We start from the raw sequence: 111,014 nt of genomic DNA on the forward strand, positions 1-111,014 counted from the left end.
CCGCCACCAGGCCGACGCGATCGAGGCGGTCCGCGGCGGGGACGACGTCGTGCTCGCCACCGAGACCGCGAGCGGAAAGTCGCTCGCGTACACCGTCCCCGCCTTCGAGGCCGCGATGGACCACGGGGGGCGGACCCTGTACATCGGCCCCCAGAACGCGCTGATCGCGGACCAGGAGGAGTCGCTGTCGGCGCTCGCCCACGGGCTCGGCTTCGGGAGCGGGGTCTCCGTCGAGTCGTACACGGGCCGGCTCTCCCGCAGCGAGAAGCGAGAGGTCCGCGACCACGAGCCGACCGTCCTCCTCTCGAACCCGGACATGCTCCACTACGCGCTGCTGCCGTACGCCGGGCGGCTGTGGGAGTGGTTCTTCTCGTCGCTGGAGCACGTCGTGATCGACGAGGTCCACAGCTACCGCGGCGTGTTCGGCTCGCAGGTCGCCATGACCCTCCGCCGGCTCGCGCGGACCTGCGAGCGGTTCGGGTCGGATCCGCGGTTCGTCTGCTGCTCGGCGACGATCAACAACCCCGTCGAGCACGCCGCGGCGGTGACCGGCCGCGACCCGGACGGGATCGCCCTCGTCGACGAGGACGCGTCGGGGCGGGGCCCGCGCGACTGGGTGCTGTGGAACCCGCCGGAGTACGACGACGACTGGCAGGAGCGCGGCAGCGGCCGCCGGAAGTCGAGCCACACGGAGTCGAAGCGCCTCTTCTGTGACCTCGTCACCGCGGGGGCCCAGACGCTGGCGTTCACGCGGGCGCGACAGACCGCGGAGCAGTACGCGACCGACAGCGCGAGCGACCTCCGCGAGCGCGGCGAGCGCGACCTCGCGTCCAAGGTCGGCGCCTACCAGGCCGCCCTGACGGACGAGCGCCGCCGGGAGATCGAGGCCGACCTCCACTCGGGGGCGCTCCGCGGCGTCTGGTCGACGAGCGCGCTGGAGCTCGGCGTCGACGTGGGCGGGCTCGACGCCGTGATCCTCGACGGCTACCCCGGCACGCGGATGTCGGCGTACCAGCGCGCGGGGCGGGCCGGTCGGGGCGACGACCCCGCCCTCGTCGTGATGGTGGGCGGCGAGGACCAGCTCGACCAGTACCTGATGACCAACCCCGCCGACTTCTTCGAGGCGCCGCCGGAGGACGCGATCTGCGACCCCGAGAACGCCGAGCTACTCCCCGGCCACGTCGCCTGCGCGGCCGACGAGAGCTGGCTCTCGCCCGCCGACGAGCGCTTCTTCGGCGAGTCGTTCCCCGGCGTCGTCGCCGACCTGACCGACGAGGGGGTCCTCGACCGGCGGGAGACCGCCGACGGGCTGCGGTGGACCCACGCCGGCTCGTCGAGTCCGCAGCAGTCCGTGAGCCTCCGGACGGTCGGGGACCGCGAGATCGACCTGATCGACTCCTCGCGGAGCGAGACGGTGGCCTCGCTCGGCTTCGGCGACGCCCTGCGCGACGCGCACCCCGGCGCGATCTACCACCAGCAGGGCCGCACCTACGAGGTGACGGAGCTGGACCTCGGCCGCGACGTCGCCGAGCTGCAGTCCTCGTGGGCCGACTACTACACGCAGCCGCTCACGGAGAAGGACGTCGTCGTCAACGAGGACCTCGCGGAGCGGGAGCTCGCCGCTCGGCCCGACGTCCCGGTCCGGTTCGCGGACGTGACCGTCACGGAGCGGATTACGGGGTTCGTGCGGAAGGACGCCAAGACCGGGGAGTCGCTCGGCGAGTCGACGCTGGACCTCCCGGAGACGACGCTGCGGACGGAGGCCCTCTACCTCCCGGTGCCGGCCGACCTGGAGTCGGAGATGCGGGCGATCGGCGCCGGCGACGGCGACGCGGCCGAGGGGAGCGATAGGGACGGCGAGGCCGCCACCGACGGCGGCGAGGACACGCCCGACGGCGAGTACGCCTTCAACGGCGGGATCCACGCCGCCGAACACGGGATCATCTCGCTGTTCCCGTTCCACCTGCTCTGCGACCGCGCCGACGTGGGCGGCATCTCGACGCCGTACCACCCGCACACCGACGCGCCCGCGGTGTTCGTCTACGACGGCTACCCCGGCGGCGTCGGGCTCACCCGCCGCGGCCACGAGCGGATCGCGGAGCTGATGGCCCGCACCGCGCGGCTGATCGACGGCTGCGACTGCGAGGGCGGCTGTCCGGCCTGCGTCCAGTCGCCCCACTGCGGCAACGCCAACGACCCGCTCGCGAAGGCGCCCGCGGTCCGTCTGCTGGAGGCGTTGACCCCCGACGGGTAGGCAAAAACGACTTGCCGTCCCCGCGCGAGGTGGGCCCATGGCGGTCGACCTCGAAGACGCGACGGAGCCGGCCGCGGTGGCGATGGAGTGGCTGGTGCTCGGCGCCGCCTACTTCCTCCTCCTACTGTTCCTCATCGGCCTGTTCGACCTGTTCCTGTCGCTGTACGGGCTCGTCGTCAGCGGCGCGATCGCCGACCCGATCGCGGTCGTCGACCTGCTCGACAGCGTCCTGCTCCTCCTCATCATCGTCGAGGTCCACCGGACGCTCGTCGCGTACGCCAAGGGCGAGCCCGTCCTCCGGATCGTCGTCAGCGCGTCGATCATCGCGGTCGCCCGCCGCGCGATCAGCTTCCGGCTGGAGGACTACGGTACGGGCCAGGAGACGGTCCTCGCGGCGCTCGCGATCGCGGTGCTGGTCCTCGCGCTCACCGTGGGGTACTTCCTCCTCGACCGGGTGGACGTGCCCGGCAGGCCGGAGCTGTGAGCCGACCGGACGGCGGCGGTCCGTGACCCGATCGCCGTCGGTGCCGTGAAGCGACGGTCGCCGGTGGTTTCACGGTCCTCGCACCCGTGGCGATCCCATGGAGCTGTTCTGGCACCGGCGGGACCTCAGGCTCGCCGACAACGTCGGGCTCGCGGCCGCCGCCGACCGGAGCGCGGTCGCGGGCGTCTTCGTCTTCGACGACGACGTGCTCGCGCACGCGAGCGACGTGCGGGTCCGCCGCCTGCTCGACGGGCTCGCGGCGCTGCGGGACGAGTACTGCGACCGCGGCAGCGACCTCCTCGTCGCCCGCGGCGACCCCGAGACCGTCCTCCCCGGGCTGGCCGACGCGCTCGACGCCGACCGCGTCGTCTGGAACCGGGACTACTCGGGGCTCGCTCGCGAGCGCGACGCCGCGGTCCGCAAGGCGCTCAACGAGGCTGGAATCGAGCGCGAGGCGCACCACGACGCGGTGTTGCACACCCCGGACTCGATCCGCACGAACGCCGGCGACCCGTACTCGGTGTACACCTACTACTGGCGGAAGTGGACCGACCGCGAGACCGACCCGCCCGCGCCGACGCCCGAGGCGACCGACCTCGTCGACGCCGACGCGCTGGCGGCGACGCTGGAGGGTGACGACGGCGCGCTCGCCGACGGAGGCGTCGCGACCGACCGCGTCGCCGTCGGCGACCTGCCCGCGCCGGCGGACCTCGGGTTCGCGGAGCCCGACGCCGACGTGGGTCCCGCCGGCACGGCGGCCGCCCGCGAGCGGCTCGACGCGTTCCTCTCGGAGGCGGTGTTCGCGTACGACGACGAGCGCGACTACCCCGCCCGCGAGGCGACCTCGCGGATGTCGGCCTTCCTGAAGTACGGCGAGATCGGGGTCCGAGAGGCGTACGAGGCGACCGAGGAGGCGATGGCCGCGGCGGAGGCGCGGGCCGAGGGGGACGGGGGATCCGACGGAGACGGCGACGCCGAGGACGACGGCGGCCCCGTCGCCGCGGTCGAGGAGTACCAGCAGCAGCTCGCGTGGCGCGAGTTCTACACGCAGGTGCTCTACCACAACCCGGCGGTCGTCACCGAGAACTACAAGGCGTACGAGGAGGGGATCGAGTGGCGCGACGACCCCGAGGAGATCGCGGCGTGGAAGCGCGGCGAGACGGGGTACCCCATCGTCGACGCCGGGATGCGCCAGCTCCGCGAGGAGGCGTTCATGCACAACCGCGTGCGGATGATCGTCGCCTCCTTCCTGACGAAGGACCTGCTCGCCGACTGGCGCCACGGCTACGACCACTTCCGGGAGAGACTGGCCGACCACGACACCGCCAACGACAACGGCGGGTGGCAGTGGGCGGCCTCCACCGGGACCGACGCGCAGCCGTACTTCCGCATCTTCAACCCGATGACGCAGGGGGAGCGCTACGACCCGGAGGCGGAGTATATCAAGGAGTACGTCCCCGAGCTTCGGGGACTCGACGCCGACCTGATCCACGGGTGGCACGAGCTGTCGCCGACGCAGCGCGCGAACGCGGCGCCCGAGTATCCATCCCCGATCGTCGACCACTCGGAACGGCGGGAGGAAGCGCTCGCGATGTACAAGCGAGCGCGCGGTGAGGATCCGGAGGAATAACTGGAAGCCGGTGAGAGACACGTCGTCGTTCGCGTGACGAGACACGTCGTCGCTGCGACGACGAAGGCCTCCAAAGCCCCAGCCGCGAGGACGGCGCACGCTCGCTGCGGTCCTCGACCGTTCGCTTCGCTCACGGTCTGCGGTCCTTACGTCGCCGTGCTTCGTCCTCGCGGCTGCCCCTTTGAATTCCGCCCGCATAGCACCGCAACCACACCTCACGCCTCCCCAGCCTCGCCGCGGCCGCCAGCGGCGGCCGCGGGCTCCCTCGCACGCGCGGTTCGCGCCCGACGGGCGCTCACCGGCGCGCGCCACCGCATCGCCGATTCGGTTTAAAACAGCGCCTCGCTCTCGTCGAGGACGCGCGCCGGGCCGCCGACCTCCCAGACGTCGGTGTCGACGCCGATCTCGGCGATCCGGCTCTCGACCTCGTCGGCGTGGTCGGCCAGCGTGTTCACGTACACCGAGGCGCCGGTGTCCGTCGAGAAGTAGACGGGGACGCCCGACTCGCGGAGTTCGCGCACCGCGTTGAAGACGGCGATCGTCTCGGGCTGCCAGTACACCCAGCCCGCGGGGCCGGTCATCGTGGTGGCCGTCAGGGAGAGCGAGTCGTGCTCGGCGGTCTCGAAGATCCGGTCGAAGTCGCCGTCGCGGAGCGCGTCGGTCATCTCGACGAGCTGGTCCTGCACGTGGGCGGTCCGCGCCTGCATCATGTGGCTCGCCGCGGCCTCGCGGTGCGCCTCCTCCGTCTCTTTATAAGCGGGGACGTGTGCGGCGACGATCCGGAGGTCCTCCTCGGGGTCGAACCCGTCCTCGCTCACGCCGACGTCGAGCCGATGCGAGCGGCAGTCCGCGTCGTTGAGCCCGGCGTCGAGCCGGGAGTAGGCGCCCGTCACCGAGCGGGCCGCCGAGGAGGAGCCGCGGCGGGCGACCGTGGAGACCTCGGGGAGCGAGCGGTCGAGCCCCGCGGCCTCGACGAGGGCGAGCGCGGCGGCCGCGAACCCCGACGAGGAGGAGCCGAAGCCGATGTTCGACGGGAAGGAGTTCTCGCTCTCCAGCCGGACCGCGGCGTCGACGCCCGCGAGTTCGCGGACGTGGTCGACGACCATGTCGATGCGCTCGGCGGCGCGACCGTCGACCTCCTCGCCGCCGATGACGTAGGCGTCCTCGCTCGCGTCGGGCTGCCACTCGACGGTGGTCGTCGTCGCGGTCGGGGCGGTACAGAGGCTGATGCTGTCGTGGTACGGGAGCCGGAGCTCCGGGTCGCGCATCCCGTGGTACTTGACGAGCCCCTGGATCGGGTGGGCCCGCGCGGTTGCCTTCTCGGTCATACCTCGGGAAGCGTCCGGCGGGGGATTAGTCGTTGCGATGGGCGGGAGCCGAGTCGATCGGCGACCGGCTCTCGCCTCCCCATTCGGTCCCCGCGACGGCGACGCGATCGAGGGGAACCCTTTTTGACCGGTCGGCGGGTACTCCGCGCCATGACCGAGTACACCGTCGAGTTCGTCGGCACCGGCGAGACGATCGAGGTGGCCGACACGGAGACGGTCCTCAGCTCCTGTATCGAGGCGGGGATCGCTCAGGAGTACTCCTGCCGCGTCGGGATGTGTCTCGCCTGTTCCGCCGAGATCGTCGAGGGGGAGGTGACCCAGCCGGCCGCCCGCGGGCTCACCGACGAGGAGGCGGAGGGGTACGCGCTCACCTGCATGGCGCGCCCGCAGTCCGACCTGAAGCTCCGCCGCGGCAAGTACCCGCCGAGCATCGAGGACGAGGAGGCGACCGCCGCCGAGAGCGGGGGCGACTCGGGCGGCGCCGACGGCGCGGCCGCGGACGACGACTGAATCGGCTCGCTACCCCCCTCTCGGCTCCTTTTCTCGACTCCGCTACTCGTCGACGCGCTCGAAGCGGTGACGGACCACGTCGGCGTCGTCGTCCCAGTCGAAGCTCCCGCCGTGCGCGCGCACCATCCGCTCCTTGTACGCCTCCAGCGACGGCGACCCCTCGCGCTTCGCGTCCGCGTCGGTCATGTCGCCGAGGGTGCGCTCGGTGACCTCGGTCAGCTCGAAGGTCACGCCGTCGACCTCGAAGGTGTCGCCCTCCTCGCCGTACCGATTCCCGCGGTGGAGCTGGGTCACGTCGCCGTCGAGCGCGCTCCGCTTCACGCGGTCGTTCGGGAGCAGGTCGGCCGGGTCGTTCTCGGACATGAACGCTGGTAAGGCACGGATTGGCTTATAAGCGATGCCGGCAACCGTCGAGGGCCGAACCGCGCCGTCGCGCCCGGCGCTCTGCGAATCTCGAAGCCGCCAACCGCGGGGATCTCCACGGACGTGATCACCCGAGTCGCCGGCCGAGCCGAGGGATTCAAGACCGTGCCAATCCCCTTCTCCGACGATGCGTCAGGACCACCTCATCACCGCGACGCAGCTCTCGCGGGGTGACATCGAGGCGGTGCTCGACCGGGCACGGGAGGTCGCCGACGAGCCCGCCGCCTTCGCGGACCGGCACGCCGGGCGCGTGCTCGCGCTCTGCTTCTTCGAGCCGAGCACGCGCACCCGGATGAGCTTCGACAGCGCGGCCAAGCGCCTCGGGATGGACACCGTCGACATGGGCGACGTCGACTCCTCGTCGGTCTCCAAGGGCGAGTCGCTCTCGGACACCGTCCGCGTCATCGAGGGCTACGCCGACGCGCTCGTCCTCCGCCACCCGAGCGAGGGCGCCGCGACGCTGGCCGCCGAGAACGTCTCCGTCCCCGTCGTCAACGCGGGCGACGGCGCCGGGCAACACCCCTCACAGACCCTCCTCGACCTCCACACGATCCGCGAGAACCACGGGCTCGACGACCTCACCGTCGGGATCATGGGCGACCTGAAGTACGGGCGGACGGTCCACTCGCTGGCGGCCGCGCTCACCGAGTTCGACGCCAACCAGCACTTCGTCAGCCCGGAGTCGCTGCGGCTCCCGCGCTCGGTCCGGTTCGACCTCCACGAGACCGGCGCGCAGGTGCGCGAGCACACCGACCTGGAGGCGGTGCTCGGCGAGCTCGACGTGCTGTACGTCACCCGGATCCAGAAGGAGCGGTTCCCCGACGAGAACGAGTACCACCGCGTCGCCGGCGAGTACCGGATCGACGCCGAGACGCTCGACGACGCCGCCGACGACCTCACCGTGATGCATCCGCTCCCGCGGGTCGACGAGATCGCGCCCGACGTCGACGAGACGGAGCACGCCCGCTACTTCGAGCAGGCGCACAACGGGATCCCGGTGCGGATGGCGCTGCTCGACGCGCTGCTGGAGAACGCCGAGGCCGCCGAGGGGGTGGAGGCCGACCGATGAGCGACCACGAGCTCCGCGTCTCGAAGATCCGCGACGGCACCGTGATCGACCACGTCGAGGGCGGGCAGGCGCTCAACGTGCTCGCCATCCTCGGCATCGACGGCTCTGAGGGGTTCGGCGTCTCCGTCGGGATGAACGTCCCCTCGGACCGGCTCGGCCGCAAGGACATCGTGAAGGTGGAAGAGCGGGAGCTCTCGCAGTCCGAGGTCGACGTGCTCTCGCTCATCGCGCCCGAGGCGACGATCAACATCGTGCGGGAGTTCGAGGTCGTCGAGAAGAACCGGGTGACGCGCCCCGACACCGTCACCGGCGTGCTCTCGTGTCCGAACCGAAACTGCATCACGAACGCCGACGAACCGGTCGAGACCCGGTTCGACGTGGTCGCCGACGGCGTCCGCTGCGACTACTGCTCGACGATCCTCCGCGCCGACATCGCCGACCACATCGACGTCTGATCCGCACGGAGTCTCGCGGTCTTCGCTCGTCCGCTCGCCCGCCGCGTCCGACGCTCCGGTAGATTTTAGCGCCCGCCGCTCGACGTATCGAACATGAGCAAGAAAGTCAAGCTCGTCCTAGTCGTGTCGCTCGTCGCGCTCGCGTACTTCCTGTTCGCCGGCGACAAGGAGCCGGTGACCGTCGAGTAGCGACCCCGTCGACCCGGCACACCCCGATACCGGCGGCGAACTCGGCGCGGGCGGATGCCCGCCGTTTTTACCCCGCAACCGCGTAGCGACGGGTATGTACGGGGTCGTCACGCGCAACGCCGACGAGGTCGAGATGGAGCCGTTCGACCTCGGCTTCTACGAGGTGAAAGACGTCACGGGGCGGGCGGCCGCGCCGCTCGCGAACGCCGTGAACATGGTGTCGTGTTTCGGCGACAACGCCGCGGCCGCCGAGAACCCGGACCTCGTCCCCGTGGACGGGCGCGGCGAGCCGGCGACCCGCGACCGCGACTACTTCGACTGGGCGTACATCTGCCCGACCCACCCGGAGTACCGCGAGGGCCTGCTGGAGATCATCGAGGACTGCGCCGCCGAGAGCGACGACGTGCGGCTCGACGACGTGGGGTTCCCGCGCGAGGGGTTCTGCCGGTGCGACCGCTGCGAGCGGCTGTTCGCAGAGAGCGACCGCGACGACTGGACCGACTGGCGCGCCGACGTCATCACCGAGTTCGTCGCCGACGCCGCCGACCTGGTCCCCGGTCGCGTGCTGCTCACGCTGTACCCCGACCCGTACCCGGGCCACCTCCGGGCGCGGGCCGGGCTCGACCTCGACCGGCTCGCCGAGCACGTCGACGAGTTCGTCGTCCCCCTGTACGACACGGAGTACGCGACGACCTACTGGCTGGAGACCATCGCCCGCGGCTTCCGCACGCGGCTCGGCGGCGACTACGACGTTCACGGCGCGCCGCCGGAGACCCCGTTCTCCCTGGAGCTGTACGCGGTCGACGTCGCCGTCGACGACCTGATCCACGCGACCGAGGTCGCCGAGACGTACGCGAAGGACGTGTTCTTCGGCTACGACGCCAACAACGCGGCCGCCGCGCTCCGCCGGAAGGACGCCGACGGGCGCGACGGCGAAGTCCATCGGCCGGAGTGAGGGATCGCAGCGGCCCGTCCGACGGTCACGTGAACGAGGGTTTAAATACGGCCGCGGCGGACGCCTACTCGACCGGCCGCCGGCGTGCGACATCACCGGTCGTCTCGCGTTCGCGCGAGGCGGTCGCCTTTCAACGTCCGCGCCGTAGCGGCGGTCGCCCCACAGTCGCGAGCCGCCGGCTCGTCGGTCCCGTGAGGCGGTCGCCGTCGACACAGCGGGGCGGTCGCGCGTCGAAAGCGCCCGCATCGGGGCGCCCGCCGTCCGATCAGTGGACCGTCCGATCGTCGCTCGTGTCGATCTCCTCGATCGGGTCGGCGTTGCCGAAGTCGGGCGTCGGCCCGTCGCCCGGCGCCGCCCACTCGACAGCGTTCCGAAGCACCCGTCGAACGTCGTCGTTGTAGTATATCGGATACGTCTCATGACCCGGTCGGAAGTAGAACACCTTCCCGTTGCCGCGGCGGTAACAGCAGCCGGAGCGGAACGTCTCGCCGCCTTCGAACCAGGAGTTGAAGACGAGGGTGTCCGGTGCGGGAACGTCGAAGCGCTCGCCGTACATCTCCGCCTCCTCGACCTCGACGTGCTCGCCGATCCCGTCGGCGATCGGGTGGCCCGGCTCGATCGTCCAGAGCCGCTCCGTCTCGGCCGCCTCCCGCCACTTCAGCGAGCAGCTCGTGCCCATGAGCCGCTTGAAGATCTTCGAGTAGTGCGCGGAGTGGAGGACGAGGAGCCCCATCCCGTCGAGCACGCGCTCGCGGACGCGGTCGACGACCGCGTCGCGCACCTCGTCGTGGGCGGCGTGCCCCCACCACGTGAGCACGTCGGTATCCGCCAATACCTCCTCGGTGAGCCCGTGTTCCGGCCCCTCGTCGAGCGTGGCGGTGCGGACGTCGTGGCCCGCCGCCTCGAAGACCTCGGCGAGGACCGCGTGGATCCCGTCGGGGTACACGTCGGCGACGACCTCTCTCTCGCGCTCGTGGCGGTACTCGTTCCAGACCGTGACGCGTGCCATACGCCCCGTCTCCGCCGGACCGACTTGTAGGATCGTATCCGGAGCGAAAGCGATCTGTGCGGTGGCGCGCGCCTTCGAGCGCCCGAAGGGCGCGAGAAGCGCGTGCGAGGGACGCGGTGAGCGCTCGGAGAGCGCGAACCGCGAGGCTGGGGAGGTGTGAGGCTGTGGTGCTGTGTGGAGCGGGGTGGGAATCAAAGGGGCAGCCGTGAGGCGGGCGCAGGCGAAGCAAGCACTGGAACGAGGGAGCGAACGGAGTGAGCGACCGAGTGAAGCGCGCAGCGAGCGTGCGCCCGCCTCACGGCTGGGGCTTTGGAGGCGTTTGCCGCGGGTCCGCCAGTACGCATTTATAATCGAGCGGCTGGGGCTTCGGATCTCTTCACCGCCAGGTCTCGGTCAGTCACTTATAAACGAGAACAGTCAAGACTTCGGACCTGCTTACCGCGCTCCACGCTGAGCGAACGCTCGCCTCCACCACTTATCCCGAAAATTCCGACTCGCTCACCCGGACGATCACCGTCTCGTCGACGTCGCGGAGGTCGTACTCGGGCGTCTCGCCCTGCGTCCGCCGGACGTACAGCGGCTCGACCGGCCGCTCGTCGACGAGCCCGAACACCTTCAGGCGCTGGTCGGTCTCCTCGGGCGGGACCGCGCCGTCGCGCACCTCGCGGGCGAGGTCGCGCGAGAGCCACTCGTCGGTCGAAATCGACGGCTCGCGGACGAGCGCCTCGTCGACGAAGCGCGCGAGGTACCAGTTGAGGTCGTTCAACAGCGCCACGGCGGCGCCGAGGCTCACGGTGTCCACGGCGAGGCTGTTCGCGTACGGCTCCTCGATGTCGTACGTCGCGAGCGCGTCCCGGGCGGTCTCGCGGGACAGCAGCTCGTAGGTGAGGTCGACGTCCGGGTCGCCGAGGAGACACACCCGCGTCACACGCTACCGGACTCGCCGGCCCCCCAAATCGGTTGCGGTCGTCGGGGCGTCGAGTAAGGAGCCGACCGACGGCACGGCCGTCCTCGGCTCAGAACGTCGAGACGTCGCCGTCGATGACGCTGCGGGTCACGTCGGTGACGTCGGCCAGCTCGCGGTCGACGATCTCCAGGACGTCCGCCTCGATGTCGCCGATCGCGACGCCCTCCTCGGTCACCAGCTGCGCGTCGGCGACGTGCGGCTCGTCGATCGGGCGCCCGATCTGCGAGAGCAGCCGGACCTGCAGGTCGCGGATCCCGTCGACCTCGTCGGTGACCGACTCGGCGATCCGCGTCGAGAGGAGGTTGTAGATCTTCCCGATGTGGTTGACCGGGTTCTTCCCGGAGGTCGCCTCCATCGACATCGGGCGGTTCGGGGTGATGAGGCCGTTCGCGCGGTTGCCGCGGCCGACGGAGCCGTCGTCGCCCTGCTCGGCGGAGGTGCCGGTGACGGTGAGGTAGACGGAGCCCTCGTCGTAGTCGTCGGCGGTGTTGACGTCGACGCCGACCTCGCGGTCGGTGCGGGCCTCGGCGAGGTCGGTGACGAACTCGCGCACGCTCGCGACCGCGTCGTCGTACTCCTCCAGCCCGTCGACGTAGGCGTCGACCATCGCGGCCGCGACCGTGATGTCGATCCGGTCGCCCTCGCGCTTGCCCATGATCTTCACGTCGGGGCCGAGCTCGGGGTGGTCGTCGTGGTACCGGCCGTTGAGCGCGCGCTCGGCCTCGCGGACGATGGTCTCGGTCTCGGTGAGCGGCGCGTGACCGACGCCGAAGGAGGTGTCGTTCGCCATCGGCACCTGCTGGGTCTCCTCGCCGAACACGTCCTGGAGGTCGCCGGAGCCCTCGCCGAGCTTCGCGTCGATGACGACGTCGGTGCCGTACTCCAGCTCCGGGAGCGCCTCGCCGAGGTAGTCGCGGGCGGCCGCCAGCGCGGTCGAGTCGACCGGGAGCTGCTCGCCCTCGTACTCCTTCGTGGCGCGCCCGACGATGAGCACGTAGATCGGTTCGACGACCTCGCCGCCGCCGTACGCCGGCGCGGCGCGGCCGGCGACGAGCTGCGTCTCGTCGGTGTTGTAGTGGAGCACCTTGCCGACGCGGTCCAAGTAGAGCTGCGAGAGCGCCCGCGACACCGACTCGGCGATACCGTCGCAGATCGAGTCCGGGTGTCCGACACCCTTCCGCTCGACGATCTCGACCTCCTGGTCCTCGACGGCCCGCCGGTCGAGGCGGCTGACCTGAATGTTCCGGTCCATTACCCCTCGGTACTTCGTCGGTCGCAGTATAACTTGCGGAAACCTCTCGCCCCCGGCTAATGCCCTAGGGTTATTTTTCGGCGGCGCCCGACGCTACCGTACCGCCTCGTACGCCTCGCCCATCACGTCGAGCGCCTCGCGGAGCTCGCTCTCGTCGGTCGCGTACGAGATCCGGGCGTGGCCCCGTCCGTGCTCGCCGAACGCCTCGCCCGGGACGACGATCACCCCGCGGTCGATGCACTCGTCGACGAACCCCTCGGGCACGCGGGGCATCGCGTAGAAGGCGCCCTGCGGCGTGGGGCAGTCGAGCCCGATCTCGTCGAACCCCTCCAGCAGGAGGTCGCGGCGGCGCTCGAAGGAGGCGGTCATCTCGTCGACGATCCCGCGGTCGCCCCGGAGCGCGCCCTCCGCCGCGTACTGCGCCGGCGCCGACGCGCAGGCCTGCGCGTACTGGTGGACGCGCAGCATGCGCTCGACGCGCTCGTCGGAGCCGTACACCCAGCCGAGCCGCCAGCCCGTCATCGAGAACAGCTTCGAGGCGGAGTTGACGACGACGACGCTGTCCGTCTCCGCGAACTCCATCGGCGAGTAGTGCTCGCCGTCGAAGACCGTGTACTCGTACACCTCGTCGGAGAGACAGAGCACGTCGTGCTCGTCGGCGATCCGCGCGAACTCCCGCACGTCGGCCTCGGAGGAGACCGCGCCGGTGGGGTTGCCGGGCGAGTTCACCACGAACGCCGCGGTGTCGTCCGTGATGGCGTCCTCGATCGCGGCCGGGTCGATCGTGAGGTCGTCGCGCAGCGGCGCGGGCACGGGCTCGCCGCCCGCGAGCTTCGTGAGCGCGTCGTAGGAGACGAACCCCGGGTCCGGGATCACGACCTCGTCGCCCTCGTCCACGTGCGCCTCCAGCGCGACGTGGAGCGCCTCGCTCCCGCCCGCGGTGGCGATCACGTTCGCGGGGTCGAGGTCGACCCCCTGGTCCGCCCGGTGCTTCGCCGCGATCGCCTCCCGGAGCGACCGGATCCCCTTGTTCTCGGTGTAGGCGTCGGCCTTCCCGTCCTCTATCGCGTCGACGGCCGCCCGGCGCGCGTGCTCCGGCGTCGGGAAGTCGGGCTGTCCCAGCCCGAGGTTGATCGCGTCGTCGCCGGCCGCCTCGAACACCTCGCGGATCCCGCTGATGGAGATCCGCTCGACCCTCTCGGAGAAGTTCGGCATACCCGTTCGGGGGCGCCGCCGGGAGTTAGTTCTTGTCACGTTGGCGCCCGGCGGCGCGCTCGGCGGGAGCGGAGCGACGGCCGACCGCTACTTGCGGTCCCACACCGGTCGACGCCCCGCGCCGCCCGCACCGGAGCGGGGCGTCCCGTTCCCGTCGAGCGGGAGCGCGAACCGCCCGCGGAGCACGCTGAGCACCTCCGTCGGCTCGGCCCGGAGGAGCGCCTCGTCGACCGCCCTGAGCCGGAGTAGCGGCCGCCCCGGTCCGGTGGGGACCCTGATCGACTCGATCAGCTCGCGCTCGACGAGCGCGCGCCGGTCGGCCGTGAGCTCCTGTCCGGGCGCGACCGCGACGCGGTCCTCCCCAGCCGCGACCCGGTCCTCTCCGGACGCGACGCGGTCCTCCGCGCCGCGGTCCGCCGCGTCGCCCTCATTCCCGTCGCCCCGGTTCCCGCCGCCGTCGACCCACTGCCGGAGGTCTCGGAACAGGTGGTCGTGGCGCGCGGCGAGCGCGACCAGCAGGGTCCGGTCGGTGACGGTCCCGGTCCGCCCGACCGCCCCGTGGTCGAGCGCGTCGAAGATCGCGGCCACGTCGTCCGCGAACCGGTCGTCGAGGGTCTCGCGCGCCGCGTCCAGCAGGCGGGTGCGCGGGGGCATGCCGACGGTCGCGGGCGTCGCCGCGTCGAACCGCGCCGCCGCCGCGCCGAACGCCGCCGAGGCGGTCTCACCGCTCGTCTCGGAGACGAGCGTTCGGGCCGATCCCGGGCCCGCGACCGCGTCGACCCGATCGGGCGTCGCGAACGCGAGCGGGCGACCCGCGGTCTCGGTGTCGGCCGCGCCGCCTCGCCCCGCGTCGTCGGCGAGCGTCCGGAGCTCGAACTCCCCGGCTGCGACCGCCTCGGCGACGGCGGTGCCGAGGACGACCGCCCGGCCGAGCGCGTCGACGGCCCCGGGACGACAGGCGATCCGCCAGGGTTCGTCGTCGTCGGTCCGCCGACGAGCGGCGAGGACCGGCGGGAGCAGTCCGAGGGGGACGCCGACGGCGACGACGCCGGACCGGCCCGCGAGGGCCGACTCCAACGCGGACGAGAGCCCCTCGTCGTACTCGTCGACCGCGGCGGCGACCTCGGAGGGCTCGTCGGTGGATGCGTCGCCGTTCCCGCCTCCCGGGGGAGCCATACGCTCCGTGGCGGCGGAACCGGAAAGAACGTTGCGCCGGCTCAGGGCGCCCGCGCGAGGACGAGGTACCCGGTGTGGCCGACGCCGGCGGTCGAGGGGCGGGAGCCGCGCTCCGAGAACTCCATCTCGCGCTGGATCGTCTCCAGCGTCTCGATCCCGTCGAGGCCGGCCTCGCGGGCCGCGAGGACCGCCTCGCGCGTCCCCTCGACGAACGGGGAGTAGACCGCGAGACAGCCCCCGGAGACGAGCAGCTCGTCGGCGCGCTCGACGACAGTCGGCGCGTCGCCGGTGTCGAGCGTGAGGGCGTCGAACGGCTCGCCCTCGGCGAGCGCGTCGAGCTCCTCGGTGAGGTCGCCGGTCCGGACCTCGACGCGGTCGGCGACCCCCGCGGTCGCCATGTTGGCGCGGGCGACGTCGGCGAACTCGGCGTCGACCTCGTAGGTCGTCACGTCGGCGCCCGCCCGCCCGAGGTACGCCGCGAGGATCCCCGTCCCGGTGCCGGCGTCGAGGACGCGGTCGCCGCCGGACGCGCCGGTGTGGCCCATCACGAGCCCCACGTCGCGGGGCATCATCGGGGCGCCGGTGCGTTCGAGGTGGTTGAACAGGTCCGGCCCGCGGAGCTCGCGGACCGCGAAGGCGGTGCCGAGATGCGTCTCGACGGTGTCGCCGCCCTCGACGTCCTCGGGGACGTCGAGCACGCCGAGGTCGGTGCCGAACTCCTCGCCCGGCTCCAGCAGGTACTCCCGGTCGTCGCGAACCAGCAGGTACGCGGCGTCCGTCACGCCCGATCAGTCACTCCAGGGCCGCGATGGCGGCCGCGAGGTCGCCGTCCGCGTCTTCGAGGGCCTCGCGGGCCGTCGACTGCGGGACGCCGGCGCGCTCGGCGACCAGCGCCACGTCCTCGTCGGGGATCGCGTCGGCCGTCCCGTCGCCGTCGTCGGCCGCCTCGTCCTCGATCGCCGCCGCGCCCGAGTCGCCCTCGACCGCCGAGGGGGTCCCGCCGGCGTCGGCGACCTCGTCGGGCGAACCGACGATCTGGTAGGTCTCCTGACCCTGCGCGTCCATCTTGGTCACGTCGGCGCCGTCGAAGACGAGGTCGTCGCCGTCGGCCGTCTCGATGACGACCCGCTCGGCGTCGATCTCCTCGACGTCGATCCCCATCTGTTTCATCATCTGTTTCATCTTCCGCGGATTCATGCCGCCGCCTCCAAACATGGGAGAGCGTTCGGCCGGACGGCACAAAAAGGGTGGCGACACGGGACGATACCCCCGTCGACGGCCGAATCGGGCGAGCGGGACCGAGACGGCGAACCGCGCCGGAACGGCCGGGTTCATACGTCCCGAACCCCACCTCAGAGTATGTACCTCGCCGACCACACGTGGCCGGAGCTCGGAGCGAAACTGTCCGACGAGTCCGTCGCGCTGGTCCCGCTCGGCTCCACGGAACAGCACGGCCCGCACCTCCCGCTGGCCACCGACCACCTGATCGCGGAGGCGCTCGCGAGCGCGGCCGCGGAGGAGACCGGCGTCGTCCGAACCCCGACGGTCCAGGTTGGCGTCAGCCCGCACCACCGGCAGTTCCCGGGGACGATGTGGGTCGACCCGCCCGAGTTCCGGGACTACGTCGAGGGGTTCACCCGGAACCTCGCGTACCACGGGATCGACCGGGTCGTCTACGTGAACGCCCACGGCGGCAACGTCCAGCACCTCCGCGAGGTCGGTCGGCGGCTCCACGAGGACGGCACGACCTACGCGCTGGAGTGGATGTGGGACGAGTCGATCCCGGAGCTCGTCGACGAGCTGTTCGAGCACAACGGGCCGCACGCGGGGCCGAAGGAGACCGCGATGATCACCCACATCGCCCCCGAGCTCGTCCGCGAGGACCAGTTCGAGAACGCCCGCGACGACGGGCTGGTCCACCTCGACGAGTCGGACGCGGTCGTCCACGGCGCCCGGACCTTCTACGACTCGGTCGACAACTCCGCGAACGGCGCGTTCGGCGACCCGACCGACGTGACCCCGGAGAAGGCCGAGCGGCTGTTCGAGGCGGCGACCGACCAGCTCGTGCGGCTCGTCGAGTGGCTGGAGGCCCGCGACCGCGAGGAGCTGCTTCCGAAGGAGCGCGTCGAGTCGTCGCCCTACTGACCGCTTCCGGACAACGCCGCGTCGAGCGCCGCGTCGGCTGCCTCCCGCCGCCCGTCGAGGACCCCGAACCGCTCGCCCCGGCGGCGTTCGAGCCACCGCAGCAGGCGCGCGGCCCAGTCGAGCTTCCTCGCCTTCGTCGGGCCCACGTCCGGGTCGTCGAACGCCCAGCCCGGGAAGACGAGCCGCCCGGCGCCGACGTGGTCGGCGAGGAAGGCGGCGCGGTCGCCGTCGGTGAACCCGCCGAGGTTCGCGACGGGACCCGCCGGCGCGGCCTGCGTCGTCGCCAGCGTCCGCTCGTCGGCGAACCGCGGCAGCCACTCGCGGACCGCGGGGACGTTGTCGCCGTGGGCGTGGGCCGCGACCGGGACGCCCTCCCGCGTCAGCGCCGCCGCGGTCTCCGGGTTCTTGTCGAGGTCGGTCACCATGCAGTCGACCGCGACGCCGCGGTCCCTGAGGACGTCGGCGGCGGTGGAGGCGGCGACGACGACGTCGGCGTCGCGGGCGATACCGACGTCGTCGACGAGTCGCGGCGCGGCGCCCGCGACGGCGACGGTCTCGCCGCGCCAGTCCCCGAGGCGGTCGAGCGGGAAGGGGGTCGCCAGCTCGGCGGCGACGTCGCGGGCGCGCTCGTCGGCGGCCCGATCGAAGCCGAAGTCCGCGAGGATCGCCTCGTACAGCGGCTCGAACGCCTCGAAGTTCACGGCGTCTCCCCCGGGTCCGAACCGTCGGGCCTCTCGTCTCGGGTCGGCGCCGCGCGGCGCCGCCGCTGGCGGGGTGGAGTACGGTATGGACCGGAGTGGCACAGAGTACCCCTACCCGCGTGCCCCTCCGGCGTCCGGTCGATCGGTTGTCTGCACGACGGCATAAACTTTCTCTTACTTCCCACCGGCGCCGATCGTTTCGAGCGCGGCGTCGAGCGGGTCGGAGACGCCGGAAACGGCCTCCGTGAGGGCTGAGAGCCCGGCGGGCGTACAGACGAGGAGCCCGGTCGCGCCGGCCCCTCCGGAGTCGGCGGTCGCTCCGGAACCGACGGACGCCTCGACCCCGTCGTCGCCGAGCGCCCCGCCGTCGGTCGCAGAGGGCGGACCGGCGGCCGCGTCGACCGCTCCCGCGAGGGCGAACGCGGTTCCGTCGACCCCCTCGGACCCCGCGGTCGCGGCCCTGAGCGCCCCGACCGCCGGCTCCGGCAGCCCGGTCAGCTCGTAGGTGCGAACGACCGCGGCGCCGGCGACGTCGCGGTCGGCGCCGAGCCGGTCGAGGTGGCGCTCCGCCTCCCGCGCGGTCGTCACGTCCAGTTCCTCGACGGCGACGTCGCCCGCGTCGCGGCCCGACCGGACGCGGTCGCGGGCGAGCTCCGCGCCGACGAGCGCGGCGTCGCGGGTCTCCGCCACGTCGTGGGTACGGACCACGTGGGCGCCGCGCTCGACCGCCATCGACGTGGCGGCCAGGGAGACGGGGAGCGCCTCCTCGGTGGTCCGCCCCGCGATCGTCTTGAGGAAGCTCTTGCGGTTGATCGAGACGAGCAGCGGGCGGCCGTACCCCCGGAACTCCCGGAGGCGGCGGAACGTCTCGCGGTCGTCGGCGTGGGTCTTCGCCTCGGACCAGCCGCCGAAGGCGGGGTCGAGGATCGTCTTGTCGGTGAACCCGTTCATCGAGAGCGCCTCGTAGATCTCGTCCACGTCCTCGATCGCGCCCGGACGCTCCAGGTCCGGCGGCGAGGCCATCTTCGAGACGGCCGCGTCGTGTTCGCGGCAGACGCGGGGCATCTCCGGGTCGGCGAACCCGCAGATGTCGTTGACCATGTCGAACCCCCGAGAGAGCGCCTCGTCCGCGACCTCGTGGTAGCGGGTCTCGATCGACCAGACGGCGTCGCCGGAGGTCGATTCGAGGGTCTCGATCGCGGTGTCGAGCCGGTCCAACTCCTGTTCGGCCGAGAGCACGTCGAGGTCCTTGTTCGCGGATTCGAGCCCCACGTCGACGACGTCGGCCCCCTCGCCGATCAGCTCCTCGTCGACGTACTCGGCGGCCTCGCCGGGGTCGTCGTACACGCTCGGGTCGTACGGCGACTCCCGGGAGACGTTGAGCACGCCCATGATCCGGGGCGGGTGGTCGTCGCCGATCCCGAGCCCCGCGGCGTCCACGTTTCGCATACGCTCACCACGGGCGCGAGCGACATAAACGGGGCGAGTACCCGACGCCCTCGCCGGGAATTTGACGGGAAACACGGAGTGAATCCACGCCGACATACGATTCGTTCGAACCACCAGCCGGTCGTGATCGCCGCGATACCGGTGGCACACAACCGGTGGTGCTGAAGTACCCGACTGGGTTCAGACACACGCACCTCTCCGGTGAACTCGACCGGAAAAGACTGAAAACCCGAAGAACGGTTGCAAGAGTCGCGCTGTCCGTATAGAACCCCGCGGTGAACTATCATTTCTGCTACTGACGGTATGACTGGCTCTAAGACCGATTTCACCGGAGCCGCACCGTTGAGTTCGGAAGTATTAGCTGTTCGGCGACCCATTGCTACATCAACATGAGTGAGGAATTGCATCGCAAGCTTGTCGAAGAATCTTCGGATATTGCGACGGTCATCGATTCAGACGGGACGATTACGTATGTCAGTCCCTCCGTCACTCGGACTCTCGGACACGAGCCGGAGGAGTTGGTCGGAGAGGTCGGCTACGAGTATCAACAGCCGGACGACCGTGAGGCCGTCGCCGACGCTATCGAAACCATTCAGACGAACCCCGACGAGACCCAGATAATCGAGACGCGGTTTCGGCGAGCCGACGGCTCGTGGTGTTGGATCGAGGCAACGCTGCAAAACCGGTTCGACGACCCGGATATCGGCGGGATTCTCGTGAATAGCCGCGACATCTCCCAGCGGAAACGCCAGGAGCAACAGTTCCAGGGGCTCGCCGAAGAGTACAGAACGCTCCTCGAGACCGTCCAGGACAGTATCTTCTTCCTCTCCGTTGACTCGGCGGAGACGGGGTACGTGTTTCGGTTCGAACGGCTGAACCGGGCCTACGAGGAACAGACCGGAATCACAACGGAAGAAGTCAAGGAGAAAACCCCGACCGACGTGTTCGGTAAAGACCTCGGGGCGGAGATCCGAGCGAACTACCGTCGCTGTGTCGGAGCCCGCGAACCGATCTCGTATGAAGAAGAGTTACCCGTCGAGACGGGCGCACGGTTCTGGCAGACGGTTCTCACACCGGTTGTTACGAACGGCGAGGTAACCCAGATCATCGGGATCACGCGGAACATCACCGAGCGCGTCAAGCAGGAACGACAGCTCCAGAGCCAGAAGGAACAGCTCGACGAGTTCGCGGGCGTAGTGTCCCACGATTTGCGAAATCCGCTCAATATCGCACAGGGGCGGGCAGCGCTGCTCACCAACGACTGCGATAGCGACCATCTCCCACCCATCGTCGGAGCGCTCGACCGGATGGAGGAGATCATCACTGATACGCTCACGCTCGCCAGAGAGGGTCAAGTCGTTTCGGACCCGGAACCGATAGATCTGACCAATATCGTCGGCACGTGTTGGAAAAACGTCCAGACAGGCGAGGCAACCATCGAAATCGAGGACGACGTCACGATTACCGGCGACCGGAGCCGACTCCAGCACGTCTTCGAGAATCTCTTTCGGAACGCAGTCGAACACGGCGGGGAAGACGTGATCGTTCGTGTCGGCCGGATCGATGACCGCGGGATCTACGTGGAAGATACCGGTCCGGGGATTCCCGAAGACGCTCGTGAGACTGTGTTTGACCCCGGGCATACCTCAGCGAGCGGCGGAACCGGGTTCGGATTAACCATCGTCAGACGGATCGCCGAGGCCCACGGCTGGCAGGTTGCGGTCGTCGATGGGACGGACGGGGGAGCCCGGTTCGAGTTCACTGATATTAGTTTCGGTCAGTGAGCGAGATACGCGTCCTGTGTTCCGTGCGGTATCACAGCTCGAACGCCAGCACGTCTCCCGCCTCGACGCCGTGGTCGTCGGTCCATTTATAAGGGACCTCGAGCACGTACCGGCCCGATCCGGGGTACTCCTGCTCGCTCCCGTCTTCGTTCGGCCCCGGTTCTGGCGCGTGGTGGATCCGGGTGATCGTCCCTTCGCTATCGGCGTAGACGATGTCGATTCCGAAGTCCATCTCGCGCATCACGAACGTGAGCGACTCGCGCTCCGCGGGGAAGACGAACAGCAACCCGGCGTCCTCGGGAAGTGTCTCGGCGTCGCTGAGCCCGAGAAAGCGCTGGTCACCGGTCTCGGCGATCGCCGCGGTCACCGTCCCGAGTCGGTCGCCGTCGGCGGTCCGGACCGCGACGGGAGTCGCGTCGTAGTCGGCGTATGGACCGGACGGCCACTCGGTCGCCCCTCCCGAGTCCTCGCCGTCATTGCCGTCGCCGTTCCTGTCGCCGTCGTCGCCGTTTCCTCCGCCATCGCCTGCTCGCCCGTCGCTCCCGGTCGGTCCGAGCCCGGCGCAGCCGGCGAGAGCGCCGATCGACCCGGCACCGACCGCGCGGAACAGCTCTCGTCGTCGCATCGCTAGGTCTACGACCCGCTCGCGTATATGCCCCGCGGAGGGCGTCTGCGTTCACGGCGACTCGACGAGAGCGACGGGCTCGTCGCGTCGGCGGCGCTCGTTCCGGGAAGGACGCGCTTTTATCCGCGCCTCGTCTAGGCGCTCGCATGGCGAAAGTGAGCGTCGGCCTCCGCGGATGGCGGTTCGACGAGGAGGAAATCTTCACCGACGACGGCGAGCTCAAGCCGCTCGACGAGATCCCCGAGGGGCCGCGGGAGCGGCTCTTTCGGCTCGTCTCGCTCGTCGAGGAGCCCTGCGACGTCTGTTACCTGGAGCACGGCGAAAGCGAGGTCCACCGCTGTAACCAGGCCGAGATCGTCTACGGCGAGCCCGAGGGGGAGGTGCTGGTCTGCCCCGAACACGAGCCCGACCTGATCTACTGGTACCGCGAGGAGGGCGGCAGCGAGCACGCCGGCAGCCTGGAGTTCGGCGACCGCTTCCACGAGTGGGTCGCGGCCGGCAACGAGGCCCCGGAGGGGTACGGCTCGGTCGAGCACGTCGAGGAGGACCCCGACGGGCTCCCGGACCTGCCGGACCAACAGGAGGTCCAGGAGCGCGTCGAGCAGGACTTCGAAGGCGACCGGATCGACATCCTCGAACTCGCCGGCGAGGGCGACGAGGGAGACGACGCGGACAACGAGCTGAGCGAAGACGACTTCGAGGCCGTCGACCTCTCGACCGACTACCCGTCGAACCGATGAGCGGCGACGACGAGAGCGAGAGCGTCGAGCGCGACGACGCGACTCCTGAGGGCGACGCGACTCCCGAGGGCGACGATCCCGCCTCGCCGACCCGCCGGAAGCCGGTCGTCGTCGTCGTGGAGCCGGAGACGCCCGGCAACGTCGGCACGATCGCCCGGGCGATGAAGAACTTCGGCCTATCCGACCTCAAGCTGGTCGACCCGCCGGCGCTGAGGGAGGACGGCGAGGCGTACGGCTTCGCCGGCCACGCCCGGGAGGACGTGCTCCCGAACGCCGAGGAGGTGACGTTCGACGAGGTGGTGGCGAACTACCACACCGTCGGCACCACCGCGATCACCGGCGAGGACGACCGAAGCCACGAGCGGTTCCCGTTCAAGACCCCCGCCGAGCTCCGCGAGTCGCTGAAGGCCGTCGACGCGCCGACCGCGATCGTGTTCGGCCGGGAGGGCCGCGGGCTCAACAACGAGGAGCTCTCGCGGCTCGACGAGGTCTGCTCGATCCCGGCGGACGACGACTACCCGGTCCTGAACCTCGGGCAGGCCGCGACCGTCCTCCTCTACGAGCTCCGCGAGCTCACCGTCGACGAGACGCAGCTCCCGGACACCGAGGTCACGCGGGCGCCCGAGGGCGACGTGGAGCGCTTCCACGGCTTCTTCCGCGACTTCCTCGAAGCGACCGGCCAGCGCGACCACCAGGTCGAGAAGAACGCGCTGCTGATGCGCCGGCTGCTCGGACGCGCGCATCCCACGGAGCGGGAGGTCCACTCCCTGTTGGGGACGTTCCGGAAGGCGAACGCCAAGCTGGAGCACGCGGAGCACCTGGCCGCCAAGTACGACGAGCCGGTCTACCCGCGGGAGCGATAGCGTGCGCGACTCCCCCCTCGACGGCGACCTCTGGGCCGGCGTCCGCGACGTGTCGCCGCTCATGCTCGGCATCGTCCCGTTCGCCTTGGTCGCCGGCATCGCCGCGGTCGACGCCGGCCTCGGGCTCGCGGAGGCGGTCGGGATGTCGGTGATCGTGTTCGCCGGCGCCTCCCAGCTGGCCGCGCTCGACCTGCTCGGGTCGAACGCGCCGCTCGCGGTCGTCGTCGGCACGGCGGTCGTGATCAACGTCCGGATGGTGATGTACTCGGCCTCCATCGCGCCGCACTTCGCCGACTACGGCCGCCGCCTCCGGGCCGGCCTCGCGTACGTACTCACCGACCAGGCGTACGCCCTCTCGGTCGCGGAGTTCGACGAGAACCCCGACCGGAGCCGGTGGCGCTACTACCTCGGCGCGGGGGCGTCGCTGTGGGTCGTCTGGCAGGTCGGGACCGTCGTCGGCGTCGTCGTCGGCGCCGGCGTCCCCGACGCGTGGGGGCTCACGTTCGCGGTGCCCCTCGTCTTCCTCGCGCTCCTCGTCCCCGCGATGAAGGACCGCCCGACCACCGCGGCCGGCGTCGCGGGCGGCGCGGTCGCGGTCGTCGCGGCCGGGCTCCCGCTGAACCTCGGCCTGCTCGTCGGGTCTGTCACCGGCATCGCCGTCGGCCTCGCGGCGGAGGTGAGCGAGGCGTGACGGGCGCACCCCCGGCCGCGGGCTCGCTCGGCGTCTGGCTCGCGATCCTCGTCATCGGCGCCGCGACGTACGGCTTCCGACTCTCCTTCATCCACCTGTTCGGACGGATCGACGAGGTGCCGCCTCGGATCGAGCGCCCCCTGCGCTACGTCCCGCCGGCGGTGCTCGCGGCGCTCGTCCTCCCCGACCTGGTGACGCTCGGTCCCTCGGTCGGCGCGACGCTTCTCGACGAGCGGCTGATCGCGGGCGCCGCGGCCGGCGTCGTCGCGTGGCGCACCGAGAACGTCTTCGCCACGATCGCGGTCGGGATGGGCGTGCTGTGGCTGTTCCGGTTCGTCGTCTTCGCGTGAGGCGCTCGGCTCGACCCGGCCCGCCCAACCCCGTTTGATCTAACCTTGCCCAGCCCCAACCTGCACGGCGCCCTCACTCGATCCGGTCCGGGTACCGCCGGGCCAGGAGCGCGACCGCGACCGCGCAGAGCCCGGCGAACGGCACCGCGGTCGCGACGCTCACGAGGTCGCGAGCCGGGGGCACGGAATACGAGACCGCGGCGGCGACGAGGACCGTAGCCGAACGCGGCGGTCCCGAGCAGCGCCGGCCGCGCCCGCGGCGACCGCCAGAGCGACGTCCGCGTCGCGGCCCCGGCGACGACCCCCGCCGCGATCCCGACCGGGAGGCCGACGAGCGCGGAGAAGGCGATCCGGGCCGAAAGCGCCTCGGTGAGGGCTCCGGCGACGACGAGGAACGTCGCGATGGCGACGCCGACCGCCGCCGGGAGACGAGCGTTCATGCGCGGCCGAACGACGGCTCGCCGCTTAAACTTCGCGCCGGGACCCGACCGCGAGCGACGGCCTACCGGTCGCGCTCGGCGACGCGGTCCGCGGACGATCCCTCGCGTTCGGCGGCGGCCCCGAACCCGGACTCCCTCTCGACCTCGCGCTCCCGGGCGTCGGCGATGCGCTGGGCCGCGTCGGCGAGCGCGTCCAGGGCGGCGAACGTGCGGTACGAGAGGTAGAGGCCGACCGGGAGCAGGACCCCGACGACGACCCCGAGCAGGAACTGCGCGACGATCAGGACGGAGTAGACGAACGTCAGGAGGGCCACGGTCGCGACGACCGTCCCGATACGGGTTCGGAGGGCCTCGGCCGGCGAGAGCGGGTCGTGCGCCATACGCGTCGCTACCGGCGTGAATCACTTAAAAATGAATGCGAGCGCCGGCCGAGCGTCCGCGCCCGCGACGCGGTCGCTCAGTCGTCGGCCGGGGCCGCGGAGTCGCCGGCGGAGACGCCGGTGCCGGGTCCGACGTCGATGCCGAGCTCGTCGAGCTTCTCGTCGGGCACGACGCCGTCGACCCAGCCGCGGGTCTCGTAGTACTCGGCCTTCATCTCGTCGAGCTCGACCAGTTCGCCCTCGCTGGCGCCCGTGCCGGGGATGGCGTCCGGGTGCCCCTCGATGAAGCGGTTCGGCAGCGTGTCGTCCGCGCCGTCGAAGCCGGCGAGGTTGTTGTAGTAGCGTTCGAGGTTGTAGACGCGCTCGCCGGCCTCGAACAGCTCGTCCTCGGTGACGTCGCGGCCGGTCACGCCGTTGTACTGGAGCACGTACTCCTCGATCCCCTCGGCGAAGGCGCTGAACTTGCAGATGTCGAACGAGTCCGACACCGCGTGCAGGTCCTGGAAGGTGGCGGTGAGCTCGCCCTTGCCCTCCCACTCGTACGGGTCGACCTTCTCCGGAATGCCGAGGATCTCGGCGGCGGGCGTGTAGCCGCGCAGGTGACAGGCGCCGCGGTTGGAGGTCGCGTACGCGATCCCCATCCCCTTCATGCAGCGCGGGTCGTAGGCGGCCATCGTCTGGCCCTTGACCGAGAGCTTGTTGCCGTGCGCGTCCTTCGCGTCGGCGACGCGCTCCGGCCCCTCCGCGAGGAGGTCGCCGAGGTCCGAGGAGCGGTGCCCGATCTCGTCGATGAGGTCGATCATCGCCTCGGAGTCGCCCCAGTCGATGTGGCCCACGTCGTCGAGCTTGCCCTCCTCGCTCATCTCCATCGCCATCGCCATCATGTTGCCGGCCTCGATGGTGTCGACGCCGAGGTCGTTACAGCGCTGGAGCAGCAGCGCGATCTCGTCGCGGTCGGAGTGGCCGGAGTTCGGGCCGAGCGCCCACGCGGACTCGTACTCGTACGACTCCGTGCGGACGTTCATGTCCTGGCCCTTGTGCGTGACGTTGACGTCGACCTCCTTCTTACACGCCACCGGACAGGAGTGGCACGTCGGCTCGTCGACGAGGATGTTCTCGCGGACGTTCTCGCCGGAGACGCGCTCGGCCTCGATGTCGACGCCCTCGGCGTCGTGGTACGCCTCGGTCGAGGTGTACTTCGCGTTCTTCGACGGGAGGCCGTCCATCTCCTCGGTCGCGTTCATCAGGACGTTCGTCCCGTACATCGAGAGCCCGCCCTCGTTGGGCGCGGTGACGTCGGACTCGCGGATGACCTCCATCGCCTGCTGGTACCCTTCCTGGAACGTCTCCGGGTCGGCGGGCTTCGGCATGTCGGTCCCCGACTTCACGACGACCGCCTTCACGTTCTTCGCGCCCATCACAGCGCCCGTGCCGCCCCGACCCGAGGCGCGGTCGTCCTCGTTGATGACGCAGGCGTAGCGGACGCCGTTCTCGCCGCCCTGCCCGATCGCCATCACGGAGAGGTCCCGGCCGACCTTCCCGTCGACCTCCTCGCCGATCTGGTCGACCGTGTCGTGGACGCCCTGACCCCAGAGGTGCGAGGCGTCGCGCACCTCGACCTCGCCGTCCTCGACGAGCAGGTAGACGGGCTCGTCGCTCTCGCCGTCGAGCAGGATCCCGTCGAGCCCGGCCCACTTGAGCCGCGCGCCGGACCAGCCGCCGTGGTGCGAGTCGGTGACGGTCCCCGTGAGCGGGGACTTCGTCACCAGCGCGATGCGGCCGCTCATCACGGTCTGGGTCCCGGTGAGGGGGCCCGTCATGAACGCCAGCCGGTTGTCCGGTCCCATCGGGTCCACGTCCGGGCCGGCGTCGAAGACGTACTTGACGCCCAGCCCGCGCGCGCCGATGTACTTCTTCGCGTCCTCGTCGTCGATACCGCGGTACTCGACCGCCTCGTCACCGAGGTCGACCTGTGCAACTCGGTCCCTGTAGCCGCCCATTTCAGTCATGTAATGCTCGTTCATTATAGAAGGACCGTAGCCTGTTAGGTGTTCACCTCCGGATGAAACCGATATCAATTACGTCGGGGTGGCTCAATCGCTGCCCTGGTATATAAACGACGACCGCGACCGGCGGGGAGAAAAATCGGGGACCGAAGCGAGATCGAACAGTTTTAGGCCGGCCGAAAACGAGAGTACTTCCGAGCGGTTTCGACCGGACGACGGGCCGGACCGACGGTGTCGGGTCGGACGCGACGCCGCCGGTCCGTGAGCGCTAACCCCGCGGGGCGCGAACCGGTGCGCGTGACCGGGACCGACGACGACCGCGCCGAACCCAGCGCCGGCCGGGCCGCCGTCGGGTTCGCGCTGGCGGTCCTCGTCGCGTCGACGCTCCCGGTGTCGTGGGCCGCGCGCGCCGTCGACGCGGTCGGTCGCGTCGTCGGTGCGGTCGGCGGGGGTGACGCGGTGGGGCGGGGCGACCCGCTCGGCGGGGGCGGCGGAACGCTCCCCGTCGATATCGGCCTCACCGACCCCTTCCACCTCGTCGGCTACGCGGTCCTCACCGTTCTCGCGAGCCGCGCGATCGGCCGGGGACGGCGGGGACTCCCCCTGGCCGCCGGGGCGGCCGTCGCGTTCGGGTTCGGGATCGAACTCGTCCAGGCGCCGATCCCGTGGCGGTCGTTCGCGTGGGGCGACGCCGCGGTCAACGCGGTCGGCGCGGGGCTGGGAGCCGCGGCGGTCGTCGCGGCCGCCGCGCTTCGAGAGATCGCCGGCGAGCCCCGATGACGACACGGCTTTACGCGCTCGACCGCTTCTTCCGGTAATGAGTAAGCCGAGCCCCGACGCGTACGAGCAGGGGCGCGGGATGGACGCGCACAACGCCGTGATGCGCGACATCCGCGCCGAGCGCTCGGAGACGTACGACCCGACGCAGCCGACCCGCGTCTGGATCGACGAGGACAACACGCCCGACGGCGTGGTGAACTCCCTCACGATCATCCTCAACACCGGCGGCTGTCGGTGGGCCCGCGCCGGCGGCTGCACGATGTGCGGCTACGTCGCCGAGTCGGTCGAGGGCGGCAGCGTGAGCCACGAGGCCCTCATGAACCAGATCGAGGTCTGTCTCGACCACGAGCGCGAGGAGGCGGACGCCCCCGCCGAGCTGATCAAGATCTACACCTCCGGCTCGTTCCTCGACGAGCGCGAGGTCCCCGCGGAGACCCGCCGGGCCATCGCCGAGACGTTCGTGGACCGAGACCGGATCGTCGTCGAGTCGCTGCCGGACTTCGTGAGCCGGGAGAAGATCGGCGACTTCGCCGATCACGGGATCGCGACCGACGTGGCGGTCGGGCTGGAGACGGCCACCGACCGGGTGCGGCACGACTGCGTGAACAAGTACTTCGACTTCGCCGACTTCGAGGACGCCTGCGCCGAGGCGGCCGCGGCCGACGCCGAGTTCGACGCGGCGGTGGGGATCAAGGCGTACCTCCTCATGAAGCCGCCCTTCCTCGCGGAGCCCGAGGCCGCCGCCGACATGGTCGACTCGATCCGGCGCTGCGCCGACGTCGACGGCTGCCACACCGTCTCGATGAACCCGACGAACGTCCAGCGCTACACGATGGTCGACGAGCTGTTCTTCGAGGGCGGCTACCGGCCGCCGTGGCTCTGGTCGGTCGCGCACGTCCTCGAAGCGACGGCCGACGTCGACGCCATCGTCGTCTCGGATCCCGTCGGACACGGCTCCGACCGCGGCGCGCACAACTGCGGCGAGTGCGACGACCGCGTCCAGACCGCGATCAAGGACTTCGACAAGCGCCAGGACCCGAGCGTCTTCGACCAGGTCTCCTGCGACTGCGAGGCGACGTGGGAACACGTGATGGCGGCGGAGACGAGCTACAACATGCCGCTGGCGCGGTAGGGGGCCGATCGATCCGGAACGACGGTGACAGAACCGATCAGTTCGATTCGAATCCCTGAAACGGTCGTTTTCTTTCGGCACGAATATCGACGCGCTTCCGGGTTATAATTCGGAATATACCGAACGATCAGGCCGGACAAGACCCATATACGTCGGGACGGTACGGATAGGTATGAACGCAGTCGCCAGCGGTCCCCGGTCGTCCCCCCGGAAGTCGGTCCTCTTCTGTGCGGAGTGCAGCTTCCAGAGCCCCGTCTCGGAGGGGTGGCTCGTCGTCAGCGACGGCGACGCGCGCACCATCGTCTGCCCCGAGTGCGGTCACGTCGCGGACCACCGCACGGAGCGGTCCGCGCCGTCGCCGAAGCGCGCGGACTGAGCGGTCCCCGGTCGACGTCCGACGGTCGGTCGTCCTTCCTACCCTCGCTCCGGTGCCCGCTCCGCGAGCACCGGGATCTCGTCCAGCCGCTCCGGGTCGAGCGCGGTCCAGTCGATCCCGCTCGGCCGGTCGTACGGCGTCTCGGTCCGGACCGTTCGCTCCGGCGTGACGATCAGGTCGAGCGGTACGTCGTGCGCGTCCGGTTCGGGACGGTCCGCGCCGTCCGCCACGGGAGAGTCCGGACCGTCGATCACGGACAGCTCGTGGACCGTGGTCGCGACCGTCGTGTCGGCGTCGCCGGACTGCGTCCGGCTTTCACCGGGCGACGCCCGGTCGCCCGAGGGACGCTGTCCCTCGCTGCCAGAGGCGCGCTGCGCCTCGCTGCCGACGGCGTCGAGCTCGCTGAGCACGCCCCACTCCAGGTCGCTGTACCCCTCGCCCTTCCCGATCCGGGCGCCGTCGGTCGTCACGCCGACGGAGCCGGCGACCACGAGGTCGACGCGGGGAACGTCCCCGGGTCCGACCGGCGTGCCGTACTCGGAGATGCCGGAGACCGTCGTCGCGTCGTCGATCTCCTCGGGCGGTATCTCGGCCGGATCGAGACGGAGGAAGGGGTCCGGGTCGCGGAGCCGCGGCTGCGCGACGTACACCGTCTTGCCGGCGCGGAGCGCGGCGCGCCTGACCGGGAGCTGGGGCGCGTCGGGGTTGCACTTGAGCGTCTCGGCGCCGGCCCACTCGTCGGTCGCGGTCAGTCGCTCGCACGCCGCGTCCGCGCCCGCGAAGTTCGGGATCCGGTCGTGCGGCGGGAACGGGAACCGCGCCTGGTCGCCCGCCTCGAAGGCGTCCCAGACGGCCTCGCGGACGGCCTGTTTGTCCATGCCGGACGGAGGGCGCGGGGCGACAAGTAGGCGACGGACGCGAGGTCGACGCGGATCGGCCCCGATCTCGACTGACGCGACGGTGCGTCGTCGGCGAGACGGCGGGCCGTCGGCGACCGTGTCGCCGTTTTTATATATCAGATCGGTGTTGGGTCGGGATATGATCGAAGACGGGCTGTCGTATCCGATGCGCGAGGACTGGGTCGGGCGGATCGTCATCGGCGGCGTCCTGGGGCTGCTCTCGGTGCTCGTGATCCCGACGTTCGCCGTCTTCGGCTACCTCGTCAGGGTGCTGGAGCGGACCGTGGCGGGCGACGACGTGCCGCCGGCGTTCGACGACTGGGGCGACCTGCTGGCGAAGGGCGCGGTCGGGGTGCTCATCGCGCTCGCGTACTCGATCGTTCCCCTCGTCGCGTACGGGATCGTCGTCTCGGTGGTCGTCGGGATCGGGTCCGGAGTCGGCGGCGATCTCGGCGCGCTGATCGGCCTCACCGGCGCGCTGCTCGCGGTGGCCTTCATCCCCGTGCTGTTCCTCATCTACTACGCGGTCCCGGCGGCGCTCACGGCGTACGCGGTCCGCGGCGAGGTGAGCGCGGCCTTCGACGTGAGGCTCCTCAAGCCGACGCTGTTCAGCGCGGAGTACCTCCTCGCCGTGGTGATGCCGCTCCTGATCTCGGTCGGCGTCTTCCTCGTCTCCGTCGTGCTCATCGTGACTATCGTCGGCGCGGTGTTGGTCCCGTTCGTCCAGTTCTACGGCCAGGTCGCCGTGTTCCGGATGTTCGGGTCGGCGTTCGCGGCCGTCAACGACCGCATCGAGGGGCCGGCGGGCCCGGAGGACCCGGAGGGTCGGGCCGACGACGGCGGCGCGGCGGTCTGACCGCGGCGACGTCGGCCTCGCAGTCCGGGGGCGACACGGCCACGACGCGCCTTTTAAACCGCTCAGTCGCCCATGGACGCCTATGTTCGAAGACCGGCCGGACCGCGACGCCGAGGTCGTCCTCGTGGGGCGCTCGAACGTCGGGAAGTCCACGCTGATGCGCGAGCTGACGGGCCACGACTTCTCGACCGGCGGGAAGCCGGGCGTCACCCGGCAGCCGAACCACTTCGACTGGGCCAGCGAGGGCTTCATGTTCACCGACCTGCCCGGGTTCGGCTTCATGTCCGGCGTCGAGGAGGCGCACCGCGAGCAGATCAAGACGGACATCGTCCATTACCTAGAGGCGAACGCCGACTCGATCCTGGCCGGCGTCGTCGTGATGGACGGGAAGGCCGCCGTCGACATCATCGACCGCCACGCCGAGCGCGGAAATCTCCCCCACGATATCGAGATGTACGGCTTCTTGGAGGACGTGGGCGTCGAACCGATCGTCGCCGTCAACAAGACCGACAAGATCGACGACCTCGACGAGCGCCTCGACGAGATCTGCGACCGCCTGGGGCTCTACCCGCCGTGGCAGCAGTGGTCGGACCGGATCGCGCCGATCTGTGCGAAGCGGGGCGATATCGAGGCGTTAGAGGAGTGCCTGCGAACGCGGTTCCACGAGCACAACCGCGACGACCTGCTGAAGTTCGTCTCGTAAGTCGTCGTGTCTAATCGCAGAGTTGGTTGCTCCGTGACTGCGATTGTCTGTTTGTAAATGGCCGACTGCGGATCGTCGGCGAACACCTCCAGAGCCCCAGCCGTGAGGGCGCCCCTTTGAGTCCCGCCCCGCACAGCGACCGCACCTCACGCCTCCCCAGCCTCGTCGCTGGCGGCTGATGCCGCCAGCGACTCCCTCGCGCGTGCTCCTCGGCCCCGAGGCGGCCTCAGAGGCACGCGCCACCGCGGTTGTACTGGTATGTCGTCGGTATCGATATCCGATCGAGATCGCGTCAGGTCAGAACTCGAAGCCGACCGCGTCGCGGTCGGGGCGAAGCGGGCTCATCGGGTACGGCGGCGACGCCTTCGGGTCATTGAACGGCCGGGGCGCCACGTCGTTCGGGCCGTCGGGGTAGAAGAGGGCGGCGAGCGTCTGGATCGCGTCCCGCCCGCTGGCGAGTTCGAACTGCCCGCCGCCGTACATCTCGATCCCCTGCTCCCGACAGTACGCGATCGTCTCAAACAGCGATTCGAGGGTGCCGAACCGGGACGGTTTGATGTTGCAGTACCCCGGGTCGATCGGGAGCGATTCGAGGCTCTCGACCCCGTCGATCGGGTAGTCGAAGGAGAGCCGGTCCGCCTGCGGCTCGACGAGCGCCCGCGTCGCCGGCGTGAGCGCCGGGTCCTCGACGACCGCGGCGGGGAACGCGGCGAACACGTCGCGGTACAGCTCGGGGTCGGCCTCGGCGTCCACGTCGGTGCCCTCGTACCAGCCCTTGAGGTCCAGGATCCGGACGGCGTCCGTCTCCCGGAGCGTCACGAACGCCTCCTCCGGCCAGTCCGGCGTCGGGTCGAGCTTGAACTCCAGCTCGTCGTCGAGCGCGAGCAGCTCCTCGACGCGGTCGGTCGTCGGCGGCTCGCCGAGGCGCGTGGAGACGACGAACCGCACCGGCGACGCCTCGACGCCGAGGAACGCGCCGAGCGACTCCTCCCGCTGCCTGAGCGCCAGGTCGAGCGCCGCGCTCTCGACCGCCCACCGGCGGTAGCTCCGCGAGTACTCGCGTTCCGGCGCCTCGTGCGCGAACAGATCCTCGTTGTCGAGCCGCGCCGACAGCTCGTCGATCGTCCACTCCCCCTCGATGTCGATCGGGTCGGTCCCCGCGAGCGCGTCATGGTCCTCGGTCTCGTAGGTCACGTCCTCGCCGCGTCCGACGACGCCGTCGCCGGCGAGCCGGAACTCGGTGGTGGTGCGCTCGAAGCCGCTGGTGGTCGCGCCGGTGTACCGACGCCGGTCGACGGACTCGATGGTCACGGACAGCTCCGCGATACGCTCGTAGACGCTCATGGATCGTCCGACGCCCTCGGTGAACTTAAATCAGGGACGCGGGCGGCCGCCGTCGGGACTCGCTCCGTCGCCCCCGGGTCCGTACCGCGTCCGGAGCTTCTCGACGTGGGTTCCGAGCGTCCAGAACAGCGGGATCACGGTGAGCACGACCGCGCCCGCGGCCGCGACCTGCAGCACCGTCGTGGTGAACCACGGCGTCGCGTCGGCGTACGGCAGCGAGGTGTGGGTCACGCCGCCGGTCACGGGGACGAAGTAGTCCATCAGGAGGTCGACCGTGTACCACGCGGTCGCGACGGCGACCGCCCCCGGCGGGAAGTCCGTGATCCGGTAGAGCACGAACGCCTGCACGACCATTCCGAGGTGGCTCACGAGGAGGAACGCGTACAGCGGCGGCCCCGACGTCTCGACGAACCGCGGCGCGAAGACGACGAGCACGTAGGGGGTCCACAGCCCGAGCTTGACGTTGCCGAAGAAGGCGAGCGTCGCGAGGGTGTCGCTCGACCGCCCGACCGCCCACGCCGCGAGCGCGAGCGCGATGAGCAGCGTCGCGCCCGGGCTGTCCGGGACGAACGCCCACATCTCGACGGGCACTTCCCGGAACTGGAACCGGTAGTACCAGAAGCCGAACGCGGTGCCGACGAGGTTGATCGCGACGATGACCCACGCGAACCGGAAGGCGACGTCCTCCAGCGCCTCCGGCAGGGGCGCGACCCACCGCGGCAGCGGCTCGCGCTCCGGGGGGTCGCGTCCGAGCGCGCCGACGATGTCCATACGCTCGGGTCGGCCCCGTCGCTCAAAGCCGTGGCGGTCGCGGATCGCCCCGACGCGAGCGCGGTCGGGCGTCGCCGGCGGTCGGGTCGGCCCCCGGCCGGACGAAAAGGGCTATGAGTCCCCGGCCGGAACGCTCGTGGTATGCGCCCGCGCACGCTGCTCGCGCTGCTGCTCGTCGTCCCCCTCGTGGACGCGCTGTTCCTGATCGTGGTCGCGACGCGGCTGGGGTGGGCGGTCACGGTCGCGCTGGTCGTGTTGACCGCCGTGCTCGGGATGCTCCTCCTGCGCGCCGAGGGGCGGGCGACGCTCGCGCGCGTCCAGCGCAAGCTGGCCCGCGGCGAGCCCCCGACCGACGAGCTGCTCGACGGCGGCCTCCTGATCGCCGCCGGCGCGTTCCTGCTCACGCCCGGGCTCGTCACCGACGCGGTCGGCTTCCTGCTCGCGCTCCCGCTCTCGCGAGTCCCGATCCGCATGGCGCTCAAGAAGTACGTCGTGGTGCCGTACCTCGACGGCGAGAGCGGGGGCTTCGCCTCCGGCAACGTGTACATCGGCGGCTTCCCCGGCGGCGACGGCGGCGGGGCCGGCTTCACGATGGGCGGCGGGGGATTCGGCGGCGACGGGTTCGACGGCCCCGCCGGCGACGACCCCGACGACTTCCCCGGTGCGGGCGGCGCCGGTGGGTCCGGTGGAGCGACGGACGGGGGAAGCGGCGGGAGCGGCGACGGCGGCGACCGTTTCGACGACCCGGACCGCGCCGACGACGTGGTCGACGTCGACTTCACGGTCGAAGACGAGGAGTCCGAGCGAACCGACTGACCGCGAGAGGATCGCGGCGCGGGACGTTAAAACCGCGAGACGGCGGCGGACTGTCGAAAGGAAACCCTTAAAATCCTACCCGCGCAACGACCGAATGCGCTCACCTGGGCCAATAGCTCAGTCAGGTTGAGCGCTCGGCTGATAACCGGGAGGTCCACGGTTCAAATCCGTGTTGGCCCACCTGCTTCGCGGGCGGCCTTCGGCCGCTCGGGATTGGTGGGCTGGGACTCCCCAGCCACCCAATTTCGTCGTTCTAATCCTCCAGCGACGCCGCTACATCGTCGAGAGCGCGTTCGAGGCGTGCTCGGTCGAAACGGTCCCGTTCTCCCGTGACCAGTCATTTGTAGGCCGCGCGCGAGGGGGTGGTATGGACCGATTGGCCTGTTACGACTGCGGCGAGACGTACGCGTTCGGCGACGCGGTCCGCTGTCGCTGCGGCGAGCCGCTCTGGTTCGAGCCCGACACCGCGTCGTTCGACTGGTCCGACGCGAGCGGAACGACGGGGGGCGACGCGACGCTCGGACGGGACACCCTCTGGCGTTACGACTCCGTGCTCCCCGCGGCGGCGCCGACCGGATTCGCCGCCGCTGCCGGGGGGACGCCGCTGTTTCGGGCGCCGTCTATCGAACCGACGGACGGCCCCCGGATCCATCTCAAGGTCGAGGGCGTCAACCCGACGGGGAGCTTCAAGGACCGGGGAACGGCCGTCGGTGTCTGCCGAGCGGACGGCCCGATCGGAACGGTCTCGCACGGCAACATGGCGCTGAGCGTCGCCGCTCACGCCGCCGCGGCGGACCGCGAAGCGGTCATCCTCGTGGCCGAGGACACCCCCGACTCCCGGCTCGCGATGATCGCCCAACACGACCCGCACCTGTTCCGGGTCCGCGGGGACTACGGGCGGCTCTACCGCGACACCGTCGACGGCGACCTCGGCGCCGCGTTCCTCAACTCGGACGCCCCGCTCCGCGTGGCCGGACAGAAGACGGTCGCGTACGAGATCTGCGAGGCGTTCGCCCCCGACGCCCCCGACGCGATCGTCCTGCCGGTCAGCAGCGGCGGGCAGGCGAGCGGGGTCTGGAAAGCGCTCCGAGAGCTGGACGCCGCCGGACTGCTCCCGTCGGTACCGCGGATCTACCTCGCGCAGGCCGCGCGGTGCGATCCGATCGCGCGGGCGTACCGACGCGGGAGGTCGCGCGTCGAGCCGGTCGAGGGGGAGCCGACGGCGGCCGTCTCGATCAACAACGCCGACCCGCCGAGCGGGAACCGGGCGCTGGCCGCGGTCGCGGAGACGGACGGGGGCGTCGTCTCCGTCGCCGAGGAGGCGATGATCGACGAGACGGACCGCCTCGCGGCCGACGCCGGGGTCTCCGTCGAGCCGTCCTGCGCCGTGGCCACAGCCGCCGTGCGGGAGCTCGCCACGGCCGGGGAGTTCGACGCCGCGGACGACGTCGCCGTGATACTGACCGGGTCGGGGTACAAGTACGGGCCGTCGGATCCCGACACCGCGTCGGTTCGGGAGGTCGACCGGACGGACGTCCCCGCCGCGGTCCGCGACGCGGTGTCGTGAGCCGCCGCAACCGGCCGCTGTCGGTCCTTCCGTCGGTCGGCGGCGTCGTCTCGCCGGACCAGCGCGCCGACGTACCGGAACTGCGGTCCCATCGAAACCGCTCCGGCGAGGCCGGCTCGGGAGGGGTCGCCGGGGATACGCGGCGACGAACGCGTACACCGAGACGGGGGCGCTGAGCGGGTTGAGCCGGCGGCGTGGACGTCGGGACCTCCGACCACCGAATATTTGTACCAGTCAGCAGTCATCCACGGACGCCCTCGAAACCATGCTCGACGAGATATTCGAGATCGTCTTCGACGTTATCCTGGAGTTGGTCCCCACCGTCGTCCTCAAAATCGTCCTCTTGCTCGCCGGTCTCGTGGCGGTGGCGATCGGCGTCCCGCTGCTCGCCGACTCGCCGCTCTTCGGCGGCGCGCTGACGGTCCTCGGCGCGGCGGCGGTGATCGGCGTCCTCGCCAGCTGGGTGCTCTGAGGCGCGGCGGCGCGCTCCGCGGTCGCCGCGGTCCGTGCGATCGCGGTCGCGTTCCTCCGGCGGTCGCCGAGGGCCCCACTACGTTTAACCGGTCCGGACGAGATGTTACCAACGATCATGAAGAAGCTGATCAACGACCCGGACGACGTCGTCGACGAGATGCTCGACGGGATGACCGCGGCGCACCCGGACCGCCTCCGCCGGCTCCCGGAGACGCAGGTACTCGTCCGCGACGACGCGCCGGTCGACGACAAGGTGGCGCTTGTGACCGGCGGCGGCAGCGGCCACGAGCCGACCCATGCGGGGTACATCGGCGACGGAATGTTAGACGGGGCGGCCGCGGGCGACGTGTTCTCCTCGCCGACCGCGGACGAGTTCGAGGAGCTGATCGGGGCCTGCGACGCGGGCGACGGCGTCCTCGCGATCATCAAGAACTACGAGGGCGACGTGATGAACTTCGAGACCGCCATCGAGCTCGCGGAGATGGAGGGGATCGAGGTCGAGAGCGTCGTGGTGAACGACGACGTGGCGGTCGAGGACTCGCTGTACACGTCCGGGCGGCGCGGCGTCTGCGGGACGATCCTCGTCCACAAGGCCGCGGGCGCGAAGGCGGCGCAGGGCGCCGACCTCTCGGAGGTTAAGCGCGTCGCGGAGAAGGTGATCGACAACGTCGGCACGATGGGCACCGCGCTCACCTCCTGCGTCACCCCCGAGAAGGGCGAGCCCACCTTCGACCTGGGCGACGACGAGATCGAGCTCGGGATCGGGATCCACGGCGAGCCGGGCACCGAGCGCACCGAGGCGATGCCCGCCGACGAGGTCACCGAGCACCTGACGGAGGCGGTCCTCGACGACCTCGACGAGGGGCAAGAGGTGCTCACGGTCGTCAACGGGATGGGCGCGACCCCGCAGATGGAGCTGTTCGTCGTCAACCGTCGGCTCCAGGAGCTGCTCGGCGAGCGCGGCCTGGAGACGTACGACGCGTGGGTCGGCGACTACATGACCTCGCTCGACATGGCCGGCGCGTCGATCACGGTGTGCGCGGTCGACGACGAGCTGAAGGAGCTGTTCGACGCGCCGGCCGACACCCCGGCGCTGACGACGAAATGAGCGACGACGGCGCTGCGACCGGAGACGACCCGGCGACCGACGACGGCGCGGCGGTCGTCGCGGCGGTCGAGGCGGTCGCCGAGCGCATCGAGGACGAGCGCGACCACCTGACCCAGCTGGACTCCGCCATCGGCGACGCCGACCACGGCGGGAACATGGCGCGCGGCTGGGCCGCGGCCGCCGACGCCGCGCGCGACCTCGACGACCCCGACCCGGAGACCGTCGCGAAGACGGTCGGCAAGACGCTGATGGGGGAGGTCGGCGGCGCCTCAGGCCCGCTGTTCGGCGGGTCGCTCGTGTTCGCGGCGGGCGAGCTCGGCGACGGGATCACCCCCGAGAGCGCGGTCGCGTTCGCGGAGACGTACCTAGAGAAGGTCGAGGACCGGGGCGACGCGCGCGTCGGCGACCAGACGGTGGTGGACGCGCTGACGCCCGCGGTCCACACCTTCAAGAAGTCGATCGAGGTCGACGACCTCCCGCCGATCGAGGCGCTGGCGAAGGCGGTCGCCGCCGCCGAGCGCGGCGTGGCGTTCACCGTCCCGATCCGCGCCCGAAAGGGCCGGGCCTCCTACCTCGGCTGGCGCTCGGTCGGCCACCAGGACCCGGGGGCGACGAGCGCGCTGTTCATCCTCGAAGAGCTGCTCGTCGTCGCCGCCGACCGGCTCGGCGTCGACGTCCCCGAGACGGACGCCGCGTCACCGACGATCCCGGACGACGATCCTGACGAGGCCGCGGAGGACGGCCCCGCCGGAGGGGCCGACTTGGAGGGCGACTGATGGTCGGGATCGTCGTCGTCTCGCACAGCGAGCGCGCCGCCGAGGGGATCGCGGAGATCGCCGCCGAGATGGCCGGCGACACCCGGATCGAGCCGGTCGGCGGCGACGGGAACGGCGGGATCGGCACCGTCCCGGACGCGATCGAGGACGCCATCGACGCGGCGGCCGGCGCGGGCGGCGAAGCCGGGGGAGAGGAGTCCGACGGCGTCGTCGTCCTCGTCGACCTCGGCAGCGCGGTGATGAACGCGGACGTCGCCGTCGAACTGAGCGACGCCGAGGCGGTCATCGCCGACGCCCCCGTCCTCGAGGGCGCGGTCAACGCGGCGGTCGCGGCCACCGACCCGTCGGCCACGATAGCGTCCGTCCGCGAGCAGGCGGAGGCGGCGCGCGACGTCGAGAAGCTCTGAGGCGGGGCCGTCCCTCTCTCCTCTCGGTTCGGGCTACGGCCCGCGGTCGTCGAGCCCCAGCACGTCGAGGACCTCGCGGCGCGTCTCGCAGGCGAGCGCGTCGCTCGCGAGGGACGCCGCGGCGTCGGCGTCGACCTCGCGCACCCGCGCCTTCACCTCGGGCGCCGTCACGGCGCTCATGCTGAGCTCGTCGAAGCCGAGCCCGACGAGCAGCTCCGTCAGCGCCGGGTCGCCGGCCATCTCGCCGCAGATCCCGACCCAGGCGTCGCTCCCCTCGGCGGCCGCCGTCGTGCGGTCGAGAGCACGCAGCACCGCCGGGTGGAGCGGGTCGTGGTACTCCGCGACGGCGTCGCTGCCGCGGTCGGCCGCCATCACGTACTGAGCGAGGTCGTTCGTCCCGACGCTCAGGAAGTCCAGCCGCTCCGCGAGCGCGTCGGCGAGGAACGCCGCCGCCGGCGTCTCCACCATCGCGCCCAGCTCCGGGACCGCGTGGTCGACGCCCTCGCTCGCGAGGTCGTCGGCGACCGACTCGACGGTCGCGACCGCGCGCTCGACCTCCTCGACCCGCGTCACGAGGGGGAACATCACGGCGAGCCCGTCGCCCGCCTCGGTCGCCGCGGCGCGGAGCAGCGCCCGGAGCTGCGTCTCGAAGAGGTCCGCGTGCTCGTCGAGCGACAGCCGGATCCCGCGCCGCCCGAGGAACGGGTTCGGCTCGTCGGGGAGGTCCAGGTAGGGAACCGGCTTGTCGCCGCCGACGTCGAGGGTGCGTACGACGACGCGGTCGTCCGGGTCGTCGAACGCCGACAGCGCGGCCGCGACCGCCTCGTACTGCTCGTCCTCGGTCGGCGGCGACTCGCGATCGACGAAGAGGAACTCCGTGCGGAACAGCCCGACGCCGTCGGCGCCGCGCTCGGCGGCCGGCCCCAGCTCGGCCTCGCCGCCGACGTTGGCCGCGACCTCGACCGGCCGGCCGTCGGCCGTCTCGACGCGCCCTCGGATCGCGTCCGGGCCCGCCTCCCGCGCCGCTTCGCGGCGCGCCCCGTCCGGGTCGACGACGACCTCGCCGGCCTCGCCGTCGACGAGGACGGTCTCCCCGTCCGCGACCGATTCGAGCGCCTCGCCGACGCCGACGACCGCGGGGATCGCGAGCGACCGCGCGATGATCGCGGCGTGGGAGGTGCGGCCGCCCTCGACGGTCGCGATTCCCGCGACCGCCCCGGGGTCGAGCGCGGCGGTGTCGCTCGGCGTGAGCCGCTCCGCCAGCAGGACCGTGCCCTCGGGGAGCGCGGCGAGGTCCGCGGCGCCGGTCGGTCCGTCTCCCTCGGCGTCGAGGAGCGCGCGGAGCAGCCGGTCGCGCACGTCGCGCAGGTCGTCGGCGCGCTCGGCCATCCGCCCCTCCATCCCCTCGAACTGCGCGACCGCCTCGTCGAACCGGTCCGCGACGGCGTGCGCCGCGGGGGTCCCGTCGCGGATCTCGGCCTCGACGTCCTCGACTATCGTCGGGTCGTCGAGGAACCCCTCGTGGGCCTCGAACACCGCCGCCTCTTCCTCCCCGACGCGCTCGGCCGTCCGGTCGCGGGCGTCGCGCAGGGCCTCCCGGGCGGCGTCCCGGGCCGAATCGTACCGCTCCAGTTCCGCCTCGGCGTCGACCGCGGCCGGGTCGGGGCGGTCGGGGAGCGTCAGGTCGGCGTCCGGCCGGTACCAGCGCGCCGCGCCGACGCCAGAGCGCGGCGTGCTGCCGACGCCGTCGAGCGTCCTCACGGCGCGTCCCCGGCGTCGCCGCCGCTCCCTCCGGCCTCGGATTCCCCCTCGACCGGACTCGCGAGCAGGTCGCAGACCGCGTCCAGCGCCGCCTCGGCGTCGGGGCCCTCGGCGACCACGCGGACCGACTCGCCGTGCTCGACGTTGAGCCCGCTGACGGAGAGCATGCTGTCGGCACGGACGAGGCCGTCGTCGCCGTCGTCGGCGCGGCCGATCGACACGTCGGCGTCGAATCGGTTCGCCGTCTGTACCAGCTTCGAGGCGGGGCGCGCGTGGAGCCCGGCCTCGGGTTCGACCGTGACGGTCCGTTCCATGGGGTCGGGTTGGACCCCGGCGGGTAATAGCTGATCGGAGTTCACGGCGGTCGCCGGGCCGGCGTCGCGTTCGGGGCGGCTACGGCGCAGCCTGCTTCGTGGAGACGAGCTCGATCACGTCGCGGTGGGAGAGCTCGCGGTCGGCCCCGACCTGGCGCCCGCTCCGACAGTCGGTGCCGTGGAGCAGCCCCTCGCCGATGTCCGAGTGGATGTGGTACGCGAAGTCCTCCGTCGTCGACCCCTCGGGGAGGACGAAGCAGTCGCGGAAGACGCCCTTCTCGTCTTTACTCCCGTTCGCGGAACCGGGGAAGACCGCGATACAGCCGAGCACGTCGAAGACGGCGGCTTCGAGCGCGCCCTGAACCCCAGTACCCTCGTACTCGGCGACGAACTCGGCGATCTTGTCGAGGCCCGCTTCCTGCTCGCCGGAGACGTCGCCGACGACGTCGAAGTCGCGCTCGCCGGGCGCGTAGTCGACGACGCCCGCCTCGTCCGCGGTTTTGAGGGCCTTCTCCGCGTGGGCGCTCGCGGGGACGAACGAGAGGTGGTCGTAGTCCGGGTCGGCCGTGATCTCCTCCCAGTTCGCCTGCGCCTCGGGCGTGTCCATCTTGTTGGCGGCGACGACCATCGGCTTCGTCCGCTTGCGGATCTCGCGGGCGAGGTCGGTCTTGTCGGTCTCGTCCCACGTCTCCGGGTCGAGCTCTAACCCCTCGGCGAGGATCACCCGCTTCATCCGGTCCTTGTCGATGCCGAACGCGGACATCTGGTCGGCGAGCTCCGCCTCGATCGCGGCGTCCGCACCGTGGTAGCGCGTCTCGAACTTCTCCAGTCCTTTCTCCAACACGTCGAGGTACCACGCGTCCAGCTCCTCCTCCAGGAAGTCGATGTCCTCGCGCGGGTCGTGGCCCTCGGTCGCCTCGCCCTCGATGTCCGTCTTCCCGGAGAAGTCGACGACGTGGATCAGCACGTCGGTCTCGTTGAGGTCGGTGAGGAACTGGTTCCCGAGCCCGCGGCCCTCGTGGGCGCCCGGGACGAGCCCGGCCACGTCGACGAGCTTCACGGGGACGAACCGCGTCCCCTCGCGGCAGACCCCCACGCTCGGCGTACAGGTCTCGCCGAACTCGGGGGCGGCGCAGTCGACGCGGACGTACGCCTCGCCGACGGTCGGGTCGATCGTGGTGAACGGGTACGCACCCTCGGGCACGTCGTTCATCGTCGCGGCGTTGAAGAACGTCGACTTCCCCACCGAGGGCTTGCCGACGAGGCCGATCCGATAGCTCATTACCGCCAGTGCGCGACCCGCGGTGAAAAGCGATGCGAGACGCTCCGTGACGTGTGTACGGGTGACGCGGACGGCGGGCGTGACCGACGGCGACGGATCCGACGCGACCGACGGGTCCGATCAGGCGTCGCCGTCGGACTGGCCGGGCTCCCCGACCGCCTCGACGGGGAGGACGTTCTGCAGCGCGGTGAACGCGTCTTCGGCGCTCTCGAACCGCGGTTGGTCGATCTCGGCGACGAGGTCGCCGAGGTCGGCGTCGCCGTCGGCGAACAGCACGGTCGTTCCGGCGCACTCGTCGACGAGCGTCTCGCGGCTCGTCGGGTACGACCGCTCGCGGAGTTCGCCTTCGACGCGTGACAGGTGCACTTCGTGAGTCATGCCACCACGTTAGCGCGCCGGGGGCTTAAACGCGCGCTCCGGCGTGGCCGGTGCGCCCGGTGCGGCCGGCGCGGCCCGCGCGGCTGCGAGAGCGATCGCGGCCCCCTTCGGGAGCGTTCGATCCGCCGGTGGACGTTTCGAAAGTCGGTAGACTCCGGCGCATCCGCCGTCTCAGGCCACGAGGCGGCTATATCACGGTAAATAACTACACTAAGTCGGCCTCAGTAGTAGCGAGTGTAAATTTCTATCCGTTATTCGACCCGGTGTTTTAAATTCGATTTTCATAGCAGGAATACTACTCGGCGCCGAACTGCGTTCGCGAAACGACTAACGAAATGCCGTATTATCGTGTGTACACTCACCGATTTCCTTATTAAACGCCCGAGTGTGCCTATGAGACGTGAAAGAAGCCATGTTCGACCAGATGTTTACCGGAAACACGCAGGCGCGTACCGTCTCCGTTCGCAGCGATCCGACCGCCCTCGCGGCCGACTTCGAGGTGACCGGCGCGTGAAGAGTCCGATCCGGATGACGAAGTACCGGACGCTGCTCCTGGCGACCGTCGGATTCAACTTCTCGTTTCTGATCTGGTTCTCGTTCGCGCCGTTCACGGGCGGGATGGCCGAGGAGTTCTCCCTCACGACGGCCGAGATCGGTATCCTCGCCAGCTCGGCGATCTGGATGGCGCCGTTCGGTCGCATCCTCACCGGGTGGCTCTCCGACCGGTTCGGCGCGCCGGTCATCTTCTCCATCGTGCTCGCGTACGTCGGCGTGTTCTCCATCGCCAGCGCGTTCGCGCAGGGATACGGCGTGTTCTTCGCGACGCGGCTGATCGTCGCCACGGCGGGGATCACGTTCGTCATCGGCATCCAGCACGTCGCCGAGTGGTTCGAGGAGGAGAACCTCGGACTGGCCGAGGGGATCTACGCCGGCGTCGGCAACGCCGGAGCGGCGGGCGGCGCGCTCGTGCTCCCGCGAGTGTTCGGCGCCGACTGGAGCGGCCCGCTGTTCCAGACCAACTGGCGGGCCGCCTTCTTCTACACCGGGATCGTCTCCATCCTCCTCGCGGGCGTCTACCTCGTCTTCGGCGAGGCCGCGAAGAGCGACGAGAAGCGGCAGGCGACCAGGGAGAACGCGACGCTGCGGGGCTGGCTCCACACGGCCACCCGATACGGGACGGTCGTGCTCGCGGCCGCCTACGTCATGTCGTTCGGACTGGAGCTGTCGATGAACGGCTGGCTGGCCACCTACTACCGCGAGGGGTTCGACACGCAGAACCTCGTGCTCGCCAGTACCTTCGCGGCGACGTTCTCCGTGGCGGCCGGGCTGCTCCGCCCGTTCGGCGGGTACATCAGCGACGTGCTCGCCCGCACGGAGACGAACATCCTCCCGGTGTTCGAGGGCCACTACCGCGAGCAGTGGACGTTCCTCGGGCTCTGTTTCATCGTGGTGACGATGGTCGCGATGACGCTCGCCGGGCTCTCCGGCGTCGTGATGAACGCCGTGATAGTCGGGTTCCTCGTCGGCGCGGGCTGTGCGTGGGCCGAGGGGGCGATCTTCGCACAGGTGCCGGCGATGTTCCCGGACAGCTCCGGCGCCGTGGCCGGGGTCGTCGGCGGCGTCGGCACCGTCGGCGGGATCGTCTACCCGCTGATCTACTCCGCGCCGTGGCTCGCCAACCTCCACGTGGGGTACTCGATAACGGCCGCCACGATGGTCCCGATCGTCCTGCTCGCGGCGTGGGTGTTCCGCCCCGAGATCGCGACGGTCGCGAACACCGCCGGACTCACCGACGCCGGTCCGGAGACGGGGTCGGTCACGCCCGGCGACGACTGACGGTCGGTGACGATTCTGTGGGGACAAACGAGGGACGAAGCGGGTCCGAACCGGTCCGGATTCGCCCCGAGACCGCCTCGCGGGGTCGGGGCAAAGCGTAAGCCCGTCGGCGAAATCACGTACTGTGTGATCACATGTCACTATACGACCGAATCCTGGTTCCGACCGACGGGTCCGCCGAGGGGGAGCGAGCGGTCGCGCACGCCGTGGACCTCGCCGCGGTCCACGACGCGACGGTCCACGCGATCCACGTGGTCGACTCGGCGCGGTACGCGGGGATGCCGATGGAGGCCTCGTGGGAGGGGGTCGGCGAGCTCCTGCGAGGCGACGCCGACGAGGCCGTAGGCGCGGTCGAGGAGCTCGCGGCGGGGACCGACGTCGACGTGGAGACGGCGGTCGTCGAGGGGTCGCCGAGCCGGGAGATCGTCCGATACGCCGAGGGCAACGACTTCGACCTCGTCGTGATGGGGACCCACGGTCGCGGCGGGATCGACCGCCTCCTCCTCGGGAGCGTCGCCGAGAAGGTCGTCCGGGGGTCGGCCGTGCCCGTCCTGACGGTCCGGATCGACGGCGACGTCCCCTCCGAGCCGGGCGTCGCAGAGGGCGCGAGCGAGGGGACGACCGACGAAGGGGCGGCGACCGACGGGGAGCCGGCAGACGAAACCGAGTCGGGAGCGTCGGGGCGGACGTAGTCCGCGGGGTCAGTCCCCGGCGTCGCGGAGGTGCTCGCAGTCGCCCGCGTGGACCCGTCGCGTCCCCTCGCCGGTGTCGATCACGAGCGCGCCCGGGGACTCGACGTCGACAGCGGTCCCGGTCACGGACCCGGTCGGCGTCTCCACCCGCACCCGCCGCCCGAGCGTGCTCGCCCGGTCGCGCCACGCCGAGAGGATCCGGTCGGGCTCGTCAACCGCCCCCGCGAGCGACGCGAACCGTTCGAGGAGCGTCGCCGCGAACCGGCGCCTGTCGACGTCGCCGCCGGCCTCGGCACGCAGCGAGGTCGCGTCCGCGGGCAGCGCCTCGGGGTCGAGGTTCGCGTTGACCCCGACCCCGACGACGAGCCACGACACCCGGTCGGCCTCCCCCTCCATCTCCGTGAGTATTCCCGCGAGCTTGCGCCCGCCGCGTCCGGAGCGCGCGCTCGCGTCTCCGGTCCCACTCTCGGTTCCCTCGTCGCCCCCGACGAGCACATCGTTCGGCCACTTGATGTGCGCGTCGACGCCGGCCTCGCGGCAGGCGTCGACCGTCGCGACCGCCGCGACGAGGGTGAACAGGGGCGCCCGGGCCGGCGGGACCGTCGGCCGCGCGACGAGCGAGAGCCAGACGCCGCCGCTCGGCGCGACCCACTCGCGGTCCAGCCGCCCGCGACCGCCGGTCTGCTCGTCGGCGACGACGGCGACGTCGGCGGCGCCCTCGGCCGCCAGCTCGCGGGCGCGGTCGTTCGTCGACGGGAGGCTCTCGTGGTACTCGACCGCGTACGGCGCGTCGAGCCCGAACTCGATCCCGGCCGCGCAGTAGGGGGGATCCGCGGGCGCGACGTAGCCGTCCGGCGTCGACTCGACGGCGAACCCCTCCTCGCGGAGCGCCTCGACCGCCTTCCACACCGCGGTCCGCGAGACGTCGAGCTCCGCGGCGAGCGCCGGACCCGAGACCGGTCCGTCCGCCAGGGCGTCGAGCAGCGCGCGGCGCGTGTCCATGTCGACCGGGTCGGGGCGGGCGCCGAAAGTCGTTCCGGGTCGCTCGCGCGGGGCGCCGCGTCGCCGGCGCGGGACCCGCTCACCTATGTGGCCGCGGACGTAATCACGGGCGTCGCATGACCGATGCCGAGGCCGAGACCGTTCCCCTGACCGTCGTCGACGGCGACGAGCGCACCGAGCTGTCGGTCGAGGTCGGCCGGAACCTGCGACGCGTCCTCCTCGACGCCGATCTGTCGCCGTATGCGGCCGCGACGCGGCGGCTGAACTGCGGCGGGCGCGGGATCTGCGCCACCTGTGGCGTGCGAGTCCGCGAGGGGCCGCCGGCGGACCACTGGCACGACCGGCTCGCGGCCCGGTTCGGCTACCCGCGGCTCTCCTGTCAGGTGACCGTCGACGGGCCGACGACGGTCGAGCTCGTCGACAAGCGCGTGTGGGGGTCGCGCGAGCCGGACGGTGAGGGCTGAGGTCCGGGACGGGGAGTCGGGACCGACCGCGAACGGGATCGGCCGCGGCCGCGCTCTCCGCGTCGCCGTCGCTCGCCCGCGAGATACCCCGTTTCCGGTGAAAACGGCCGGTCAGACGGTCGGACGGGATCCGACTCCGGGCACAAGACACAAGGTCTCACGGGCGAACGCTCCGGTATGCAACCCTCCAAGGAGGAGGAGTCGTCCGACGGCGACCCGATGGACGACCTCGACGACCTCCTCGACGACGACCTCGCCGAGGGCGGCTCGACCGCGTCGTCGGACGGCGCCGGGACCGACGCCGCGCCGAGCGAGTCGTCCGGGCGGGCGACCGCGGCGAGCGACGACGGCGGTCGCCTCGGGACGAGCGGTGGGTGGTTCTCGGCGAAGGCGTTCGCGCTCTCGGCCGCGGCCGTCGCGGTCGGCGTCTTCGTCGGCGGCGCGATCCCCTTCATCGGCGGGACGATCGGGTCGGCCGGAGGGGTCTTCCTCGCCGCGTTCCTGGTCGGGCTGGTCCTCTCCGCCCGCCGGTACGTCGAGACCGGGCTCGCCGGCGGCGCGGCCGGAGCGCTCGTCGCGGTGACGAACGTCCTCGGCGTCGGCTTCCTCCCGATCGGGATCGACTACCTCCGGCAGTGGGGGCTTCCCCTGCTCGCGGTCGGCGGCGGGCTCGGGCTCGTCGTCGCGCTCCTCGGTCACTACCTCGGGCGCGACCTCCGGGCCGGGCTGACCGCGGACATCGACGGCTGAGGGCGGATCGCCCCGACGGCTGAGGGCGGATCGTCCCGACCGCCGGCGGTCGCTCGCGCGGCCCCGTCACTTCCGACCGATCAGCGCGGGCCAGTGGTACGCGTCGAACCCGACGTACGCGGCGATCTCGCGGCGTTCCAGCGCGAGGAAGCCGGCGAGGATCGCGACGAACCCGACGACGGCCTCCGCCTCGATCAGGCTGCCGAGCAGGAGCCAGCTCCCGGCCGCGGCGACGACGGGCTCGGCGTACCCGACGAGGTGGAGCTGCGCCGGCCCGACCGCGTCGAGCAGCGCGAAGTAGATCAGGAACGCGAGGACGCCCGACAGCAGCGTGAGGTACGCGAGCGAGGCGATCGCGGTCCGGGTCCACTCGATCGCGGCCGGCGACTCGCCGAGCGCGGCGGCGCCGACGAACAGGAGCCCGGCGCCGATGACCATCGCCCAGCCCTGCAGGGCGGCGATCGGGAGGTCGGTCCGGAGCGGCCGGAGCAGCACCGCGCCCAGCGAGAAGGCGACGGCGCCGGCGAACGCGAGCCCGACGCCGAGCAGGGCGGAACCGTCGACGCCGGCCGCCGCGGGATCGGCGATCACCACCACCCCGAGGATCCCGAGCGCGAAGCCGCCGATCTCGACGGGGCCGAGGCGCTCGTTCGGGAGGAGGAGGGCGGCGAACACCGCGGTCAACACCGGCGCGAGGCTCACGACGACGGCGGCGACCGCGCCGGAGACGTACAGCTCGCCGACGTACAACAGGCCGTGGTAGGCGGCGATCACGAAGGTCGCCGCGACGGCGACGCCCAGCCACTCGTCGCGGCCCCGCGGCACCGTCCGGCCGGACGCGACCGCGGCGATCCCCAGCACGATCGCCCCGGCGATCGCGTACCGGACGCCGGCGAACAGCAGCGGCGGGAAGTAGTGCAGCCCGGCCTCGATCGCGACGAAGGAGGTGCCCCACAGGACCGCGAGGAGGACGAACGCGGCGACGACCGATTCCGAAGTAGAGAGGAACGTCCGTGACTTCATTGAGTGTCAGATCGAAGATTCTCGACGTGGTTAAACTATTCTCTTAGAATTGGAGGTATTTAGAATGAACAATCACACATACGAACGAACTGCAATACGGTCCCGGATCGAGCACCGTTCTTGGAGTCGAGTACAAGCCTGTCGGTCGGAATATACAACAGTCTCTCACGCGAAGGCGGGGTATGGACGAGCGCGACGTGCGGCTGTTGAAGGCGATCTCGGACCTCGGCACCGGGAGTCCCGAGCGGCTCCACGAGGAGACCGGGATCCCGGTGTCGACGATCCACTACCGGCTGAACAACCTGCGCGACGACGGCGTGATCGAGAACGACCTGTACGACCTCGACCACGAGGCGCTCGGGCTCGGCGTCACCGTGATCGTCGAGGTGCTCGCCGACTACGAGGGGCCGTACGAGGCGTTCGCAGACGAACTGCTCGCGGTCGAGGGGGTCACGGAGGCGTTCTTCACGATGGGCGAGACCGACTTCGTCGTGCTCGCGCGGCTCTCCTCGTCCGACACCGTCGAGCGGCTGATCAGCGACTTCGAGGCGATCCCGGAGGTCGAGCGCACGAACTCGACGTTCACGATCGCGACCCTCCGCGACGAGCCGCGCGCGCCGGCGACGTACGACCTCGACACGCTGCTGGCGGAGTTGACGGAGTGAGACGGCGCCCGACCACCGAGCAGCGCGAATCAGTCAGTGGTGATCGACGGCCCGATGGACCGCTCGACGAACAGGAGCGCGACGAGCCCCAGAACGACCAGCGTGTACGAGAGCGCGGCGAACAGCGCGTCCTGCGTCGTCGCGTACTCGGTGGTGCGGAAGATGATCACCTTCCGGACCATCGCGATGACGCCGGTGTAGATTACCAGCCTGACGATGCGACGGGTGTCGCTCTGTTCGATGTACGCGACGACCGTCTCGTACACCTCGACGATGATGAGCAGGAGGAGTCCCGTCTCGATGAAGCTGATGACGGTGTTCGGGTCCGTGATCTCGCCGGTGGGGACCGACTCCGCGATCTGGATCGCGAGGTCGACGACACCGATGCCGAACAGGAGCGCGAAAAGCGCCGCGGCGGCCAACTCGACGCCGTGAACGAACTGGTTTGTCACCTCCGAGACGCGGTCGCCGCGGGTGTGTGCGACTGCCGGATCGGGTGCGGGACCGGATCCGTCGGTCCGTGACGTGTCGTCGTCGGTCGGTGGCGGATCGTCCATCGAGTGTTACCTCTCGGATCGGGATACGGGCCGGCGACAAGTAAGTGACGGGGACGACCGGGGGCGGAATGTGCGACCGTCGGGCGCTACGACCGCTCGGCGATCTCCTCGCGGAGCACGTCGGAGACGACCTCGCCGTCGGCCTTCCCGCGGAGCGCCCCCATGGCCTCGCCCATCAGGCCGGAGAACGCGCCCATCCCCTCGGCCTCGACTTGGTCGGCGTTGCGCTCGACGACCTCGACGACCGCCTCGCGCACCTCGGCCTCGCTCACGCCCGAGAGGCCCGCCTCCTCGACGGCCGCCGCGGCCGTGAGTTCGGGGTCCTCGGCGAGCGTCGCCAGCACCTCCGGCACCCCCTCCTTCGCGAGGTCGCCGTCCTCGACGAGCGCGAACAGGTCGAGGAAGTGGTCGTCCGTCAGGTTCTCGACGGGCGCGCCGTCCCGACGGATCTCCGTCGTCGTCGACTCCAGCGTCGACGCGGCGAAGGTGGGGTCGACGCCGCGGTCGACCGCGGTCTCGAACAGCGGGAAGCGCCGGCCGAACGCGACCTGCTCGGCGAGTCCGCGGTCGAGCCCGAACTCCTCGACGTAGCGGTCGGTCTTCTCGTCGAGGAGCTCCGGGCGGTCCACGTCGGACGGGTCGGGCTCGACCGGCGGTACGTCCGTCTCGGGGTACATCCGCGCGGCGCCCGGCAGCGGCCGGAGGTAGCGCGTGGTCCCGTCGTCGTTGGCGCCGCGGGTCTCCTCGGGGACGCCCTCGATCGCGGCGGCGGCGCGGTCGGCGGCGGCCTCGATCGCGAGGTCGGCCGTCTCCGGGTCGGCGGCGACGATGGCGACCGCGTCGCCCTCGCCCGCGCCGACCGCGTCGCGGAGGGCGTCGACCTCTTCGTCCGTCACGCCGTAGGCCGGCAGCTCGTCGGTGTGGAAGATCCCGCCCGCGCCGTGGCGCTTCGCGTGGTCGGAGAGCTCCGTGCCGAGCCGGCGGTCGGGCTGGATCTCGCGGCCGACGAGCCCGTCGAAGCCGAAGAGGGGGACCGCGGTGACCTTCCCGCCCGCGTCGAGCGCGCCCCGGATGACGCCCGACTCGGTGTCGGCGAAGACGTCGGTGACGTCCGCGACGTCGCCCACGCTCGCGTCGCGGTCGCGGAGTTCGTCGCGGATCGCCAGGAGTTCGGCCTGCCGCCCGACCTCGCCGCGGACGATCTCCTCGATCCCCCGGAGGTCCTGAACCCCCTTCACCTCGACGCGGGCGCCGTCGGCGATGGAGACGTTCACGTCCTGCCGGATCGTCCCGAGCCCGCGCTTGACCGCGCCCGTCGAGCGCAGCAGCATCCCGATCCGCTCGGCGGCCTCGCGGGCGCCCTCGGGGCTCCGGATGTCGGGGCCGGTCCCGATCTCGACGAGGGGGACGCCGAGGCGGTCGAGGGAGTAGACGACCCCGTCCTCCTTCTCCTCGACGCGCTTGGCCGACTCCTCCTCCAGCATGAGGTCGACGATCGACACCCGGCCCTCGCTCGTCTCGATCTCCCCGCTCTGGCCGAGCAGGATCGAGCGCTGGAAGCCGGAGGTGTTCGATCCGTCGATGACGAGCTTCCGCATCACGTGCGCCTGGTCGACGACCGACACGTCGAGCAGGTCGGCGATCTGCAGCGCCACGGAGAGGGCCTCGTCGTCGACGCGGCGCGGCGGCTCGTCGTCCTCCTCGACGAGGCAGGTGGTGTCGTACGCGAGGTAGGTGAACTCGCGGTCGACGCGGCTCTCCTCCACCGCGGCGTCGTCGAGCTCGCCCAGCTCGCTCTTCGTCGGGTGGAGCCGCCGGGTGATCGACCGGTCGGACTCCTCGGGGTCGCGCTCGACGGTGGGGGAGTCGCAGAACAGCTTCGTCTCCGTGTCGAGCTGCTGGTGGATCTCCAGCCCGGCGACGAGCCCCAGCTCCTCGTAGTCGTACTCGGGGGTCGCGTCCGTACTCATTACGCCACACTCCGGCGGCGCGCGACTAAAAGGGTGGCAGTTCGCGCGAGCGACGAGAATCGTGATTACTGAGAGTGCTCATAAATGACTGGGAGGTGGCGCGTGCCTGCGAGCGGCCGCCGCCGGTGGCCGCGAGACAGCACGCGCGAGGGAGTCGGCCGACCGGAGCGAAGCGGAGGGAGGCCGACGAGGCTGGGGAGGCGTGAGGTGCCGTGCTGTGCGGGGCGGGACTCAAAGGGGCAGCCGCGAAACCGCAGTAGGCGACGTAAGCACCGCAGCGAGCGTAGCGAGCGAGGAGCGCAACGAGCGTACTGCGGTTTCGCGGCTGGGGCTTTGGAGGTGTCCGCCGTCGATCCGCCAACAGCAATTTATGACCGAGCGGGTGGGGCTTTGGCGGTGCTCACGATGTCGCTAGTCGGTACCCACCACAGAGTAGCCACTCGGCGCGTAACGTTCGAAAGGAGTTGTGCGTGGGTGCTGTCGTAGAGACAACACCGTGCATCGGTGTGGCGGGTGTGCCGCCGAGCGATGCGTGGGACCGGATTTGAACCGGCGGACCTCTACAGGACAGCGCCCTCAACGCTGCGCCGTTGGCCTGGCTTGGCTACCCACGCTCGCGGTGTTCTGTCGCGTACTCACCTACCTTTCCCCTAATTAAAAGCCCTTCCATTCGGGAGTACCGTGCCGGGGTTTCGCAGACGGCCGGGCGGCGGAGCCGGCCGTGACTCGGCGACCGCGACCGGAACGCGCCGACCGCAACCGGCACGCGTTTGGGGGTCGCGTCCCACCTCACGAGCATGTCCGACTGGGCCCGCGAGAACGTCCCCGTCCTGACCGCCGTCGCCTCCGTCGCCGCGCTCGCCGTGGTGTTCGGTGCCGTCGGCGGCGCGATCCCGAGTTCCCTCCTGCCGCGCGCGAGCGACGCCGTCCTCGCCGCGATCCCGCACTTCAACGCCGCCGTCTCCGCGACCGCCATCGTCACCATCCTCCTCGGGTGGCGGGCGATCTCGCGCGGGAACGTCCAGCGGCACCGGAACTTCATGATCGCCTCGTTCGGCCTCTTTACCGCCTTCCTCGTCGCGTACCTCTACCGGCTCATCCACGTCGGGACGACGCCGTTTCCCGGTCCCGAGCCCGTCTACACGTACCTCTACCTCCCCTTCCTCGGGATCCACGTCCTGCTCGCGATCGCCTGTCTCCCGTTCGTCTTCCACGCGCTCCTGCTCGCCGCGACGCGCTCGCACGAGGAGCTGTACCACACCCGGCACGCGCAGGTCGGTCTCGTCGGCGCCGTCCTCTGGCTGATCTCGTTCACGATGGGGATCGGCGTGTACGTCATGCTGTACCACGCCTTCTGATCCGGGCGATCCGTCCGGCACCGATCGATCCGAATTCGGGCCCCCGACCGCCGAGATCGACGACGAAGGTTGAAGCCGTCGTCGCCCGTACGGGCCGCCGTGCTGTTCCCGACCCACCTCCTCGTCGCCGGCTGGATCGGGTGGCTGTCCGGCCGCCCCCGCGTCCGGGAGCGCCTCCCGGGGACGCCGACGCTCTCGGTCGGGTGGCTCGTCGTCGGCGCGACGCTGCCGGACGCCGTCGACAAGCCGCTCGGCGCGCTGGGCGTCGTCGACGTCTACCACTCCGTCGGCCACTCCGCGCTGCTCGCTCCCCTCGCGGTCGCCGTCGCCGCGCGGCACCGACGCGGGCTCGCGGCGGCGGTCGGCTGGGGATCCCACCTCGCGCTCGACACGCTCCATATCGTCGTGAACGGACGGGCCGAGAACGCGGTGTCGCTGCTGTGGCCGGTGCTCGAACAGCCCGAGCCCCTGGGCATCCCGCCGGGAGATTTCGCGGCCTTCTACGTCGGGACGCCGTCGTTTTACCTCGAAGCGGTGATCTGGACCGCGGCGGTCCTCGTCGGGTTGCGGTCGCGGTTCGGCGTCGGCGCGGACCGGCGGACCGACGGCTGACCCGCGGTCGGCGTCGGCGCGGACCGAGGGGTACGCCGCGGTCCGGTCGCGTTACCGTCAGTCGTTCGCCATCTGGTGGGCCGCGTAGAAGAGCGGGACGAGCAGCGCGCCGGCGAAGCCGAAGCCGAGCGCGAGCGCGCCGATGTCGCCCGCAGTGAGGGCGCGGCCGCCGCTCCCGCCGCCGTCCCCGCCGTCGCCGCCTCCACCGCTTCCGCCGTCTTCGCCGCCGCTTCCGCCGTCTCCGCCACCGCTCCCGCCGTCGCCGCCGTCCCCGCCGGCGTCCGGCTCGATGAGGTCGTCGTCGACGGAGCCGACCGCGACGGCCCCTTTCATTCCGGCCGCCCTGTGCGGCGTGCAGTAGTAGTTGAACGTGTCCCCGTCCCCGGCGTCCTCGAAGGTGTACTCGAAGGTGGTCCCCGCCTCGGAGACCGTCTCGCCGCTGTCGAACGTCTCGTCCTCGGCGACGACGTTGTGCGCGCCGCCCTCGCCGGTCCACTCCCAGACGACGGTCGTCCCGGGGTCGATCAGGATCGCCGCGGGGTCGAACCGGAGCCCGTTGACCGCGCCGACGCTGACCGTGACCTCGTCCCGCCCGGTGTAGTCGACGGTGCCCTCGTAGTTGTCGACGTCGTCCAGGTACCCGCCGTACTGGGCGGCCGCGGTCCCGGACCCGGCGGCGAGACCGGTCGCGACGGCGGCGCCGGCGGCGCCGGCCCTGAACAGCCCGCGGCGACTCATCGTCGCGTCGTCGGCGTCGGATGTCATACGCGTACCTCCCGGCGTGGGCGTATTTAAATTCCCGATTCCGGGCTCGCGTCGCGAGAACCCGAGACGGCGGGGCCGCCGGGGGCGTGGCGGCGGGGACGAAGGGGGTTCGCCGGCACCGGAGAACGGGTCCGACCGGCCGACGACGACCCGATCAGTCGTCCGCCGGCGTGGGGTCGGGCGCGGCGGTATCGAGGTCGCGGTCGGTCTCCTCGCCCTCGACGTCGAAGGGGTACTCCCCGGTGACGCAGCCGAGACAGAGGTCGGCGCGGCTCTCGCCGAGGGCCTCGGCGACGGCGTCGATCGAGAGGTACGAGAGGGAGTCGGCGCCGACCTGCTGGCGGATCTCCTCGGTGGAGGCGTCGGCGGCGATCAGCTCCTCGCGGGTCGCCATGTCGATCCCGAAGTAGCAGGGCGCGACGATCGCCGGCGCGCCGATCCGGAGGTGGACCTCCTCGGCGCCCGCCTCGCGGACGAGGTCGACGAGCTGGGTCGACGTCGTCCCCCGGACGATCGAGTCGTCGATGATGGTGACCGACTTCCCCTCGACGGTCGACCGGATGGGGTTGAGCTTCAGCCGGACCGCGCGCTCGCGCTCGTCCTGCGTCGGCATGATGAACGTCCGACCGACGTAGCGGTTCTTCATCAGCCCCTCGGCGAACTCGATGCCGGCGTCCCCCTCCGGGCGGGGCTCCCCGTCCGCGGTCGTCTCGCCGGCCGCGTCGGCGTAGCCGGAGGCGAACGCGCGCCCGGAGTCGGGGACTGGCATCACCACGTCCGACTCGGTGCCGGACTCCGCCCAGAGCTTGCGACCGAGCTTGCGCCGCACCTCGTAGACGAGGTTCTCGTCGATGACCGAGTCGGGGCGCGCGAAGTAGACGTGCTCGAAGAAGCAGTGCGCGGTCGACTCGCGCTCGACGAGCTGGTACGTGTCGTAGCCGCTCCCGTCGGGGTCGAGGACGACCAGCTCGCCCGGGCGCACGTCCCGGATCAGCTCTCCGTCGAGGGTGTCGATGGCGGCCGACTCGCTGGCGAGGACGTAGCCGCCGTCGATCTTCCCGAGACAGAGGGGGCGGTTCCCGAGCGGGTCGCGCACGCCAAGCACCGTGTCGTCGTGGGTGATCGCTAGCGAGTAGGAGCCGTGGATGCGGTTCATCGTGTGTTTGACGGCGCGCACGAGGTCCTCTTCGAGGAGGTTGCGCGCGAGGTCGTGGGCGATCACCTCGGTGTCGCCGTCGGAGGTGAACGCGTGGCCCGCCGCCGCGAGCTCCTCGCGCACCTCGTCGGCGTTGACGAGGTTCCCGTTGTGCGAGAGCCCGAGCGAGCCGGACTTGAACGAGACGGAGAACGGCTGCGCGCAGCTCTTGTCGAGGCTGCCGGCGGTCGGGTACCGGACGTGGCCGATACCGGTCCCGCCGGACAGCGACGCCAGGTCCCCCTCCTCGAACGCGTCGCCGACGAGCCCCCGCTCGACGTGGCTGTGCTGTTGGAACCCGTCGTGCGTGACGATCCCCGCGGACTCCTGTCCCCGGTGTTGGAGCGCGTACAGCGCGTAGTACAGCGGCCGCGCGGCCTCGCGGTCAGCGAGCGAGACGCCGACGACGCCGCACTTCTCTCGCGGCCCGTCAGCGGTGTGGTCCCCACCGGCGTTCATGTACGCGAGGGTGAGGCGGGAGGCGATAAAAATCCTCGTGTTCGTGGTGCGATCGGGATTTATGACAGAATATATATCCACGAACGCGGATCGAACCGGGCGACCCCGCCGGTCGCTCCGTCTCGTTCACTTCCGCTCGATCAGCCCGTCCAACCGCTCGAAGTACGCCTCTCTCGGCACCTGGTAGGCCGCCCGGTAGTCCACGTCGCCGGCGGCGAACCGCGTCGCGACGTCGACGGCGGCGGCCGCGCCGGCCTCGCGGCTCTCGCGCGTCTCCGAGACCGCCTCGACCTCGGGCTCCAAGAAGAGGACGACGTGCCACTCGTCGGTCGCGTACTGACCGGATCCGGGGCGGGCGTTGCGCGCGCCGTTCGTCAGGTAGATCGTCGGGAGACACTCGGCCGGCAGGTCGTCGCCGTCGAACACGTCGGGCCGGTAGACGAGGATGGCGCGACCGCTCGGCTCCTCGTTCCACACGCGCCAGCCGTCCGGCAGCGCCTCGAAGCTCATGGGCGGAGTCGGGGGCGGAGGCTTGAAAGGGTCGCGCTCCGGCGGAGGCGCCGGGGCGTTTCCACCCGCCGTCCGCCCTCGGCGATCCTCGACCGCTCAGGCGACCTTCGGTCGGTCTTCAGTCGACGATGTCGGAGCCGCCCGGCGGGAGGAACTCCTGAAGTTGATCCGCGCTCGCCACCCTCCGGACGAACGACTGGTCCGCGAACCGCTCTTTCAGCTCTCGGTACACCATCATCGCGGCGTCGTTCTGTGCGTACATCCCCGGCTCCACCGTGATCGACGTCGCCGCGCGGTCGACGATCGCGGACGGCGGGCCGCCGATGGCCCGCGTCACGGGCTCGCACTGCACGCCCACCGCGATCCGGCAGGGCACGTCCTCGAAGTAGGTGCGGTCGCCGCGGATCACGAAGCTCCCCTTCTCGATGTACTCGCCGCTCTCGGGCGTCTTCGACACCTGGTCCGGCTCGACCATGTACGCGTCGCCCGCGCCGCGGCCGTCCTTCCAGTCCGAGGAGTAGGAGACGGCGAACTGCGCGGCCTCTCGGAGCGTCTCCTCGGCGAAGTCGACCGGATCGGCCGACTCCGAGGGCCCGGCGGCCTTCAGGAGCGTCACCGGCCCCCCGTGCGCCTGCGTGTGGAAGAACCGGTCGTGTTTCCCCATGTACTTCTTCACCAGCTCCTCGTTCTGGTCGGCGTTGCGCCCGCCGATGACGAGGTAGCCGGACGAGGTGTGGAACCACCGGAAGCGGTCGTACCAGTCGTCGGGGCTCCGGACCGGGATCGAGGAGCGCGAGAGCCAGTCCGTCTCGTACGCCTCGTCTCCGTCGTCCTCGCCGTCGCCCGCCTCGCCCTCGCCGTCTCCGTCGTCGGCCGCCCGCTTCGCCTCCCACTCGGCCTTGCGCTCCCTGACCGCCTCCAGCTCCGTCCGGGTCGACTCGATCGCCTCCATCGCGCCCTCCTTCTTCCCCTCGATGCGCTTGGCCTCCTGATACAGCCGGTCTGCGTTGACCTCCACGCCCGCGCTCGCGTCGAGTTCGACGCGGACCGAGTCGCCGTCTCCGTCGCTCTCGCCGTCCTCGTCGCCCTCGCGGTCGAGCGCGACCGTCACGGTCCCCTCGCCGCCGTCGACGTCGACGACGGCCTCCGCGGCTGGGATCCCGCGCTCGGCGCCCGCGTCGAGCGTCTCCGCGATCTCGTCCCACGGGACCTCGTCCGCTCTGGCGTCCTGCACCGTCGAGAGCACCTCGTCGACGAGGTCGTAGTTCGCGTACAGCAGCTCGGCGCGCTCGCGCTCCGCCTCGGCCTGCTCCTCGAACCCCTCGATCGCCCCCTTCTGCTGTTCGATGATCCGCTCCTGTTTGGCGATCTCCTCCTCGAAGTCGGGACGGGAGGCGCTCGCGTCCGACGGGGCCTCGCCCGCCTCGCTGTCGTCGCGGTCGAGCCGGTGGAAGTAGTCGTCGACGGCGGCGTTGAACGAGTCGAAGCCGACGCTCGGCAGCCCCTCGTGCTCGGAGAGCGGGAAGGGCGTGACGTCGACCACCCGCGGCTCGCGGTCGTCCGCCTCGCTCTCGGACAGCTCCTCCTCGTACACGCGGGGGTCGATGTCGCCGGACCGGAGCCGGTCGCCGATCCGTTCGAGCGCCTCGTGGAGCGCGCGGAGTTGGTCGTCGGTCGCCTCCTCGATCGGCGTCTCCTTCGGGACGCCGGCGCGGGTACACACCTCCTCGGCGTAGAGGCCGCCGAGGTTGAGCTGCGTGGCGAGGGTGCGCACCACGTCGCTGTCGGAGTCGCGCATGTGCCGCTCGAACCCGCCGAGGCTCACGTCGAGGGGGTTGAGCCGCGAGGCGGGGTACTCGTACTGCGCGCCGGGCGCGACCGTCCGGGACTTGAGCCGGACCGTCGACAGCGACCCGACGACCTCACCGGTCTCGTCCAGCGCGGCGACGTTGCCCTGGCCGAACAGCTCGGCGACGAGCGTCGTGTTCTCGTCCTCGCGCTCGAACTCGAAGGTGAGGATCCGGTCGAACTCGTACTGCTCGACCCCCGCGAAGTCGGCGCCCGACATCCGGTTTCTGAGCATCTTCGCGAAGTTCGGCGGGCGACCGGGCGCGTCCGCGACGTGGTCGGCGTCCGCGACGTGGGCGCGCTTGACGTCGCCCACCTCGATCATGAGCTCGACGCGGCCGCGGTCGAAGTCGCGGAGCTTCAGCCGGAGCAGGTCGTCGTCGTAGAGGTACGCCTTGTCGACCTTCGCGCCCTCGTACCGATTGAGCTCGGTGACGAGGGCCGCGAGGTCGATGCTCGACAGCTCCCGCTTCTGGTCCATACGCGAACGAGAGCGTCGGCCCGGAAAAAGGCGTGTCGTTGTGGGGACGGGCGGCCGAGCGGTCGCGTCCCGGGACCGGGCCGGCTACAGCCGCTTCGAGACGTACGGTCCGTCCTGGTGGTAGCCGAGCTTGTTCCGGTAGTACTCCCGGGCGCCGATCCCGGAGATGACGGCCAGCTTTCGGTAGCCGGCATCGCGGGCGATCGCTTCGGCGCGTTCGAGCAGTCTCCGCCCGTACCCCTGGTGTTGCCAGTCGCCGTCGCCGCCGATGGCGACCTCGCTGCCGTACACGTGGAGCTCGCGGATCAGCGCGGCGTCCGCCAGCTCGCGGCGGACCGCGTCGTCCTCGGTGCCCGGCGCCCCCGGCTGGTCGGGGGCGAACGAGGGGAACCGGAGGCGACAGAAGCCGACGAGCAGGTCGCGGACGGGGTCCTCGAAGGAGATGAAGTGTTCCGTCCCGCCGCCGGCCTCGTAGGTCAGCACGTCGAGCTCCACGTCGTCCGGGTCCGGATCCGCGTCGTTGTGGCCGACCTCCCGGGCGCGGATGTCGCGCTGGACGATCCCCTTCTCCTCGGCCCGCTGATCGGCGAGCTGCCGGAGGTTCGACTTCCAGACGCCGCCCTCGATGAAGTCGGCGGGGATGTCTCGCTGGACGCGCTGGAGCCGGGTGTACTTCGGGATCCGGTCCATCGCCTCGGCGACGACGTCGGCCGCCTCCTCGTTCGAGAGCGGCTCGAAGTCGTCGCGGCGCCACCGGTCGTATACCCGGGTCCCCTCGACGACGAGGGTCGGGTAGATCTTGAGGTAGTCGGGGCGCCAGTCCGGGTTCTCGAACAGCTGGCGGAAGTCCTCGACGCACATCTCCCGCGTCATCCCCGGCTGGCCCGGCATCATGTGAAAGCCGACCTTGAACGCGGCGTCGCGCAGTCGGCGGTTGGCGTTCCGGGAGGCCTCGTTGCCGTGGCCGCGGTGCATCTCGCGGTTGATCCGCTCGTAGGTGGTCTGGACGCCGACCTCGACCTTCGTCCCCCCCAGGTCGAGCATGCGGTCGATCTGCTCGGGGTCGCACCAGTCCGGCTTCGTCTCGAAGGTGGTCCCGATGTTGCGGATGGCGTTCGTCTCGTTGTCCGCGATCACGTCTTCGAGGTACTCGAACTCGCTCGCCTCGGGGTCGGGCGCGAACGACTCCTCCTCGGCCGGCTCCGGCTCCTTGTCGAGGTCGTAGTCGTTCATCGCCTGTAAGGCGCGCTTGACGAACCACTCCTGGTAGTCGTGCGAACGCGCCGTCATCGTCCCGCCCATCAGGATGAGCTCCACCTTGTCGACCGGGTGGCCGATCTTCCGGAGCTGTTCGAGCCGGAGCGTGACCTGCCCGTACGGGTCGTAGTCGTTCTGCTCGCCGCGGGCCGCGGCGGGCTCGTGGCCCGTGTACGACTGCGCCGAGGAGAACTCGGAGGCCGGCCCGCCGGGGCAGTAGAGGCACTTCCCGTGCGGGCAGAGCTTCGGCGACGTCATGATCGCGACCGGCGAGACGCCGGACGCGGTCCGGACCGGCTTCCGCCGGACGACCTCGATCACGTCGTCGCGGGCCTCCGGGGGCGCGTGGTCCAGTATCTCGGTGTTCTTCGGGACCTTCGGCGAGGAGAACTCCGAGCAGGCGTCGAGTTTGGCGGACTCCAGGTCGTCGCGGTCGATCTCCCCCGCGAGGATCCGGTCGACGAGGTGTTCGCAGGTCCGGACGAACGCCTCGGGCTCGTCGCTGCCGGAACTCTCCCCTCCGCCGCCGTCACCGGCAGCGTCCGCGTCACTCGCCGCGTCGGTACTCATTACGCTCCGATCGACGGGTTCCGGAGTTAAGCGTGTCGCACCGGGAGAACCCGCCGGTTTTAGGCCGGCGCTCGCGTAGTCGTCGCCGTGCTACGCAAGGACCTCCTGCGCGTCTCGCGGGCCGGCGGGGGCTACCGCCCGCGGTTCACGGGCCGCGAGCACCGGCCGCTCGCCGCGACGGTCCTCGGGACCTTCGAGTCCCGCGTCGGGGAGCGCCGCGGCGACCTCGACGACGCGCTGGCGGCGCTGGAGGCCGACGCCGCGGAATCCGGCGGCGACTTCAAGCTCGTCCGCGGGCTCGCCGCCCTCGTCGAGCGCGAGTGCGCCTTCGAGACGCGCGCGCCGGTCCCGCCGCGTCGCGTCCGGCGGGCCGCGTTCGAGGCCGCGGAGACGGTCGGCGTCGCGAGCGAGGCGGAGCGCGAGGCCGCCGTCGACCGCGCCGCCGACGCGCTCGGGATCGAGTCCGAGGCGGTCGAGGCGTCGCTGTACGCCGACCGCGACGTCAACGAGGTCCTCGTCGACGCCGACGTGCGGTGGGACCCGGACGCGCTCTTGGAGCAGTACGACCTCTCGCTCGCACAGACCGCCCTCTTCGACGCCACCGAGGTCCGTGTGCGGTCGAACGACCCGAAGCGGCTCGTCTCCGCCGTCAAGCGCCTGCGCCTGATGTACGAGCTGGAGAGGACCCTCGAGGGCCGCGAGCTGGTCGTCACCGGCCCCGACGCCCTGTTCTCGCGCACCCGTCGCTACGGGACCGCGTTCGCGCGGCTGCTCCGCACCGTCGCGGAGTCCGCGGAGTGGGAGCTCGCGGCGACGATCGACGACCGCGGCCGCGAGCGCACCATGCGCCTCTCCGACGGCGACGTGACCGTGCCGGGCGTCGAGCCGGTCGCGGAGCCCGACTTCGACAGCGGGGTCGAGGCCGACTTCGCCGGCCGGTTCCGCGGGCTCGACCTCGACTGGACACTCGTCCGCGAGCCGGAACCGCTCGAAACCGGGACGCGGGTGATGATCCCCGACTTCGCGTTCGACTACGCCCACGCCGACTTCCGGCTGTTCTTCGAGGTGATGGGCTTCTGGACGCCCGACTACGTCGAAAAGAAGCTCTCCCAGCTCGCGGACGTGGAGGACGTGGACCTGCTGGTCGCCGTCGACGAGAGCCTCGGCGTCGGCGAGGAGATCGCCGCGCGCGACCACCGCGTCGTCACCTACTCCGGGACGGTGCGGGTGAAGGACGTCGTCGACGTGCTCCGCGAGTACGAGGCCGAGTTCGTCGCGGACGCGGCCGCCGACCTCCCGGACGCCCTCTCGCCCGACGTCGACGCGATCGGGCTGGACGACCTCGCGGCCGAGCGCGGCGTGAGCGTCGAGGCGATCGAGGGCAAGGCGTTCCCCGACCACGAGCGGATCGGTCGGACGCTCGTTCGGCCCGCGGTACTGGAAGCGGTCGACGCCGAAATCGAGGCCGGGACGGCGCTCTCGGCGGCCGAGTCGGTCCTCGACGACTACGGTATCGACGACGCGAGCGCCGCGCTCTCGCGGCTCGGCTACCGCGTCGAGTGGGAGGGGCTCGGCGGCGGGACCGTCCGGGAGAAACCGGAGGAGAGTGTTTAAACCGATGCGGTGGCGCGTGTCTCCGAGTGGCCGCCGAAGGCGGCCGCGAGGGGCACGCGCGAGGGAGTCGCGGCCGGTTAAAGACGGCCGCGACGAGGCTGGGGAGGTGTGAGGCGCGGTCGCTGTGCGGGCGGGACTCGAAGGGGCAGTCGCGAGTCCCGCGAGTGAAACGACCGGAAGCACGGAAGTCGCAGCCCGTGCAGCGGAGCGAGCGGGAGCGACGTTCGGCGGTCCTCGCGACTGGGGCTTTGGCCGCGTTCACCGACGATCCGGCGTCGATCCCGTATCGCCGAGCGGCCGGGGCTTCGGAGATGACCTTCGCGTCGCCGACCGGTTCCGACGGAACGCCGTCTGATGGAGCGACGTTCGACGGGGCAACGCCGTCTCACTGCCGGCCCTCGTACCGCTCTCGCGTCGCGATCCGCACCCGCGTCTCTCCGCGCTCCGCGAAGACGGCGTCCGCCTCGCGGACGAACGCGACCCCCTGAAGGGCCACCGACTCGTTCGCCGCTGGGAGCCCGGCCCGCGCGGTCTCGCCCCCGTGAGCGACGCGAAGTTCGAATCCGCCCTCGACCGCCGCGACGGTCACGTTTCGCCCGTCGATCCGCGGCTCCGCCCGCGCCGGTTCGCTCGTGAACAGCGTCGAGCGCGTCTCGTTCCGGACCGCGTCGACCCGGTACGTCGGGCCCCCGTTCGCCGCCACCCACCCCACGCGATGGACCCAGACGGTCTCGCGCCAGCCGGTCCCGCCCAGGTCGACGGCGCGGTACCCCCAGAAGGCGAGGTTCCCGCGCGAGACCGCCGTCGTCCAGATCTCCCGGTCCGGGTTCGTCACGATCACCCCCGAGGTGTTGACGCTCGTCGACCGGCCGAACGCCTCGACGTCGACGGCGCTCACGGCCCGGTTCTCGACGTTCTCCGCGTACGTCAGCCGGTAGCCGTCGACCTCGATCGGGTCGCCGGGCAGGTCGCCGTCGTCGACGGCGACGAGGTTCGGGACCACGCCCGGCCCGGCGACGACCGCCAGCGCCGAGGCGAGCAGCAGCAGCCCGACCGCGGCCGGCGTGGCGGACCGGACGGCCCCCCGGACCGTGTCGGGCTCCGGGACGGCCAGATCGGGACGTAGCGGCTCGTCTCGCCCCGCGACCGCGAGGGCGACGATCGCCGCGAGGACCGCGAGCAGGCCGACCCCGAGCGCCCGGTACAGCTCGTACCGCTGGTTCCCGAGGTACCAGTACACCGCCCAGAGCCGGCGCGACGCGCCGAAGAGGAGGACGGCGCCGAACGCGACGAGGGCGGTCGTCCGCGAGTCGCCGGCCGATGCCAACGTCCGCGACCCCTCGGCCGCCGCGTCGGCGCGGCCCTCGCTCCCGCGTCGCCGCCGGACGAGCCAGGCCGCGGCGAGGATCCCGGCGATGAGTCCGAGCGCGTGGCCCTGGATCGCGACGTTCGCCCACCCCGGCGGGCCGTAGGACCCGCTCGCCTCGGCGGTGACGACCGGGTTCCGGAGGGTCTCGTAGGCGACGTCGACGAGCGTCGCGCCCGTGAGCGCCGCGATCGTCCCGACCGGGTGGAAGACCAGGGCGAACCCCCACAGCGCGAAGACGACCCCCGAGAACCCGATCACCGGTCCGAGCGCGAACAGCGCGGAGACGACGCCGAACACCGCCATCGCGCCGGGCACGACGACGAACGCGCGAACGCCCGGGTTCGCGGCGAGCGAGCCCAGGTCCGGCCGCGACGCGACCGTCGAGAGCGACGCGCGCGTCGAACGTCCGACCCGTCCGAGTCCGAGCGCGCCGAGCCCCTTCGAGCGGAGCCGTCGCACCGACGCGCGCGACGGGAGCACCGATCGGAGCGTCCCGGTCTCGTCGTCGACCTCGCGGCCGCCGGGGAAGTGGCCGTACGCGTACTCGGCGATCCCGCCCGCGACGAGCGCCGAGAGGAGGTTCCCCGTGAGGTGGCCCCGGCTCGCGTGCGCGAAGCTCGACCAGAGGATCCCCTCCGGGTAGAGGTACGACCACGAGCGGAACGGGATCACGACGGGCCGGTCGGGGGTCCCCAGCCCGCTCTGCACGAAGAGGTACACCCCGGTCACGCCCGCGACGGCGACGAGCGTTCCCCACGGGACCCCGAGCAGGAAGCGCGAGCGGAGCGCGCGGGTCCACGCGCCGCTCGGTCGGTCCGTCTGATACACGACGGCGAGCGCCACGGCGACGAGCGCGCCGCCGACGGCGAGGTGGGCGGCGTCGGACGTCAGCGCCTCCGCGACCATGTGAGGAAGGGAGCGGTCGGTCACATATCAATCCGCGGGTCGGGGGTGACGTCGCGTCCGGAGCGGACGAGGGGGTCGAGAGGTGACGGAAACGGGGGTCTCAGATCTTGTTCTCGGCGTCGTCCGCGAGCTCCTCCATGCGCTTACCGACGCGACCGGCGGGAGAGAACTCGTCCTCGCTCATCGCGTTCGCCAGCGCGTTGCCGAGCACGAACACGGCGTGTTTGTGCTCGCTCTTCGACTTGTGGACGTGCGAGGGGTCGACCTCGAGCTCGTCGTACGGGTCGAACAGCGAGCCGTCCACGGTCTCGTGCGAGCGGAAGTGCTCCATGATCGTCACCATCTGTTCGTGGAGTTCGAGGAGCTCGTCCTTGTGCATACCGCGTGATACGGGTCGTAGACCCTTTAAGCGTTGTTGAGGGGCATACGCACGGGTCGAGAGGGAGACCGACTCGAAAAGGGCCGTCAGCGAATCGCGGTCGACGCGGGACGGGCGGCGACGGCGAACCGCGGCGGCGGCCCGCTCAGAACACGTACTCGTCTTCGTGGCCCATCATGCCCTCGTCCTCGAATCCGCCGGAGTCCTCCTCGTCGTCTCGCGGACCGCTCGTCTTGAACGCCTTTATCCCCGTCGACAGGAGCTCTTCGACCGCCTCCTCGCGGTTGAGGAACTCTCCCTGCTCGACCATCTGAGCGATCTGCATCTCCAGATGCTCCGGCACGGTTATCTCTACTCGTGGCATTTCCTGCCCGGGAGTAATGGCAATGGGTATATAAATGTGGCGTCGCCGATACCGATATTTGAAATCTCACAGCGGTGTTTCAGAAACTCTCCTTTCGATCGATCGAATCTTATCTCTACTATATAAAATATATTATTGGTAACCGACACGTTTCGCCGAACCGAATCCGTTCCCCCGCTACCGGCGTCATCGGGGCCGGAGAGCGATACGCATAGGTGACCCCGAACCGTATCGGGGTTCATGACCGGATCCGGCGCCCCGAACGCCGCGGGCGAGACCGACGGTACCGCCGAAGGCGACGCCGACGCCGAGGGCGACACCGATATCGAGGGCGATACCGACATCGAGGGCGACACCGACATCGAGGGCGATTTCCAGGACCTCACGGGGCTCTACCGCGAGTACGGCGACGACCGACTCCCCCCTGGCCAGCGGGAGACCGACCGCTTCCCGGTGCTCTCGAAGGGCGGGACGCCCTCGGTAGAGCCCGAGACGTTCGCCTTCGAGGTCTGGGGCGCCGTCGACGAGCCGCTCGCGTACTCGCTGTCCGAGTTCCGCGAGCTCCCGGCCGTCACGCAGCGACAGGACTTCCACTGCGTGACGGGCTGGAGCAGGTTCGACTGCGCGTTCACCGGCGTCGAGTTCGGCGAGGTCGCCGACCGCGCCGGGATCGGCGACGACGTCGAGCACGTCCTCTTCCACGCGCTCGACGGCTACACCACGAACCTCCCGCTCGACGAGTGCACCCGCGAGGGCGTCCTGTTCGCGTACGGCCTCGACGGCGACGACCTCCCGGCGGACCACGGGGGACCGATCCGGGTCGTCACCCCGCACAAGTACGCGTACAAGGGGGCCAAGTGGGTCTCGGGCGTGGAGTTCCTCACGGAGAAGGAGCTCGGCTACTGGGAGAAGCGCGGCTACAGCGACTCCGCGAACCCGTGGAACGAGGAGCGGTACGGCTGACGGTCGGCCGTCCGCGTCGCCCCCCGCGATAGTCAGGGTAAAGGGGCCGCGGCACCGAACGAGGGGTAATGGAACGGGCGCGCTCGACGTCGGCTCCGCCCCTCGTCAGCCGCACGACCGCGGTCGACGCGCCCCCCTTCGCGGCCGCGTTCGACGCCCTCTCGGCGCCTCGCACGACGTGGAGCGCGCCGGACGACGCCCTCGTGCTCGGGAGCGGCGCGGCCGCGACGCTGACCGCGAGCGGCCCGGAGCGGTTCGCCGAGATCCGGACCGCGGCCGACGACCTGTTCGACGCCGGCGACGTCCACGCTGGGACCGAGGCCGCTCGCCCCCGGCTGTTCGGCGGTTTCGCCTTCCACGAGGGGGCCTGCGACGGCGACCCCTGGGGGCCCTTCCCGGAGGCGCGCTTCGTGCTCCCGCGGGTCCAGCTCACGTTCGCGGACAACGGGACCTGGCTCACGGTGAACGCCGCCGGGCCGGACGCCGCGGTCGAGGCGGTCGAGGCCCGGCTCGCCGAGGAGGCGGAGCGACTCGCCGCGGTCGACGGCGGCGACGCGGGCGTCCCGCCGCGGCCCGGTATCACCGAGGCCCGTCGGACCACGGGCCGCGAGGCGTGGCGCGAGAGCGTCGAGGCCGCGGTCGGCCGGATCCGCGGCGGCGAGCTGCGGAAGGTCGTCCTGGCGCAGGCGCTGGAGGCGGACCTGGCGTCCGAGTTCCCCCGCGCGGCGACGCTGGAGCGGCTCGCGGGCAAGTACGCCGACTGCCACCGCTACTGCTTCGAGCCGGACGGGGGCGGGAGCGCCTTCTTCGGCGCGACGCCGGAGCGGCTGGTCTCGCTGCGCGGGCGGACCGTCGAGACCGACGCGCTCGCGGGGACCACGGGACGGGGCGAGACCCCGACGGAGGACGAGTGGCTCGCGCAGGAGCTGCTCGAAGACGCCAAGAACGTCCACGAACACCGGCTCGTCGCCGACACCGTCCGCGATCAGCTGGAGCCGTTCGCGGCCTCGGTCTCCGCCGGCGAGCGCCGCGTCCGTCGGCTCGCGACCGTCCAGCACCTCCACACGCCGATCACGGCCGAGCTCAGCGACGACCGGCACGTGCTCGAACTCGTCGAGGCGCTCCATCCCACCCCCGCCGTCGGCGGGCTTCCGCCGGACCGCGCCCTGGAGACGATCCACGAGACGGAGCCGTTCGACCGCGGCTGGTACGCCGCGCCGGTGGGCTGGATCGACGCCGCGGGCAACGGCGCCTTCGCGGTCGCGATCCGCTCGGCCGTCGCGACGCCCCGGCGGGCCACCCTCTTCGCCGGGGTCGGGCTCGTCGCCGACTCCGACCCCGACCGCGAGTGGGACGAGGTCCAGCTCAAGTACCGCCCGATCCTCGACGAGTTGGAGACGGGCGGGGTCGGGACCGGGTCGAGCGCCGCGGCCGGGGACGAGTCGTCCGTCGCGGACGACGACTGACGGACCGCCGTCGCGGACGACGATCAAGGGGTCGGGCGGAGCGGCCGTCGCCTACTGGAACATCTTCAGCGGCTCGGCCTGCGAGCTCTCCTCGGTGGCCTGCTGCATCCGCTCGGCGAAGGCCCGCTTCGCCTCCCGGATCTCCTCGGCCTGTTCGACGAGCCCGTCGGTGGTCGTCTCGGTCCCCGCGATCGGGTCGATCCCGCTCCTGATGAGGACGCGCGCGGCCTCCGGATCGGGGAACTGCGGGTCCGACTCGACGACGAGGCCGACGGCGTCGCGGCCGCGCTCCAGCGACTCCGCGAGCATCGCGCCCGTCGGCCCGGAGACGAGGCCGGCCTCGGGCGGGTCCTCGACGTCGGCGCGGTCGAGCCGATCGCCGCCGTCGCCGGTCGCGACGCCGTAGATCGCCGGCGGCGCCTCTCCCTTCTCCTGACCGAGCCCGGAGAGGAACACCGGGAACGTCGCCGTCTCCGCGAACCAGCTCTCCAGGCAGCCGGCGACCTCGGTCGCGGCGCCGGGCTTCACCGGGACGTCGCTCCGGAGCGCGACGAGGTCGTTCTCCGCGTCGGCGTACAGCCGCACGGGCGTCGTCAGTGCCCGGTTCGCCTCGCGGTAGACGGCCACCCGCGGGAGCCCGTCGCAGTGGACGTTCGCGTAGTGGTCCATCCCGTGCGCCTCGATCATGTGGTCGGTCGCGATCTTGCCGACGAGTCCGACCCCGGGGAACCCCTCTACCAGCGTCGGCTCGTCCAGCGAGACGTCGTCGTCGACGACGGAGATGCGTGCCATGGCTCCGCCTACTCGGGGCGGCGACCTAAAGGTGGGGCGCCGGGCGGCGGCGCGGGAGTCCCGAAACCGTCTAACGGCCCGCCGCGAAAGGAGGGGCATGAACCCGCTCGACCGATACGAGCCGCTCGTCGACGACGTCGACGCGTTCCGGGCGGCGTGCGACCGCTCCCTCCCCTCGGTCGTGCGCACGAACCGGCTCGCGGCCTCGCCCGCTCGCGTCCGCGAGGCCTTCGACGAGGAGGGCGTGGACCACGAGCCGGTGGCGTGGCACGACGGTCTCTTTCGACTCCCGGACGGGAACCCCGGCGGCAACTGGCCGTACGTCCACGGCTGGACCCACGGCCAGGAGGAGGTGTCGGTGTTGCCGGGGCTCGCCTTGGACCCCCGCCCCGGCGAGCGCGTCTGGGACGCCTGCGCGGCGCCCGGCAGCAAGACGACGCAGATCGCCGACGCGATGGACGACGAGGGCACCCTCGTCGCCAACGACAACAACCTCGGGCGGCTCTCCGCGCTCCGGCACAACGCGGAGCGCCTCGGGATCACGAACGCGATTGTCACGAACCAGGACGCCCGCAACTTCTCGACCAAGCCGCTCGCGTTCGACGAGTTCGACCGCGCCCTCGTCGACGCCCCCTGCTCGTGCGAGGGCACCTGCCGAAAGAACCCGGACGTCGTCGACCAGTGGACCCTCGACCACGTCCACGCGGTCGCCGGGATCCAGAAGGGGGTCCTGGCGCGCGCGGTGCAGGCGACCCGGCCCGGCGGGACCGTCGTCTACTCCACCTGCACGTTCGCGCCGGAGGAGAACGAGGCGGTGCTCGACCACGTGCTCGGCGCGGAGGACTGCGAGCTGGTCGCGTTCGACCTCCCGCTCGACACGGTCCCCGGCGTGACCGAGTGGGACGGCGAGGCGTTCGACGAGTCGGTGACGCGCGCGCACCGCGTCTACCCGCACCACAACGACACGGGCGGGTTCTTCTGCGCGAAGCTGCGCGTGGGCGGGGAGGGTGACGAGAGCGCGAGCGACGGCGAGGTGGCCGCGTGAGCGACGACGCCGCCGCAGATGCCGCCGACGCCGCCCCCGCCAACGACGGGCAGCGGTTCGACCGACTGCCGGAGACCCCCGGGGACCGCGAAGTCGAGGGGCGCGCGAGCCGCGCGGAGGTCCTCGACTGGTGGGAGGAACGGTTCGGGGTCGACGGGGCGGTGTTCGCGGGGTACAGCTTCTGGGAGAAGGGCGCCGGGAAGGTCTGGATCTTCAACGGCGAGGCGACCGACCCAAGCGGGGTCGAGGCGATCGGGATGACCTTCCTCCGGACGCGACAGGAGCACTGGAAGCCGACGAGCCGGGCCGTCTCGCGGTTCGGCCGTCACGCGACGAGGAACGTCATCGAGCTCGACCCCGAGCAGGCTGTGACCTTCGTGGCCGGCGAGGACCAGGACCTCCCCGAGTGGGACGGGGACTGGGGATACCTGATCGCGACTCACGAGGTCGTCGGCGAGTCGGTGCCGATCGGCGTGGGGCTCTACCTCTACGACGAGTTGCGCTCCGTGGTCCCGAAGGGAAGTCGGGCGGACCTACCCGTCGTGGAGTGACGGACCGCTCTGTTGCTTATAGCTGCTCGACGCTGAGCCGGCGGTGAACGCCGCCGAGGCCACGGCCGCTCACTGACACATCGCCGCCGATGCGGTGAACACTTCCACAGCCTCGGCCGCTCAGTAATAGATGGCCGGTCGCGTATCGACGGGGCACGCCTTCGAACCACCGGCAATTCGTGTGTGAACGGCCGCCGGCGGCCCCCCGAAGGACACCGCCGATGCCCCAGTCGCGAGGACCGCCGAACGTCGCTCCCGCTCGCTCACTGCGTTCGCCGCGCGGGCTGCGACTTTCGTGCTCCCGCTCGCTCCCGTCGGTCGCTCACGAGACCGCGGCCTCACGCCTCTCCGGCCTCGCGGTTCGCGCTCTCCGAGCGCTCACCGCATCTCTGTCCGTGTGTTCCCGATACCCTTCGTCACACCCACTCGATCCGGTAGACCTCGGCGTCGATCTCCTCGGACTCCTCGGTGTGGTGGTCGAACTGCGCGTCGACCGCGAAGTCGGCGGCGAACGCGTGGGTCACCTCGCCGCCGTTGTCGGCCGCGAACGCCTCCACGAACGCCTCGCTGCCGGCGTTGTGGACCGAGTAGGAGACGGCCGCGACGCGGCTCGCCGTCGCCAGGAATCCGCGGTCGGCGTTCCGACTCCCGTCTCGCGCGCCGAACGGCGGGTTCATCACGACCGTCACGGGGTCCGGAACGTCGAGCGGGAGCCGCGTCGCGTCGGCTTGGATCCAGTGGACGGGCGCGCTCGCGGCCACTCGACGCTGATTGGCCGTCGCGGTGGTCAGCGCGTCGCGGTCGAGCTCGACGCCGAAGACGCGGGCGGGGCCGCGGAGGGCGGCGGCGAGCGCGAGCATCCCGGTTCCGGTGCCGAGGTCGAAGACGGTGCGGCCGTCGACGTCGCCGTGGAGGTCCGCGAGGTGGACGACGTGCGCGGCCAGGTCCGGCGGGGTGGGGTACTGTTCGAGCGCGAGGCTCGGCTCGTCGAACCCGGTGACGACGCCGAGCTTCGTCGCGAGCGAGCGCTTCGACGCCATCCGTCAGGCCGCCGTCGCGTCGCCGCCGGCCCGGACGAGTTCGACGCCCTCGCGGCGGGCGCGCTCGGCCAGCGCCGACAGCGCCGGCTCCGCGGCCGCCGGGTCCGAGACCTCGTCGACGCGGACCTCGATCCGGCCGGCGCCGAGGAACGACGCGGCGCGGACGAACTCGCGGAGCCGGTCGGCCTCGCGCTGGGTCGCGAGCGTGTCCTCGCAGTCGAAGCACGCCTCGACCGACAGCGTCGCCGGCTGGTAGCCGCGGGCCGAGAGCTCGGCCTTGAGGTCGCGGAGGTGCTCGGGCGCGGTGCTGTCGAGGTCGTCGGCGTCGATGACGATCGGGTCGATCTCGGCGGGGCGACAGCCGCGAAGCGTCCCCTCTATCGCGTCGGACTGCGTCGTGCTCATGGCGAGTAATATGTAATAGTTATACAAAAGTCTTTGTAAATGCTCAGTAATAATTATTTCTCGGCGACCGAGGCGCAAATGTGACCCTCCGCGGCGGTCACGTTTCGTATCCGAGGCCCGGCGGCGACGACGGCCGAGGGCGCGGAATCGACCGCGACCCGTCAGCGCGGACGGCCGTTTCAACGCCGGCTGTTCGGTTCGACGGCGGTTACGGCGAAACGGTGGGCGGCGGCGCCCTGCGCCGATCCGGGACAAAGGTTTAAATGCGGCAGTGACCAGAAACCTTATAATGGAACGTCCGAGCCGCCAGCGTCAACAAGAGCGGAACACCGAGCGAGAGTCGGACGAGACGGAGACGCTCTCCTGCCCGGAGTGCGACTCGGAAGAGATCGTCACGGACGCCGACCAAGAGCTCGTGTGCGAGGACTGCGGCCTGGTGTTGGACGAGCGCAACATCGACCGCGGCCCGGAGTGGCGGGCGTTCAACCACTCGGAGCGGCAGTCGAAGTCGCGGGTCGGCGCCCCGATCACCGAGACGATGCACGACAAGGGGCTGACGACGACGATCGACTGGAAGGACAAGGACGCGTACGGCCGGTCGCTCTCCTCGGAGAAGCGGTCGCAGATGCACCGGCTGCGCAAGTGGCAGGAGCGGATCCGGACGAAGGACGCGGGCGAGCGGAACCTCCAGTTCGCGCTCTCGGAGATCGACCGGATGGCCTCGGCGCTCGGCGTGCCCCGCTCGGTACGGGAGGTCGCCTCCGTCATCTACCGACGCGCGCTCAACGAGGACCTGATCCGCGGGCGCTCCATCGAGGGCGTCTCCACCGCCGCGCTCTACGCCGCCTGCCGCCAGGAGGGGATCCCCCGCAGCCTCGACGAGGTCGCCGACGTCTCGCGGGTCCCGCAGAAGGAGATCGGCCGGACGTACCGCTACATCTCCCAGGAGCTCGGCCTGGAGCTGAAACCCGTCGATCCGAAGCAGTTCGTCCCGCGGTTCGCCTCGTCGCTGGAGCTCTCCGAGGAGGTGCAGTCGAAGGCGACGGAGATCATCGACGTCTCGGCCGAGCAGGGGCTCCTCTCCGGGAAGTCCCCGACCGGCTTCGCGGCCGCCGCCATCTACGCGGCCTCGCTGCTCTGTAACGAGAAGAAGACCCAGCGCGAGGTCGCCGACGTCGCGCAGGTCACCGAGGTCACCATCCGCAACCGGTACCAGGAGCAGATCGAGGCGATGGGGTTCCGATAGCGCCGTCGTCGTGCGGTTTTTCGAACGATACCGCTCGTGATCGGGTTTTTAATCCGTACCGAGCGTAGCGGGCCACGTAATGTACTCGCAGATCCTCGTTCCGACCGACGGCAGTCCCGCGTCGGACGCCGCGATCGAACACGCGATCGATCTCGCCGGGCGGTACGACGCCACGCTCCACGCGCTGTACGTCGTCGACGGCGCGGCGTACTCGACGCTCGAAGCCGGCGCCGAGGTCGTCGTCGACGCCCTCGAATCCGAGGGGAAGGAGGCCACGCGACGCGTCGCGGGCGCCGCCGAGCGCGCCGGCGTCGACTGCGAGACGACGGTCGCCAGCGGGACCGCCTACCGCTCGATCCGCGACTACGTCGACGAGCACGCGATCGACATGGTCGTGATGGGGACGCACGGTCGGAAGGGGCTCGACCGGTACCTCCTCGGCAGCGTCACCGAGCGCGTCGTCCGGACCTCGGACGTGCCGGTCCTCACCGTCCGACACGCCGACGATGAGTGAGACGCCGCCGCGCGGGAGGTGACGCCCGTGCGAGACTGGCTCGCCCACCGGGTCGCGGCCTCGCCGGACGACGAGGCGCTCGTCCGCGCGGAGGACGGCGAGGCGTGGACGTACACCGACCTCGACCGCCTCGTCTCGGAGACGGCCGGCCGCCTCGTCGCTCACGGGGTCGAGGCGGGCGACAGGCTCGGCGTGCTCACCCCGCCGTACGTCGGGACCGTCGGACTGGTCCACGCGGCGATGCGGATCGGGGCGACCTTCGTCCCGCTCGGGCAGGAGCTCACGCCGAGGGAGCTCTCGGAGCGGATCGAGCGCGCCGACCTCTCGGCGGTCGTCTGCGCGGAGCCCACCGAGGACGACGCGCTGGCGGCCGTCGACGGGATCGACGACACGCCCCTGTTCTCCGTCGACGACCCGGCCGACGCGACCGTCACCGCCGTCCACGACGTCGAGCCGGCGTCGGTCGAGCCCCCCGAGTGGGAGTTCGACGACCACCTCTGCATCCTCTTCACCTCCGGCACGACTGGGACCCCCAAGCCGGTCCCGCTCACCGCGGGCAACGTGTACAGCTCCGCCGTCGCCTCCGCGTTCCGGCTCGGGGTCGACCCCGGCGACCGCTGGCTCGTCTCGCTCGCGCTCCACCACATGGGCGGGCTCGCGCCCGTCTACCGCTCCGCGCTCTACGGGACGACGCTCGTGCTCCGGGAGGGGTTCGACGCCGGCGGCACCGCCGACGACATCGACGCGTACGACGTGACCGGCGTCTCGCTCGTGCCGACGATGCTCAAGCGGATGCTCGACAGCCGCGGCACGCTCTCTGACACGCTCCGCGTGGTCCTGCTCGGCGGCGCGCCGGCGCCGGACGAGCTGCTGGAGCGCTGCCGCGACTACTCGATCCCGGTGTACCCGACCTACGGCATGACCGAGTCCGCCTCGCAGATCGCGACCGCGACGCCCCGACAGACGCGGGGCCGGCTCGGCACCGTCGGTCGGCCCCTCTTCGGCACCGACGTGACGGTCGTCGACGAGGACGGCGCGGCGGTCGAAGCCGGCGAGACGGGCGAGATCGTCGTGGACGGCCCGACGGTGACGCCGGGGTACCTGGAGCGTCCGCCGGCCCCCGACGAGGACGAGTCCGCCGCCGAGCTCGACCGCTCCGCGTTCGGTCCGCACGGGCTCCACACCGGCGACGTGGGACGGATCGACGAGGACGGCTACCTCTACGTGCTCAACCGGCTCGACGACCGGATCATCACCGGCGGACAGAACGTCGAGCCCGGCGAGGTCGCCGACGTGCTCGGGCGGTTCCCCGCGGTCGAGGCGGTCACCGTCGTCGGCCTCGACGACGAGACGTGGGGCGAGCGGGTCGCCGCGCTGCTCGCGGTCGAGGACGGGGACGAACCGCTGGACGAGGCGGCGCTCGACTCCTTCGCCCGGGAGCGGCTCAGCGGGTTCAAGATCCCCAAGACGGTCGCGGTCGTCGACGAGCTCCCCCGGACCGTCTCGGGCACCGTCGACCGGGCGGCCGCGCGGGAGATGCTCCGGGAGCGGGGGCACGCCCTGAACGGGAGCTCGGAGCCCGAGCTGGAGACGGCCGGGTTCAGGCCCGCCGACCCGGCCGAGCCGCCGGACGGCGGAATCGAGGGAGAAATCGATGCCCGGGAGGGTGACGGGGGCGGAGAGGACGGCGGAGAGGGGGAGGGCGACGCGGCCGATCGCGAGCCCGTCGACATCGCCGACGCCGAGGCGGTCGCGAGCGCGAGCGATCCGACCGGAGCGGGCGATTCGACCGGAGAGGAAACGGACGACTCGGCCGGGGAGGGGTCAGAGAGCGACATCGATGTCGACGAGGACGGAGACGGAATCGGCGAGGCCGACGCCGGGGACGGCGACGAGACCGACACCGAGGAGACGGAGGCTAACACCGAGGAGACGGAGGCCGACGAGTAAACGCTCCCGTCATTCCTCGTTGTTTCACGAACGTTTTGGTCGCGGGGGCCGCGGATCGGGCATGGATCTACTCGACGACGGCGTCGTGCCGGAGCGCGCGCGCGACGTGAAGGCCGAGGCCCGGGAGTTCGCGGACGAGCACATCGCGCCGAACGCGGCGGCGTACTACGACTCGGGCGAGTACCCGTGGGAGGTGCTGGAGGCGGGGATGGACGCCGGGCTCGTCGCGCAGGACATCGGCGAGGAGTACGGCGGGAGGGGGTTCGACCTCGCGCAGGTGCTCGCGGTCGCGGAGGAGTTCTACCGCGCCGACGCCGGCATCGCGCTCACGCTCCAGCTCGCGAGCTTCGGCGCCGAGATGGTCGAGCAGTACGGCACCGACGAACAGAAGGAGGAGTACCTGCGGCCGGTCGCCGAAAACGACCAGATATCGGGGCTCGCCGTCTCGGAGCCCGAGACCGGCTCCGACCTCGCGGGGATGACGACGAAAGCGGAGAAGGTGGAAGGCGGCTACGAGCTCACCGGCGAGAAGTACTGGGTCGGCAACGCGGTCGAGGCCGACTGGCTCACCGTCTACGCCAAGACCGGCGAGAGCGACGACCGCTACTCCAACTACACGCTGTTCATCGTCGAGACCGACTCGGACGGGTACGAGGCCGAGCACATCCCGGAGAAGATGGGCATGCGCGCCTCCAAGCAGGGCCACATCGTCTTCGACGACTGCTTCGTCCCCGAGGAGAACGTCGTCGGCAGCGAGGGCGGGGGCTTCTACGTACTCGCGGACTTCTTCAACCACGGTCGGGTGATCGTCGGGGGCCACGGCCTCGGGCTCGCGGCCGCCGCCATCGAGGAGGCCGAGGAGTTCGTCCACGACCGCAACGCCTTCGGCCGCACGGTCAACGAGTTCCAGGCGGTCCAGCACACCCTCTCGGACATGCGGATCGGCTTCGAGTCGGCGCGGGCGCTCAACTGGCGCGCCTGCGAGAAGGTCGCGAACGGCGAGGACGCCGGCTACTGGGCGGCCCTCGCGAAGACGAAGTCGACCGAGGTCGCCGCCGACTGCGCCGAGAAGGGGATGAAGCTCCATGGCGGCCGCTCGATCCTGACCGACCGCCGGATCGCCCGCGTCTACCGCGACGTGCGCATCCCGGTGATCTACGAGGGCGCCAACGACATCCAGCGGAACCTGATCTACCGGCAGTCACGGTAGGGCGGCGGGGATGGGCCGCGCGTTCGATTCCCTCAAATCCGCGCCGCGAGCGCTCCGAGCGCCTCGTCTCCCCCGGAAGCGAGCGGCTCGCCGTGGCCGACGCAGGCGATCTCGAACGGCGGGGCGCGGGCGGCGAGGTCGCGGACGCTGTCCAGTACCGCGTCCGTGTCGTAGCTGACGAACCACTCCGAGGGTTCGAGCGCGCCGTCGGACGCGGCGACGAGGTCGCCGAGGAGCGCGACGCCGAGGTCCTCGCTCACGTACGCGACGTGGCCCGGCGTGTGGCCGGGGGTGTGGTAGGCGGTGAACGAGCCGAGCCGCTCGCCGTCGGCGACCGCCTCGATGTCCAGGTCGGGCGGGGTGTCGAAGAGCCCGGCGAGCCGCTGGAACGCGCCCTTGTGGTTCCGCAGCGGCGGCGACCGCTCCCCCCGGAGGATCGCCGCGTCGAACGCGCCGGCGTAGACGGTCGCGTCGAGCTCCGGCGCCAGCGCCGCGAGCGTCCCGACGTGGTCGAGGTCGTAGTGCGTCAGGAGCACGCGCCCGACGTCTCCGACGCCGACGCCGGCCTCTTCGAGCCCCTCCCGGACCCGCTCCTCGTCCCACGGCGTCCCCGCGTCGACGAGCACGGGGACGTCGTCGTCGACGAGGTAGGCGCTGACGCCGCGCAGCTCGAACCGCCACACGCCGTCCGCGAGCTCGGTGGCCATGGGTGCCGGTAGCGACCGACGGGATTTGACGCTGGCGGCCGACCGGGGCCGCGGTCGCTCCGCGCCCGGCGCCCGTCCCGCCGCCGACGAAAACGCCAAGACGCCGCGCCCTCACGTCGGCGTATGCGACTCGAGGACTACTGGGGGATCGGCCCGAAGACGAGCGAGCGGCTCGTCTCGGCGCTGGGGACCTCGCGGGCGATCGAGGCGATCGAGTCGGCCGACGTCCGGGCGCTCGTCGACGCCGGACTTCACCGCGGACGCGCGACCCGGATCCTCCGTCGGGCCAACGGCGAGGCCGGGATGGACGTCCTCGCGACGGGCGACACCCGATCGGTGTACGACGACCTGCTCTCGCTGGCCGCGGGCCACGCGCTGACGGCCCACGCCGCCGACCGGATCCGGGTGTTGACGCCGCTGGCCGACCGCGAGGCCGTCGAGGAGCGACTGGACGACGTCGTCGCCGCGCGGGAGGCGTGGGAGGGGCTCGGCGAGGCCGACCGCGAGCGCGTCGTCGAGGCGTTCGACGCGTACGACGACGCGGAGGGCTCCGACCTCGCGGCCGTCGAGACGGCCCTCGCCCTGCGGGAGGCGGGACTCGACCACGGTCCGTTCGCGGCGGTCGGCGAGCTGGAGTCCGAGCGCCTCCGGGACGCCGCCGACGCCCTCGCCGACGTGCGCGGCTCGATCGACCCGACGGCGATCGACGACGGCGGCGAGATCGAGATCGCCCGCGGCGCCGACGCGGAGCTCGACCGCCTCCGCGACCGGCGCGACGCGGCCGAGGAGCTGGCGAACTCCGCGTTCGACGTGCTCGACGCGGTCCGAGACGGATCGCTCCGCGACTTCGAGGCGCTGGAGGCCGCGACCGTCGACCGCGTCGCGAGCGAGACCGGCGTCGACCCGGCGACGGTGCGGTCGGTCGCGCCGGACGACGCGCTCGACGCCGCCGACTTCGTCTCGGCGACCCTCCGCGACCTCGCGGCGGAGCTGGAGGCCGAGGTCGCGGAGCGCGAGGCGGCGGTCGCCGCCGACATCCGGGAGCGGATCGGAGGAATGCAGGCGAAGACGGACGAGGCCGGCGAGGCCGACGGGAATAACGGACGCGGAAGCGCCGTTACCCGCGCGGTCAACGCGGTCTCCGACGCCGCGTTCCTGCTCTCGCTCGCGCGGTTCGCGGCCGACCACGACCTCGTCCGCCCGACGCTCGTCGACGACGGGATCGCGGTGCGGAACGCCCGAAACCTCTTCCTCGCCGGCGAGGTCCAGCCGGTGTCGTACGCGGTCGGGACCCACTCGCTCGCGGGCGACGCGGGCGTCGCGAGCGCCGACGCGCCGCCGACCGGCGACCGCGTGAGCGTGCTCACGGGCGCGAACTCGGGCGGGAAGACGACCCTGTTGGAGACGATATGCGCGGTGGCGCTGCTCGCGTCGATGGGGCTCCCGGTGCCCGCCGAGGCGGCCGAGGTCGGCGCGTTCGACCGGATCGTCTTCCACCGCCGGCACGCCTCGTTCAACGCCGGCGTGCTGGAGTCGACCCTGAAGTCGGTGGTCCCGCCGCTCGTCGAGGACGGTCGGACGCTGATGCTCGTCGACGAGTTCGAGGCGATCACGGAGCCGGGCCGCGCCGCCGACCTGTTGAACGGGCTCGTGACGCTCACCGTCGAGCGGGGCGCGCTCGGCGTGTACGTCACCCACCTCGCGGAGGACCTGAGCCCGCTCCCCGACGCCGCCCGGATCGACGGGATCTTCGCGGAGGGACTCACGAGCGACTTGGCGCTGCGCGTCGACTACCAGCCGCGCTTCGGGACGATCGGCAAGTCGACGCCGGAGTTCATCGTGTCGCGGCTCGTCGCGAACGCGAGCGACCGCGGCGTCCGCGCCGGCTTCGAGCACCTCGCCGGCGCCGTCGGCGAGGAGGCGGTCCAGCGCACCCTCTCGGACGCGGAGTGGACGGGCGACGATGAGTGAGCGCGGCGAGGGCGGTCCCGACCGGATCCGGTCGATCGCGGTCCACCGCGAGGACGTCGCGAGCGCGCTCGAAGCCACGCTCCGGAGCGACCGCGAGGTCGTCCTCCGGGTGACGCCGCCCTTCTCGGGGCGGATGCGCGCCCGGCTCCACGCGGTCGACGCGGGCGCGTCCGACCCGCCCGGCGAGGATGCGGCCGCGAGCGGCGAGCGCGACGGCGACCCCCCGACCCCGATCCACGTCGATCCCCGCGAGCTCGTCGCCGAGGTCCCGCCGTACCCCGAGGTCGACGAGACGGCGGCGGCCCACCCGGACGCGGACCTCGAAACCCGCCGACGGCTCCACGAAGAGGCCGTCGAGTCGTGGCGCGAGCGCGTCCGCGACTCGGTCGTCGAATCCGTCGCGATCGAGGTCGACGAGGCGTCTCGCGATGTCGACGTGACCGCGCTCGGCTGACGCCGGCCGATCGTTAAAAGAACCCGCGGAGCCGCTACAGCCGGAGTCGCTCGACCGACGTGCCGGCGCCGGCGAAGTCGGCGAGGGAGTCGTCGCCGTCCGGCGAACCGTCACCGTCGGCGGTCGCCGCCGCGACGACCACCGTGTCGGCGTCGAGGTCGGCGTCCAGCCGGACCTCGTACGCGCCGTCGTCGGGGGTCGCCAGCGCGGAGCCGTCCGCGGCGTACACCGCGACCGCGTCGCCGTCGGTCTCGCCGGCGACGACGAGGTCCTCGCCCGCGTACTCGACGGCGGCGGTGAGGTCGGGGCCCGCGGGCCGGTCGCGCTCGACGTAGCGGTCTCGGACGACGGTCGGGGTCTCGACCGGCTCGCCGGCGTCGACGCCGTGCGCGAGCCGGATGTAGCCGGCCATCGACCACGCGAGGGGCGTCGCCCCCCCGGTGCCCTCGCCGAACTCCCAGCCGTAGTCGGTCGGGTGCTCGCGGTCCCACACCTGCTCCGGGAGCATCCGGCCGGAGTTGCCGAAGCCGGCCATCGTCTCCAGGAGGGCGTCCGGTTCGAGCGCGTCCTCGTCGGTGCCGCCGAAGGCGTCTGGGCCGTCGGCGCGGGCGCGCAACTCGTACTCGCCGCGCTCGCCGGTGAAGATCGGCCACAGGCGCCCGCGGCCGTCGCCGGTGCCGGCCCACGGCGCGCCCGGGTCGCCGGCGGCGATCTCGCCGTAGGCGTCGCCGACGTACCGGTACCACGCGGGGCCGTGCGGGGTGTCGACCCGGATCGAGTCGTCGACGACGGAGACGGAGTTCAGAACCGTCTCGTCGTCCGCCGGCTTCACGCCGAGCCGGACGAGCTCCAGGAAGCCGCCGTCGACGATCTCGCGCTCGTCGTAGGTCGGGCCGTCGTTGGCGATCGTCCGCGGGCGCCCGGACTCGGGGTCGCCGTCGGCGGTGACCCGGAGGTAGTACGGCGTCTGGGCGTGGCGCTCGGTCCCCGTCGCCGTCGCGCACCACTCCTCGACGCGCGCGGCCCAGTCGTCGGCGAGGCCGAGCCACGCGAGGGCGTCGGCGTGGAGCGCGTCGGGGGACTCCTCGGCGGTCGCGTCGCCGTCGCCCGACTCGATCCGGTCGGCCTCGGCGAGCGCGAGCGCGGCGCCGCAGACGAGCCCGGCGATCTCGGCCGCGATGCTCGACGGCGAGAAGCCGGCCTCCTCCTCCCAGCGCTCCTGGGCCGTCTCGGGGCCGTTCTCGGCGATGTAGCCGAGCGAGCGCCGGACCTGATCGTAGGTGTAGTCGGCGTCCGCCGGCGCCAGGCCGTGCTCGTACAGCTGCCACGCCATCACCGACGGGAACGCGATGTTGTCCATCTGCTCGCCGCCCCACCGGGTGCGGCCGTCGATGTAGGTGTTCTGCGGGAGGAAGCCGTCGTCGTCCTGCTGGGTGTTGTAGAGGTACGCGAGCGCGTTCGCGCCGCGCTCGACCTCGCCGACCTCGATCAGCGCGGTGAACACCTGGTAGAGGTCGCGCGACCAGACGAAGTTGTAGCCGTAGCCGCGGTCCTCGGCGGCGTACTCCGTCTCGCCCCACGGCACCGACGGGCTGGCGATCCCCGCGCCGTCGTGGCGCTTGTCCTCCACGGCGGCGAGCGTCATCAGCGCGAAGCGGTACTGGGTCGCGAGCTCCGGATCGCCGGTCACCGAGTCGGGGAACTCGCGGCCGGCGAGCCAGTCGCGCCACGACCCGACGTAGGCGTCGGCGACGTCGGCGAAGCCGCGCGAGATGGCGCCGCGGGCCTCGCCGAGCGCGGCCGCGGTGTCGGCGTTCTCCGCGAACCCGAGCGCGACCGTGTCCGAGACGTCGGTCCCGCTCCCGACGAGCCCGGCGAGCACGACGTTCCCGGTCGCCTCGGCGGCCCCCTCGCCGCGCTCGCCCTCGCCGAAGAGGGCGTCCGCCTCCTCGCCGCCGGCCGAGAGGACGCTGGCCCACTCGAACCGGTCGTCGGCGGCGAGCGCCAGGGCGACCTCGAAGGAGTCGCCGTCGTCGTCGACGAGCTTGCCCGCGCCCCGGTCGGCCGCGTCGTCGTTGCGCGCGAGCAGGTGGTAGCCGTCGCCGTCGCCGACCCGGTCGCCGCGGTCGTTCGTGCCGACGTTCGTGATCGTCGTGTCGACGAGGGCGTACACGTCGTACTCGCGGCCCCCCTCGAAGTCGACGTCGGCGAGGACCGCGTCGCCGTCGGTGTCGACCGCGTACTCGACGGTGAGCGTCCACTCGTGACCGTGGCCGTCGCCGGTCTCGCGGACCGTCTGCGTGTACGCGAGCGCGTCGTCGACCGTCGGTTCCGTCCGGCGCTCGACGGTCTCGGTGGCCGTCACGTGGCTCGTCTCGTCGAAGGTGCGGATCGTGTATCCCGTCTCCGGGTCGGCGACGAGGAAGTCGAACGTCCGGACGTTCATCACGTCGATCCGCGGGAACCGGGCCTCGGTGAGCGCCCCCTCCGTCAGCGTGAACCAGACCGGGACCGGGTCGTCCGCCTCGTGGTCGGCGGGCGTGCCGACGCCGAACTTCCGGCCCGTCGTCCAGTGCGGGGCCTCGTCCGGGCCGGTCGGCCGGTCGTGCGGGACCGGGAGCGCGCCGTGCCGGGCGAGCGTCACCGTGGCCTCGATCCGGAGCGCGTGGGACCAGCCGATCGGCGTCGCGCTGTCGAGGTCGCCGTCGTCGAACGCCTGCTCGGCGAACAGCCCGGCGTCGTTGACGAAGTGGCCGTCGGGCCCGCAGAGGGCGTACAGGTCGCGGGCCGCCCCGAACAGGTCGGCGCCGGCGTCGCGGTCGGCGCCGGCGTCGCGGTCGGCGCCGCCGCCGTCGCCGTCGCGCTCGCGGACGAGCCCGCCGAGCGAGGCGGCCGCCGTCGCGCCCCACAGGGTCGCGATCGACCACACCTTCGCGGCGCCCTGCTCGGCCGTGCGCCAGTCGTCGCCGGTGAACCTGACGAGCCCCTCGACGTCGGCCGTCTCGCGGCGCAGGGCCTCGATCGAGTTCCGGACGTGGCGCGCCACCCGGTCGAGGAACGCGTCGAAGTCGGCCGTCGCGACCGCCGCGCCCGAGCCGTCGGTGACCGCGCCGTCGACGCGGGCGCGCTCCTCGCGCAGGGCCGCGTACTCGACGGCGGCGCCGGCGAGCGCGAACGTGCTGGCGTCGGCGCGGTCGTCGCGGCTCTCCGCGCTCGCGCGCTGCGGGAACCGCCCGGTGTCCGGGTTCCAGCGCTCGTCGAGCCCGGCGAGCGCGTCGTCGGCCGCCGCGGCCGCCGCGACGCGCGTCTCGTCGTCGACCGGCGCGCGGGCGACCGCGGCGAACGCGCGGAGGTACGCCGCGCCGGTGTGGGTGAACCGCCCGAGGGCGTTCTCCCAGCAGTTCTGACAGCGACGGGGGAGCCCGTCGTCCTCGGTCGTCTCGCGGAGGAAGGCGACCGCGTCCGCGATCGTCGCGTCGATCCGCTCGCGCCACTCCGCGGGGAGGTCGGTCGTCCGGCGGAGCCGGGCGAGGAACGCGACCACCGAGGCGGGCTGGTCGAGCTGGTCGTTCGGGCCGGCGGTCCCGTTCGCGCCCTCGATCCGGGCGTTCGCCCAGCCGGGCGCGACCTTGCCGGAGTCGGCCCAGACGCGGTGGGGCCACGAGCCGTCCGCGTCCTGCGTGCGGCAGAAGAAGGAGGCGGTCGCGAGCAGCTCCTCGTCGGCGTCGAGGCCGAGCTCCTCGCTCGCGCTCAAAAGCGCCGACGCGGTCTCCGCCTCGTCGCGGAACCAGGTGTAGCCGTAGCCGCCGGACGTCGAGTAGAAGGGGTCGAACTCGGGGGCGGCGATCCGGGCGCCGGACTCGGCCGTCAGCAGGTCGAGTGCGCGGAGATCGCTCGCGATCACGCCCCGCCGCGGGACGTCCTCGGGGACCGTCGGCCCCCGGCCCGCGGCCGCCTCGCGGAGGTCGTCGGCGTCGGGGTAGGCGGTCGCGATCCGCGAGAGCTCCTCGATCCGGCGCTGGCGGTCGGGGCCGTCGGAGAGCGCGTCCATCGCGTCGTCGCCCGTCTCGCGCGTCTCCCGGCGGTCGACGACCGCCCGGCTCGCCAGGGTGACGCGCTCGGTCCGGCCGTCGCGCTCGAAGGGGGCGCGGACGACGACGTCGGGGGTGAGCCGCGAGTCCTCGCGCTGATCGATCTCGCCGCGGTGCGGGAAGCCGTTCTCGTCCTCGCCGAGCAGCTCCGTGATCGTGCGGAGCCGCTGGCCGTGCGCCGCCGAGAGCCCGGTCGACGCCGTGAGGAAGTCGTGCTCGGAGCGGTGGTACACCTCGACGACGCTCCCGTCGTCCGGCCCGGCCTCCTGGTGGACCAGGTTGCCGACGCGGCCCTCGACCATGTCCGGCGAGAAGGCGCAGGCGGCGACGAGCTCGGCGCCGGCCGGCGGCGCGCCGCGCAGCTCGACGTGCGTCAGGTGCGTGTCGCTCACCACGAGGTCGAACTGGTGGATCGTGTACCGCCCCGCGTCGTACTCGGTCTCGACGAGGGGGGTGTCGCCGTCGTAGTGCTGGCGCGTCGTCGCGAGGTCGTCGAACCAGCGGACGCCGCGGCCGGCCGTGATCCCCATTCGGAGCCGGTCGGCCCCGCCGACTCCCGACAGGGCGTACGAACAGTCGTGGACGGCGCCGTCGGGCCCGACGTGGACCAGACGGCCGTCGTCGCCCGTGAACGCGCCGGCGGTCGTGGGACGCTCCGCCGGATAGCGCTCGCCGCGCCGACGTTCGTGCTCCGTGAGAGCGGTTCGCAGTCGCATAGTCGCCCTGCGATTTCCGGGGTAAAAGCCTTGACGAACGAGGCGACCCCTCGGTCCGAGGGGACCGACCGAAGAGCAACACCGAAGACCCCAGGCGTCAATGGGTGCCACATGCACCACCCTGGACCCCCCCGATTCCTCTCGACCGGGGAGACGACGCAGCTCGCGCCGCGGGACCCGGACCCGTCGGCGAGCTACGAGTGGCGCGTCGCCGACGCGCCGCCGGACAGCGACGCGACCGTGGGCGAGCGGTCCGTGACCGACTTCACGCCGGACGTCCCCGGACGGTACCGGCTCGGGCTCGACGCGCCCGACGGCGACCACCTCCTGACGGTGCGCGCGTTCCCGGCGAGCTACGAGGGCGTCGACGTCGCCGGCGGCAGCGGGACCGCGATCCGCGACCGCGACGCCGACCGGGCCGCGATCGACTACGGCGCCGAGCGCGCCCGCGAGGGCGTCGGGCGGCCGCGCGTCCGGCTGGACGCGACCGTCGAGGAGGCGGCGGGCGAAGGCGGGGGCGCGGCGGGGCGAGACGAGGGCACGGCGGGCCGAGACGAGAGCGCGGCGGGCCGAGACGAGGTCGTCGTCCGGGCGACGCCGACGCCGAACCCCGAGTCGGCCCTCGACGCGTCCGAGCTGGCCGTCACCTTCGTCGTGGACGACCGCGACGTCGAGGCGGCGGTCGGGGAGGGGCGGCGGAACCCGCGAGACGCGCTCCGGACGACCGACGACGGCCGGACGCTCCGGATCCCGACCGAGGCCGTGCCGGACCGGCTGCGCGTCCACGGCGTCGCCGTCGCCCGCGAGCCGGGGCGCGAACGGCGGGTGAGCGTCGCCGACGCGGTCGCGGTCGAGCGCACCGACCGGAGCGAGCTCGCCGGGGACGACGGTCCCGAACCCGCCGAGCCGGAGCTGACGGCGCCGACGGGCCCCGACGGTCACGCCTTCGAGACCGTCCGGCTCAACCAGCCGCCGGAGTGGACGACTGACGCGACCGTCTACGAGGTGTACGTCCGGACGTTCGCCGACGCCGACGAGGGGGAGGCGTTCGCGGCGATCGAAGGGCGGATCCCGGAGATCGCCGACCTCGGCGTCGACACGCTGTGGCTCACGCCCGTGCTCGAACACGACGGGAAGCCGCACGGCTACAACATCGTCGACTTCTTCGACGTCGCCGAGGACCTCGGCGACCGCGACGACTACGAGGCGCTGGTGGAGACCGCCCACGACCACGGGATGCGGGTGCTGTTCGACTTCGTCGCCAACCACACCGCGCGCGACCACGAGTGGTTCCGAGACGCCTATCGGAATCCCGAGTCGCCGTACCGCGACCGCTACGAGTGGCAGGAGTCCGGCGAGCCGGGGACGTACTTCGACTGGGAGCTGATCGCGAACCTGAACCACGCGAACCTCGACGTGCGCCGCTTCCTCCTCGACGTGGTCGACGAGTGGGCGCCGCTCGTGGACGGGTTCCGCTGCGACATGGCGTGGGCCGTGCCCGACTCGTTCTGGCGCGAGCTCCGCGACCGGGTGAAGGCGAAGGACCGCGAGTTCCTGCTGATGGACGAGACGATCCCGTACATCCCCGGCTTCCACGAGGGGATGTTCGACGTCCACTTCGACGCGACGCTGTACTTCCAGCTCCGGCAGGTCGGGCGCGGCGCCGAGCCGGCCGCGTCGCTGCTCGACGCGATCGACCGGCGCCCGGAGATCGGCTTCCCCGACCACGCCGGCTTCCTCCAGTACATCGAGAACCACGACGAGACGCGCTACCGCGTCGAGTGCGGAGACGCCGCCGCGGCCGCCGCGGGGGCGGCGACGGTGACGCTGCCCGGCGTGCCGATGGTGTACGCCGGCCAGGAGATCGGCCAGCGCGGCCGCCGAGACGCGATCGCGTGGGACCACGCCCGCGACGAGGTCCGCGAGCGCTACGAGCGCCTGCTCGCGACCCGCGCCGACCACAGGGCGCTCGGTCCCGACGGCGACCTCGAACGGGTGGAGTACCACGTCGCCAGCGGCGACCTCGACGAGCGGCCGATCGCCGCCAGCGGGAACGTGCACCCCGACGACGTGGTGGCGTTCCGCCGGAGCGACGGCGAGGAGTCGCTGATCGTCGTCCTCAACTTCGCGCCCGAGACGGCGAGCGTCGCCGTCGACGCCGCCCACGCCGACCGCGACCTGGTCACCGGCGACCCCTGCGTCGTCGTCGACGGCGACGGGACCGAGCGGATCCGCGCCGACGAGGTCGCGGTCGTCCGGGAGACCGGCCGGTGACCCGTCCCCGCGGACGCAACGCTTGAGTCGGTGGGGGTCACAGGGGGACGCATGCGATTCGACCGCTCCGCCGGCGTGTTCTGTCACGTCACCTCGCTGCCGGGACGACACGGGATCGGCGACCTCGGCGACGGCGCCGAAGCGTTCCTCTCCTTCCTCGGCGACGCCGACGTCGACCTCTGGCAGATCTGCCCGGTCGGCCCGACGACGAGCGCCGCCGGGGAGTCGCCGTACCAGTCGCCGTCGGCGTTCGCCGGCAACCCCCTCCTGATCGACCTCGACGGGCTCGTCGCCGACGGCTGGCTCGACGAGTCCGACCTCGAACCGGTCCCCGACTTCCCGGACGACCGCGTCGACTACCCGGCGGTCAGGGAGTACAAGCTCCCGCTGTTGCGGACCGCCTTCGAGCGGTTCGACGAGACCGTAGAGGACGGCGGGGACGCCGGGGCGGAGGCGGCGGCCGAGCTCGACGCCTTCCGCGAGCGCGAGCCGTGGCTCGCCGACTACGCCCTGTTCCGGGCGCTCTCGGAGGCCCGGCCGGAGGGGACGTGGGTCGAGTGGCCCGACCCGCTCCGGACGCGCGACCCCGAGGCGCTCGCGGAGGCGCGCGACGAACGCGCGACCGAGGTCCGCTTCCGGGAGTTCGTCCAGTGGACGTTCGACCGGCAGTGGCGCGAGCTCCGGGCGGTCGCGGCCGACGAGGGGGTCTCGATCGTCGGCGACGTGCCGATCTACGTCGCGCTCGACTCGGCCGACGTGTGGGCGAACCCCGGAGCGTTCCGGCTGGACGAGGCGAACCGCCCCACCGCGGTGGCGGGCGTCCCGCCGAATCCGGGCGACGACGGCCAGCGCTGGGGGAACCCCGTCTACGACTGGGAGCGGCTCGCCGAGCGCGGCTACGACTGGTGGCTCGCCCGGTTCCGGCGCCTGTTCGACCTCGCCGACGTGGCGCGGCTCGACCACTTCCTCGGCTTCGTGAAGTACTGGGCGATCCCGGCCGACCGCGACGACCCGGCCGCCGGCGAGTGGCGCGAGGGGCCGGGGCGCGACCTGTTCGAGGCGGTGGAGCGCGAGCTGGGGCGGGCCCCGTTCATCGCCGAGGACCTCGGCTTCGAGGAGCCGAGGATGAACGAGCTGATGGCCGAGTTCGGCTTCCCGGGCATGCGCGTCCCGCAGTACGCCGACTGGTGCGAGGAGGGGAACCCCTACCAGCCGATGCACTACCCGGAGGGCGTCGTCGGCTACACGTCGACCCACGACACGGACACGTGGGTCGGCTACTACGAGGACCTCCCCGAGCGCCAGCGCGACTGCTTCCGGTACAACGTCGGCGCCGACGGCGACCGCGCGGTCGAGTGGGAGATCGTCGACGAGGTGTGGGCCTCCGAGGCGGTGATCGCGATGACGACGATGCAGGACCTGCTCGGGCTCGGCAGCGAGGCGCGGTTCAACGAGCCGGGGACCGTCGACGGCAACTGGGAGTGGCGCGTGACCCGGGACGACCTCGACGACGAGATCGCCGACCGGCTGTGGGAGCTCGCCGGGCGGCACATTCGCTAACGGGGCCGAGCGTCGACGAAGGAGAGGGCGGGCGGTTATCGCCGGCCGACGATGAAGTACAGCACGAGCCCGAGCAGCGGTGCGAGGAACGCGACGACGGCCCACAGGAACGCGGGCTGGTCGCTGCGCTGCTTCGCGTCCGAGTAGATCCAGACGATGATACCCAGCTGTACGAGCAGTACCAGTAGACCGAACAGGAGGGCGATCCCGCCGGCCAGCGCCTCCTGAAGCAGTATCGGGGACATCGGTCGAACTCACTCGCGGGCGTAATAAGTGTCTTTGGTATCGCGGTATCCCCACCTTTGGTATCGCGGTGTCCCCACCCACTCGCTCCCGCGTCGCGGCGCCGGTGCGGCGGGGAGTCTATCACGAAATATCTATATAGTAGCGATCGACGGATCGACGCGACTCGATCGGCGACGGCGATAGACGAGAAACCGGCAGCTACTATCGCCGTGACGCCGTGTGCGATGCGCTCTGCCGTCGGTTTTCGTTCTCGATATCGAAGCGAGGATTTAAATACGTTCGGTCCTTACCCGTTAGTGAGGAAACCAACCGAGAAGCGTCTCTCGGTCCCCTCGTTCCCTCCATTTGAACCAACCAATGAGCGAAAACGTTCGAACGTACACGGCGGAGCACGTCGGCGACGAGGAGGAGACCGAGTCGTCGGACGAGGAACTGCGATGTCCCGAGTGCGGCGGCCAGCTCGCGACCGACACCGAGCACGGCGAGACTGTGTGTGTCGACTGCGGGCTCGTCGTCGAGGAGGACGAGATCGACCGCGGGCCGGAGTGGCGCGCGTTCGACTCCAAGGAGAAGGACAACAAGTCGCGCGTCGGCGCCCCGACGACGAACATGATGCACGACAAGGGGCTCTCGACCAACATCGGCTGGCAGGACAAGGACGCCTACGGGAAGTCCCTGTCGAGCCGCCAGCGCGAGAAGATGCAGCGGCTGCGCACCTGGAACGAGCGGTTCCGCACCCGCGACTCCAAGGAGCGGAACCTGAAACAGGCGCTCGGCGAGATCGACCGGATGGCCTCGGCGCTCGGCCTCCCGGACAACGTCCGCGAGACCGCCTCGGTCATCTACCGCCGCGCGCTCGACGAGGACCTCCTGCCCGGCCGCTCGATCGAGGGCGTCTCGACGGCCTCGCTGTACGCGGCCGCCCGACAGGCGGGCACGCCGCGGAGCCTCGACGAGATCGCGGCCGTCTCCCGCGTCGAGAAGGACGAGATCGCCCGGACGTACCGCTACGTCGTCCGCGAGCTCAAGCTGGAGATCCAGCCCGCGGACCCCGAGAGCTACGTCCCCCGGTTCGCCTCGGACCTCGGCCTCTCCGACGAGGCCGAGCGCCGCGCCCGGTCGCTGCTCGACACCGCGAAGTCGCAGGGAATCCACTCCGGCAAGTCGCCGGTCGGCCTCGCCGCCGCGGCGGTGTACGCCGCCTCCCTGCTGGTCAACGAGAAGGTGACCCAGAGCGAGGTCAGCGACGTGGCGAACATCAGCGAGGTCACTATCCGGAACCGCTACCACGAGCTGTTGGAGGCCGAGGACGGCGTCGCGCTGAGCTGATCGGCGGCACCGCGCCGACCGCCGCGCGCCGACCGACGGACCGACGTCGTCGACGCTCCGCCGGTTCCTCGACCGACCGCGTTTCGGCTCCGGACTTTCCTGACGCACGCCGACTTTCCGAACGCACAAGCACCCGCGGGCCGAGCGACGCGTATGGAGACCACCCGTCACTTCACCGCGACGACGTACGTCGTCAACGACGGCGCGACCGCGCTCCACGCGCACGACCGGCTCGGGATCCGCCTCCCGCCCGGCGGCCACGTCGACCGCGACGAGCTCCCGCACGAGGCGGCGCTCCGCGAGGTCCGCGAGGAGACCGGCCTGGAGGCGGAGCTGGTCGCGACGCGGTCGTCGATCGAGGGGCCCAACACCCGCGGCCTCCCGGAGCCGGCCCACCTGATGCTCCACGACATCAACGTCCACGAGGACGGGTCGGTGGGTCACCAGCACGTCGATCACCTCTACTACGCCCGCGTCGGCTCCCGCGAGATCGCGCCGGGCGCCGACGACGAGGTCGACCCGGAGGCGTGGCGCTGGTACACCCCGGCCGAGCTGGCCGCGAGCGACCTGCAGCCGGACGTGATCGAGCTCGGCCGCGAGGCGATCGCGGCCGTCGAGGACGCGTAGTCGGTCGACGGCGCGACGGGCCCCTCGCCCGAAAGCGCCGGCCGGCGCGTCGACCGGTGACGGCGATCCCCGCCCGATCGGCGTCAGACGGCCGTCTCACGGTCCGGAAGGTATTTGGGTCGTTGCAGGCGACATAAAGCAAGATGGACGCAGAGCGACGATCGGAGATCGCCGAGTGGGACGCCCGCGAGTTCTCTGGCGGGTTCGCCGAGCTCGGTCGCCTCGTCGACGGCGGGTTCTCCGGCGCGGTGACCGACGGGGCGGCGTGGCTGTTCGTGTTCGAGGGCCGCGTCGTCGGGGCGGTCGACGGCGACCTCGACGACTTCGCGGAGGCCTCGGGGACGCTGTACGAGGCCCCGGAACCGGTCCTCCCGGTCCTGTTCGCGATGCAGGAGCGGGGCGGCGAGCCGCGGGCGCAGTACTACACGAACGACACCCCGCTCTCGGAGGCGGACCGGAAGCTCTCGCAGGGCGGGTTCACCGGCTACGTCGAGCTCTCCGAGAACGTGCTCTCGGGCGACTACTACGTCACGTACACGGCCGGCGAGTCGATGGCCGCCGCGTACGTCGGCAACTCCCGACGGCTCGAGACCGGCGAGAAGGCGTTCTCACTGGCCGACGACGAGGTCGGTATCTACACCGTCTACGAGGTCGACCTGAGCGTCCGGGAGATCCCGTCCGGCGGTCCGGAGGCCGACGACGACGGGGAGGCCGACGACGACGGGGAGGCCGACGACGACGGGGAGGCCGACGACGACGCGGACGCCGGCCCGCCGGCGAGCGCCGGATCGGTGAGCGCCGGATCGACAGGAGACGTGGCTGGCGACGAAGACCCCGACGGCGAGGCGATCGACGCGGACCCGGCCGCCGACCGCGGCGACGGCGGCCCGACGGGCGACGAGTCGAACGGCGGGGGAACGACCCGGGACCCGGAGGCCGTCGGACGCGGGACGGCCGAGGGCGACCGGGACCCCGACGCTCGGAGCGCCGACGAGCCGGCCGACGACGACCGCCCGTCGCCCGTCGAGATCGACGCGGCGGGCGACCGCGACGAGGGGCGCGGACCCCGGAGTTCGGACGAGGGACCGACCGAGGGCGGCGTCGGCGCGGACGCGTCGACGGCGAGCGCCGCCGACGGCGCCGCGAACGTCGCCGACGCGCGGTCGGTCGACGCTCCCGACGGACGGGACCGCGACGCGCGGACCGCCGACGCCGCCGGTCGGGACCGCGACGGCGACGGGGGAGACGGGGCCCGCCCCGACGACGACGTGTTCTCCGAGGAGGAGCAGTGGCGCGAGCAGAAGTCCATCCCCGCGCTGGACCCGTCGGAAGCGAGCGACCCGCCGGAGAACCGCGACGGCGACGCGATGACGTCCGGAGGCTCGCGGCGGTCCGGCAGCTCGGACGGGACGGCGAACCGCGGCGGCGGGCCGGCCGCGAACACCGCGAACGAGTCGTCTCCCGAGCCGCGTTCGACCGGCGAGGGCGGCGCGAACCGGTCGGCCGTGTCGCAGCGCTCGCGCGATTCCGGCGGGTCGCGCGGCGAGGGGTCGCCGCGGGAGCGGCTCCGACAGCTGGAGGGCGCGCTGGAGGAGTCCGAGCGGGAGCGCGAAGAGCTGGCCGCCGAGCTGGAGGAGTCCGAGCGGGAGCGCGAAGAGCTGGCCGCCGAGCGCGACGAGCTGGCGTCCGAGGTCGACCGCCTGGAGTCCGAGCTCTCGACGCTCCGCGAGGAGCGCGACCGGCTGCGCGACGAGCTCGCCGCGGCCCGCGACCGGCTCCCCGAGAGCGACCGCTCGATCTCGCCCGCAGAGGCGCGGAGCGGGACGAACCTCTTCGTCAGGTACGACTCCAAGGGCGGCGCGACGCTGGAGGACGCCCACGACGGGGCGGTGGACCGCGACGCCCTCCGCGAGAACCTCCGGATCGAACACCACACGAGCTTCGAGACCGAGGGGCTCGCGGTCGACGGGCGACCGTACGAGGAGTTCCTCCGCGACACGATCGAGTACGGGTTCACCCGCTGGCTCGTCGAGGACCTCCCGTTCGAGGTGAGCGGGACGGGGAACCAGGGCGTCCTCCGCGACCTCTACGACGCGATCCCCGAGGTCGACCGCGCGGAGATCGGGGGGTCGGTGTCGATCGCGATCCGCGAGAACGGCGGGGAGACGCGCGAGCAGCGCACGTTCGACCTCGTCCTGCGCGACCGGATGGGGAACCCCCTGTTCGTCGCCGACCTCAACGACAGCCGGGACCCGACCGCGGAGGGGACCCTGGAGTCGCTCGTGGGCAACGGCCGCGACATCGCCGAGTCGAACGACTCGTTCGCGGCGGCGTTCGCCGTGACGGAGAGCTTCTTCGAGCCGGGCGCGTTAGAGACCGCGAGCGACGCCGTCGGCGGCGGGCTGTTCAGTCGGTCGAAGCGCGCGAGCTTCGTGAAGCTCTCGCGCAAGCGGGGGTACCACCTCTGTCTGGTCGAGGCGCGCGACGGCGGCTTCCACATGACCGTTCCCGACCTGTAGCCCGGGGCGTTCGCGCCGGGGCACGGGCGACCGAGACGGCACGAGTGACGGAGACGAGAGACGGGGAGCGAGCGGCGCCGGGGCTACCGTCCGTAACGCGCGACGCGACTGGGGGCGGTGACTCGAGATCAAAACGCGGACTCGCGGCCGGCGGTGCGGACGAACGTGGGCGTTCAGTTCTCGAGTTCTGCGGCGTCGTCGATCCGCATGGAGCCGAGCTTGTCGACCGTCTCGTCGAGCTTCTCGTCGAGTTCGTCGACGAACTCGTGGGTCCGCTCGGTGGTGATCGCGCCCTGGCTGGACGGTTCGATGAGGTTCTCCTCTTCGAGCACGCGCAGCGAGTAGCGGACCTTGTGGTGGGGGTAGCCGGTCTCGTTCGACATCTTCACGATGCCGATCGGCTCGTTCTCGATGACCATCCGCAGGACTTGGAGGTGGCGTTCCAGCATGTCTACCTCCTTCTCTAGTCGATCTATCATGGCACATGTTAACTCGTCATGCCCCCGTTTAAAAGTTGCTGTCGGCGGGCGGGACCGGGTGGGACGATCACACGCTTCGACGTGCCAGTAGTTAACGCGTTCGATCGGTTCGGCCGGTGAGGCCCCCGGTATGGTCCGACCGAAAGCGAACCGAAGCGCCGCCGCGGGCGAGCGCGTGCGGAGGGTCGACGGTGCGGACGAACGGATTTCGACCGCACGAACGGGCATATTTCGGACTGACGCGATGCGGTGTGATACACGTCCGTGGGGTGATCGCGTCCGCGGACCGTAATCGGTTTTACCCCCCGGCCGGAACCTCCGGGCCGTATGACACTCACCATCGTCGGCTCCCAGCTGGGCGACGAAGGCAAGGGCGCGCTCGTCGACCGGTGGGGAGGGGACGCGGACGTCGTAGTCCGATATCAGGGCGGCGACAACGCCGGCCACACCGTCGTCGAGGGGGGCGCGGAGTACAAGCTCTCGCTGGTACCGAGCGGCGCCGTCCGGGGGACGGTCGGCGTCCTCGGCAACGGCTGCGTCGTCAACCCGCGCACGCTGTTCACCGAGATCGACGACCTCCGCGAGCGCGGGCTCGACCCCGACGTGCGGGTCGCCCGCCGCGCGCACGTCATCATGCCGTACCACCGCGTGCTGGACGGGATCGAGGAGGAGATCAAGGCGGACGACGACGCCGGCGACGAGGTCGGCACGACCGGCCGCGGCATCGGCCCGACGTACGAGGACAAGGCCGGGCGACGGGGGATCCGGGTCGCCGACCTGCTCGACCCCGACGTGCTCCGCGAGAAGCTGGCGTACGCCGTCCCGCAGAAGCGCGCGCTCGTCGAGGACGTGTACGGGCTTGACCTCGCCGACGACGACCGCGCCGCGGCGTTCGACGTCGACGCGCTCCACGAGGAGTTCGCCGGGATCGGCGAGCGGCTCGCCGACGAGGAGATGACCGTCAACTGCTCCGACTACCTCCACCGACGCCACGAGGCGGGCGACGAGATCCTCTTCGAGGGCGCGCAGGGCACCCACATCGACGTCGACCACGGGAACTACCCGTTCGTCACCTCCTCGAACCCGACCGCCGGCGGCGCCGCGGTCGGGTCCGGCCTCGGCGTCACGAACGTCGGCGCGGGCGAGGTCGTCGGCATCGTGAAGGCGTACCTCTCGCGGGTCGGCGAGGGGCCGATGCCGACCGAGCTCGACGGCGACGCCGACGAGGAGTCGCTCGCCGACGACATCCGCCAGAAGGGCGGCGAGTTCGGCACGGTGACGGGTCGCCCGCGCCGGATCGGCTGGCTCGACCTCCCGATGCTGCGCCACGCCGCGCGGGTCTCCGGCTTCACGGGGCTCGCGGTCAACCACGTCGACGTGCTCGCCGGGCTCGACGAGCTGAAGGTGTGCACCGCCTACGAGCTGGACGGCGAGGAGCGGGATACCGTCCCGACCACGCCGGACCGGTGGGAGCGCTGCGAGCCGGTGTACGAGACGCTCGACACCTGGGCGGAGTTCGACTCCGCCGCGGTCGCCAAGGCCGGCTACGACGCCCTCCCGGAGGCGGCCCGCGAGTACCTGGAGTTCCTCGCCGACGAGACCGACACGCCCGTCTACGCGGTCGGCGTCGGCCCCGACCGCGAGGAGACGGTCGAGCTGACGAACCCGTTCGACGAGTAGCGCGGCGGAGCGGTTCTCCCTCCGGCTCGGCCGTCGCTACGCCTGCGGGTCGATCCCGTCCAGCGCGCGCACGTCCTCGCCCGTCAGCGACAGCTCCGCGGCCGCGACGTTCGTTTCGAGGTGCTCGACGCTCGACGTGCCCGGAATGGGAAGCGTCGCGTCGGAGTGCTCCAGCAGCCAGGCGAGCGCGACCTGCCGCGGCGTCGCGCCGCGGCGCTCGGCGACCTCATCGAGCACCTCCGCGACGCCCTCGTCGTCGACGGCGTACGTCGGCCCCCACGGGATGAAGCCGATGTCGTCGCGCTCGCAGGCGCGGAGCACGTCCTCGTCGTCGCGGTTGCCGACGTCGTACCGGTTCTGGACGGTGGCGACGTCGACGATCTCCATGGCTGTCTCCAGCTGCTCGACGGTGACGTTCGAGAGACCGACGTGGGCGACCTGGCCGGCGTCTCTCATCTCCGCGAACGCGTGGACCGACGCCTCGAAGTCGGTGTCGGGGTCCGGGCGGTGGAACTGATAGAGGTCGATCGTGTCGGTGTCGAGCCGGTCGAGGCTACACAGCACCTGATTCTTCAGGAAGTCCGGGTCGCCGTGGGGGAGCCAGTCGCCCTCGCGGTTGCGGAGCAGTCCGGCCTTCGAGGCGACGACGACCTCGTCGGGGTCGCCGAGCGCCTCGCCGATCAGCCGCTCCGAGACGCCCGGCCCGTAGGAGTCGGCGGTGTCGACGAAGTCGACGCCGAGGTCGACCGCTCGCCTGATGACCCGTTTGGCCGCCTCCTCGTCGGCCGGGCGTCCAATGATGTCCTCGCCCGTTACCCGCATCGCGCCGAAGCCGAGCCGGTTGACGGTTAGGTCGCCGCCGATGTCGAACGTGTCGCTCCGCCCAGTGGTGTCTGAAGCCATGGGCGACCGATCTCGCGCCACCCGGAAACTCGTGGGGATGGCGGAAGGAGACGATCGCGGGGAGGATGATCGAAGGGAATCCTCTCAGGGAGGAAGATGTCGATCGTATATGTTCCGACGGTGGCCAACGGCCTCGACACGGATGATCCCGGCACTTCGATCCCACGCGACGACGGCCCGATAGTCGCCGGCTCGCAGCTTGTAGTACGGATACCCGGAGAGCGGTTCCAACCGGTGTTCGGTCCATTCGGTCGCCTCGTCGATCTTGTTCATCATCCGATCGGCGGACTGTGGATCGAGAGATTCGAGATGGGAGAGCGCCTGTTCCGTGTACTCGACCTCAGTCATCTAGTCCCAGTCGCTCTCGGGCCTCGTCGGCCGACACCGTCTCGTCGCGCTCCGCCTGCTCGCGGCTCTCTGCCAGGTCAGATAACGTTTCCTCGGAGAGCGTCACCGACGGGTCCACCCAGTCACGTAACGCGTCGCGAATCGCCTCAGACTTACTCGCGTATCCCCGTCGCTCCCACTCCTCGTCGATCCGGTCCAGCAGGGACTTCGGAACGCGAACGTTGATCTTCTCCATCCGGTCGTCGCCGGTGTTCGCGTCGGTGCTCATACTGTGTGGTACAATGGTATCACTCATAAGGATTCGGGAGATTCAGGGCGTAACCCCGTTGCGTCGCGATCCAACCGCTCGCCGTTCGCCCGTCTTGCGCGCGTCGCTACTCATAAACCGCCCCCGTGCGATCGTTCGGTATGGACGCCGAGCGCGAGGTACTCGACGTGTTGGCGCGGAACGCCCGCGAGGACATCGACGACATCGCGGCCCAGACGGGCCTCGACGCGGCAGCGGTAGCGGACGCGATCGACGGGCTGGAGGCGGACAACGTGGTCCACGGCTACCAGGCGGTCGTCGACTGGGACCGCGTCGATGAGGGGAAGATCCGGGCGGTCGTCGAGATCAACGTCGAGCTCGACCGCGAGACCGGCTACGAGGAGGTCGCCGACCGGATCGCGAAGTTCCCGGCCGTCGACGCCCTCCACCTCGTCTCCGGCGACTACGACTTCGCCGTCGAGGTGCTCGGCGAGACGATGCAGGACGTCTCGCGGTTCATCTCCGAGCAGGTCGCGCCCATGCCGGAGGTCACCCAGACGGTGACCCACTACATCATGGAGACGTACAAGGACGGCGGGGTCCGGTTCGAGGACGGCGACGACGACGACCGCCTCTCCGTCTCGCCATGAGGCTCTCCGACCGCGCGCGCGACCTCCCCGAGTCGGGGATCCGGAAGTTCTTCGAGCTCGCGGAGGCGCGCGACGACGTGATCTCGCTCGGCGTCGGCGAGCCCGACTACTCCGCGCCGTGGGCGGCCCGCACGGCCGCGATCGACTCGCTCGAACGCGGCAAGACCTCCTACACGGCGAACCGCGGGATGGCGGCGCTCCGCGAGCGGGTCGCGGCCCACCACGAGCGCTACGACCAGTCGTACGACCCGGCCGAGGAGGTGCTCGTCACCACGGGCGCGAGCGAGGCCGTCGACCTCGCGTTCCGCGCGCTGGTCGACCCCGGCGACACGGTCGCCGTCCACGAGCCGACGTACATCTCCTACGGGCCGGGGATCGAGCTGGCCGGCGGCGAGCGGCTCACGGTCCCCACGCGGGCCGCGGACGACTTCGCGCTCACCCGGGAGGCGCTGGAGGCGTCCGGCGCGGCCGACGCCGACCTCCTCGTCCTCTGTTACCCGAACAACCCGACGGGCGCGACGATGAGCGGCGAGCAACTCGCCGAGGTCGCCGCCTTCTGCCGCGACAACGAGATCCGGGTGGTCGCCGACGAGATATACGCCGCGCTCACCTACGGCGCCGACCACGCCTCGATCGCGACGCAGCCGGGGATGCGCGAGCGCACCGTCGTCGTCAACGGCTTCTCGAAGGCGTACGCGATGACCGGCCTTCGGCTCGGCTACGCGCTCGGCCCGACCGAGGCGATCGACGCGATGAACCGGATCCACCAGTACACGATGCTGTCGGCGCCGACGACGCCGCAGTACGCCGCGTGCGAGGCGCTCGACCGCTGCGACGACGAGGTGGCGGAGATGGTCGACGAGTACAACCGCCGCCGGCGGCTGGTCGTCTCGCGGTTCAACGAGATGGGGCTCGACACGTTCGAGCCGGGCGGCGCGTTCTACGCGTTCCCCGACTGCGGCGGCGACGACGAGGCGTTCGCCGAGGCGCTGCTGGAGGCGCAGGGCGTCGCGGTCGTCCCCGGGTCGGTCTTCGGCGCGGGCGGCGAGGGCCACCTCCGGGTGTCGTACGCGACCTCCATGCGCGAGCTGAAGGAGGCGACCGACCGCATCGCGACGTTCGTCGAGAACCGCTGAGGCGGCCGCCACGGTTACGTGGCCGGTCGCCGATAGACCGTCCGACGCGAAACGATGATCGACAGGATCTGGCACGGGTGGACGACGCCGGCGAACGCGGACGAGTACGAGCGACGCCTCCGGGAGGAGATCCTCCCGTCGTTCGCCGACGAGGGGATCGACGGCTACCGCGGCGCCCGGGTGCTCCGCCGCTCCGACGGCGAGGAGGTCGAGTTCGTCACGATCATCCGGTTCGACTCCGTGGCGTCGGTGAAGGAGTTCGCGGGCGAGGAGTACCGGAACGCGCACGTTCCCCCCGCGGCTCGCGAGGTCCTCAAGCGGTTCGACGACCGCGCGAAACACTACGAGGTGCGCGAGGAACGGGAGTTCTGAACCGCCGGTCCGCGGTCGTTGGCGCGTCGAGCGTCGCCCTCGCGAGTCCGGCCCCGGTCTCGCCCTCGCGAGCCTCCCCTTCCCGAACGCCTCCACCGCAGCGGCTACCGGACCGTCAAACTGTAAACGGGGTTCGAATTCCCGACCGTTTGACAACCTCTATCACGGACTCCGGCGAAGCGCCGGCATGGAGTTCCAGCTGACCGATGAACAAGAGCAGCTGCGCGAGGAGGTCCGGAAGTTCGCCGACGAGGAGATCCGACCGGTCGCGACCGAGCACGACGTCGAGGAGGCGTACCCTCACGAGGTCATGGAGGAGGCCGCGGAGATGGGGTTGCTCGCGCCGCACGTTCCCGTGGAGTACGGCGGCGTCGGCTACTCCTCGCTGGAGAACGCGATCCTCACGGAGGAGCTGTTCGCCGCCGACCCGGGGATCGGTCTCTGTATCTCCAGCGCCGGGTTCGGCGCCGAGGCGCTGATGGAGTTCGGCACGGAGGCGCAGAAGGAGCGCGTCCTCCCCGAGGTGACCGCCGGCGACGCGGTGATGGGCTCGGCCATCTCGGAGCCGCAGGCGGGTTCGGACGTGACCTCGGTCGCGACCCGCGCGGAGAAGCGCGAGGCGCGGAGCGCCTCGGAACGGAGCGGCAGCGCCGCGGAGAAGGACGGCGACGAGTGGGTTATCAACGGCTCGAAGATGTGGATCACGAACGGCACCGTCGCCGACTACTTCGTCGTCGTCTGCGAGACGGACCCGGAGGTCGACGACCGCTACTCCGGCTACTCGCAGATCCTCGTCGAGGGCGACCGGGACGGGCTCACCCGCGACAAGATCACCGGGAAGCTCGGCATCCGCGCGAGCGACACCGCCGAGCTCAGGTTCGACGACGTGCGGGTGCCCGAGGAGAACCTGATCGGTCAGCGCGGGATGGGCTTCCTCCAGCTGATGCAGTTCTTCGACGAGACCCGCACCGCGGTCGCCGCGCAGGGGGTCGGGATCGCCCGCGGCGCGGCCGAGCGCGCCCTGGCGTACGCCGAGGAGCGCGAGCAGTTCGGGCGCCCGATCGGCGACTTCCAGGCGATCAAACACAAGCTCGCGGAGATGCACACGAACACCGAGGCGGCCCGCTGGCTCACCTACCGGTCCGCGTGGGCGGTCGACAACGAGTCGGGAGACCTCACGGCGCTGGCGTCGATGGCCAAGGAGTTCGCGTCGCGGGTCGCCGTCGACGTCGCCGACGAGGCGGTCCAGGTCCACGGCGGTGCCGGCTTCGTCAACGACCACGACGTCGAGCGGCTCTATCGCGACGCGAAGATCACCCAGATCTACGAGGGCACCACCGAGATCCAGAAGAACATCGTCGCCCGCGAACTCCTCGACGAGGGGATCTGAGGCGGTGGCGGTCGGCGCACCCGTCTCCCGCGACCGGCATCTAAAAACGCCGGGCGGGCGTACGCTCCCGGTATGAGCGAGGCCGACGTCGACCCGGAGGAGCGGCTCAAGCGACAGCGGGACGACCTCCGACTGCTGAACCAGGTGATGCGCCACGACATCCGCAACGACCTCCAGCTCGTCGGGGCGTACGCCGAGCTGCTCGACGACCACGTCGACGAGGAGGGCAAGGAGTACCTCGACGTCATCAAGCGGAACACGAAGAGCGCGGTCTCGCTCACCACCACGGTCCGGGACCTCGCGGAGGTGATGCTCCGGGAGGACGCCGAGCCGAGCCGCGTCTCGCTCGCTCGGACCCTCTCACAACAGGTCGAGGAGGTCCGGTCGGGGTACCCGGAGGCCGTCTTCACGGTCGAGGGGTCGTTCCCCGAGGCCGAGGTCGTCGGCGACGAGATGCTGAGCTCCGTGTTCCGGAACCTCCTCCGGAACGCGGTCCAGCACAACGACGAGACGCCGCCGAAGGTCACGGTGTCCGCGACGGTCGACGAGGCCGAGGGCGTCGCCGAGGTCCGCGTCGCCGACAACGGGCCGGGGATCCCCGAGGACCAGCGCGACGAGATATTCGGGAAGGGAGAGAAGGGGCTCGACAGCCCGGGCGCCGGGATCGGGCTCTATCTGGTTCGCTCGCTCGTCGAGATCTACGACGGCGACGTGTGGGTCGAGGACAACGAGCCGAAGGGCGCCGTGTTCGTCGTCAGGCTGCAGTTGGCCGAGTAACGGGTATGTGGATCGGGTCGACCGCCCCGCCCGCGTCCGACTCACGCCTCGTCGTACTCCATCGCGACCGAGTTGATGCAGAACCGCTTGCCGGTCGGCTCGGGGCCGTCGTCGAACACGTGGCCGAGGTGGGAGTCGCAGGTCGCGCACCGGACCTCGGTGCGGCGCATCCCGTGGCTCGTGTCGAGCGTCGTCGTCACGTTCTCCTCCTCGGCGGCGTAGAAGGCGGGCCAGCCGCAGCCGGACTCGTACTTCGTCTCGGCGTCGAAGAGGACGGTCCCGCAGGCCCGACAGCGGTAGTTCCCGTCGTCGGGGTGGTGGTCGACGTACTCGCCGGAGAACTTCGCCTCCGTGCCGCTCTCGCGGAGTATCCGATACTCCTCGTCGGAGAGGCGCTCGCGCCACTCCTCGTCGGTCAGCTCGCGCGGGTCGGTCGCGTCGGCCTCGCCGGTCTCGCTCATACCCGACGTAGGCGCCCCACGGGCAAGGGGGTTGCGGCGGTCGGGGTCACGCGTCGCCACCGGCGCAACCGGTTTCACCCTCGCGCCGGATCGGATCCCATGGCGCGCGAAGTCACTCACGAGGAGCGGGGCCCGGCGGTACTCGACGAGTCCGACATGGGCGACGACGATCTGATCTACGTCTGCCGGTGCGGGCTCTCGGACACGAAGCCGCTCTGTGACGGCTCGCACAACGCGACCGCAGACGAGGATGAGGGCGTCGTGTACAAGTACGAGAACGACGATTCCGAGGGGGAACGGCGCGAGGTCGACGAGATCGTCTACGCGGACGAGTAGGGGGCGGCGTCGGTTCGCCGTCTTCGTCCCCTCAGATCACGCCCATCTCCCCGAGCCGCTCGGGGAGGTAGGTGTCGGTGACGAAGTCGAGCCCGCGGCTCGCGAGCGACTGCTGTTCGGACTTCTTCCCGATGTCGAGCTGGAGCTCGATCTGCTCCTCCCAGTAGTCCGTCTGGAAGCGCGGGTCGTCAAGCTCGGATTCGAGGGCGTTCACGTCCGAGTCCGAGAGCGGGTCGGCCGGGAGGTCGTACTCGACGATGTCCTCGGGCTGGATCCCGACGAACTGCGCCTCCGGGGTCGCGAGGTACTTCGACAGGTGCGCGGACTTGATCGAGCCGTACGCCACGGAGCCGTAGATCCGGTAGGACCACGGGTCGCCGTCGGCGAAGACGGCGATCGGAACGCCGAGCTCGTCGTGGACGCGCTTCGTGATCCGGCGGGTCGCCCGCGCGGGCTGGCCCTTCAGGTGGATGACGAGGCAGTCGTACGCCTCGTCGAACCCGTTCTCGACGAGCCGGTCGCGCATCCCGCCGGTCTCGACCGCGAGGGCGAAGTCGATGTCGTCGTCGAGGAACTCGATCATGTCGGGGTTGTTCGGGATCTGGTAGCCGCCCTCGCCGACGTCCTCCTGGCAGTGGATCTCGCGCTCGCCCCGGCGGGTCTGCTCGCGGATCTCCAGCGGGCCCATCAGGGTCGCGCCCGACTCCTCCGGGCGCATGTGGAAGTCCTCGCGGGTGACGCCGGTCACGATTTCGAGGTCCTCCACGAGGTCGTTCGACTCGTCCTGCGACTTGAACTGCGCCTCGTCGTTGTCCCACGACTCGGAGAGGTAGTACAGCTCCCGGAGGGTCGACGACCGGTCCTCGTCGAGCTGGTTCGCGAGGAACTCGATCGTGTACGCCGCCTTCAGCAGCTTGCGCGCGCCCCGCACCGAGTTGGCGCTGCGCGTCGACGTGCGGTCGCCGTACGTCCACACGCCGCTCTCCGTGTCGTACTCGATGTTGCTCTTCGTCCGCGTGGGAAGCGTCATCTCCGGGATGTCCCCCGCGGCGAACTGGTCGTAGAAGTCCGCGGCCAGGTCGATCAGCTCGTCTCGTGCGTCGCTTTCGGTCGTCATTTAGGCGTTCACCGTGAGTTTCTCCGTCTCCACGCCGCCGACGCTGACCTCGAACTCGGCGTCCTCGTCGACCGCGTACGTCAGTTCCCGCTCGTCGCCCGAGGGCACCTCGGGCTTCCACTGCACGAACCACTCGCCGTCCATGTCGACCACCGTCCCGTCCGAGGGATCGGTCGGCTCGGCCGAGACGATGTCCGTTATCTCCAGCTGTTCGTTCACGTCGGAGTGGTTCTCGACGACCAGCGTCACGGTGCCGTCCGACACCTCGCGCTCGACGCTGACGTTGTTCATGATCCGCGCCAGGGCCCCGTCGATGTCGGGCCGCGGCCGGCCCGTCACCTCCGAGACCTTGTCGGCCATCTCCGGGAGGATCCGCCCGAGCACGTCCTGCTTCTCGCGTCGCTGCTGCATCGAGCGCCGCTTGTTGAGGAACGACTTCAGCTCCCGCGCGGCCTCCCGCACCGCGAGCTCGATCTCGTCTTCGATCGCCGGGACGTTCGCGAGCGCGTCCTTCGACTCGCTCGTGAACGGGACGTTCGTGGAGGCGACGTGGATCGATATCACGGCCGGCCCGTTCGGGAGCCCGGAGCCGCCGGGCTGGTCGAGGCCGTAGTTGCGCCAGCCGATCCCCTTTATCACGTCCGTCGTCGCGCAGGCGCCGCGCTGGTACACCAGGGGGACCCGGTTCGCGAACCGGAGCAGCTCCACCGACCCCTCGGACGGGATCGACCCGCCGTAGGCGATGCCGGCCTCGACGATGAACGGGTCGCCGCCGTGGACCTCGGCGTCGCGGGTCGCGGCCGCGTAGAAGTCGGCGTCGTACTCCTTGCGGAGCCCGGCCTCGACGAGCTCGGCCGTGATCGGCGCGAGGCAGTCGGTCGGCGGCGCGAGGATGTCGGTGGTCCGCATCGCGTCGAGCAGGTCGGCCGACGCGTCGCGGTCGCCGGCGATCGACCGCACCTTCGGCGGGTCGTCGGGCACGGTTCGCGCCCGCGACCAGAACGCCTCGACGACGTTCTCGCGGGCGGTCTCGCCGAACGTCGCGTCGTGCTGCTCGGCCACGAAGTCCGCCGCGTCGGCGACGAGCCGCTCCAGGTCGTCGCGGGCGATCCGGAAGGCGTCGCCGTCGAGGTTCAGGAACCGACGCGTCAGCGCGTCGGCCATCGCCCGCACGGCGGCGTCGTCCTTCCGCGTCGAGGTCGCCTCGTCGACGAGCGCGTACGCGTCGGCGACGAGGGGCGACGCTGCGGTCTCGTCGTCCTCGGCGTCGGCACCGTCCGCGTCTCCGGCGCCCCCGACCGCGTCGCCGTCGGCGTCAACCCCGGTGACCGCCCGCCACGCGGCGTCGACCGCGTTCTCGCGGACGGTCCCGCCGAACGTCTTGCCGGTGTCGCCCTCGACGCGGTCGGCGACGTTCCCGACGATAGTCGCGAGCTCGGACCGGCTGAGGCGGTCGTTGCCCGCGACGGTCTCGGCGACGCCCTCGGCGAAGTCGGCGGTCGCCGCCTTCCCCTTGTTGGCGACCGCCTCGCGCACCGCGGCGGCGACGTCGCCGTCGTCGTGGGCGCGCGGCGGCGTCCACGAGAGCTCGCGGCCGTAGTACACGTCCCGGAAGTTGTCGATGACCGAGTCCGCCGTCTTCTTGCCGACCCGGGTGAACTCCTCCTGGAGGAAACCGGAGACGGAGTACGACTCGGTCGCCTCCAGCATCTTGATCAACGCGCCGAGCTCGACCCCGTGGGGGTGCGGGCGGATCTCCGTCGTCTCCGCCGGCAGCTCGTCGGTCGCGCGCTCGAACTTCATCGGCTCGTCGAGCCCCGGCTCGCGTAGCTCGATGCGGGCGTGGGGGTTGACGACCGCGGTGTGTTTCACGTAGTCGTGGAGCTGCTGACGAGCGCGCATGTTGGCCTCCATCTCCAGCTCGATGCGGGTGCCGTGCGGGCGGTCCCACGTCGCCTCCTCGTCCGCCTTGATCTCCGGCTCGTTCGTGTCGGTGTCGATGATGAGCTCGAAGTACTGCGCCCGCGACTGCCCCTTCGGGCGCGAGGTGATCTTCGCCGGCTGGCCGGACGTCAGCTGCGAGTATAGCACGGCCGCTGAAATCCCGATCCCCTGTTGACCGCGGTTTTGTTCACGAGTGTGAAATCTTGAACCATACAAGAGCTTCCCGAAAACTTTTGGAAGTTGTTCTTTCGTGATACCGGGCCCGTTGTCCTCGATGACGAGCCGGTAGTAGTCGCCCACCTCCTCGATCTCGACGTAGATGTCGGGGAGGACGCCGGCCTCCTCGGTCGCGTCGAGGGCGTTGTCGACCGCCTCCTTGACGGCGGTGACGAGGCCGCGGGCGCCCGAGTCGAACCCGAGCATGTGCTTGTTCTTCTCGAAGAACTCGGCGATGGAGATCTCGCGCTGGCCCTCGGCCAGCTCCTCCGCGATCCCCTCCTCGTCGCCGATCGTCGACTGGAAGGACGTCATTCGGTGTCCCTCCCTTCCACCGAGGCAGTTAAAAACGCACCGCCAGCGCGGTGAACGTAGATACCGGCGTTAGACGCTGTCTCGTGTCGGTGTAACGTCCGGCCGCTCGCTCCGCTCCGGTCGGTATCCACCGGTTCGCCGGCCGACAGCTTTCTCACCGCGTGGCCCCTCCGAACGGTCATGTCAGGCTGGACGGCGGACGAGATGCCGCGGCTCGACGGGAAGACCGTCGTCGTCACCGGGGCGAACAGCGGGCTCGGTTACGAGGGGACGCGCGCCTTCGCCGAGCGGGGCGCGACCGTCGTGATGGCGTGTCGGAGCGTCGAGCGCGGCGAGCGCGCCGCCGACGAGATCCGACGGGAGAGCGCCGCCGACCGGGCCGACCTCGACCTCGACGTCCGCGAGTGCGACCTCGCCTCCCTCGACTCGGTGCGGGCGTTCGCCGAGGGGGTCGAGGACGGCTACGACGCGGTCGACGTCCTCTGTAACAACGCCGGCGTGATGGCGATCCCGCGGAGCGAGACCGAGGACGGCTTCGAGACCCAGTTCGGCGTGAACCACCTCGGCCACTTCGCGCTCACCGGGCGCCTGTTCCCGCTGCTCGACGACGCCGACGGCGTCGGCGGCGACGCGCGCGTCGTCACGCAGTCGTCGGGCGCCCACGAGCAGGGCGAGGTGGACTTCTCGGACCTCAACTGGGAGCGCTCGTACGGGAAGTGGAAGGCGTACGGCCGGAGCAAGCTCGCGAACCTGCTGTTCGCCTACGAGCTCCAGCGCCGGATCGACGACGCCGACGCGGGCGACGGGGAGGGCGCGACCGGCGACCTCGCAGTCCGCAGCGTCGCCTGCCATCCGGGCTACGCGGCCACGAACCTCCAGCACCGCACCGCGGAGGAGAGCGGCAACCCTCTCATGAAAGTCGCGATGACGGCCGCGAACGCGGTCCTCGGGCAGGACCCCGCGACGGGCGCGCTCCCCATGCTGTACGCCGCGACCGCCGACGTCGACGGCGGCGCCTACGTCGAGCCGAGCGGCGTCATGAACATGCGCGGGACCCCGACCGTGGGCCGGTCGAACGACGCCTCCTACGACCGCGCGGACGCCCGGAGGCTCTGGGAGTACTCCGAGGAGGCGACCGGCGTGGAGTTCCCGCTGTAGCCGCGGCCGACGCGGCCGGACCGCCGCCGGACGAGTCAGTGCAGCGTCCCGTCCCGGACGTGCGCGTCGTGCGCGAACAGCGCGTACCCCACGTCGACCGCCCGGCGGCCGGTCTCGTCGGCGATCTCGCGGATCGGCCCGATCATCGTCACGTAGTCGGCGGCGTCGAACGACTCCTTCCGCCCGTCGAGGTACCCCAGCCGCTCCAGCGACGCCCACACGCGGGTGTCGACGACCGCGTGGCGGTCGCCGTCGAGCGCGGCGACGACGCACGACGCGGTCGGCGCTTTGAACCCCGAGAGCCCCGTGATCAGGCGGAGCGTCGAGAAGTCGCCGTCGACTGCGCGGGCGTTGCGGGTCACCTCCCGGCAGCGCTCGGGCGGGTTCGCCTCGACGTGGTACGCGCTCCGCGTCGACGACTCGTAGGCGATCTCGTACAGCCCCTCGCGCGTCAGGTGTCCCTGCGACCGGTACCGCTCGCCGAACTCGTCGAGCCGCTCGGGGAGGACCCCCTGCGTCTCGGCGTAGCGGTCGAGGTTCTCGGCGACGAACGCGTCGAGATCGGTGACTTCCGGATCGCCGTCGCCGGTGCCGTCGGTCTCCATGTCGGCCCTCGCGGCGCGGCGACCAAAATTCCGGCGCCGCCGCTCGCCGAGTCATATACGCGGAACGCGTTTCGAGAGCTGTCCGCCGTCGCCGGTCGCGGGTACGGCCGAGCGAGCTACAGCCGAGTGAGGTTGGTCGCGCGCGGACCCTTCTCCGCCTCCTCGATCTCGAACTCTACCTCCTGGCCTTCCTCGAGGTCGGGGCCGCCGACGTCTTCCATGTGGAAGAACACGTCCTCGTCAGCCTCGTCGGTCTCGATGAATCCGTAGCCGCCGGTGTCGTTGAAGAAGTCGACCTTGCCTGTCGCCATCGCACCCGGAACCACTCCCGACTGGGCCATAAGTGTTGCGTGCGCGCCCAGCGCGTCCGGTTCGGACGCGTTTGGCCGGTAAAAACTTTGAAACGGTTTTTCCGGGTCTACGAGAGGAGGAACCCGACGCGTCGACACCGTCCCGAAGCGTTAGGTCGCGAGCGATCTCCCCCGAACGGGACTCGCCGTGGGAAACGACGACGCCCGGGTCGACATGACGGCGGGGGCGATCGCCCCGAAGCTGTTCGACCTCGCGTAGCCGCTGGTGCTCGGCAACCTCCTCTAGGCCCTGTACAGCCTCGCGGGCAGGTTCTGGGTCGGGCGGGTGAGCACCGAGGCCGTCGCCGCCGTCTTCGTGGCGGCGCTCGTCGCGCGGTTCGGCCCGGCCGCGACCGCGGCCTACGGGATCGGCGTCAGGCTGATGTCCGTCTCGTGGTCGGTAACGGGCGCGGTCGGGCAGGCGACCGCGACCGGAGTCGGACAGAACCTCGGGGCCGAGACGCCCGACCGCGCCGTCGCCGTCACCCGCGTCGCCACGCTCGGAACGATGGCGCTGCTGGGCGTCGCCGGCGGCGCGGTCTGGCTCTTCCCGGCGGCCGCGATGCGCGTCTTCATCGACGACCCGGCGACGGTCGGCGAAGAGGTCGTCTTCCTCCGCGTCATCGCGCTGTCGTGGGCCTTCTTCGGCGGGCTCATGGTGATACAGGGCGCGTTCCGCGGCGCGGGCCACACCAAGGCGGCGCTGGCGCTCTCCCTGCTCTCGCGCTGGGCGGTCCGGATCCCCCTCGCCGCCCTGCTCGCGTTCGGCGCGGTCGGGGTCACGCTCGGCGGTGTCGCGGTCGGTCCCGTCGACGTCCCCTCGATCGGGGTCGGCTACGTCGGCCTCGACTGGGGGGTCGTCGGGCTGTGGTGGGCGTACGCGACGGCCGCCGTGGCCTCCTTCGCCGTCGGCGCGGCGTGGTTCCTGCGCGGGACGTGGACGGAGGGCGTCGTCGGGAAATCCGACGGCGCCGCGGTCGCACCGGACGCGGACGCCGTCGACGATGACGGCGGAGCGGACCCGGACGACTCGGTCGAGGCGCTCGACGACTGAGGGGAGGCGAGGGCGCCGCGGCTACCGCTGCCGCTTCGCCATCTCCAGCGACAGGAAGAAGCCGAAGTACGCCGGGATCCCGGCGAGCATGAACATGTACAGTACCCACTGCGGGGTGTTCGCGAACGCGAAGTCGTACAGGAGCGACACGACGGTCACCCAAGCGATCGCGAACACGAGGTCCTGGAGCATACCGCCCCGGTTCTCGCTGACGTGCGATCGGACGCGGTCGACGGGGCCCTCCTCGTCCGGGTCGTCGATCGGATCTGTCTCGGTCATGGGCGAGCGTGTCGGTCGGAGTACGTGGGTGTACCGATAGCGGATCGGTCGGGGACCGGGCGAACGCGAGGCGGGGACGGGCGGCGGGCCCCGAGTCGGTCCCCGTCGAGGTTCAGTCCTCGTCGAGGTAGTCGACGACGAGGACGGGGACGTGCGTCGAACGCAGCGTCCGCTCGGTGACGCTCCCGAGCAGCGCGCGCCGGACGCCCGCGCGGCCGTGGCTCCCCATCACGATGAGGTCGATCCCGTTGTCCTCGGCGTAGTCGCCGATCACCTTGTGAGGCCGCCCGCCCGAGACGTGTTCGACGACGTCGATGTCGCGTTCGGCCCCGCGGCCGGCGACGACGCCGGTCGCCTCGTCGGCCTGCTCTTTCAGCTCGCCCATCTCGTCGAACCGGCCCTGCTTGAGCCGATCGACCTGTTCGGTCCCGAGGCTGAAGTTCACGGAGTCGATGTCGACCACGTACAGCGCGTGGACCTCGGCGCCGTACTTCTCGGCGAGGTCGAGCGCGTGGTCGACGGCGGCCTCCGCGACGTCGCTTCCGTCCGTGGGAACGAGGATGCGTTCGTACATGGATTACTCCTCCGCGCCCGCGTCGTCCGCTGCGCGGCCGCCATCCGTCGCCACGTCCTCACCGCCGTCCGCGGCGACGACGTCCTCGGCCGTCTGCTGTTGCCCCATCGGTTCGGGGCTGTGACACTGCCGGACGATACGCTTCGTTTCGAGCGACGGCTCGTCGGTCGCCATCGAGACGACGACCGTGACCACGATCACGATGGGCAGCGTGACGAGCGCCGAGCCGATGGCGGGCATCCACTGCGCCAGCCCCGCGGACAGCGGCGCTTCGAGCGAGCCGATGTACGTCGGGACGATCTGGTTGATCATCGGGATCGACCAGAGCGTCAGCCCGGTCGTCATGCCGGCGAGCGCGCCCTGCCGGTTGGCGTTCTCCCACCACATGCCGAGGAAGAACATCGGGAACAGCACGGAGCCGGCGAGCGAGAACGCGTAGCCCACGAGCGCCGCGATCGAGGAGGCGGGGTTCAGCGCGGCCAGCGTCGTCAGCGCGCCCAGCGCGACGATCGAGAGGCGGCCGACGAGGATCTGCTGGCGCTGCGTCGCGTCCTCGTTGATGATGTTGGTGTAGATGTCGTGGCTGATCGCCGAGGAGCCGGCGATGAACAGCCCGGCGACGGTCGCGATGGCCGCGGCGATACCGCCCGCCGCGACGATGCCGACGAACCAGTCCGGGAGCCCGGACAGCTGCGCCGCCAGCACGACGATGACCTCGCTGGCCGCGCTCGTCATGCCGGGGTCGCCGTAGGTGGCGCCGACGTTCTGCGAGTAGAGGTCGGTGCCGAACGCCGCGAACGCCGGGGCGCTCCAGTAGAGGATACAGATGAAGAACAGCCCCCAGACCGTCGACCAGCGGGCCGTCCGCTCGCTCTCGACCGTGTAGAACCGGACGAGGACGTGCGGGAGCCCGCAGGTGCCGACGATGAGCGAGAACGTCGTGGCGACCCAGAGGTAGTAGCTCGACGTGGCGAACGGCTCCGAGAACTCGCTGCCGAGCTGACTGATCAGCGCGCCGTACTCGAGCTGCGGCAGCACCGTCGAGTAACCGTTGGTGTAGCCGACGACGAACAGCCCGACGACGAACGCGAGGATGAGGATGACGTACTGGACCGCCTGGTTCTTCGTGGCGCCCAGCATGCCGGACAGCGTCAGGTAGCCGACGGTGACGACCATCATGGCGACGACCATCACCTGGTACCCGTCGAGGCCGGGGATGAGGCCGCCGTAGTTACCGAAGATGTACAGGCCGACCAGGGCCATCCCCTTCGCCTGCCCGATGGCGTAGACGAAGCCGATGAGGAACGTCGTCACGGCCGCGATGGCGCGCGCGGTGTCGGAGTTGAAGCGGTCGCCGACGAAGTCCGGCGCCGTGTACTTCCCGAACCGGCGGAGCTGCGCGGCGAGGAAGATGAGCAGGATGAAGTAGCCGGTCGTCCAGCCGACGACGAACACGAGGCCGTAGAA

The 111,014-nt window shown here is 71.3% G+C and carries 107 protein-coding genes, 2 tRNA genes and 1 pseudogene (2 of these 110 only partly in view); 57 read left to right on the forward strand and 53 right to left on the reverse strand.

Translation table 11 applies throughout. From position 1 onward, the window contains the following. The 3 genes from NO900_RS14255 to NO900_RS14265 all read left to right on the forward strand — a co-directional run. Window positions 1–2,254 carry the 3' portion of a DEAD/DEAH box helicase gene (locus NO900_RS14255; RefSeq protein WP_256409024.1) on the forward strand. 158 nt of this gene lie to the left of the window's left edge, so 2,254 of the gene's 2,412 nt are visible here — the last part of the coding sequence; the start codon falls outside the window, past its left edge; the stop codon is at window positions 2,252–2,254. 37 nt (window positions 2,255–2,291) lie between these two features. Next, a complete protein-coding gene (locus tag NO900_RS14260) occupies window positions 2,292–2,738 on the forward strand; it encodes a phosphate-starvation-inducible PsiE family protein (RefSeq protein ID WP_256409025.1) in 447 nt (148 codons plus the stop codon). A gap of 97 nt (window positions 2,739–2,835) precedes the next feature. Next, window positions 2,836–4,368, forward strand: coding sequence for a cryptochrome/photolyase family protein (locus NO900_RS14265; protein WP_256409026.1), 1,533 nt, complete (start codon window positions 2,836–2,838; stop codon window positions 4,366–4,368). Between the two features lie 329 nt (window positions 4,369–4,697). Here the strand turns inward: NO900_RS14265 and mvaD are convergent, their stop codons facing one another. Then, entirely contained in the window at window positions 4,698–5,696 is a 999-nt protein-coding gene (gene mvaD, locus NO900_RS14270; RefSeq protein WP_256409027.1) for a phosphomevalonate decarboxylase MvaD, read from the reverse strand. Between the two features lie 150 nt (window positions 5,697–5,846). Between mvaD and NO900_RS14275 the strand changes: the two genes are divergently transcribed. Then, complete coding sequence (locus NO900_RS14275; protein ID WP_256409028.1) at window positions 5,847–6,206, forward strand: 2Fe-2S iron-sulfur cluster-binding protein; 360 nt, start codon at window positions 5,847–5,849, stop codon at window positions 6,204–6,206. Window positions 6,207–6,248: 42 nt separating this feature from the next. Here NO900_RS14275 and NO900_RS14280 read toward each other — a convergent pair whose 3' ends face one another. After that, on the reverse strand, window positions 6,249–6,569 hold the full coding sequence (locus NO900_RS14280; RefSeq protein WP_256409029.1) for an ASCH domain-containing protein: 321 nt from the start codon (window positions 6,567–6,569) through the stop codon (window positions 6,249–6,251). A 187-nt stretch (window positions 6,570–6,756) separates the two neighbouring features. On the opposite strand from NO900_RS14280, the gene pyrB reads away from it, so the two are divergent. The 3 genes from pyrB (at window position 6,757) to NO900_RS14295 (ending at window position 9,297) form a co-directional block, all read left to right on the forward strand. Then, window positions 6,757–7,698 carry an aspartate carbamoyltransferase gene (gene pyrB, locus NO900_RS14285; RefSeq protein ID WP_256409030.1) on the forward strand — a complete coding sequence of 314 codons (942 nt, stop codon included), beginning with the start codon at window positions 6,757–6,759 and terminating at the stop codon, window positions 7,696–7,698. Next, window positions 7,695–8,153, forward strand: coding sequence for an aspartate carbamoyltransferase regulatory subunit (gene pyrI, locus NO900_RS14290; RefSeq protein WP_256409031.1), 459 nt, complete (start codon window positions 7,695–7,697; stop codon window positions 8,151–8,153). Before pyrB ends, pyrI begins: the two co-directional genes overlap by 4 nt. A 283-nt stretch (window positions 8,154–8,436) precedes the next feature. Continuing rightward, window positions 8,437–9,297 carry a family 10 glycosylhydrolase gene (locus NO900_RS14295; RefSeq protein WP_256409032.1) on the forward strand — a complete coding sequence of 287 codons (861 nt, stop codon included), beginning with the start codon at window positions 8,437–8,439 and terminating at the stop codon, window positions 9,295–9,297. 265 nt (window positions 9,298–9,562) lie between these two features. On the opposite strand, the gene NO900_RS14300 is transcribed toward NO900_RS14295, so the two are convergent. The 7 genes from NO900_RS14300 to NO900_RS14330 form a co-directional block, all read right to left on the reverse strand. After that, a complete protein-coding gene (locus NO900_RS14300; protein WP_256409033.1) occupies window positions 9,563–10,306 on the reverse strand; it encodes a ThuA domain-containing protein in 744 nt (247 codons plus the stop codon). A gap of 475 nt (window positions 10,307–10,781) precedes the next feature. After that, window positions 10,782–11,234, reverse strand: a complete 453-nt coding sequence (locus tag NO900_RS14305; protein ID WP_256409034.1) for a DUF5804 family protein — start codon at window positions 11,232–11,234, stop codon at window positions 10,782–10,784. Window positions 11,235–11,322: 88 nt separating this feature from the next. Then, window positions 11,323–12,525 carry a methionine adenosyltransferase gene (locus tag NO900_RS14310; protein ID WP_256409035.1) on the reverse strand — a complete coding sequence of 401 codons (1,203 nt, stop codon included), beginning with the start codon at window positions 12,523–12,525 and terminating at the stop codon, window positions 11,323–11,325. Window positions 12,526–12,618: 93 nt separating this feature from the next. Next, window positions 12,619–13,740, reverse strand: a complete 1,122-nt coding sequence (locus tag NO900_RS14315) for a pyridoxal phosphate-dependent aminotransferase (protein ID WP_256409036.1) — start codon at window positions 13,738–13,740, stop codon at window positions 12,619–12,621. Window positions 13,741–13,827: 87 nt separating this feature from the next. Continuing rightward, window positions 13,828–14,916: a transcriptional regulator TbsP domain-containing protein gene (locus NO900_RS14320; RefSeq protein WP_256409841.1), complete on the reverse strand. Its 1,089-nt coding sequence runs from the start codon at window positions 14,914–14,916 to the stop codon at window positions 13,828–13,830. A 41-nt stretch (window positions 14,917–14,957) separates the two neighbouring features. Beyond that, window positions 14,958–15,698 (reverse strand): methyltransferase domain-containing protein, encoded by a 741-nt coding sequence (locus tag NO900_RS14325; RefSeq protein WP_256409038.1) that lies wholly within the window; start codon window positions 15,696–15,698, stop codon window positions 14,958–14,960. A 10-nt stretch (window positions 15,699–15,708) separates the two neighbouring features. Continuing rightward, window positions 15,709–16,131 carry a nascent polypeptide-associated complex protein gene (locus NO900_RS14330; protein WP_256409039.1) on the reverse strand — a complete coding sequence of 141 codons (423 nt, stop codon included), beginning with the start codon at window positions 16,129–16,131 and terminating at the stop codon, window positions 15,709–15,711. A gap of 144 nt (window positions 16,132–16,275) precedes the next feature. Here NO900_RS14330 and NO900_RS14335 point away from each other — a divergent pair, with 144 nt between their 5' ends. Next, window positions 16,276–17,061, forward strand: a complete 786-nt coding sequence (locus NO900_RS14335; protein ID WP_256409040.1) for a creatininase family protein — start codon at window positions 16,276–16,278, stop codon at window positions 17,059–17,061. Here NO900_RS14335 and NO900_RS14340 read toward each other — a convergent pair. Then, on the reverse strand, window positions 17,055–17,762 hold the full coding sequence (locus NO900_RS14340; protein WP_256409041.1) for a 6-hydroxymethylpterin diphosphokinase MptE-like protein: 708 nt from the start codon (window positions 17,760–17,762) through the stop codon (window positions 17,055–17,057). The genes NO900_RS14335 and NO900_RS14340 overlap by 7 nt on opposite strands. Window positions 17,763–17,936: 174 nt before the next feature. Then, on the reverse strand, window positions 17,937–19,211 hold the full coding sequence (gene folP / locus NO900_RS14345; protein WP_256409042.1) for a dihydropteroate synthase: 1,275 nt from the start codon (window positions 19,209–19,211) through the stop codon (window positions 17,937–17,939). A gap of 389 nt (window positions 19,212–19,600) precedes the next feature. Between folP and NO900_RS14350 the strand changes: the two genes are divergently transcribed. Beyond that, on the forward strand, window positions 19,601–20,995 hold the full coding sequence (locus NO900_RS14350; RefSeq protein ID WP_256409043.1) for a sensor histidine kinase: 1,395 nt from the start codon (window positions 19,601–19,603) through the stop codon (window positions 20,993–20,995). Between the two features lie 31 nt (window positions 20,996–21,026). Here NO900_RS14350 and NO900_RS14355 read toward each other — a convergent pair whose 3' ends face one another. Then, complete coding sequence (locus NO900_RS14355; protein ID WP_256409044.1) at window positions 21,027–21,620, reverse strand: DUF192 domain-containing protein; 594 nt, start codon at window positions 21,618–21,620, stop codon at window positions 21,027–21,029. Between the two features lie 146 nt (window positions 21,621–21,766). On the opposite strand from NO900_RS14355, the gene NO900_RS14360 reads away from it, so the two are divergent. From NO900_RS14360 to NO900_RS14375, 4 genes are read left to right on the forward strand one after another with little or no spacing between them, the layout of a single operon-like run. Next, complete coding sequence (locus NO900_RS14360) at window positions 21,767–22,360, forward strand: DUF8114 family protein (protein WP_256409045.1); 594 nt, start codon at window positions 21,767–21,769, stop codon at window positions 22,358–22,360. Next, on the forward strand, window positions 22,357–23,223 hold the full coding sequence (locus tag NO900_RS14365; protein ID WP_256409046.1) for an RNA methyltransferase: 867 nt from the start codon (window positions 22,357–22,359) through the stop codon (window positions 23,221–23,223). Before NO900_RS14360 ends, NO900_RS14365 begins: the two co-directional genes overlap by 4 nt. A 1-nt stretch (window position 23,224) precedes the next feature. Further along, the gene (locus NO900_RS14370) at window positions 23,225–23,914 is read left to right on the forward strand and encodes an AzlC family ABC transporter permease (RefSeq protein WP_256409047.1); all 690 of its coding nucleotides are present in this window, start codon (window positions 23,225–23,227) and stop codon (window positions 23,912–23,914) included. Continuing rightward, a complete protein-coding gene (locus NO900_RS14375) occupies window positions 23,911–24,264 on the forward strand; it encodes an AzlD domain-containing protein (protein WP_256409048.1) in 354 nt (117 codons plus the stop codon). The genes NO900_RS14370 and NO900_RS14375 overlap by 4 nt, the downstream gene beginning before the upstream one ends. Window positions 24,265–24,536: 272 nt before the next feature. Here the strand turns inward: NO900_RS14375 and NO900_RS17715 are convergent. The 3 genes and pseudogenes from NO900_RS17715 to NO900_RS14390 all read right to left on the reverse strand — a co-directional run. Next, window positions 24,537–24,704: pseudogene (locus tag NO900_RS17715) on the reverse strand (DUF8147 domain-containing protein); the annotation flags it as partial. Between the two features lie 62 nt (window positions 24,705–24,766). Next, a complete protein-coding gene (locus tag NO900_RS14385; protein ID WP_256409049.1) occupies window positions 24,767–25,084 on the reverse strand; it encodes a DUF8066 domain-containing protein in 318 nt (105 codons plus the stop codon). A 77-nt stretch (window positions 25,085–25,161) separates the two neighbouring features. Beyond that, window positions 25,162–27,093 (reverse strand): aldehyde ferredoxin oxidoreductase family protein, encoded by a 1,932-nt coding sequence (locus NO900_RS14390; protein WP_256409266.1) that lies wholly within the window; start codon window positions 27,091–27,093, stop codon window positions 25,162–25,164. Window positions 27,094–27,381: 288 nt separating this feature from the next. On the opposite strand from NO900_RS14390, the gene NO900_RS14395 reads away from it, so the two are divergent. The 3 genes from NO900_RS14395 (at window position 27,382) to NO900_RS14405 (ending at window position 29,378) form a co-directional block, all read left to right on the forward strand. Beyond that, a complete protein-coding gene (locus tag NO900_RS14395; RefSeq protein ID WP_256409267.1) occupies window positions 27,382–27,870 on the forward strand; it encodes a hypothetical protein in 489 nt (162 codons plus the stop codon). A gap of 37 nt (window positions 27,871–27,907) precedes the next feature. Then, window positions 27,908–29,002: an archaeosine biosynthesis radical SAM protein RaSEA gene (locus tag NO900_RS14400; RefSeq protein WP_256409050.1), complete on the forward strand. Its 1,095-nt coding sequence runs from the start codon at window positions 27,908–27,910 to the stop codon at window positions 29,000–29,002. A 172-nt stretch (window positions 29,003–29,174) separates the two neighbouring features. Continuing rightward, window positions 29,175–29,378, forward strand: coding sequence for a DUF8106 domain-containing protein (locus NO900_RS14405; RefSeq protein WP_256409051.1), 204 nt, complete (start codon window positions 29,175–29,177; stop codon window positions 29,376–29,378). Window positions 29,379–29,416: 38 nt separating this feature from the next. On the opposite strand, the gene NO900_RS14410 is transcribed toward NO900_RS14405, so the two are convergent. Further along, complete coding sequence (locus tag NO900_RS14410; RefSeq protein ID WP_256409052.1) at window positions 29,417–30,256, reverse strand: 5-formyltetrahydrofolate cyclo-ligase; 840 nt, start codon at window positions 30,254–30,256, stop codon at window positions 29,417–29,419. A 160-nt stretch (window positions 30,257–30,416) separates the two neighbouring features. Here NO900_RS14410 and NO900_RS14415 point away from each other — a divergent pair, with 160 nt between their 5' ends. Both NO900_RS14415 and engB read left to right on the forward strand, forming a co-directional pair. Further along, window positions 30,417–31,133, forward strand: coding sequence for a DUF4013 domain-containing protein (locus tag NO900_RS14415; protein ID WP_256409053.1), 717 nt, complete (start codon window positions 30,417–30,419; stop codon window positions 31,131–31,133). A gap of 82 nt (window positions 31,134–31,215) precedes the next feature. Further along, window positions 31,216–31,836, forward strand: a complete 621-nt coding sequence (gene engB / locus NO900_RS14420) for a GTP-binding protein EngB (RefSeq protein ID WP_256409054.1) — start codon at window positions 31,216–31,218, stop codon at window positions 31,834–31,836. Between the two features lie 297 nt (window positions 31,837–32,133). Here the strand turns inward: engB and NO900_RS14425 are convergent, their stop codons facing one another. Together NO900_RS14425 and NO900_RS14430 are read right to left on the reverse strand one after the other, a co-directional pair. Beyond that, window positions 32,134–33,180 (reverse strand): hypothetical protein, encoded by a 1,047-nt coding sequence (locus NO900_RS14425; protein ID WP_256409634.1) that lies wholly within the window; start codon window positions 33,178–33,180, stop codon window positions 32,134–32,136. 30 nt (window positions 33,181–33,210) lie between these two features. Then, on the reverse strand, window positions 33,211–33,951 hold the full coding sequence (locus NO900_RS14430; protein WP_256409633.1) for a DUF1405 domain-containing protein: 741 nt from the start codon (window positions 33,949–33,951) through the stop codon (window positions 33,211–33,213). 141 nt (window positions 33,952–34,092) lie between these two features. On the opposite strand from NO900_RS14430, the gene NO900_RS14435 reads away from it, so the two are divergent. From NO900_RS14435 to NO900_RS14465, 7 genes are all read left to right on the forward strand, one after another. Beyond that, window positions 34,093–34,767, forward strand: coding sequence for an FxsA family protein (locus NO900_RS14435; protein WP_256409632.1), 675 nt, complete (start codon window positions 34,093–34,095; stop codon window positions 34,765–34,767). A gap of 106 nt (window positions 34,768–34,873) precedes the next feature. Continuing rightward, a tRNA-Ile gene (locus NO900_RS14440) sits at window positions 34,874–34,947 on the forward strand. A gap of 187 nt (window positions 34,948–35,134) precedes the next feature. Continuing rightward, window positions 35,135–36,334, forward strand: a complete 1,200-nt coding sequence (locus tag NO900_RS14445; RefSeq protein WP_256409631.1) for a threonine synthase — start codon at window positions 35,135–35,137, stop codon at window positions 36,332–36,334. 265 nt (window positions 36,335–36,599) lie between these two features. Then, entirely contained in the window at window positions 36,600–36,806 is a 207-nt protein-coding gene (locus tag NO900_RS14450; RefSeq protein ID WP_256409630.1) for a hypothetical protein, read from the forward strand. Window positions 36,807–36,923: 117 nt separating this feature from the next. Next, window positions 36,924–37,916, forward strand: a complete 993-nt coding sequence (dhaK, locus tag NO900_RS14455) for a dihydroxyacetone kinase subunit DhaK (protein ID WP_256409629.1) — start codon at window positions 36,924–36,926, stop codon at window positions 37,914–37,916. Further along, the gene (dhaL, locus tag NO900_RS14460; RefSeq protein WP_256409628.1) at window positions 37,913–38,692 is read left to right on the forward strand and encodes a dihydroxyacetone kinase subunit DhaL; all 780 of its coding nucleotides are present in this window, start codon (window positions 37,913–37,915) and stop codon (window positions 38,690–38,692) included. Before dhaK ends, dhaL begins: the two co-directional genes overlap by 4 nt. Continuing rightward, entirely contained in the window at window positions 38,692–39,099 is a 408-nt protein-coding gene (locus NO900_RS14465; RefSeq protein WP_256409627.1) for a PTS sugar transporter subunit IIA domain-containing protein, read from the forward strand. The genes dhaL and NO900_RS14465 overlap by 1 nt, the downstream gene beginning before the upstream one ends. Window positions 39,100–39,132: 33 nt before the next feature. On the opposite strand, the gene ptsP is transcribed toward NO900_RS14465, so the two are convergent. The 4 genes from ptsP to NO900_RS14485 form a co-directional block, all read right to left on the reverse strand. Further along, on the reverse strand, window positions 39,133–40,860 hold the full coding sequence (gene ptsP / locus NO900_RS14470; RefSeq protein ID WP_256409626.1) for a phosphoenolpyruvate--protein phosphotransferase: 1,728 nt from the start codon (window positions 40,858–40,860) through the stop codon (window positions 39,133–39,135). Next, the gene (locus NO900_RS14475) at window positions 40,857–41,174 is read right to left on the reverse strand and encodes an HPr family phosphocarrier protein (RefSeq protein WP_256409625.1); all 318 of its coding nucleotides are present in this window, start codon (window positions 41,172–41,174) and stop codon (window positions 40,857–40,859) included. The genes ptsP and NO900_RS14475 overlap by 4 nt, the downstream gene beginning before the upstream one ends. A gap of 79 nt (window positions 41,175–41,253) precedes the next feature. Next, window positions 41,254–42,456, reverse strand: coding sequence for a redox-regulated ATPase YchF (locus tag NO900_RS14480; RefSeq protein WP_256409624.1), 1,203 nt, complete (start codon window positions 42,454–42,456; stop codon window positions 41,254–41,256). A 120-nt stretch (window positions 42,457–42,576) separates the two neighbouring features. After that, window positions 42,577–42,834, reverse strand: a complete 258-nt coding sequence (locus NO900_RS14485) for a DUF5789 family protein (RefSeq protein WP_256409623.1) — start codon at window positions 42,832–42,834, stop codon at window positions 42,577–42,579. A gap of 528 nt (window positions 42,835–43,362) precedes the next feature. Between NO900_RS14485 and NO900_RS14490 the strand changes: the two genes are divergently transcribed. After that, window positions 43,363–44,670: an MFS transporter gene (locus NO900_RS14490; RefSeq protein ID WP_256409642.1), complete on the forward strand. Its 1,308-nt coding sequence runs from the start codon at window positions 43,363–43,365 to the stop codon at window positions 44,668–44,670. A 134-nt stretch (window positions 44,671–44,804) separates the two neighbouring features. After that, window positions 44,805–45,362 (forward strand): universal stress protein, encoded by a 558-nt coding sequence (locus tag NO900_RS14495; protein WP_256409622.1) that lies wholly within the window; start codon window positions 44,805–44,807, stop codon window positions 45,360–45,362. Between the two features lie 9 nt (window positions 45,363–45,371). On the opposite strand, the gene NO900_RS14500 is transcribed toward NO900_RS14495, so the two are convergent. Beyond that, window positions 45,372–46,364, reverse strand: coding sequence for a biotin--[acetyl-CoA-carboxylase] ligase (locus NO900_RS14500; protein WP_256409621.1), 993 nt, complete (start codon window positions 46,362–46,364; stop codon window positions 45,372–45,374). Window positions 46,365–46,480: 116 nt separating this feature from the next. Here NO900_RS14500 and NO900_RS14505 point away from each other — a divergent pair, with 116 nt between their 5' ends. Together NO900_RS14505 and NO900_RS14510 are read left to right on the forward strand one after the other, a co-directional pair. Next, window positions 46,481–46,828 (forward strand): 2Fe-2S iron-sulfur cluster-binding protein, encoded by a 348-nt coding sequence (locus tag NO900_RS14505; RefSeq protein ID WP_256409620.1) that lies wholly within the window; start codon window positions 46,481–46,483, stop codon window positions 46,826–46,828. A gap of 177 nt (window positions 46,829–47,005) precedes the next feature. Then, window positions 47,006–47,578, forward strand: coding sequence for a hypothetical protein (locus NO900_RS14510; protein WP_256409619.1), 573 nt, complete (start codon window positions 47,006–47,008; stop codon window positions 47,576–47,578). 66 nt (window positions 47,579–47,644) lie between these two features. On the opposite strand, the gene NO900_RS14515 is transcribed toward NO900_RS14510, so the two are convergent. Beyond that, window positions 47,645–48,601, reverse strand: coding sequence for a DMT family transporter (locus NO900_RS14515; protein ID WP_256409618.1), 957 nt, complete (start codon window positions 48,599–48,601; stop codon window positions 47,645–47,647). Window positions 48,602–48,783: 182 nt separating this feature from the next. On the opposite strand from NO900_RS14515, the gene NO900_RS14520 reads away from it, so the two are divergent. After that, window positions 48,784–49,266: an Lrp/AsnC family transcriptional regulator gene (locus NO900_RS14520; RefSeq protein ID WP_256409617.1), complete on the forward strand. Its 483-nt coding sequence runs from the start codon at window positions 48,784–48,786 to the stop codon at window positions 49,264–49,266. A 29-nt stretch (window positions 49,267–49,295) separates the two neighbouring features. Here the strand turns inward: NO900_RS14520 and NO900_RS14525 are convergent, their stop codons facing one another. The 3 genes from NO900_RS14525 to NO900_RS14535 form a co-directional block, all read right to left on the reverse strand. Beyond that, entirely contained in the window at window positions 49,296–49,823 is a 528-nt protein-coding gene (locus tag NO900_RS14525; protein ID WP_256409616.1) for a phosphate-starvation-inducible PsiE family protein, read from the reverse strand. An 86-nt stretch (window positions 49,824–49,909) separates the two neighbouring features. After that, entirely contained in the window at window positions 49,910–51,793 is a 1,884-nt protein-coding gene (gatE, locus tag NO900_RS14530) for a Glu-tRNA(Gln) amidotransferase subunit GatE (RefSeq protein ID WP_256409615.1), read from the reverse strand. A gap of 529 nt (window positions 51,794–52,322) precedes the next feature. Beyond that, window positions 52,323–52,407: transfer RNA gene (locus NO900_RS14535), tRNA-Leu, on the reverse strand. 183 nt (window positions 52,408–52,590) lie between these two features. On the opposite strand from NO900_RS14535, the gene NO900_RS14540 reads away from it, so the two are divergent. Both NO900_RS14540 and NO900_RS14545 read left to right on the forward strand, forming a co-directional pair. Next, window positions 52,591–53,151 carry a DUF420 domain-containing protein gene (locus NO900_RS14540; RefSeq protein WP_256409614.1) on the forward strand — a complete coding sequence of 187 codons (561 nt, stop codon included), beginning with the start codon at window positions 52,591–52,593 and terminating at the stop codon, window positions 53,149–53,151. 99 nt (window positions 53,152–53,250) lie between these two features. Then, entirely contained in the window at window positions 53,251–53,763 is a 513-nt protein-coding gene (locus tag NO900_RS14545; protein WP_256409613.1) for a metal-dependent hydrolase, read from the forward strand. 57 nt (window positions 53,764–53,820) lie between these two features. Here the strand turns inward: NO900_RS14545 and NO900_RS14550 are convergent, their stop codons facing one another. The 5 genes from NO900_RS14550 to NO900_RS14570 form a co-directional block, all read right to left on the reverse strand. After that, window positions 53,821–54,528, reverse strand: coding sequence for a halocyanin domain-containing protein (locus NO900_RS14550; protein ID WP_256409612.1), 708 nt, complete (start codon window positions 54,526–54,528; stop codon window positions 53,821–53,823). A 154-nt stretch (window positions 54,529–54,682) separates the two neighbouring features. Further along, window positions 54,683–56,182, reverse strand: a complete 1,500-nt coding sequence (gene purF, locus NO900_RS14555) for an amidophosphoribosyltransferase (protein WP_256409611.1) — start codon at window positions 56,180–56,182, stop codon at window positions 54,683–54,685. 126 nt (window positions 56,183–56,308) lie between these two features. Continuing rightward, on the reverse strand, window positions 56,309–56,692 hold the full coding sequence (locus NO900_RS14560) for a DUF5820 family protein (RefSeq protein WP_256409610.1): 384 nt from the start codon (window positions 56,690–56,692) through the stop codon (window positions 56,309–56,311). Window positions 56,693–56,810: 118 nt separating this feature from the next. Beyond that, window positions 56,811–59,021, reverse strand: coding sequence for a ribosome rescue protein RqcH (rqcH, locus tag NO900_RS14565; RefSeq protein ID WP_256409609.1), 2,211 nt, complete (start codon window positions 59,019–59,021; stop codon window positions 56,811–56,813). Between the two features lie 84 nt (window positions 59,022–59,105). Beyond that, window positions 59,106–60,848, reverse strand: coding sequence for a tRNA uridine(34) 5-carboxymethylaminomethyl modification radical SAM/GNAT enzyme Elp3 (locus tag NO900_RS14570; protein WP_256409608.1), 1,743 nt, complete (start codon window positions 60,846–60,848; stop codon window positions 59,106–59,108). An 87-nt stretch (window positions 60,849–60,935) separates the two neighbouring features. Between NO900_RS14570 and NO900_RS14575 the strand changes: the two genes are divergently transcribed. Further along, window positions 60,936–62,462: a DUF790 family protein gene (locus tag NO900_RS14575; RefSeq protein WP_256409607.1), complete on the forward strand. Its 1,527-nt coding sequence runs from the start codon at window positions 60,936–60,938 to the stop codon at window positions 62,460–62,462. A gap of 385 nt (window positions 62,463–62,847) precedes the next feature. Here the strand turns inward: NO900_RS14575 and NO900_RS14580 are convergent, their stop codons facing one another. The 3 genes from NO900_RS14580 to NO900_RS14590 all read right to left on the reverse strand — a co-directional run bounded on the left by NO900_RS14580 (window position 62,848) and on the right by NO900_RS14590 (window position 65,480). After that, window positions 62,848–64,737 (reverse strand): rhomboid family intramembrane serine protease, encoded by a 1,890-nt coding sequence (locus NO900_RS14580; protein WP_256409606.1) that lies wholly within the window; start codon window positions 64,735–64,737, stop codon window positions 62,848–62,850. A gap of 100 nt (window positions 64,738–64,837) precedes the next feature. After that, the gene (locus NO900_RS14585) at window positions 64,838–65,116 is read right to left on the reverse strand and encodes a UPF0058 family protein (RefSeq protein ID WP_092563640.1); all 279 of its coding nucleotides are present in this window, start codon (window positions 65,114–65,116) and stop codon (window positions 64,838–64,840) included. Between the two features lie 145 nt (window positions 65,117–65,261). Next, a complete protein-coding gene (locus tag NO900_RS14590) occupies window positions 65,262–65,480 on the reverse strand; it encodes a DUF7120 family protein (protein ID WP_092563643.1) in 219 nt (72 codons plus the stop codon). A gap of 240 nt (window positions 65,481–65,720) precedes the next feature. On the opposite strand from NO900_RS14590, the gene NO900_RS14595 reads away from it, so the two are divergent. Together NO900_RS14595 and NO900_RS14600 are read left to right on the forward strand one after the other, a co-directional pair. Beyond that, on the forward strand, window positions 65,721–66,443 hold the full coding sequence (locus NO900_RS14595; RefSeq protein ID WP_256409605.1) for a sulfite oxidase-like oxidoreductase: 723 nt from the start codon (window positions 65,721–65,723) through the stop codon (window positions 66,441–66,443). Between the two features lie 68 nt (window positions 66,444–66,511). Beyond that, the gene (locus NO900_RS14600) at window positions 66,512–67,909 is read left to right on the forward strand and encodes an isochorismate synthase (protein WP_256409604.1); all 1,398 of its coding nucleotides are present in this window, start codon (window positions 66,512–66,514) and stop codon (window positions 67,907–67,909) included. Window positions 67,910–67,960: 51 nt separating this feature from the next. Here NO900_RS14600 and NO900_RS14605 read toward each other — a convergent pair whose 3' ends face one another. After that, window positions 67,961–68,701 carry a proteasome assembly chaperone family protein gene (locus tag NO900_RS14605; RefSeq protein ID WP_256409603.1) on the reverse strand — a complete coding sequence of 247 codons (741 nt, stop codon included), beginning with the start codon at window positions 68,699–68,701 and terminating at the stop codon, window positions 67,961–67,963. Between the two features lie 97 nt (window positions 68,702–68,798). On the opposite strand from NO900_RS14605, the gene NO900_RS14610 reads away from it, so the two are divergent. Beyond that, window positions 68,799–69,746: an RsmB/NOP family class I SAM-dependent RNA methyltransferase gene (locus tag NO900_RS14610; RefSeq protein WP_256409602.1), complete on the forward strand. Its 948-nt coding sequence runs from the start codon at window positions 68,799–68,801 to the stop codon at window positions 69,744–69,746. Then, entirely contained in the window at window positions 69,743–70,297 is a 555-nt protein-coding gene (locus NO900_RS14615) for a DUF7122 family protein (protein WP_256409601.1), read from the forward strand. Before NO900_RS14610 ends, NO900_RS14615 begins: the two co-directional genes overlap by 4 nt. A 416-nt stretch (window positions 70,298–70,713) precedes the next feature. Here the strand turns inward: NO900_RS14615 and NO900_RS14620 are convergent, their stop codons facing one another. Further along, window positions 70,714–71,337, reverse strand: a complete 624-nt coding sequence (locus NO900_RS14620; RefSeq protein ID WP_256409600.1) for an METTL5 family protein — start codon at window positions 71,335–71,337, stop codon at window positions 70,714–70,716. 3 nt (window positions 71,338–71,340) lie between these two features. After that, complete coding sequence (locus tag NO900_RS14625) at window positions 71,341–71,742, reverse strand: DUF7961 family protein (protein WP_092563631.1); 402 nt, start codon at window positions 71,740–71,742, stop codon at window positions 71,341–71,343. Window positions 71,743–72,031: 289 nt separating this feature from the next. On the opposite strand from NO900_RS14625, the gene NO900_RS14630 reads away from it, so the two are divergent. The 4 genes from NO900_RS14630 to NO900_RS14645 all read left to right on the forward strand — a co-directional run bounded on the left by NO900_RS14630 (window position 72,032) and on the right by NO900_RS14645 (window position 76,662). Further along, window positions 72,032–72,988: a transcription initiation factor IIB gene (locus NO900_RS14630; protein WP_256409599.1), complete on the forward strand. Its 957-nt coding sequence runs from the start codon at window positions 72,032–72,034 to the stop codon at window positions 72,986–72,988. A 79-nt stretch (window positions 72,989–73,067) separates the two neighbouring features. Beyond that, on the forward strand, window positions 73,068–73,502 hold the full coding sequence (locus NO900_RS14635; RefSeq protein ID WP_256409598.1) for a universal stress protein: 435 nt from the start codon (window positions 73,068–73,070) through the stop codon (window positions 73,500–73,502). A 27-nt stretch (window positions 73,503–73,529) separates the two neighbouring features. After that, window positions 73,530–75,452: an o-succinylbenzoate--CoA ligase gene (gene menE / locus NO900_RS14640; protein WP_256409842.1), complete on the forward strand. Its 1,923-nt coding sequence runs from the start codon at window positions 73,530–73,532 to the stop codon at window positions 75,450–75,452. A 61-nt stretch (window positions 75,453–75,513) separates the two neighbouring features. After that, complete coding sequence (locus NO900_RS14645) at window positions 75,514–76,662, forward strand: acyl-CoA dehydrogenase family protein (protein WP_256409596.1); 1,149 nt, start codon at window positions 75,514–75,516, stop codon at window positions 76,660–76,662. Between the two features lie 32 nt (window positions 76,663–76,694). Here NO900_RS14645 and NO900_RS14650 read toward each other — a convergent pair whose 3' ends face one another. After that, window positions 76,695–77,369: an MBL fold metallo-hydrolase gene (locus NO900_RS14650; protein WP_256409595.1), complete on the reverse strand. Its 675-nt coding sequence runs from the start codon at window positions 77,367–77,369 to the stop codon at window positions 76,695–76,697. A gap of 123 nt (window positions 77,370–77,492) precedes the next feature. On the opposite strand from NO900_RS14650, the gene NO900_RS14655 reads away from it, so the two are divergent. Beyond that, a complete protein-coding gene (locus NO900_RS14655; protein ID WP_256409594.1) occupies window positions 77,493–79,340 on the forward strand; it encodes a MutS-related protein in 1,848 nt (615 codons plus the stop codon). Further along, complete coding sequence (locus NO900_RS14660; protein WP_256409593.1) at window positions 79,333–79,794, forward strand: DUF8009 family protein; 462 nt, start codon at window positions 79,333–79,335, stop codon at window positions 79,792–79,794. The genes NO900_RS14655 and NO900_RS14660 overlap by 8 nt, the downstream gene beginning before the upstream one ends. Window positions 79,795–79,828: 34 nt before the next feature. Here NO900_RS14660 and NO900_RS14665 read toward each other — a convergent pair whose 3' ends face one another. Further along, the gene (locus NO900_RS14665) at window positions 79,829–84,601 is read right to left on the reverse strand and encodes a DUF7997 domain-containing protein (RefSeq protein ID WP_256409592.1); all 4,773 of its coding nucleotides are present in this window, start codon (window positions 84,599–84,601) and stop codon (window positions 79,829–79,831) included. Window positions 84,602–84,712: 111 nt separating this feature from the next. Between NO900_RS14665 and malA the strand changes: the two genes are divergently transcribed. Next, window positions 84,713–86,875, forward strand: coding sequence for an alpha-amylase MalA (gene malA, locus NO900_RS14670; RefSeq protein ID WP_256409591.1), 2,163 nt, complete (start codon window positions 84,713–84,715; stop codon window positions 86,873–86,875). 51 nt (window positions 86,876–86,926) lie between these two features. Continuing rightward, window positions 86,927–88,435, forward strand: a complete 1,509-nt coding sequence (malQ, locus tag NO900_RS14675) for a 4-alpha-glucanotransferase (RefSeq protein ID WP_256409590.1) — start codon at window positions 86,927–86,929, stop codon at window positions 88,433–88,435. 35 nt (window positions 88,436–88,470) lie between these two features. Here malQ and NO900_RS14680 read toward each other — a convergent pair whose 3' ends face one another. Beyond that, window positions 88,471–88,680: a PLDc N-terminal domain-containing protein gene (locus NO900_RS14680; RefSeq protein WP_092565868.1), complete on the reverse strand. Its 210-nt coding sequence runs from the start codon at window positions 88,678–88,680 to the stop codon at window positions 88,471–88,473. Window positions 88,681–89,038: 358 nt separating this feature from the next. Here NO900_RS14680 and NO900_RS14685 point away from each other — a divergent pair, with 358 nt between their 5' ends. From NO900_RS14685 to NO900_RS14695, 3 genes are all read left to right on the forward strand, one after another. Then, window positions 89,039–90,010: a transcription initiation factor IIB gene (locus NO900_RS14685; RefSeq protein WP_256409589.1), complete on the forward strand. Its 972-nt coding sequence runs from the start codon at window positions 89,039–89,041 to the stop codon at window positions 90,008–90,010. A gap of 153 nt (window positions 90,011–90,163) precedes the next feature. Further along, on the forward strand, window positions 90,164–90,637 hold the full coding sequence (locus NO900_RS14690) for an NUDIX hydrolase (protein WP_256409588.1): 474 nt from the start codon (window positions 90,164–90,166) through the stop codon (window positions 90,635–90,637). Window positions 90,638–90,780: 143 nt separating this feature from the next. Next, window positions 90,781–93,156: a DUF7527 domain-containing protein gene (locus tag NO900_RS14695; protein ID WP_256409587.1), complete on the forward strand. Its 2,376-nt coding sequence runs from the start codon at window positions 90,781–90,783 to the stop codon at window positions 93,154–93,156. A gap of 173 nt (window positions 93,157–93,329) precedes the next feature. On the opposite strand, the gene NO900_RS14700 is transcribed toward NO900_RS14695, so the two are convergent. After that, window positions 93,330–93,635 (reverse strand): hypothetical protein, encoded by a 306-nt coding sequence (locus NO900_RS14700; protein ID WP_004045854.1) that lies wholly within the window; start codon window positions 93,633–93,635, stop codon window positions 93,330–93,332. Between the two features lie 327 nt (window positions 93,636–93,962). On the opposite strand from NO900_RS14700, the gene NO900_RS14705 reads away from it, so the two are divergent. Continuing rightward, window positions 93,963–95,315 carry an adenylosuccinate synthase gene (locus tag NO900_RS14705; RefSeq protein WP_256409586.1) on the forward strand — a complete coding sequence of 451 codons (1,353 nt, stop codon included), beginning with the start codon at window positions 93,963–93,965 and terminating at the stop codon, window positions 95,313–95,315. Between the two features lie 36 nt (window positions 95,316–95,351). Here the strand turns inward: NO900_RS14705 and NO900_RS14710 are convergent, their stop codons facing one another. The 3 genes from NO900_RS14710 to NO900_RS14720 form a co-directional block, all read right to left on the reverse strand. Further along, window positions 95,352–96,218 carry an aldo/keto reductase gene (locus tag NO900_RS14710; RefSeq protein WP_256409585.1) on the reverse strand — a complete coding sequence of 289 codons (867 nt, stop codon included), beginning with the start codon at window positions 96,216–96,218 and terminating at the stop codon, window positions 95,352–95,354. A gap of 84 nt (window positions 96,219–96,302) precedes the next feature. Further along, entirely contained in the window at window positions 96,303–96,566 is a 264-nt protein-coding gene (locus NO900_RS14715) for a type II toxin-antitoxin system RelE family toxin (RefSeq protein WP_256409584.1), read from the reverse strand. Then, window positions 96,559–96,834, reverse strand: a complete 276-nt coding sequence (locus tag NO900_RS14720; RefSeq protein ID WP_256409583.1) for a ribbon-helix-helix domain-containing protein — start codon at window positions 96,832–96,834, stop codon at window positions 96,559–96,561. Before NO900_RS14720 ends, NO900_RS14715 begins: the two co-directional genes overlap by 8 nt. Window positions 96,835–96,974: 140 nt before the next feature. On the opposite strand from NO900_RS14720, the gene NO900_RS14725 reads away from it, so the two are divergent. The 5 genes from NO900_RS14725 (at window position 96,975) to NO900_RS14745 (ending at window position 101,138) form a co-directional block, all read left to right on the forward strand. Continuing rightward, entirely contained in the window at window positions 96,975–97,463 is a 489-nt protein-coding gene (locus NO900_RS14725) for an Lrp/AsnC family transcriptional regulator (RefSeq protein WP_256409582.1), read from the forward strand. Continuing rightward, the gene (locus NO900_RS14730; protein WP_256409581.1) at window positions 97,460–98,599 is read left to right on the forward strand and encodes a pyridoxal phosphate-dependent aminotransferase; all 1,140 of its coding nucleotides are present in this window, start codon (window positions 97,460–97,462) and stop codon (window positions 98,597–98,599) included. Before NO900_RS14725 ends, NO900_RS14730 begins: the two co-directional genes overlap by 4 nt. 54 nt (window positions 98,600–98,653) lie before the next feature. Continuing rightward, complete coding sequence (locus NO900_RS14735) at window positions 98,654–98,971, forward strand: antibiotic biosynthesis monooxygenase family protein (RefSeq protein ID WP_256409580.1); 318 nt, start codon at window positions 98,654–98,656, stop codon at window positions 98,969–98,971. A gap of 187 nt (window positions 98,972–99,158) precedes the next feature. After that, window positions 99,159–100,361 carry an acyl-CoA dehydrogenase family protein gene (locus tag NO900_RS14740; protein ID WP_256409579.1) on the forward strand — a complete coding sequence of 401 codons (1,203 nt, stop codon included), beginning with the start codon at window positions 99,159–99,161 and terminating at the stop codon, window positions 100,359–100,361. Between the two features lie 72 nt (window positions 100,362–100,433). Beyond that, window positions 100,434–101,138 (forward strand): sensor histidine kinase, encoded by a 705-nt coding sequence (locus tag NO900_RS14745; RefSeq protein ID WP_256409578.1) that lies wholly within the window; start codon window positions 100,434–100,436, stop codon window positions 101,136–101,138. A gap of 41 nt (window positions 101,139–101,179) precedes the next feature. Here NO900_RS14745 and msrB read toward each other — a convergent pair whose 3' ends face one another. Continuing rightward, on the reverse strand, window positions 101,180–101,599 hold the full coding sequence (gene msrB, locus NO900_RS14750) for a peptide-methionine (R)-S-oxide reductase MsrB (protein ID WP_256409577.1): 420 nt from the start codon (window positions 101,597–101,599) through the stop codon (window positions 101,180–101,182). A 99-nt stretch (window positions 101,600–101,698) separates the two neighbouring features. On the opposite strand from msrB, the gene NO900_RS14755 reads away from it, so the two are divergent. Beyond that, window positions 101,699–101,935 carry a CDGSH iron-sulfur domain-containing protein gene (locus tag NO900_RS14755; RefSeq protein ID WP_256409576.1) on the forward strand — a complete coding sequence of 79 codons (237 nt, stop codon included), beginning with the start codon at window positions 101,699–101,701 and terminating at the stop codon, window positions 101,933–101,935. Window positions 101,936–101,966: 31 nt separating this feature from the next. On the opposite strand, the gene NO900_RS14760 is transcribed toward NO900_RS14755, so the two are convergent. Together NO900_RS14760 and NO900_RS14765 are read right to left on the reverse strand one after the other, a co-directional pair. Then, window positions 101,967–103,052 (reverse strand): DNA topoisomerase IV subunit A, encoded by a 1,086-nt coding sequence (locus NO900_RS14760; protein ID WP_256409575.1) that lies wholly within the window; start codon window positions 103,050–103,052, stop codon window positions 101,967–101,969. Continuing rightward, complete coding sequence (locus NO900_RS14765; RefSeq protein ID WP_256409574.1) at window positions 103,053–105,527, reverse strand: DNA topoisomerase VI subunit B; 2,475 nt, start codon at window positions 105,525–105,527, stop codon at window positions 103,053–103,055. It abuts the gene before it with no gap. Window positions 105,528–105,707: 180 nt separating this feature from the next. Here NO900_RS14765 and NO900_RS14770 point away from each other — a divergent pair, with 180 nt between their 5' ends. Beyond that, window positions 105,708–106,685 (forward strand): oxidoreductase, encoded by a 978-nt coding sequence (locus NO900_RS14770; protein WP_256409573.1) that lies wholly within the window; start codon window positions 105,708–105,710, stop codon window positions 106,683–106,685. A 35-nt stretch (window positions 106,686–106,720) separates the two neighbouring features. Here the strand turns inward: NO900_RS14770 and NO900_RS14775 are convergent, their stop codons facing one another. Then, a complete protein-coding gene (locus tag NO900_RS14775; protein WP_256409572.1) occupies window positions 106,721–107,290 on the reverse strand; it encodes a hypothetical protein in 570 nt (189 codons plus the stop codon). A gap of 116 nt (window positions 107,291–107,406) precedes the next feature. Beyond that, window positions 107,407–107,601, reverse strand: a complete 195-nt coding sequence (locus NO900_RS14780; RefSeq protein WP_256409571.1) for a cold-shock protein — start codon at window positions 107,599–107,601, stop codon at window positions 107,407–107,409. Between the two features lie 325 nt (window positions 107,602–107,926). Here NO900_RS14780 and NO900_RS14785 point away from each other — a divergent pair, with 325 nt between their 5' ends. Next, window positions 107,927–108,694 (forward strand): MATE family efflux transporter, encoded by a 768-nt coding sequence (locus tag NO900_RS14785; RefSeq protein WP_321169229.1) that lies wholly within the window; start codon window positions 107,927–107,929, stop codon window positions 108,692–108,694. 21 nt (window positions 108,695–108,715) lie between these two features. Here the strand turns inward: NO900_RS14785 and NO900_RS14790 are convergent, their stop codons facing one another. From NO900_RS14790 to NO900_RS14800, 3 genes are all read right to left on the reverse strand, one after another. Then, a complete protein-coding gene (locus NO900_RS14790) occupies window positions 108,716–108,973 on the reverse strand; it encodes a DUF8119 family protein (protein WP_256409570.1) in 258 nt (85 codons plus the stop codon). A 112-nt stretch (window positions 108,974–109,085) separates the two neighbouring features. Further along, window positions 109,086–109,547 (reverse strand): universal stress protein, encoded by a 462-nt coding sequence (locus tag NO900_RS14795; protein ID WP_256409569.1) that lies wholly within the window; start codon window positions 109,545–109,547, stop codon window positions 109,086–109,088. A 3-nt stretch (window positions 109,548–109,550) separates the two neighbouring features. Then, window positions 109,551–111,014 carry the 3' portion of a VC_2705 family sodium/solute symporter gene (locus tag NO900_RS14800; protein ID WP_256409568.1) on the reverse strand. 264 nt of this gene lie beyond the right edge of the window, so the window shows 1,464 of its 1,728 coding nt (coding positions 265–1,728); its start codon lies off the right edge, out of view — the gene reads right to left on this strand; the stop codon is at window positions 109,551–109,553.

The sequence above is a fragment of the Halorubrum rutilum genome, assembly GCF_024494565.1.

Excerpts from the sequence above, each read along its gene's own strand:
- dhaK (WP_256409629.1), top strand. The coding sequence starts at position 36,924 with ATGAAGAAGCTGATCAACGACCCGGACGACGTCGTCGACGAGATGCTC.
- NO900_RS14445 (WP_256409631.1), top strand. The coding sequence starts at position 35,135 with ATGGACCGATTGGCCTGTTACGACTGCGGCGAGACGTACGCGTTCGGC.
- NO900_RS14500 (WP_256409621.1), bottom strand. The coding sequence starts at position 46,364 with ATGGACACGCGCCGCGCGCTGCTCGACGCCCTGGCGGACGGACCGGTC.
- NO900_RS14775 (WP_256409572.1), bottom strand. The coding sequence starts at position 107,290 with ATGGAGACCGACGGCACCGGCGACGGCGATCCGGAAGTCACCGATCTC.
- NO900_RS14595 (WP_256409605.1), top strand. The coding sequence starts at position 65,721 with ATGACCGGATCCGGCGCCCCGAACGCCGCGGGCGAGACCGACGGTACC.
- NO900_RS14435 (WP_256409632.1), top strand. The coding sequence starts at position 34,093 with ATGCGCCCGCGCACGCTGCTCGCGCTGCTGCTCGTCGTCCCCCTCGTG.
- NO900_RS14350 (WP_256409043.1), top strand. The coding sequence starts at position 19,601 with ATGAGTGAGGAATTGCATCGCAAGCTTGTCGAAGAATCTTCGGATATT.
- NO900_RS14705 (WP_256409586.1), top strand. The coding sequence starts at position 93,963 with ATGACACTCACCATCGTCGGCTCCCAGCTGGGCGACGAAGGCAAGGGC.
- NO900_RS14295 (WP_256409032.1), top strand. The coding sequence starts at position 8,437 with ATGTACGGGGTCGTCACGCGCAACGCCGACGAGGTCGAGATGGAGCCG.
- NO900_RS14260 (WP_256409025.1), top strand. The coding sequence starts at position 2,292 with ATGGCGGTCGACCTCGAAGACGCGACGGAGCCGGCCGCGGTGGCGATG.
- folP (WP_256409042.1), bottom strand. The coding sequence starts at position 19,211 with ATGCGAAACGTGGACGCCGCGGGGCTCGGGATCGGCGACGACCACCCG.
- NO900_RS14570 (WP_256409608.1), bottom strand. The coding sequence starts at position 60,848 with ATGAGTACCGACGCGGCGAGTGACGCGGACGCTGCCGGTGACGGCGGC.
- mvaD (WP_256409027.1), bottom strand. The coding sequence starts at position 5,696 with ATGACCGAGAAGGCAACCGCGCGGGCCCACCCGATCCAGGGGCTCGTC.
- NO900_RS14385 (WP_256409049.1), bottom strand. The coding sequence starts at position 25,084 with ATGGCGCACGACCCGCTCTCGCCGGCCGAGGCCCTCCGAACCCGTATC.
- NO900_RS14400 (WP_256409050.1), top strand. The coding sequence starts at position 27,908 with ATGAGTAAGCCGAGCCCCGACGCGTACGAGCAGGGGCGCGGGATGGAC.
- NO900_RS14430 (WP_256409633.1), bottom strand. The coding sequence starts at position 33,951 with ATGGACATCGTCGGCGCGCTCGGACGCGACCCCCCGGAGCGCGAGCCG.
- NO900_RS14485 (WP_256409623.1), bottom strand. The coding sequence starts at position 42,834 with ATGACTCACGAAGTGCACCTGTCACGCGTCGAAGGCGAACTCCGCGAG.
- NO900_RS14660 (WP_256409593.1), top strand. The coding sequence starts at position 79,333 with ATGAGTGAGCGCGGCGAGGGCGGTCCCGACCGGATCCGGTCGATCGCG.
- NO900_RS14760 (WP_256409575.1), bottom strand. The coding sequence starts at position 103,052 with ATGACGACCGAAAGCGACGCACGAGACGAGCTGATCGACCTGGCCGCG.
- NO900_RS14625 (WP_092563631.1), bottom strand. The coding sequence starts at position 71,742 with ATGAGCACGACGCAGTCCGACGCGATAGAGGGGACGCTTCGCGGCTGT.
- NO900_RS14405 (WP_256409051.1), top strand. The coding sequence starts at position 29,175 with ATGAACGCAGTCGCCAGCGGTCCCCGGTCGTCCCCCCGGAAGTCGGTC.
- pyrB (WP_256409030.1), top strand. The coding sequence starts at position 6,757 with ATGCGTCAGGACCACCTCATCACCGCGACGCAGCTCTCGCGGGGTGAC.
- NO900_RS14795 (WP_256409569.1), bottom strand. The coding sequence starts at position 109,547 with ATGTACGAACGCATCCTCGTTCCCACGGACGGAAGCGACGTCGCGGAG.
- NO900_RS14635 (WP_256409598.1), top strand. The coding sequence starts at position 73,068 with ATGTACTCGCAGATCCTCGTTCCGACCGACGGCAGTCCCGCGTCGGAC.
- NO900_RS14655 (WP_256409594.1), top strand. The coding sequence starts at position 77,493 with ATGCGACTCGAGGACTACTGGGGGATCGGCCCGAAGACGAGCGAGCGG.
- NO900_RS14505 (WP_256409620.1), top strand. The coding sequence starts at position 46,481 with ATGACCGATGCCGAGGCCGAGACCGTTCCCCTGACCGTCGTCGACGGC.
- NO900_RS14560 (WP_256409610.1), bottom strand. The coding sequence starts at position 56,692 with ATGAGCTTCGAGGCGCTGCCGGACGGCTGGCGCGTGTGGAACGAGGAG.
- NO900_RS14320 (WP_256409841.1), bottom strand. The coding sequence starts at position 14,916 with ATGGCTCCCCCGGGAGGCGGGAACGGCGACGCATCCACCGACGAGCCC.
- NO900_RS14650 (WP_256409595.1), bottom strand. The coding sequence starts at position 77,369 with ATGGCCACCGAGCTCGCGGACGGCGTGTGGCGGTTCGAGCTGCGCGGC.
- dhaL (WP_256409628.1), top strand. The coding sequence starts at position 37,913 with ATGAGCGACGACGGCGCTGCGACCGGAGACGACCCGGCGACCGACGAC.
- NO900_RS14480 (WP_256409624.1), bottom strand. The coding sequence starts at position 42,456 with ATGAGCTATCGGATCGGCCTCGTCGGCAAGCCCTCGGTGGGGAAGTCG.
- NO900_RS14780 (WP_256409571.1), bottom strand. The coding sequence starts at position 107,601 with ATGGCGACAGGCAAGGTCGACTTCTTCAACGACACCGGCGGCTACGGA.
- NO900_RS14280 (WP_256409029.1), bottom strand. The coding sequence starts at position 6,569 with ATGTCCGAGAACGACCCGGCCGACCTGCTCCCGAACGACCGCGTGAAG.
- NO900_RS14520 (WP_256409617.1), top strand. The coding sequence starts at position 48,784 with ATGGACGAGCGCGACGTGCGGCTGTTGAAGGCGATCTCGGACCTCGGC.
- NO900_RS14730 (WP_256409581.1), top strand. The coding sequence starts at position 97,460 with ATGAGGCTCTCCGACCGCGCGCGCGACCTCCCCGAGTCGGGGATCCGG.
- NO900_RS14585 (WP_092563640.1), bottom strand. The coding sequence starts at position 65,116 with ATGCACAAGGACGAGCTCCTCGAACTCCACGAACAGATGGTGACGATC.
- NO900_RS14410 (WP_256409052.1), bottom strand. The coding sequence starts at position 30,256 with ATGGACAAACAGGCCGTCCGCGAGGCCGTCTGGGACGCCTTCGAGGCG.
- NO900_RS14415 (WP_256409053.1), top strand. The coding sequence starts at position 30,417 with ATGATCGAAGACGGGCTGTCGTATCCGATGCGCGAGGACTGGGTCGGG.
- NO900_RS14335 (WP_256409040.1), top strand. The coding sequence starts at position 16,276 with ATGTACCTCGCCGACCACACGTGGCCGGAGCTCGGAGCGAAACTGTCC.
- NO900_RS14390 (WP_256409266.1), bottom strand. The coding sequence starts at position 27,093 with ATGACTGAAATGGGCGGCTACAGGGACCGAGTTGCACAGGTCGACCTC.
- malA (WP_256409591.1), top strand. The coding sequence starts at position 84,713 with ATGCACCACCCTGGACCCCCCCGATTCCTCTCGACCGGGGAGACGACG.
- NO900_RS14425 (WP_256409634.1), bottom strand. The coding sequence starts at position 33,180 with ATGAGCGTCTACGAGCGTATCGCGGAGCTGTCCGTGACCATCGAGTCC.
- NO900_RS14330 (WP_256409039.1), bottom strand. The coding sequence starts at position 16,131 with ATGTTTGGAGGCGGCGGCATGAATCCGCGGAAGATGAAACAGATGATG.
- gatE (WP_256409615.1), bottom strand. The coding sequence starts at position 51,793 with ATGAGTACGGACGCGACCCCCGAGTACGACTACGAGGAGCTGGGGCTC.
- NO900_RS14685 (WP_256409589.1), top strand. The coding sequence starts at position 89,039 with ATGAGCGAAAACGTTCGAACGTACACGGCGGAGCACGTCGGCGACGAG.
- NO900_RS14695 (WP_256409587.1), top strand. The coding sequence starts at position 90,781 with ATGGACGCAGAGCGACGATCGGAGATCGCCGAGTGGGACGCCCGCGAG.
- NO900_RS14765 (WP_256409574.1), bottom strand. The coding sequence starts at position 105,527 with ATGACGTCCTTCCAGTCGACGATCGGCGACGAGGAGGGGATCGCGGAG.
- NO900_RS14450 (WP_256409630.1), top strand. The coding sequence starts at position 36,600 with ATGCTCGACGAGATATTCGAGATCGTCTTCGACGTTATCCTGGAGTTG.
- NO900_RS14265 (WP_256409026.1), top strand. The coding sequence starts at position 2,836 with ATGGAGCTGTTCTGGCACCGGCGGGACCTCAGGCTCGCCGACAACGTC.
- NO900_RS14645 (WP_256409596.1), top strand. The coding sequence starts at position 75,514 with ATGGATCTACTCGACGACGGCGTCGTGCCGGAGCGCGCGCGCGACGTG.
- NO900_RS14715 (WP_256409584.1), bottom strand. The coding sequence starts at position 96,566 with ATGACTGAGGTCGAGTACACGGAACAGGCGCTCTCCCATCTCGAATCT.
- NO900_RS14300 (WP_256409033.1), bottom strand. The coding sequence starts at position 10,306 with ATGGCACGCGTCACGGTCTGGAACGAGTACCGCCACGAGCGCGAGAGA.
- NO900_RS14600 (WP_256409604.1), top strand. The coding sequence starts at position 66,512 with ATGGAACGGGCGCGCTCGACGTCGGCTCCGCCCCTCGTCAGCCGCACG.
- NO900_RS14495 (WP_256409622.1), top strand. The coding sequence starts at position 44,805 with ATGTCACTATACGACCGAATCCTGGTTCCGACCGACGGGTCCGCCGAG.
- NO900_RS14490 (WP_256409642.1), top strand. The coding sequence starts at position 43,363 with ATGACGAAGTACCGGACGCTGCTCCTGGCGACCGTCGGATTCAACTTC.
- NO900_RS14680 (WP_092565868.1), bottom strand. The coding sequence starts at position 88,680 with ATGTCCCCGATACTGCTTCAGGAGGCGCTGGCCGGCGGGATCGCCCTC.
- NO900_RS14665 (WP_256409592.1), bottom strand. The coding sequence starts at position 84,601 with ATGCGACTGCGAACCGCTCTCACGGAGCACGAACGTCGGCGCGGCGAG.
- NO900_RS14605 (WP_256409603.1), bottom strand. The coding sequence starts at position 68,701 with ATGGCACGCATCTCCGTCGTCGACGACGACGTCTCGCTGGACGAGCCG.
- purF (WP_256409611.1), bottom strand. The coding sequence starts at position 56,182 with ATGAACGCCGGTGGGGACCACACCGCTGACGGGCCGCGAGAGAAGTGC.
- NO900_RS14630 (WP_256409599.1), top strand. The coding sequence starts at position 72,032 with ATGGAACGTCCGAGCCGCCAGCGTCAACAAGAGCGGAACACCGAGCGA.
- NO900_RS14700 (WP_004045854.1), bottom strand. The coding sequence starts at position 93,635 with ATGATAGATCGACTAGAGAAGGAGGTAGACATGCTGGAACGCCACCTC.
- NO900_RS14355 (WP_256409044.1), bottom strand. The coding sequence starts at position 21,620 with ATGCGACGACGAGAGCTGTTCCGCGCGGTCGGTGCCGGGTCGATCGGC.
- NO900_RS14365 (WP_256409046.1), top strand. The coding sequence starts at position 22,357 with ATGAGCGGCGACGACGAGAGCGAGAGCGTCGAGCGCGACGACGCGACT.
- NO900_RS14755 (WP_256409576.1), top strand. The coding sequence starts at position 101,699 with ATGGCGCGCGAAGTCACTCACGAGGAGCGGGGCCCGGCGGTACTCGAC.
- NO900_RS14745 (WP_256409578.1), top strand. The coding sequence starts at position 100,434 with ATGAGCGAGGCCGACGTCGACCCGGAGGAGCGGCTCAAGCGACAGCGG.
- NO900_RS14720 (WP_256409583.1), bottom strand. The coding sequence starts at position 96,834 with ATGAGCACCGACGCGAACACCGGCGACGACCGGATGGAGAAGATCAAC.
- NO900_RS14620 (WP_256409600.1), bottom strand. The coding sequence starts at position 71,337 with ATGGCGTCGAAGCGCTCGCTCGCGACGAAGCTCGGCGTCGTCACCGGG.
- NO900_RS14515 (WP_256409618.1), bottom strand. The coding sequence starts at position 48,601 with ATGAAGTCACGGACGTTCCTCTCTACTTCGGAATCGGTCGTCGCCGCG.
- rqcH (WP_256409609.1), bottom strand. The coding sequence starts at position 59,021 with ATGGACCAGAAGCGGGAGCTGTCGAGCATCGACCTCGCGGCCCTCGTC.
- NO900_RS14525 (WP_256409616.1), bottom strand. The coding sequence starts at position 49,823 with ATGGACGATCCGCCACCGACCGACGACGACACGTCACGGACCGACGGA.
- NO900_RS14735 (WP_256409580.1), top strand. The coding sequence starts at position 98,654 with ATGATCGACAGGATCTGGCACGGGTGGACGACGCCGGCGAACGCGGAC.
- pyrI (WP_256409031.1), top strand. The coding sequence starts at position 7,695 with ATGAGCGACCACGAGCTCCGCGTCTCGAAGATCCGCGACGGCACCGTG.
- NO900_RS14310 (WP_256409035.1), bottom strand. The coding sequence starts at position 12,525 with ATGGACCGGAACATTCAGGTCAGCCGCCTCGACCGGCGGGCCGTCGAG.
- NO900_RS14540 (WP_256409614.1), top strand. The coding sequence starts at position 52,591 with ATGTCCGACTGGGCCCGCGAGAACGTCCCCGTCCTGACCGCCGTCGCC.
- engB (WP_256409054.1), top strand. The coding sequence starts at position 31,216 with ATGTTCGAAGACCGGCCGGACCGCGACGCCGAGGTCGTCCTCGTGGGG.
- NO900_RS14590 (WP_092563643.1), bottom strand. The coding sequence starts at position 65,480 with ATGCCACGAGTAGAGATAACCGTGCCGGAGCATCTGGAGATGCAGATC.
- NO900_RS14610 (WP_256409602.1), top strand. The coding sequence starts at position 68,799 with ATGAACCCGCTCGACCGATACGAGCCGCTCGTCGACGACGTCGACGCG.
- NO900_RS14360 (WP_256409045.1), top strand. The coding sequence starts at position 21,767 with ATGGCGAAAGTGAGCGTCGGCCTCCGCGGATGGCGGTTCGACGAGGAG.
- NO900_RS14550 (WP_256409612.1), bottom strand. The coding sequence starts at position 54,528 with ATGACATCCGACGCCGACGACGCGACGATGAGTCGCCGCGGGCTGTTC.
- NO900_RS14275 (WP_256409028.1), top strand. The coding sequence starts at position 5,847 with ATGACCGAGTACACCGTCGAGTTCGTCGGCACCGGCGAGACGATCGAG.
- NO900_RS14710 (WP_256409585.1), bottom strand. The coding sequence starts at position 96,218 with ATGGCTTCAGACACCACTGGGCGGAGCGACACGTTCGACATCGGCGGC.
- NO900_RS14465 (WP_256409627.1), top strand. The coding sequence starts at position 38,692 with ATGGTCGGGATCGTCGTCGTCTCGCACAGCGAGCGCGCCGCCGAGGGG.
- NO900_RS14725 (WP_256409582.1), top strand. The coding sequence starts at position 96,975 with ATGGACGCCGAGCGCGAGGTACTCGACGTGTTGGCGCGGAACGCCCGC.
- msrB (WP_256409577.1), bottom strand. The coding sequence starts at position 101,599 with ATGAGCGAGACCGGCGAGGCCGACGCGACCGACCCGCGCGAGCTGACC.
- NO900_RS14475 (WP_256409625.1), bottom strand. The coding sequence starts at position 41,174 with ATGGAACGGACCGTCACGGTCGAACCCGAGGCCGGGCTCCACGCGCGC.
- NO900_RS14510 (WP_256409619.1), top strand. The coding sequence starts at position 47,006 with ATGCAACCCTCCAAGGAGGAGGAGTCGTCCGACGGCGACCCGATGGAC.
- NO900_RS14770 (WP_256409573.1), top strand. The coding sequence starts at position 105,708 with ATGTCAGGCTGGACGGCGGACGAGATGCCGCGGCTCGACGGGAAGACC.
- NO900_RS14580 (WP_256409606.1), bottom strand. The coding sequence starts at position 64,737 with ATGGTCGCGGAGGCGCTGACGTCCGACGCCGCCCACCTCGCCGTCGGC.
- NO900_RS14740 (WP_256409579.1), top strand. The coding sequence starts at position 99,159 with ATGGAGTTCCAGCTGACCGATGAACAAGAGCAGCTGCGCGAGGAGGTC.
- malQ (WP_256409590.1), top strand. The coding sequence starts at position 86,927 with ATGCGATTCGACCGCTCCGCCGGCGTGTTCTGTCACGTCACCTCGCTG.
- NO900_RS14315 (WP_256409036.1), bottom strand. The coding sequence starts at position 13,740 with ATGCCGAACTTCTCCGAGAGGGTCGAGCGGATCTCCATCAGCGGGATC.
- NO900_RS14690 (WP_256409588.1), top strand. The coding sequence starts at position 90,164 with ATGGAGACCACCCGTCACTTCACCGCGACGACGTACGTCGTCAACGAC.
- NO900_RS14790 (WP_256409570.1), bottom strand. The coding sequence starts at position 108,973 with ATGACCGAGACAGATCCGATCGACGACCCGGACGAGGAGGGCCCCGTC.